The organism is Ferrimonas kyonanensis DSM 18153 (assembly GCF_000425405.1).
Lineage (GTDB): Bacteria > Pseudomonadota > Gammaproteobacteria > Enterobacterales > Shewanellaceae > Ferrimonas > Ferrimonas kyonanensis.
On the sequence record NZ_AUDJ01000001.1, the window covers coordinates 1 to 113,867 of the forward strand.

Here is a 113,867-nt window from a genome sequence, read left to right on the forward strand (position 1 = left end):
CCCCTGAAGGGCCGTGGAAGACTACCACGTTGATAGGCAAGGTGTGTAAGCGTTGTGAGGCGTTGAGCTAACTTGTACTAATGACCCGTGAGGCTTAACCATACAACACCCAATGGGTTTTGATATCCCAGATAGTTAAGCGCTTGCAAGAATGCAAACGAGAAAATCAGCTTGTGCGAATTGATAACAGTTTTTGTCTGACGACAATAGCGCTGTGGCCCCACCTGATCCCATGCCGAACTCAGAAGTGAAACACAGTAGCGCCGATGGTAGTGTGGGAGTTCCCATGTGAGAGTAGGTCATCGTCAGGCGCCAAATCCAAGAAAGCCCGTCGCTAACGCGACGGGCTTTTTTCATTTTTATGGTTTGAAGAAATGCGAGTGCTGCCCGGCTACCGCCAGCCCAACTCATGAGAACCGTCGCCCTTGCGAACGCGAGGGCCCAGAGTCTTTGATTCTACTGCGTGAAAGTCACTGGATTCTCACCTGCGCAAGAAAGACGAAAGGTAAAGCCGCTGGGTACCCGCGTGCGCGGGCACGACGGAGGGATGTTTGAGGTTGGTGTGGTAATTAATTGCACCGAGCGCTGCCGAAGCCGTAAAAACTGCCGGTTTACTACCAACTCACCCAATTTGCACCGTCGCCCTTGCGAACGCGAGGGGCCAGTGTCTTTGGTTTGAGTACGGTGAATGAAAGCCGCTGGGTACCCGCGTTCGCGGGCACGACGGAGGGATGGTTAGGGTACGTTCGCAACGACTAGCATCGATCTTTGCCGATACCTTAATCACTGCCCGTTTACCACCAACCCTGCCAACAGCACCGTCGCTCATTGCGAACGCGAGGGGTCAGTGTCTTTGGTTTGAGTACGGTGAACAAAGCCACTGGGTACCCGCGTGCGCGGGCACGACGGAGGGTCGTAGTTGACGCTTTGCGAACTTGATGCAGATGGCGACCACTAACCCTGCCGCCCGCACAACTCTCCAACCGTGTCGCCCTTGCGAACGCGAGGGGCCAGTGTCTTTGGTTTGAGTACGGTGAACAAAGCCACTGGGTACCCGCGTGCGCGGGCACGACGGAGGGATGGTTAGGGTACGTTCGCAACGACTAGCATCGAGCTCTACCGATACCTCAATAACTGCTCAGTTAGCACCACTCCTCCCCATTAGCACCGTCGTTCATTGCGAATGCGAGGGTCCAGTGTCTTGGTTTTGAGTACGGTGAATGAAAGCCACTGGTACCCGCGTGCGCGGGCACGACGGAGGGGTGGTTAGGGTACGTTCGCAACGACTAGCACCGATCTTTGCCGATACCTTAATCACTGCCCGTTTACCACCAACCCTGCCAACAGCACCGTCGCTCATTGCGAACGCGAGGGGCCAGTGTCTTTGGTTCTATTGTGTTAAAGCCACTGGATTCTCGCCTGCGCAAGAATGACGAAGGGCAAAGCCACTGGGTACCGGCGTTCGCGGGTACGACGTAGGAGGTTTTATCGCTCATTGCGAACTGGAGGGCAGGGAGGAGAGCTTCTCTGGCACCTCGTTTGCTGGACTATTCTTGCTAGAGGCGGCAAAGGTAAAACCATTTAGCCTTACTTGTGTTCGCTGAAAAGCGGAAATGTAATCCTTTGGAAAGCTGAATGCCTTCTTAACTGCTCGGATCAGTTGGTGCTTATTGTGCGGTAACGCACAAATTAAGTGGAATTGACCTTAACTGGGAGGCGTTAGTTGGGTAAGATTCGTGGCAATCAGTGTACATATGTACGCTAACTTTCCTGTTGTGGTGGGAGTAAGTAGTGACCCAACTATTAGAAGATCTGCATCTGGTTGATCTGGTTCGTGCACGTATCGATGAGATGCCGGAAAAGGCAGCGTTGTCCTATCGTGAGAAAGGACAGTGGCACGACATCAGCTGGAAACAGTTGGGCACTACCGTGACTCAGTTGGCGCGGGTGCTGTTGCACCTCGGCTTGGAACCCCAGGACAAGGTGGCGCTGTTTGGTCAAAACTCGGAAAAATGGACCATGGCGGATCTGGCCTGTATGCAGGCCAGGGCGGTGGTTGTGCCGATCTACCCGACCAATACTGCCGAACAGGCTGGCTACATCCTCAACGACGCTGCTGCCAAGGTGGTGTTTGTGGGTGATCAGGAGCAGTACGACAAGGCGCTGGAGGCCCTAGCCCAGTGCCCTAGCGTGGCTCACCTGGTGTTGATGAACGATGCCATTGCCAAGCGTGATGCTGCTGTGATTCAGCACAGCTACGATGAATTGCTGAGATACAACGTCGAATACTGCCGACAGGCGTTGGAGCAGCGTATCGACGAGTGTAACCTCGACGACCTGTTGACGCTGATTTACACCTCTGGCACCACTGGCGAGCCCAAAGGGGTGATGCTGGATTACCGCAACTTCGCCAGTACTACCCGTCAGCATTCGAGAGTACTGGACTATGGGAAGGGCGATCGTAGCCTGGCCTTCCTGCCCCTGTCTCACGTGTTTGAACGCGGCTGGACTCTGTATTCGCTCGGTCTGGGTGCGCATGTAGGCCTGCTAGAAAACCCCGCCGACGTTCAACAGGCGATGGTGGAGTTCAAGCCGAACGTGATGTGCGCCGTTCCCCGTTTCTATGAGAAGGTCTACAGCGCCGTCGCCGATAAAGTTTCCAAGGCGCCGGCACATCGTCGAGCCCTGTTTTACTGGGCCCTGCGTCAAGGGCAGAAGCGTTTCCAGGCCGACAACGGCGGTCAACCCCTGGGTAAGGTGTCTCAGGCCTTGTATGGACTGGCCGACAAGTTGGTACTGTCAAAGCTGCGGGCGGTGCTCGGGGGTGAGATGCGGTTCATGCCTTGTGGTGGTGCCAAGCTGGATGAGGTCGTGCATGAATTCTTCCAGTCTATCGGTATTACGTTGCTGTGTGGCTATGGCCTGACAGAAACCACGGCCACGGTGACCTGTGGGTTGCCCGGGAGCATCAAGCTGAATGGCAATGGCCGTCCCCTGCCTGAAGCGCAGGTGAAGATTGGTGCCGAGAATGAGATTCTGGTGAAGGGCGATACCGTGATGCGGGGCTATTACAACCGGCCAGAAGACACCGAAGCGGTGTTTGAAGATGGTTGGTTTAAGACCGGTGACGCCGGTTACCTGGATGAGCAGGGGATGCTGCACATCACTGATCGCATTAAGGAGTTGATGAAGACTTCTAACGGTAAGTACATTGCTCCTCAGCGCGTTGAGGGCATGGTCGGTCGCGACCCGCTGATTGAGCAGGTTGCCATCATCGCTGAAGCACGGAACTATGTATCGGCCCTGATTGTGCCGGCGTTTGAGTCGCTGGAGGCTTGGGCTAAAGAGAAAGGCATCAAGTACAAGGATCAGCTGGAGCTGATTCAACACTCTGCGGTTGTCGAACATTTCGAACAGCGTCTGAAAGAGGTGCAGGGCGAGCTGGCGAAATTTGAGCAGGTGAAAAAATTCACTTTGCTGCCGCGGGAGTTCTGCATGAAGCGGGGCGAGCTGACGCCGACGCTGAAACTGCGCCGTAAGGTAATCAACGAGCGTTTTGAAGCTGAAATTGATGCCATGTACGCCAAAGCCAAGAAGCTGGTGGGGCGCAAGAAAGCCTCGGCAAAGTAAGCTTAGGGTTGACGAGAAGGGTGCCGAAAGGCACCCTTTTTTTGTTCATACTAAAAAAGGATTTGTGATGTACAGAACGTTAATTACACCTCGGTTCTCAGAAACCGATGCTTTGGGGCACATCAATAACACCGTGGTACCCGTGTGGTTTGAAGAGGCTCGCACGCCGATCTTCCGCTGTTTCATTCCGACCTTGGACCATCGTCAGTGGAATTTGATTCTGGCGGGATTCAACGTGGACTATCTGCTGCCCACCTATTACGGCGAAGACGTTGAGATTCGCTCCGGCATTCATCACATCGGCAACAGCTCACTGAAGATCTGGCATCAGGCCCTGCAAGGGGGCAAGGTGGTGGCCCAAGCCGAAGTGGCGATGGTGCATTACGATTACGAGGCGGAAAGCTCTACCGCCATTGGTGAAGAGGTACGGTTGCTGTTGGCGGAACTGCAGGATCCCCGCCCCTGGTAGGCAACAACAGCAATAAAAAAGCGGCCATTGGCCGCTTTTTTCAGAACTGGCTGAGTTTCAGCTGGCTGAAGTCGTCGATGACGTGGTGTTTGCCCTGACGCACGTCCTTAGAACGCACGACTTGGCAGGTCTTCAGACCGGCGGCCTTGGCCGCATTCAGCTCATCCAGGTTGTCGGAGACAAACAGGATGAGGTTAGGCCACATGCTGATGGTGTTGATGATGTTGCGATACGCCTGCGGATCCACTTTCTGACCCACATGGGTGTCGAAGTGGCCATGGAACAGGTCGCGTAAATCACCAAACTGACTGTGTTGGAACAGCAATTCCTGGGCTTCGGTCGAGCTTGAGGAGTAGCTGTAGATCCGTCTACCGTCCTGCTTCAGAGATTTCAGGCCTTCGGCGGCATCCGGGTAGATGTGTCCTTCCAGCTCACCGTTTTGGTAGCCTTGACGCCAGATCATCCCTTGCAGGGTTTTCAGTGGGGTGGCCTTCTTATCCTGTTCGATCCACTCCAGCAGAATGGCAACAACACGGTTAAGGTCTGCCTCTGGCTCTGCAGCCATCTCCTTAACGTCATCGATACAGTGGGATACGACCACTTGATCCTGATTGGCCTCAATAAACTTAGCCATCTCTTTGGCTGAGTAAGAGAACAACACGGTCTGAATGAAGTCGTAATCCGTGGTGGTACCTGCGGTATCTACGATAACGGCTTGAATTCCCATAATCCCTACAATTATTAATCTCGCTTCTGGGCAAATAGTAGCGCCGAGCCGGGTTCATTGCCAGCATTTACTACGGCATTCGCACCGGTTGTCCCTGTTTATAAACCGCTGAGCAGGGGTTGGATCCATATTGCCATGCCAACTCGGCGGGGTGGCCGATTCGCCATTGGCTGATGTCGGCGTCAAAGCCAACTCTCAACTGGCCACAGCGGGCTTGAACCCCCAGAGCCCGCGCGGCGTGACGGGTGACGCCGGCCAGGGCCTCTGCCGGCGTCAGGCTGAACAAAGTGCAGCCCATATTGAGCATCAGCAGCGTGGAGCACAGCGGTGAACTGCCGGGGTTAAAGTCAGAGGCCAATGCCATAGGAACCTGGTGCTTTCTGAGCAGATCCACCGGTGGCTTGCGGGTTTCTTTCAGGAAGTAGAAGGCCCCCGGCAGCAGCACCGCAACGGTGCCGGACTGGGCAATGGCCTTAACGCCGTCCTCATCCAGGCACTCGATGTGGTCGACCGACAGTGCCTGATGCTGTGCCGCCAGGCGACTGCCGCCCATGTTGGACAGCTGCTCGGCATGCAGTTTGACCGGTAGATTGTGGGCCTTGGCGGCCTTGAATACCGCCTCGGTCTGGTGGAGATCGAAGGCGATGTTCTCGCAGAACACATCCACGGCGTCCATCAATCCGTCGGCGGCCAGTGCCGGCATCATGTCGTTGCAGACGTGGTCGACGTAGTCGTTGTCGCGCCCCTGAAATTCCTTGGGAATGGCGTGCGCCCCCAGGAAGGTGGTGTGAATGTCGATGGGGTGCAGTTGCCCCAGGTGACGAGCCAGCTCCAGCATCTTGCGCTCGGTGTCCAGATCGAGGCCGTAACCGGATTTGATCTCGACTCGGGTCACCCCTTCTCTGAGCAGGCTGTTGAGTCGAAGTCGGGCGTCGTGGAACAGGGACTCGGTGTCGGCGGCGCGGGTGGCATTGACCGTCGATTGAATGCCGCCGCCCTGGCGGGCGATCTCTTCATAGGTGGCGCCATTTAACCGGGCTTCGAACTCGTTGGCGCGGTTGCCAGCGAAAATCAGGTGGGTGTGGCAGTCGATTAACCCCGGGGTCAGCCACTGGCCATTGCCCTTGATCACCGGTACCGAAAAGGGGTCGAACTCAGGCAGGTCGGCGCGGCGCCCCAGCCAGGCGATTTTGCCGTCTTTCACCGCCAAGGCAGCGTCTTCGATCTCACCGTAACTGCCCGGCTGTTCAGGATCCATGGTGGCCAGATTGACCTCAATCCACAGTTGGTCCCAGTCCATTGTTCGCTCCTTCGGCGCTGATTGTCTGAGCTCATTCTGGCAATCTTTGCTTGTATATACAAGTTGTCTGTGTCATTTTGTGGCCAGTTATCTTCAGGAGAGTGGACCCTTGGCCGCACCAAAGTTTGTCGAAATTAAGCAGCATTTGATCGCCAATATTGAGCGAGGAGTGTGGCGTGAGCATGCCAAGGTGCCGTCGGAAAACGCGCTGGCCGGCGAGTTTGGTTGCAGCAGAATGACGGCCCGGCGGGCATTGACCGAACTGGTTGAGCAAGGGGTATTGGTGCGCAGCCAGGGGCAGGGCACCTTTGTGGCGTCACTGAAGTCCCAGGGCTCGATGCTCAACATTCGCAACATTGCCGACGAGGTGCGGGATCGGGGCCATGATTATCAGGTACAGGTACTGGAGCAGCTCAGGCTACCGGCCGACGCGTCGGTGGCGATCGCCCTCGGTGTGGCGGTGGGGGCCGAAGTGGGGCAGACCCGGCTGCTGCACAGTGAAGATGGGCAGCCGGTGCAGTTGGAGTTGCGCTTCGTCAACCTGGCGCTGGTACCGGATTACCTGGAGCAGGACTTTTATCGCCAGACGCCCCACGAGTATTTGAGTCAGGTGGCGCCGCTAACGGAAGCCCACCATGAAGTGGAGGCGGTGGTGGTGGACGCTAAGACCGCCTCGTTACTGCAGATCGATCAGGGTGAGCCCTGTTTACGGATTCATCGTCGTACCTGGAGTCGTTCCGGTACGGTGAGTTTTGCACGATTGACCCACCCAGGCAGCCGATATCGTCTGGGCGGTCATCTGGTTATGGACTGATGCTGGTGCTCCTGCGGGAGCGATAAGCCAGCCAACGACAACAGTGAGGAAATCACGATGAGCATTAAGAAGGACACTGCAACGCGCATCGATGAGAGTCGCGTCATTCGCGCTCCACGGGGCACCGAGTTAAATGCCAAGAGCTGGCAGACGGAAGCGCCGCTGCGAATGTTGATGAATAACCTGGACCCGGAAGTGGCCGAGCATCCGCAAGGGTTGGTGGTGTATGGCGGCATCGGTCGCGCGGCCCGAAACTGGGAGTGTTTCGATCAGATCGTGTCGACCCTCAAGCGTCTGGAAACCGACGAGACCCTTCTGGTTCAGTCCGGTAAGCCGGTGGGCGTGTTTAAGACCCACGAAAACGCGCCCCGAGTGCTGATCGCCAACTCCAACCTGGTGCCTCACTGGGCCAACTGGGAACACTTCAATGAACTGGATAAAAAGGGCCTGGCCATGTATGGCCAGATGACTGCCGGTTCCTGGATTTATATCGGTACCCAGGGCATTGTCCAGGGGACTTACGAGACCTTTGTGTCCGTTGCCAAGAAGCACTTTGGCGGCGAAGCAAGCGGCCGCTGGATCCTGACCGGAGGCTTGGGTGGCATGGGCGGGGCGCAGCCACTGGCGGCTACCATGGCCGGCTTCTCGATGATTGCGGTGGAATGCGATGAGACCCGCATCGACTTCCGTTTGCGCACCGGTTACGTGGATAAGAAAGCCACTTCTCTGGATGAAGCCATGACGATGCTGGATCAGGCCAAGGCCGAAGGCAAGCCGGTGTCCGTCGGGCTGCTGGCTAATGCCGCCGATCTGTTTTCCGAGCTGGTGGACAAGGGCATTACCCCGGACGTGGTCACCGATCAGACCTCGGCCCACGATCCGCTCAATGGCTACCTGCCTCAGGGGTGGAGCATGGCCCACGCCGCCGAGATGCGGCTTAAGGATGAAGCCGCAGTGGTGAAAGCCGCCAAGGCGTCGATGGCGGTTCAGGTGCAGGCGATGCTGACTCTGCAGAGTCGCGGTGCTGCCACTCTGGATTACGGCAACAACATTCGCCAGATGGCTTTGGAAGAGGGCGTCAGCAATGCCTTTGATTTTCCTGGTTTCGTTCCGGCCTACATTCGGCCGCTGTTCTGCGAAGGCATCGGGCCGTTCCGTTGGGTGGCCCTGTCCGGCGATCCGGAAGACATCTACAAGACCGATCAGAAAGTCAAAGAGCTGATTCCGGATGACAAGCACCTGCACAATTGGCTGGACATGGCCCGTGAACGGATTCAATTCCAGGGGCTACCGGCGCGCATCTGCTGGGTCGGCCTGAAAGATCGGGCTCGTCTGGGTAAGGCGTTTAACGAGATGGTCAAGAATGGCGAGTTGAAGGCGCCCATCGTTATCGGCCGTGATCACCTGGACTCCGGCTCAGTGGCCTCGCCCAACCGGGAAACCGAAGGGATGATGGACGGCTCCGATGCGGTCTCCGATTGGCCGCTGCTCAACGCCATGCTGAATACCGCCGGTGGTGCTACCTGGGTCAGCCTGCACCATGGTGGTGGCGTGGGCATGGGCTTCTCCCAGCACTCTGGCATTGTGATTCTGTGTGATGGCAGCGACGACGCCGACGCCCGCATTGGGCGGGTGCTGTGGAACGATCCGGCCACCGGGGTGATGCGTCATGCCGATGCCGGCTACGACATCGCCCGTGAGTGTTCCAAACAGCAGGGCCTGGACTTGCCGATGTTGGAGGAGAAGTGATGTTTGAACTGACTCTCAAGCCCGGTACGCTGACCCTGACCCAGCTGCGTCATGTGGATCTGCATGGGGTAAAACTGACCCTGGACGCTGGCGCTTATACCGCCATTGATCGCAGTGCCGCCATGGTGCAGCAGGTGATTGATGAAGACCGGGTGGTGTACGGCATCAACACCGGCTTTGGCTTACTGGCCAACACCCGCATCGAAAAAGACGATTTGGCGTTGTTGCAACGCTCCATCGTGCTGTCCCACGCCGCCGGTACCGGCGAACCCATGAGCGACAGTGCCGTGCGGTTGATGATGGTGCTGAAAATTAACTCCCTGGCGCGGGGCTTTTCCGGCATTCGCCGTGAGGTGATCGATGCGCTCATTGCCTTGGTGAATGCCGAGGTGTACCCCATCGTGCCGGAAAAGGGTTCGGTGGGTGCCTCCGGGGACCTGGCGCCGTTGTCGCACATGGTGCTGCCGCTGTTGGGTGAGGGCGAGGTGCGTTATCACGGCGAAGTGATCGATGCCAAGACCGGCCTGATCAAGGCTGGGCTGGCGCCGATGTCACTGGCGCCGAAAGAGGGGTTGGCGTTGCTCAATGGCACCCAGGCCTCTACGGCACTGGCCCTGCAGGGGTTGTTCCGCGCCGAAGACCTGTGGGCCGGCGCCAGTGTGGTCGGCGCCATGAGCGTCGAGGCCGCCCTGGGCAGCCGTCGTCCTTTCGATGCCCGCATTCACGAAGTGCGTGGTCAACAAGGCCAGATCGATTCGGCGGCGGTATTCCGCTTCCTGTTGGAAGACAACTCCGAGTTGGGAGACAGCCATGCCGGCTGTGAAAAAGTGCAGGACCCCTACTCCCTGCGCTGTCAGCCCCAGGTGATGGGGGCCTGTCTGACCCAGATTCGCCAGGCGGCAGAGGTGTTGTTGGTGGAGTCTAACGGGGTTACCGATAATCCGCTGGTGTTTGCCGCCGAGGGCGACATCATCTCCGGGGGGAACTTCCATGCCGAGCCGGTGGCCATGGCGGCCGACAATCTGGCCCTCGCCATCAGTGAGATTGGCGCGTTGGCGGAGCGTCGCATCGCTCTGCTGATCGACCGCAACCTGTCTGGTTTGCCACCGTTTTTGGTGGACAACGGCGGGGTCAACTCGGGCTTTATGATTGCCCAGGTCACCGCGGCGGCCCTGGCCAGCGAGAACAAATCTTTGGCTCACCCGGCCTCGGTGGACAGTTTGCCCACCTCCGCCAACCAGGAGGATCATGTCTCCATGGCCACCTTCGCGGCGCGGCGGTTGCGAGAGATGGCGGACAACAGCCGAGGCGTACTGGCCGTGGAGTTGTTGGCGGCGGCCCAGGGGCTGGACTTCCGCACGCCGCTGCGGGCCAGCAAGCCGGTAGAGAGTGCCAAGCAGCAACTGCGTCAGCGGGTCAGTTTTTACGACAAAGACCGCTATTTCGCTCCGGACATCACCGAAGCTACGGCACTGTTGCACCGAGCCAGCTACAATAGCTTATTGCCGGGCGGCATCCTGCCAAGCTTGTAATAGCTAAGTAGCTCAATGCGATACATCAAGCCCTGCTCATGCAGGGCTTTTTTCTGTGCGGGCTTGTCAGTATCCTGAACCCCTATAATGGGCGGCGCCTACCTTTTCGCAGACTGGAATTATTGTGGAACAAGAGATTAAGAACGAGATGCGCCACTGGCTGGCCGAGTGGATGACCAAGATGGACATTCCTACCAAAGGGGATGACCTGTTGACGGTAGGCATCATTGCCACTGTGGCGTTGATCACCGCTTTTGTGGTGTACAGCCTCTTTATCCGGATTCTGGTGCACGGTACCCGCCGGGTGATTGAACGCAGCAATACCACCTGGGCATTGCCGGTGAAGCAGCATCGGGTGTTGGAGAAGCTGGCTCAGATTGCGCCGTTGGTGGTGCTGGATCTGTTCACTCCCATGATGTTGAATCTGTGGCCATTCTGGGAAGACATGGCCTCCAGGTTGCTGGAATTGACCATGTTGGTGATGTCGATTCGGGTTCTGTACGCCTGCCTGGATACGGTCAGGATGGTGGCATCGACGCGACCCGAAGGGCGGCGGCTGCCGGTACAGAGTATCGTTCAGCTAACCAAGCTGTTCCTGTTCATTGTCGCCTTGATCCTGTTTATCGGCATCATGCTGGATAAATCGCCGCTGTATCTGCTGTCCGGCTTGGGTGTTGCCACCGGTTTGGTGATGTTGGTGTTTCGCGACACCATCTTGGGTTTTGTGGCTGGCATTCAGCTGGCGGCGAACCGCATGGTCAGCCCTGGAGACTGGATCGAGATGTCCAAGTACGGGGCCGATGGCGAAGTGGTGGAGGTAACGCTGACCACGGTCAAGGTGCAGAATTGGGACAAAACCATCACCATGATCCCCGCGTACGCGCTGACCACCGATGCCTTTCGAAACTGGCGTGGCATGCAGGAGTCTGGTGGGCGTCGCATTAAGCGGGCGGTGAATCTGGATGTGAATTCGATCCGTTTCGTGGATGAGCCGCTGCTGGCTCAGTTGCAACGCATAGAGTTGCTGCAACCCTACCTGGAGCAGAAGTTGGCGGAGTTGAAGCAGGCGAATCTGGGTCACAAGGATATGGCGATGACGGTCAATGGCCGCCGCATGACCAACCTGGGGTGTTTGCGCGCGTACCTGGATGCCTACCTGAATGCCCACCCCCAGCTGACGCCGGAGATGACCATGATGGTGCGACAACTGGCGCCCTCAGAGTTGGGACTGCCGCTGGAACTGTATTGCTTTACCAACGACACCCGTTGGGCGGTGTACGAAGGCATTCAGGCGGACATCTTTGACCACCTGTTTGCCATTCTTCCTGAGTTTGAGCTGCGGCCGATGCAGCGCCCCAGCGGCCTGGATTTTGCCGCGCTGACGCCGGCTCACGCCGAATAGCGCGGTACTGGCTGCGGGTACTTGCCATGGATGGCGCGGAAAAAATCGAGCATGGTGTTCATGTCGGCAGCCATGTCGTCGCCGGGAACCAGCGGCTCTCGAATGATCACCGTCTTGGACTTAAAGTCCAGTCCGGCGCAGTAGATGGGAACCTGGGCCTGTTTGGCGATGTGGTAGAAGCCGGTTTTCCAGCGTGTGACCGGCTTGCGGGTGCCTTCAGGCGCCAGTGCCAGAATGAAGTTCTCCTGGGTGGCGAACAGCTCGACGGCGGTATTCACCAGATTGTTCTGCTTACCCCGGTTGACTGGAAAGCCCCCCAGCGCCCGGAATAACCACCCCAGTGGCCAGCGGAACAGCTGGTGCTTGCCGATGAAGTTGGCGTTCATTCCTAACGCCCACTGGGCCAGGATGCCGATGGGGAAATCCCAGTTGCTGGTATGGGGGCCAACAATGATGATGTGCCGGCCGGTGGCAGGGATTCGGCCTTGTATCGACCAGCCCAGGCGCTTAAGCAGCCAGGCCGAGATGCGGTGTGTCATAGTGATTGATCTGTGTGTATCGAGCAATGGAGTAAGTATACCAACCCCGGCGTTTCAGAGTGGCAATCGCTGTTGTTAAAGCCAGCAGTTAAACTGAATCAATACTCCAAAAAACTAAGGAAGGTGATTATGAGGTGGCTTTTGGTCTTGATCGGGTTACTGATCAGCCCTTTGACCCTGGCTTCTGAGGCGGACATTCGGGCGGTGCTGGCTCAGCAACAAGCCGCGTGGAACCGGGCCGACATCGAGGGCTACATGCAGGGGTACTGGCACAGTGAGCAGCTGCGCTTTGTCTCCAGTGGCAAGATCAAGTACGGCTGGGATAACACCCTTAAAGGGTATCAAGCGCGTTACCCCGATGCCGCGACCATGGGCAAGCTGTTGTTTGAGCTGGAAACGGTGCAGATGTTGTCAGAAGACGCGGCCCTGGTGGTGGGCCGCTGGCAGCTACTGCGAAAGAAAGATCAGCCCGCGGGAGAGTTTACCCTGATCTTCAAAAAGATAGGGGACGACTGGCGCATCGTCCACGACCACACCAGTTAGTGCTCATGCTCGTGGTCAGCTTGATCCGATTCTGATTGTGGGTCGTGGCCAAGGTGTACCTCGGAGGCATCGTGCAGGTGTTCACCGGCTTCGCTGTGGCCGTGGTCCGGATGGGCCGCCATCAGCAGCACCAGGAACAGCAGTCCCAGGCCACCCCCAATCCAGTGACTGGAGTGCAGTTTGGGCAGACCGCTGTGCTCATGCTCATGGTGGTGGCCGTGGTGCTCATGGGGGCGGTGCCACAACACGTGCAGAATGGAACCGGTGACAAACGCCTGCAGGTATACCACGTGGCTGGCGGTCATGGTCAGTAGCAACTCTGGCCCCATCACATAGCCAATGATGGTGGTGACCATCATCAGTCCCAACACCGAGGCGGCGATCAGACGGCCGTAGGCCGGGCGCAATAGCCACCATACCGCCAGGCCCGCTGGCATGCGATGCAGTATGATACCAAACGCCAGCAGCAGTGGCCCCTGGGCATTGGAGGCCATAAACAGGGCGCTGCCATCGGTGACCGAGTGCAACAGCAGGCCGCCGATCCCCAGAGTTACCGTCAGATTGTGGGCAAAGGCCGAGTGGCGTTTAAACAGTTTTTCTGTCAGCGTCGGGCCGAACAATCCCAGGGCAATAAAGCCCAATGCGGCAGCGCCGCCCAGGCGGACCACCTGCGGCAAAATATCAAACAACACCAGTCCGCCGAGAGACACCATCACGAAGGCGCCGATGGCGGTGATGATGCCTCGTTGTTTACGCAGGCCGTGATGCAGAATGGGGCCGACTGCCAAGATCAGCAGGCTGGCGATTAAATAGTTCATAATGATAATTGTTCTCAATTGGGAGGCGTACGTTACCTCGTCGTCCCAATGCTGTCCAGCGGGGAATGCGGAAAATTATACCCGCAATCGCCTTCAGATGCAGACCGGGTGGTTTTCATGGTCTGCCAGTGGCAAGTTCTACAAGTAGTTGGTTAGTTCCAGCTTATGGTCACGGGGATCAATCGCTTTCAGAATGTGGTCGTTGTAGCGTTCCAGCTCAATTTCATTGGGCATGATGTGGGTCTGCGTCTTGAGGTTGTAGACCACCTTCACCAACGGTTTGGTGGGTTTACGGTTTTCCGTTTCCATCACGATGCCGACCCGGCCGCTGCTGAGTTCCACCATGCAGCCATTGGGGTAGACGCCCAGGCATTGGATGAATTTCACCACCAGGTTTTTATCCAGGCCGTTGGGGGTCATTCCCAGCAGGCGCTTGAGTGCCAGGGTGGGTGCCATGCCTTTGTGGTAAACCCGGTCGGCGGTCATGGCGTCGTAAATGTCACAAATCGCCACCATGCGACCGGCCATGGTGATCTGTTCGCCCTTTAACCCTTGCGGGTAGCCGGTTCCGTCGAGTTTCTCGTGGTGCATGGCGGCCACATCCAGGCTGACCTTGCTGATGCCAGGGGTGGACGAGATGATCTGGCGGCTGTGTTCGGCATGGGTTTTCATCACCTCAAACTCCTCCGGGGTCAACTTGCCGGGCTTGTTGAGGATGGCTTCGGGAATGCGGATTTTGCCGATGTCGTGCAGCAGCGAGCCGACGCACAGTTGATGCAGGGTGGTGCCGCTGATGCCCAGTGCTCGAGCAAACAGGGTCATCAGGATGGTAACCCCCAGCGAGTGTTCCAGCAGGTAGTCGTCTTTGTCTTTGATCAGTCGCAGACAGGCCAGTGCACTCTGGTTGCGAAATATACTGCCGATGAATTCGTCGGCCATGATGTTAACCGGCTGCAGATCCAGCTGTTGCCCCAATTTCACGTCGGACATCAGTCGCGACTGCAGCTGTTTGGCTTGGGTCAGCAGTTTCTTGGCTTTGGGCAGTTCGCTTTTCAGGCTGTCTTTTGCCGGAGTCTTAGCCGCGACTGGTTGGGGCTTGCTGACGGTGGGGGCGCGTTTGGATTTGCTCGGGTCGATGACAATTCGCTCGACGCCAAGGTTGCGCAACATCCCCAGGGTGGAGGGATCCTTGATGTAGCCCTTTTGAACCATCGACAACTTCGGGTGGTCGGGAATGCTCTCGACATACATCCCTAACGCAAGTTGGTCAATCGTAATGATTTTCATCGTTGTGATAGTTGTCTTCTTTAGTTGTTCGGGAATGTGATCCGCGCCACCTTCTGTCGGCTAACCTTAACTACTTCTTTATGAATATCAACACCCACATGACTGTTTAATATGTGTTTGTAATACCACTAAGTTAGCGATACAGAAGCCTGACTCATTATTATCCATTGCCGCAGTGAAAAAAATGGGTAGACGCTCATATTTTGCCGACAAATCCGAACAATTATCGATTTTAAATTCTGAGCAAGATGTTGTGTTATGGCGTATTTTTAATGAAGGTTAGCGTCGAGTTTATGGCATGCCTCAGTGTGCATCAGGGAGAGTGATGGCGGGGGTTCGGCAATCAGGGAGGGGTTGGGATGCAACTGCAGGACGTCAAAATACTCCCGGTGCTGGAGTCCCATGCACAGAAGCAGTGGCAGCACCTGCTGGAGATGCTCAGCCAGGTGACGGGAATGCCCGGAGCCTACCTGTCCCGCTGCAGCAGTCAGCAGATGCAGATTTTGTCGACCAACCACGGTTGCCCACCCGCCACCCAGGCCGGAGAACAGTTTCCCATCTTGGATCTTTATTGCGAGCAGGTGATGAGCTCGGGTGAACACCTGGCGGTGGATGATGCCTGGCGGGATCCGAAATGGGCCCATGGCCGCGAGACCCGGGCCGGGATCATCAGCTACCTGGGGCTGCCGGTTCGCCAGCTCAATGGCTTCCTGTTTGGCACTTTGTGCATCTATGACACTCAGCCCAGGGAGCATTGTCACCAGTGGCTGGCATTGATGCAGTCGGTGGTGAACATCATCGAGTCGGATCTGAGTCTGTTGGAGGTGGGTAAGGCCCTGGCTACAGAGAGCATGACCGACCCTCTCACCGGCCTTTACAACCGCCGCGGTATGGAAGCGCGCCTGGATGAGCTGTTGTCACTGGGGCGGCGTCTGGCTTCCAAGTCGCCGGGCAAACTGGTGCTGGGGATGATGATGATGGACATCGATCATTTCAAGCGGGTCAATGACACCTTTGGCCACATCGTTGGCGATCAGTTATTGCAGCACTTCTCCGCCCTGCTGACCGACAATGTCCGCTGTGAGGACATGGCGGTGCGCTGGGGTGGGGAGGAGTTTATGCTGCTGATTCCCTGTATCGGCGCCAGGCAGTTGGCGGTGTTGGCAGAGAAGATTCGCCTGACGGTGATGGCGGCTCCATTGCCGCTGCCGGATCAACCCTTGCCCTTCACCGTCTCCATCGGCTACGGCGGCCTCAATTGCGCACACTTGTCCGGTGATGCACTGGAGCAACTGGATCAGCTGATGCTGAAGGCCAAGTCGCTGGGTCGCAACCGTTGTTATGGCCTGTCGTCGCTTGCCTGAGGTCGGAAAAATTCGAACACCCCAAACAGCAATACTCGAGCGACGGCCACCAGACCCTGGCGCTTGTAGAACAGGGTGGTCATGGCCAACGTCAGGTGGGCGGTGACGGTGACCAGCAACAGCAGGGTGATAAAGTCGCTGAGTGGCAGTGGCCACATCAGGTTGATGATCATCGCCACCCAGGCGATGGCGGTGGCACGACGGCCCCAATAGCACAACTGTTCCATCAGACCTCCTGCCGCTGATAGAGGCGGTAGCAGACCTGGCCGGCCTGCTTCTGCTTCAGGGGTTGCCAGTTGGCGGGTATCGCCAATGGGGCCAGATCTGTCTCGGTTTCCAAGTAGATCAGCGCGTTGTCATTCAGCCAGCCGTGCTGATCGAGACCATCGATCACCGGCTGAGCCAGGCCCTTATGGAAGGGAGGATCGATAAACACCAGATCGTAGGTCTCGGTGGCGCTGGTCGACAACCGCTGCAGGCTGTCTCCGCAGATCACCGTGGCATTGTCTGCCCCCAAGGTGGTGAGGTTGCGCTGTAATTGGCTGGCGGCGCCTTTATCCAGTTCACACAGGGTCACGGAGGCCGCATGGCGGGACAGGGCTTCCATCCCCAGGGCGCCACTGCCGGCAAAGCAGTCCAGCACCCGAGCATTGAGGGTGTCGCCCTGCAGCCAGTTGAACAGCGTTTCACGCACCCGATCCGTAGTGGGGCGCAATCCCTGCAGGTCCGCAACCGGCAGTTTTCGGCCGCGATATTTGCCGCTAATTATGCGGACCTGACCGCCGTTGCCGGCCGTCGATGTGCGGGATTTGGGGTTTCGTGAGCCTCTGGCCATGGATTCCTCGGTTTTTGCTGCGTTTCTGGTTAGACTATGGCGCTTGAAAAACTCGCTATTGTAACAGGGGCCAGGCCCCAAGTATCTAGGGCGAGCCCCAATGATCAGTAAAGGTTTTGAAGATGGCGAAAGGCATTTTTTCCTGGTTTAGCCGCAATAAAGATGAGCAGACCGAAGAGGTCGAGCAGGAGCTGCCCGAACAGGCGGAATCCCAGTCTCCCTCTGAACCTGAGCCCAGTGCTCAGGACCCGCAACCCACGCCGACGGATGAGGCGGAGTCCGAGCCTGCCCCGATAGCAGAGGCGGCGCAAGACCCTAAGCCAGAGGCCGTGGAGCCGCAATCGTCTCAGGCTGAGGCGGCATCCGATAGCGTGGTGGATCCACAACCGGTTGCGGCCGAGCCGTCGCCAGAGACTGCAGAGCCAGAGCCAGAGCCAGAGCCAGAGCCAGAGCCAGAGCCAGAGCCAGAAGGGGGCTTCTTTGCCCGCCTGAAAGCCGGGCTGAAAAAGACCCGAGAGAACATCGGCGGCGGCTTTATGGCGCTGTTCCGTGGCAAGAAGATCGACGACGAACTGTTTGAGGAGCTGGAAACCCAGCTGCTTCTGGCGGACGTGGGTATCGAAACCACCACTCGCATCATCGACAATCTGACCGAGCGCGCTGGCTTTGGTGAACTCAAAGACAGCGATGCGTTGTTTACTCACCTTCGGGGCGAGCTAAAAACCTCGCTGGACAAGGTGAACGAGCCGCTGTGCATCGACAACCCGGACGGCCCCATGGTGATCCTGATGGTGGGCGTCAACGGTGTGGGTAAGACCACCACCATCGGTAAGCTGGCCAAGCAGTTCCAGGCTCAGGGCAAATCGGTGATGCTGGCTGCCGGCGATACCTTCCGTGCTGCGGCTGTGGAGCAGTTGCAGGTCTGGGGCGAGCGCAACGCCATTCCAGTGGTGGCTCAGCATACCGGTGCCGACAGTGCCTCGGTGATCTTCGATGCCCTGCAGGCCGCCACCGCCCGTAAGGTGGATGTGTTGATTGCCGATACTGCCGGCCGGTTGCAGAACAAAGCGCACCTGATGGAGGAGCTGAAGAAGATCGTCCGGGTGATGAAGAAGCTGGATCCCAAGGCACCGCATGAAGTGATGCTGACTCTGGACGCCAGTACCGGTCAGAACGCCATCAGTCAGGCGCAACTGTTTAATGAAGTGGTGCCACTGACCGGATTGACCCTGACCAAACTGGATGGTACCGCAAAGGGTGGCGTTATCTTCGCATTAGCTGATAAATTCAGCATTCCAGTACGTTACATTGGTGTGGGTGAGGGTATCGATGATTTGCGGCCGTTCGACAGCGACGCCTTTATCGAAGCCCTGTTTACCGAGGAAACAGGATAATTCATGATTCGCTTCGAGCAGGTCAGCAAGGTCTACAGTGGCGGCTTCCAGGCCCTGAACCGGGTCAACTTCAGTGTTGACCCCGGTGAAATGGCATTTCTGACCGGCCACAGCGGCGCCGGCAAAAGTACCCTGCTGAAGCTGATCACAGCCATTGAGAAACCCACCACCGGCAAGGTGTGGGTGCATGGCCATGACATCGGCAAGCTGGCCCGCTCGAAAGTGCCGTTTTTGCGCCGCGAGATTGGCATCATCTTTCAGGATCACAACCTGTTGATGGATAAGTCGGTAAAGGACAACGTGGCCCTGCCGCTGCTGATTGAAGGCTTCAGTGGCAGTGAAATCGATAAGCGGGTCGGGGCGGCCTTGGATCTGGTGGGGCTGGGGGACAAGCTCAACTACTACCCCATGCATCTGTCCGGCGGCGAACAACAGCGGGTCGGCATCGCCCGTGCCATCGTCACCAAGCCCAAACTGCTGCTAGCGGATGAGCCCACCGGTAACCTGGATCCCAAGTTGTCGGTGGAGATCATGCGCCTGTTCGAGACCTTTAACCGAGCCGGTACCACGGTGCTGATCGCCACCCACGATCTTGGCCTGATTGCCAGGATGCGTTACCGCACCCTGACTCTGCGTAACGGCGCCATGATCAGTGAAGCCTATCAGGGAGCCGAGTTATGAGTCTGTCCGGCCGTAAGATGAGCCTGGGGCGCCGCATCAGCGTCTACTGTCAGGGCCACCTGCGCCATGCGTTGGGCAGCCTCGGCGAGCTGTGGCGACTGCCGCTGACGTCGTTGCTGACCATGGCGGTGTTGGGGATCAGCCTCAGCCTGCCGACGGTGTTGGCGGTGCTGGTAAAAAACAGCGCTCAGATGCAGCAGCAGTGGACCGATCCCACCGAAATCAGCCTGTTCCTTCGCGCCGATCTCAGCGATGCTCGATTGCAGGGGCTGCAGTCGCGGCTCAAAGGGATGGCGGAGATCGACCGGTTTGAGTACCTGTCGGCGGAGCAATCGCTGCAGGACTTTAAGGCGATGTCTCAGTACGGCGATGCCCTGCAGTATCTGGACAATAACCCGCTGCCAGCGGTGATTCGAGTGATCCCCAGCCTGCGGCATCGCGAGTTGGAACCACTGCAACAACTTAAGCTGAAGCTGGAGGCGTTGTCGGAAGTGGACATCGCCCGCCTGGATTTGGATTGGTTGATGCAGCTCAAGGCGTTGATGAACAGCCTGGCCAAGATGGCCTGGGGGCTGGCAGCGTTGCTGGTGGGCACCGTGGTGCTGGTGACTGCCAACACCATTCGCATGGCCATTACTCAGCGCCAGGATGAGATTCGAGTGATGAAGTTGGTGGGTGCCACCAACGGCTTTGTTCGTCGCCCCTTCCTTTATGCCGGGGTCTGGTACGGCGTCATCGCCGCGGTGATCGCCTGGACCCTGGTCAGTGCTACCCTGGTGTGGTTTGACCGAGCGTTGGGTGAGTTTATCAGCAGCTATCAGTCCGGTTTCCAATTGGCGGGCCTCAGCGGGGCCGAGCTCGGCACCATGATGCTGGCGTCGGTGCTGCTGTGTTGGCTCGGCGCCTGGCTGTCGGTGCAGCGCCACCTCACTGCCATTGAACCTCAATAGCCATTGCGGGTCATAAACACAGCGTGTGAAGCGGATCCCGTTTCGTGCTAGACTCCCAAGCCAAGCGTTTTTCAGAGGTATCAATGAGCGACAAAACTAATGCCATGGGCTTGATGGTCGTCCCCCAGGGCGGCGGCAGTCTGGAGTCTTACATCCAGGCGGTCAACAGCATCCCCATGCTTTCTGCAGAAGAGGAATACCAACTGGCCGTGCGTCTGCGCCAGAGCGGTGATATTGATTCGGCGAAAGCCATGATCATGTCTCATCTGCGTTTTGTTGTTCACGTGGCCAAAAGCTATTCCGGCTACGGCCTGCCTCAGGCCGATCTGATTCAGGAGGGCAACATCGGCCTGATGAAGGCGGTGAAGCGTTTCGATCCCGAAGTCGGGGTGCGGCTGGTGTCCTTTGCGGTGCATTGGATTAAGGCCGAGATTCACGAATACGTGCTGAAAAACTGGCGCATCGTTAAAGTGGCCACCACCAAGGCGCAGCGCAAGCTGTTCTTCAACCTGCGTAAAGCCAAGCAGCGTCTGGGCTGGTTTACCGCCGATGAGGTGTCTACCGTCGCCGAGACCCTGGGAGTCAGCGAGTCCGAAGTGCTGGAGATGGAGTCCCGTCTGGCGGCTCAGGATGCAGCCTTCGACATTCCCAACGAGCCGGACGACCCGGACACCAGCTACGCCCCGGCGTACTACCTGGAAGATCAGGGCTCCAACCACGCCGATGACATCGAACAGGAAGATCATGAGGCCCAGGCTCGAGAGCGCCTGTATGCCGCCATGCGCACCCTGGACGAGCGCAGCCAGGAGATTCTGCGAAACCGGTGGCTGGAAGAGGACAAGGTGACCCTGCAGGAGCTGGCAGACCGTTATCAGGTGTCGGCGGAGCGCATACGCCAGCTGGAAAAGAACGCCATCAAGAAACTGCAGAACCTGATGGATGACTGATCGGGTGTTTGCGGGTTTGATTATCGGGTCGGCACTGCCGGCCCGTTTCGTTTATGGAGGTATGTCGTGGAATGCCGTTTAGGCTGTGGTGCCTGCTGCATTGCGCCGTCCATCAGTTCGCCCATACCGGGGATGCCAGAGGGCAAGCCCGCCGGCGTGCGCTGCGTGCAGCTGAACGACGACAACCTGTGCAAGCTGTTCGGTCAGCCGTCACGGCCGGTGGTGTGTGGCGCGTTTAAGCCGGACGCCGACCTGTGCGGCGGCACCGATCAGCAGGCTATGGCGACGCTGACGGTACTGGAGCAGGCAACTTATGAAGATATGCGGTCGGGGGCTGTACTGGCCGCATCCATTGGCGCTGGCGGTCGCTGAGCAGTGTCGACGTCGGCACCAGCCGGATTCCCATCTCGGGCAGACGTGACAGGTTGCGCTCCAGGTAGCTGAGTGTTTCCGGGTAGGGGTGGCCGATAAGCACCGCCTTACCGTATTTTTGGGCGATGGTCAGTGCCTGTTCAAACTGGCGATTCAGATCCACATCCTGGGTTTCATTATCGAGAAACACGTGTCGTTTCAGGGCCGGAATGCCGTGGGCGGCGGCGCTGTCGTAGGCCACCGAATCCGGGGTGGTCAGACTGTCGACAAAAAACAGTTTGCGCTCGGCCAGCTCGGTCATCACTTTATCCATCATCGGTCGTTGCCGAGTCAGTTCACTGCCCATGTGGTTGTTGACGCCCCGGACAAAGGGGACGTCGGCCAGGGCACGCTTGATGGTCAGCTGTACCTGCCACTGGCTCATGCCCGGCAGCAGGGCGCTGGGCCCCAAGGCGTTGCCAGCCTCGGCCAGCATCGGCAGGTGCAGCATGATTTCGTGCCCCTGACGCCAGCCGGACACCGCCAACTGCCGGCCCCAAGGAGTATTGGGCAGCACGCTAAGGGTGGTGCCTGCGGGCAGGTTCAGCACGCGATGATCGGTGTGCCGGTAGCCCACATCATCGATGATCAGGCTCAGTTCGGCGGCCGTTGCCAGGGTGCTGCAACACAGCAGCACGGCGGCGACAATCTGTTTTATGGTGACTCCTGATCCGGTTGCAACACCCATTCATAGGCGGCAGCCAACTGGCTATCCTGTTGCCAGCGACCGCTGATGTCGGTGTTTTCCATTATAGGAGTTTCTTTTTCATTCTCCAGTAACACACTGACGTCAGGAGAGATCCCCTGCTTATCGATGAAGGTGCCATTGGGGGTGGCGTAGCGGGCGGTGGTGAGTTTGATGGCGCCTTGCTGGCCCATCAGCGGAATCAGGCTCTGCACCGTGCCTTTGCCAAACGAGGTTTGACCAAACACCGTGGCCCGGCGGTGGTCTTGCAGGGCACCGGCCAGAATCTCTGCCGCCGAGGCGCTGCCTTCGTTGATCAATACCCCTACTTTCATCTGCTGAAACAGGCTGTTCTCCGAGGCATAGTAGTCGTTATTGGCGTCGAGGAAGCGGCCGTGAGTGGAGACGATGAGGCCACTTTGCAGGAACATGTCGGCCACCTGTACCGCCGCATCAAACATGCCTCCTGGGTTGTTGCGCAGGTCCAAGATCAGTTGCTGGTACCCCTGCTGCTGCATGCGGTCGGCCACCGTGGCCACCTCTTCGGCGGTCTGGCGGTTGAAGTTGGTGATCTGCAGGTAGCCCACCTGTTGAGGCAGCTCGAAAAACAGGGCGCTGTTGATGCTGATGTTGCTGGGTTGCAGCAGCACGGTCACCGGCTCGGCCAGGTTGCGGCGGCTGAGTACCAGCGACAGTGAGCGATCTTCTTTGCTGGCGGTTTTGATGTAACGGATCAGGGTATCGATGGTGTCGGGGGAGGCGGTCAGGTCGTCGACCTTGACCAGAATGTCGCCGGGCTTCACCCCGGCATAGTCGGCGGCGCTGTGGGCCAGTGGTGCGATGACCTGAATCTGATCCTCTTCGATACTGACTTCGATGCCATAGCCGTAATAGTGTCCGTTATTGGCCTCCCGCAGCAGTTGCAGGGTTTGAGGCGTCAGGTAGGTGGAGTGAGGATCCAGGGATTCGAAGATGCCCTTGAGCGCGGCTTCGAGCATCGCCTGGCGATCCACCGAGTCCACGTAGTAGTAATCGACGATGTCCTGCACCGTGATCAGGAGTTGCTGAGCTTCCTCTAATGTCGGCGGTGCCACCTCCTTGTGCTCCTGAGCGTTGACGGTAAACGCAAACAGGATGCCGACCAGTAAGGCACCAATACGCGACATGGCGTACCCCTCTGGTCACTGATTTTGGGGAGGATTTAGCGTCTTTTCAGGTAAGGCGCCGGATCAACTGCAAGTCCCCGATGGCGAATTTCAAAGTATAGTCCGCTATCGAGTTGCCCGCCTGATCTTCCGCTCAGGGCGATCACTTCACCACTTTCGACCCGTTCACCCACCTCTTTAAGCAGACTCTGGGCGTGGCCGTACAGGCTCAGGTAGTCGTCGCCGTGATCCAGTACCACCACCAGGCCATAGCCACGCAGCCAGTCGGCAAACACCACCTGACCGGGCGCCACCGCTTCGACGTTGCGGCCCTCTTTGGCATCGATGAGCATGCCATTCCAGCGCAGCTGCCCCTGACGGTGGTTGCCAAAGCCCTGCTTGACTCGACCGCTGATGGGCCAGGGCAGTTTGCGTTTCAGCTTGCTGAGGCCGTCCAGGGACACCGGTTGGGCCGCCAGAGCCGCCAGGGCCTGTTCGATGGCCTGGGCCAGCACTTCGCTGTCCACTTCGAGCCGGTTCAGTCGGCTGCTCTCTTTCTTCAGTTGCTGGTCGAGTTTGGCCAGGGTCTGTTTGCGCCGCTGCTGCTGTTTCTTCAGCTGTTGCTGCTGGTCGTCCAGCCGTTGCTGAGTCTGCTCCAGTTGCTGCTTTCGAGCCAGTTGCTGGCTGTGGTTGTCTTCCAACGCCTGCTTGGTGCTGGCGATGGCTTCCATCGCTTCGACCCGGGCCTGGTTCAGGTAGTGATAGTAGGTCAGCAGCCGCTGTTTATCGGCGCTGTTCTGATTCAGCAGCAGTTGCCCGACTTCGCCTTGCCCGGCGATCCAGGAGGCTTTGATTTGATCGGCCAGTTGTTGCTGCTGTTGGGAATATTGGGTCTCCAGTTGGCGTTGTTCGCCACTAAGGACCGTCAGTTGTCGGTTCAGTTGGGTCAATTTGCCCTGGTTGGCATTAATGGCCGCCGCCTGTTTGTTGATCGCCAGTTCATCCTCTCGCAGGGCCCGGCTGGCCTTATCGCGGCCGGCCTTGCTCTTGATCAGCGCCGATTGGCTGGACTTGATCTGTTTTTGCAGTTGCTGCAATTGCTGCTGCTGTTGATCGATCTCCTCCTGGCTGGCGCCAGCGGAAACACTGAGCAGGCCCGCCATTACAATGGCGGGCCACAAACGGGTGCGGCCACTCATCATCAGTTTTTCAGGGTCATGATCGGCGTGCCGGACATCTCTTCGGGAATCTCCATTCCCATCAGATGCAGCATGGTCGGCGCCACATCCGATAGGCGGCCACCTTCACGGGCGTCGGCGTCGCGGCCCACGTAGATGAACGGCACCGGCTCACTGGTGTGGGCGGTATGGGCCTGACCGGTGGCGGCGTTCTGCATCTGTTCGGCGTTGCCGTGGTCGGCGGTGATCAGACACTCGCCGCCCACCTTCTGCAGGGCTGCTACCACTCGGGCAATGCTGGCGTCGACGGCTTCGCAAGCCTTGACGGCAGCGTCGAAGTCACCGGTGTGGCCAACCATGTCGCCATTGGGGTAGTTGCAGATGATGGCATCGAATTCGCCGTTTTCGATGGCGTTAACCAGCTTGTCGGTCAACTCGGCGCTGCTCATCTCTGGCTGCAGGTCGTAGGTGGCGACGTTGGGGGATTTGATCAGAATCCGCTCTTCGCCTTCAAACGGTTGCTCGATGCCGCCGTTAAAGAAGAAGGTGACGTGGGCGTATTTCTCGGTCTCTGAGATTCGCAACTGACGCTTGCCGTGGTTGGCCATCAGTTCGCCGAAGGTGTTTTTCAGCGATGCCGGCGGGAAGGCGCAGGCGGTATCGATGTCGGCGGCGTATTCGGTCAGCATCACAAACTCGGCCAGCTTTGGCTGCTTGCTGCGCTCAAAACCGTCGAAGTCGGCGTCGGTGAAGGTGCGGGTCAGTTGACGGGCACGGTCGGCGCGGAAGTTCATGAACACCACTGCATCGCCATCGTTAAAGGTGGCGTCGGCGTTGATGCTGCTGGCGGCGACAAACTCATCGTTTTCATCGCGATCGTAAGCGGCCTGCAGGGCGTCGGTGGCGGACTCAAACTGGTACTCGGCCTTAGCCTGAGTCAGCAGGTCGTAGGCGCTCTGTACCCGCTCCCAGCGCTGGTCGCGATCCATGGCGTAGTAGCGACCGATGATCGAGCCGATGGCGCCACAGCCCAGTTCGCTAAACAGGGCATCGAAGCGGGCCAGGGAATCGTGGGCGCTGCGCGGCGGCGTGTCGCGGCCGTCGAGGAAGGCGTGCAGATACACTTTTTTCGCACCGCGGCCGGCGGCCATGCGAACGGCGGCTTCCAGATGATCTTCGTGGCTGTGGACACCACCGGGAGACAGCAGCCCCATGATGTGGACGGCGCCGTCGTTGGCCAGTGCCTTGTCGACGGCCTGACACAGCACCGGGTTGTGCTCGAATTCGCCGTCGTCGATGGACTTACCGATGCGGGTCAGATCCTGGTAGACGATGCGACCGGCACCGAGGTTGATGTGACCCACTTCGGAGTTACCCATCTGGCCATCGGGCAGGCCGACGTCAATGCCGGAGCCGGAGATCAACGTGGAGGGATAGTCATTGAACAGGCGGTCAATGTTTGGCGTGTTCGCTTTGCTGATGGCGTTGTCATCAGCGTCTTGACGGTGGCCCCAGCCGTCGAGGATCAGCAGGGCAAGGGGAGTAGTACGCTTGGTCATCTACGGTCCTTTTTGCCGCGTAGGCAATTTAAAAATACTGCCATCAGTGTACAACGTAACCAGCGGTCGTCACCACTTCCAACGCACAATCCTGTAATTTTATTACAGCTGCGCTTTTTGGTCGCCGTCGTGATCTCGGGCAGTGCCCTTTGTGGTGTCAGCACTTCACAAGCGGGGTAATCGGGTTATACTGGCGATTTTCAGCCCCCCGAAGATAACCAAATTAGGCAACGACATGCAGGAATACATCGATTTTCTAAGCCGCCATCCAATGCTGAGTGCAGCCTGGGTTGGTTTGCTGGGCGCCTGGGTGTTTACCATGGCCAAATCCAGCTTCTCTAAGGTGAAAAACGTCGCCGCTCAGGAAGCGGTACGTATGATCAACAAAGAGGATGCTGTGGTGGTAGACGTGCGCGGTGAAGATGAGTTCCGCAAGGGCCACATCGCCAACGCCATCCATCTGCCACTGGCAGAAATTAAAAATAATCAGCTCTCAACCCTTGAAAAGCACAAGGACGCACCCATTATAGTTGTGTGTAACGCTGGCGTTAGCTCCGTTCAGGCGGCGCAAATGTTGGTATCCGCGGGCTTTGGACAGGTTTTCAGCCTGCAGGGCGGCATGACCGATTGGAAGTCTGCCAACTTGCTGGTAGTGCGCAAAAAGCGCTAAACCCAGGATTCAGGTCGCGCGATCACTATTAATTACGGCGAATGGACCCTGTCACAGGCATGCACGGCGCGACCGCCAGGAGTGCAGCCGACCATGACGGGACGCCCAGAACGATTACAACAATTTTAGGATTAGACACATGGCAGAAGCAGCTAACAACGCAGCGACCAACGAGCAAGCGGCACCTCAGTTCCAGATTCAGCGCGTTTACACCAAAGACATCTCTTTCGAGACTCCAAACTCGCCAGCCATCTTCCAGAAAGAGTGGAAGCCTGAAGTTAAGCTGGACCTGGACACCCGCAGCAACAAGCTGGCCGATGACGTTTACGAAGTGGTTCTGAACATCACCGTAACCACCAAGGTTGAAGACGAAGTGGCCTTCCTGTGTGAAGTGCAGCAAGCGGGTATCTTCTCCATCGCCAACCTGCCTGAGCCACAGCTGGCCCACGCTCTGGGTGCCGGCTGCCCGAACATCCTGTTCCCATACGCTCGTGAAGCCGTAGCCAGCCAGGTTAACCGTGGTACTTTCCCTCCACTGAACCTGGCCCCAGTGAACTTTGATGCCCTGTTTGCTCAGTACATGCAGAAGCGTCAACAGGAAGCTGCTGGCGAACAAGCCGAAGCGTAAGCGGGAGCTGTCAGTTGACTGAACCAGCCGCAGTAACGGTATTGGGGGCGGGGTCGTACGGCACCGCCCTCGCTATTTCCCTGGCGCGTAATGGTCATCGCACCATCATTTGGGGACATTTGCCGGATCATATGGCCCAGCTGCAGGCGGATCGTCGCAACGAGGAGTTTCTCCCCGGCGTCGATTTTCCTGATGAGCTGATTGTCGAAGCCGACCTGAAAAAGGCCCTGGCTGCCAGCCGCAATGTGCTGGTGGTGGTGCCGAGTCACGTCTTTGGTGTGGTGCTTAAGCAAGCCCAGCCATTGTTGCGTGATGATGCCCGGGTCGTGTGGGCAACCAAAGGGTTGGAGCCGGAAAGCGGCCGCCTGCTGCAGGATGTGGCCCGGGAGATTCTCGGCGACGGCATTCCGCTGGCGGTGATGTCTGGCCCCACCTTTGCTAAAGAGATGGCGGCGGGCCTGCCCACGGCCATCTCTCTGGCGTCCACCGACGACGAGTTCGCCGAGGACATGGCCAGCCTGATGCACTGCGGCACCTGGTTGCGGGTGTACCGTAACTCCGATTTCATCGGCATGCAGCTGGGCGGGGCGGTGAAAAACGTCATCGCCATCGGCGCCGGCATGTCCGACGGCATCGGCTTCGGTGCCAATGCCCGTACCGCCCTGATCACTCGGGGCCTGGTGGAACTGTGTCGTCTGGGCTGTGCCCTGGGCGCCGAGAAAGACACCTTTATGGGCATGGCCGGCCTGGGGGATCTGGTGCTGACCTGCACCGACAACCAGTCCCGGAACCGCCGTTTTGGTCTGGCCCTGGGCCAGGGTAAAGACGTCGATACCGCCATGGCCGAAATTGGCCAGGTGGTGGAAGGCTATCGCAACACCAAAGAGGTGTTCATGCTGGCTCAGCGGGTGGGTGTAGAGATGCCCATTACCGAGCAGCTGTACCAGGTGTTGTACCAGGATAAGCCGGTGCGTGAGGTGGCGAAACAATTGCTGTCTCGGGACCCCAAGTCCGAGTAAAATAGCCCCCGCTATGACCAGAATAAAGGGATGCCAGGCGCATCCCTTTTTGTTTTTTGACTGAGTGAAACGAGATGAGTGTACAGACAGACGTACTGGTGATTGGTGCCGGCGCCGCCGGCCTGATGTGTGCCGCCACCGCCGCTGCCCGCGGTCGCCGGGTGATGGTGATCGACCACGCCAAGCAGGCAGGCAAGAAGATCCTCATCAGTGGCGGTGGGCGGTGTAACTTCACCAACCTGTACCTGGAGCCCGCCAACTATCTGTGCGGCAACCGTCATTTCGTCAAGTCGGCACTGGCCCAGTACACTCAGTGGGATTTTATCGATATGGTGATGCGCCACGGCATCGCCTATCACGAACGGGATCACGGCCAGCTGTTCTGCGACGACAGCGCCAAGGAGATCGTCAAGATGCTGCTGGCGGAGTGCGACAACGGCGGCGTGCAGCTGCGGCTGCGCACCGAGGTGGAGTCGGTCAGCAAGCTTGATCAGGGCTTTGCGGTTGCCACCAGCATCGGCCGCATCCAGTGCCAGTCGCTGGTGGTGGCCACCGGCGGCCTGTCGATGCCCAAATTGGGAGCCAGTGCCTACGGCTACCGACTGGCGGAGCAGTTTGGCCTGACGGTACTGCCAACCCGGGCCGGACTGGTGCCCTTCACCCTGCAACCTCAGGACAAGCAGCACTTTGAACCGCTGTCGGGCATCAGCCTGACCACCACGGTGGCGGCCCAGCGCGGGCCGGCATTTACCGAACAGCTGCTGATCACCCACCGCGGTGTGTCTGGCCCGTCGGTGCTGCAGGCCTCCAACTATCGCCAGCCGGGGGAAGCGGTCAGCGTCGATCTGCTGCCGTCAGTGGACGTGGCCGAGGCACTGGCCCAGGCCCGCCAGGCTCACCCGAAGCGACACCTGCAAACCTGGTTGTCGGAGCACTTTCCCGCCCGGCTGGCGGAGACTCTGATCGCCTACCATGGCTGGCAAAACCTGCCCCTGGGACAGCTCAACAAGGCGACGCTGGAGGCGATTCCGGCGCAACTGAATCGCTGGCAGCTTAAGCCGGGGGGAGACGAAGGCTACCGCACTGCCGAGGTCACCCTGGGCGGGGTGGATACCGACCAGCTCAGCTCCAAGACCATGGAGTGCAAGACGGTGCCCGGGCTGTTCTTTGTCGGCGAGGTGATGGACGTCACCGGCTGGCTCGGCGGCTTTAACTTCCAGTGGGCCTGGAGCTCCGGTTACGTGGCGGGGCAGAACGTCTGAGCGCTTGAAAAGAAGGGCCGCAGCCTCTGTAACGCAGTGTCGGCTTGCTCCTGGGGTAGACTGGAAGCTTGTGCGCTAGGGAGCGGTTTTGTTTTTTCCCTGTAGGTTGAGAAGGCTCCCTTGCAGCCGTTTTCTTTGCGGCATCAAACAGCGTGGTAGTTGCTTCTCTCTGGCTTCATGATATTGAAAAATATATATATTATCCCTTTGTCACGTTCGGGCTAACTCAGTTTACGAGGCGTGGTCCAGTTATTCCGCTCAAATTTTCTCTGACTCCTAGTTCCTGACCGTGGGCACAGTCTCATCCTTGAAACTGATAAAACCGCAGTATAGCTTATGGCTAGAAGCACTTATCTGTGTTGGATGTCTGATTAATTGCCATTTGTGTTAAGAATCGGTAGTCCTGTGAGGGGGTTGGGGCCAAATGAAACATTTGCCGTTAGGCATACCAATCTGATTCGCCAACAATCCGGATTGAGCTATAGAAGAACCCATTATCTTCAGGAAGGAAACCTATGCTATGTCGATTAAACTTAAGGTGCTTTGGGCGTTACTTCTTGTAGGTTTAATGAGTGGCTGTAACGACCAAACGAGTGACGCTGCTAGTCATTTTGATTATTGCGTGAGCAATTGGGGAGTCAATGATGACAAGGCTCTTTTGATGAAAAGCGCATTATCGAGCGAGGATGATATTGATAGCTATGTTGCACTGAAGCAAGGCTCAACTAGTCATTACACTTATTCATTAATTATGGTTGCTCATAATCAAAGTGAAAGTTTTGCTGTTGTTATGACTAACTCCATGAAGGAGCCTGTCAGGGTAAATATTGACTCATCATTAATGGGTGAACTATTGAATCAAGGTAGGTTACTCTCGGAGGGTACTACAACCGACTCTGCTATGGCTGAATCTGGCAACACATCCTGTTACGCTTTTCAAATAAAGAGTAATGATAAGGTTTCTGCTAAAAGCTACATAGGGGCATTAAGCAGTGATTCTGCAATAAATCTACTGTCTAGGCTGGACGCTCTGACTGTAGAGATTGAAAGTCAGAATGTTCAACAATTAGACTTAGAGGGGGTCTCACCCTTGACCTTGAAAGGCGGCAACAAAAAGAACCTCATATGGGAGTTGGACGGGATTAAGTAGGGTTAAATTGGCTGGACAGCAAAGGGACAGCAAAGCGATTAGGAGCAAAGTAGACACCCAATTAAAAATCGTTCACTGAGCATTTGTGGCCCCTCTTGGGCTGGCCGATGGGAGTGTTTTAAAAAGCTGAGATTGTGACCAACCTGATCGGTTTTGGCGCGTTCTGTAAGACAATCCACTGAATAACGGACAGCAGAGCGGCTCTTGGAGGGAAAGAGTTTTAAATTTAAGAGCTAAGAAGCGTACCGATTAAGCACCAAGCAAGCGTTTGGCGTTTCCAGAGCCACGAATTCGGTGCATACCATCGGTTTGCCGGCAGTGCTGCAGGCTGTGCAGTCGTCCTGCTAAGTGGCAGAACTGGTACTCAAAGCCCTCGGTGAGCTCCATCCAACTGTCTAAGTCGATATCGAGTCGTTGCAGTAGCGTGCCGCAGGTGGTTGGGATAGCCCCGGTTTTATCGCCTCTGATGGCGCGACCAGTAAACTCCATCAATTCCAGATAATCATTGAGATGACAGGGTAATGCATGCAAGCCCAAATTGTTGGCATCAAACGGTTTTAGCGGCTCTGGCTGTTTGCCTCGAAGGGCTGCGCGGATGCGCATTTGAATGCTGGTAAAGTCCGATTGCTCCGGGGTCTTGGCAATACCTGCCCGAATAGGGTTGAGGTCAACGTAAGCCATACACGCCAGCAGAGCCTGCTCATCGAGCAACGCCTGAGATTTGAAACGGCCCTCCCAGAACCGGCCGGTGCACTCGTCCTCTTTGTTGGCTTCGCGAGCAATGTATTCGTTCAGGGAACGCATAAACCAACTTAAATCGACCAGGCGAGAGCGGTAGAGCGCTGCTTTGCGTTCCACCTGGTGGCGCTCAACACTGGCTAGATTGTCACGCTGCTCGTCGTCACAATAACGGCGAGTAACTTCAGTCCCGGCAAACACTCGGTGCCAGCGGTTGAGTACCTCTAGGGTGCTCCAGTCGTTGGCCTGTTGGGCATCGATATGCAGTACCACATGGGTATGATTGCTCATCACCGCATAGGCACAGACTTCGATGGCAAACGCCTGACTTAATTCGAGTAACCGTTTTTCGACCCAGTCGCGGCGGTGTTCGTAACTGATGCCGGTGTAGGTATCGATGCCACAAAGGAAACTGCGGCGAACACAACGACTGACGCAGTGATAGAACGGGGTATCTTGCAATGATACCTGCTGGCTTCTGGCCGTGGGCATAGTCTCATCCTTGAAACTGATAAAACCGCAGTATAGCTTATGGCTAGAAGCACTTATCTGTGTTGGGTGTCTGATTAACTCCTCGGTGGTTTTGACCAAGGTCACACAAAGGCTATCTTGCACGGTATAAGAAATGAATTGGAAACAGGGTATAAGTCATGGTAAATAGCGTATATTCTTTAGAATTTGATGATGATTCTGGCGCAGTAGGTTTTGCAAAAAGTGAGGATGTAAGACGGTTCAGGCACGCTTTTCTTGGCACAGATACAGTTTCCAGTGAGTTTGATGATTTAGAACTTACTTGTGAGCATGACCGTATGCCTCATAATAGTAGTGACTTTAAGGATTTTTTTGTCGGCGGACTTCTGGTTGTCGAAGGTGGAAAGAAAAAATTAGAGGGTGTCTTAGGTGGGCTGGGGCAGTGGATTCCAATGAGATTGGGCAATGAAAGTGTGTTTTACTTCCACCCTACAAAGGCATTGGACATTGTCGATAAGGACAACTCTGATTTGCTTTACTATGACGGCTACCTGACCGGAGTGAATAAGTTTGCATTTAGAGAGCTTGACGATGATTTGCCACTAATATTCAAAATGTCTGGGTTTGAGAACTATGGGCTGGTTGTTTCATGTGAGTTTAAAAAATACGTTGAAGAAAGTGCTCTGACAGGGTTGAGCTTTAAGAAACTTTAGCGTTAACCTTTGCCAAAAGTGTTATGGTAAAGTTCTTTTAAAGTTGAGCTAACGCTATATATTGGCCAGCTTTCCCCGGAAGGCTGGCCAATCTTTTTTGGAGGCGTGGCTAGTTTTGTGCGGACGGGTGGTCGAGGTGGGGTGGAATATACAGGGTTAGTTCAGACTCCAGTTGCCCGTTCGATTTGAAAGGTGTCCAGCACCAGTAGAACCGTCCAGCCCTTTCCAGCAGGCTGGTCGGCGCTCGCCAGCGCCGCTACTAGTGGGTGCTGGCGATACTGGTCAGTTCTGCTAGCTTGGCTCGGCCGGTCGAGTTAGGGCGAATAGGCACCGGCTACCGGTTTACCACCTGCGATAACAGATAGCACTGCGGGTGGCCGCCGATTCGATCCAGGCACACGGTGTCCTGGTCGTACTGCAGAACCTCAAACTGCAGCTTGCCTCGACGCACTAGTGCTGGCACATCGACCATTGCTAACTCCGGCCTGGGTTGGCTGACAAAGCGACGATACAAATCCGCATCCATTTCCATTTTGACCTGGTTCAGTGCCACAGTCAGCTGGCCTGACTGGCGGGTCAATTCTCCGGCCAGGGTCATAACCCCGATGTCCTGATCGGTGTGGCTGGTACCGTCATTGTGCTTAATTCGATAACTGCGAATCTCCATAAACTGGTCGTCGGAAAATTTGACCCGGCTGTGGATACTCAGGCGGTAGCCGTCGAAGATGTGGTGACTGATGCGGCTGGAGAAGATGCCCCTAACCTCCGGGGTGTCCGACTCACAGCCCAGTAAGGTGCTGCAGGCCAACAGGCTTATCAACAAACGCGTCATCGATAGCCTCCCTCGGCAAAGCAGCGGCTAAGTATTGATTCGGCCAGTTCGGAAGGCGGCGACAGGGGCAGGCTGAACTGCCGTTGCCGAACCCAAGCCGGTTTATGATAGACGCAATCGAACAGCATAAAATCGTCGAAGGGAGTGAGCACCAGTGACAACGGCTCAGGGGTGTCCTGATAGCGCAGTTTTAGTGCCTCGGTGAGTGCCGGCAAGTCAGGGTAGGGGTTGGGTTGCACCAGTAGCTGAAGCTGGCCAAATTGTTGCCATCTAGGCTGGGTTCTGTGCTGAGGAGTAGTGCTCCACCAGCTGACCGCTGCCATCGCCAACGCCGGGGCAAGCAGTAACATCAGTGGCCACCAGCGTCGAGAGGGTGTTGTCACAGTTGGCTCGCCGGGTTGAGAGGCAAAAGCAGGCTGCACAGCCTGGTAACTGGCCAGGTAATAGCCCTGGCGGGGTACGGTAACAATCAGCTTGTGGTTTTGGCTGTAGGGAGACAACAGCGCCCGCACTGAAGACACCAGTTGATTAATGCTGCCTTGGGAAACCATACGATTGCCCCAGATTCGATCAAGAATCAGCGTCCGCGAGACCACCTCCCCTGGCTGTGACAACAGCAATTTCAGTAGCTGGATTTCGGCGTTGGTCATCGCAATGGGGTCGGCCTGAAGCTGATGGTTGGCTTTGACCGTCAGTTGCGGCACGGGCTGGGTTGCCAGTTCAAACCTATGACTGGGCGAGGTGAAAATCAGTGTGGGCGTGGTCATGATTCAGAACCTTACCTCAACGTGATGAATACCGGCTTCAGAGCGAACGTGGTAGTGCCAGCCAAACTGGCCCGCCAGTTGTTGCACCAACATCAGCCCCAGGCCAAAGCCTTGCTGGTTATTGGCGGCGATGCCGTTGGACAGCGTAATGCGATTGTCCTTTTGGCGTAGCTGAATCTCTCCGCTGCCGTGCTCCAGACTGTTTCTCAGCAGGTTGTTGAGAAGTATCTGTACCGGCGGCCTGATGGCCGTCAGCGTATAGGGTGAGGTGTGGCAACGCAGGGACACTCGAGGGCTGACAATGCGTTGGTGGCTGGCAACGGTGGTTTGCACCAGCTGATCCAGCCGAATGGGTTCGGCGGTCATATTGAGATGGTCGGTTCGGCCCAGCCAAAGCAGGGTGTCCACCACAGCCTGCATCTCTTCACTGGCGTCTTGGGCACGCTGTAGAGGCGGTGTCAGCTCGCCGTGTCGTCGTTGTTCGAGCTCGAGCGAGCTTTGCATGACGGCGATGGGTGAGCGCAGTTCGTGGCTGGCGTAGCGCAGAAACTGCGCCTCTTTTTGTTGCTGCTGTTTTAGCTGGGATACCGAGCTGAACAGGGCGTCGTAGACGGTTTGCAGTTCGCGGTATCTGAGCCGGGGTGGCTGGCCCAGATCCAAATCGTGCCAGTTCAGGTAACGCAGCTGGCGACTCATGGCGCGAATGGGTTTGAGCACTTGAGCACTTAAAAACCAGCCAATCAACAAGATGAGCACAAAGGTGGTCAGGTTCAACAGTAATTGAGTCCACAGCAGCCGGCCCGAGCCCAGGTTGGATCCAAGCAGTTGCGGGTCAAAATAGAGGTGGACGTACAGGTCTTTATCGCCGTCAACCGGGTATCGCATCAGGGCGCCAATTCTGGGATCTTCTGTGTCGTTCAGCAGCATGGTCAGGGTGTCGTCGGGCCGCTGGTTGCCGGTGATCAGTCGAACCGTCGGTGGCAGGCTGTGCCAGCCGCGGTAGACATGCAGATTTTCGGTGTTGAGCAGTTCGGCATCGGGATTGAGCCGCAGCGCCTGTTGACTGCGTTCGGCGGCATGTCGCATCAATGCTTCCTGTGCCGATAAACGCCCGTCGTTGACCAGGGTGTTGGTGATCCACAGGTTGGCGACCACCACCAGCAGCAGCAGCAGGGCGGCGGTGGCCATAAACGAAGTGCGCAGACTGAGGTTATTCATGATTTTCCGCCAGGCTGACGCCCTGGCCGCGATGGGTACAGATCAGCGCCGAGGCAAAGGGTTTGTCCACCACCTGACGCAGGCGGTACAGATGGCTGCGCAGGGAATCGCTGTCGGGAGCGCCATCGGGCCATAGGGCCCGCTCCAGCTCCTGCTTGGAGACCATGGCGGGGCTGCGGCGTGCCAGCAGTTCCAGTAACTGCCAGCCTGAACCGGTGAGGAGGAGTTGCCGGCCTTGGCGAGTTGCCTGATGTCGGGTCAGATCCAGCTCAAGATCCCCGATGCACAGCCGCACGCGTTCCGGTCTGCGTCGATGCAGAGCCTTAAGTCTGGCCACCAGTTCTGGCATGGCAAAAGGCTTAACCAGGTAGTCATCGGCACCGGCGGCGAATCCTTCCAATCGTTGCTCCACTTCGCCACGGGCGGTCAGCATCAGCACCGGCGCTTCCGCAAGGCGTTGCTGACACCAGTGAACGCCGTCACCATCGGGCAAATTGAGATCCAGCACAATCGCGTCGAATCCACTGGTGGCCAGCCGTTGTTCCGCCTGGGACAGGGACTCGGCGTAGTCACACTCAATCTCGTCCAGAGCCAGATACTCGATGATGTTGGCAGCCAGATTGCGATTGTCTTCGACTAGTAGCACTAACATGGCAGGCTCCTAAACCAGATCAAATTGATGGGCCAGATGAATCAGGTGAACCCGGTTGTTCGCTCCCAGTTTCTGCTTCAGAGCTTCAAGATGGTAGTCGACTCCCCGCTCGCTGAGATGAATCTGTTTGGCGATCGCCTTGGTCGGCAGACCCTGGGCAACCAATTCCAACACTCGCAAAGAGGTAGGGTTGAACGCGCCTAGCTGCCGAAATGGATTGAATTGCTGCTTGTTCTGTTCAAGCATGCTGAGCTGCAGCCGGGACAGATAGCGATCCAGCTCAGCGTTTTCAAGCACGGCGGTGGGGGCCGGCGTGCCGAACAGCAGTATGAAGGCGCCACACCAGCCGGGGCGACTGTAGCGTCGTACTGGCCAGTGCACGATGCTGGCCACATGATGCTGAGCAAACAGTCGGGCGGTTTTGCTGCCGGGCACCAATCGGAACAGAAACGGCGCGTGGAGCTGGAGGCAGCGCAAGAAGTTGGGGTCTTGGGCGGCCCCGGCTTTGAGGTATTGGGCTTGAAGTTCGTTCACCCAACCAGGATGGGCCACGCTGGCGTTACGGCTCAGCAGTTGGCTGCGTTTGAACAAGGTACCGGGGTCGGTGTTCAGCCAGTCGCGGGCGCCGCAAAAGGGGCGACCGGAAAAGCAGACGCCAATCACGCCGAGCGTGGCCAGAGTACGGCAGCACTCACTCAGCAACTGCTCGACATTGTTCGAGAAGTTGCTGCGCTGTGTCGTGTCCCACGGGGGGAGCAGCAAACTGGAGTGCAACATAATGAACGCCTTGAATGACCATCGGTAAGGCTATTGTGGCAACGGTTAAACGCTTGGGTAAAGCTCGGGGTGCTCAGTCTGACGACAGGGTGTCAGAAATGAAAAAATGATGGGGAACGGCGGGAATTGTCACGTTGCGGCGACATAGGTTGGGGTATCCCTTGCGAGTTGGGCGATGAAAACAGAGGCGCCGAAACGCCTCCGGGTTGGGCTTGAAGACCGAGAGTTACGGTTGCTGGATAAACTCCATGTCCAGGGTAATGGCAGGATCGGTGATGCCGTCCCAGTCGTTGCGGTGACAAGTCACGCAACTGTAGGGATCGGGGAAACGGTCGGCGGTATGGGACAGGCCATCGCCGTTGTCGGCCATGTCGCGGTGACCAATCACACTCTGGTGGCACCAGAAGCAACGGCCGTTCATTTCGTGGCCTTTGGGGGCGCCATTACTGCCATGGCATTCGGCGCACTCATAAGCCCGCACCCGCTCGAACCGTTCACCGGCGTCATTTTTAGCGTGGATGCCTTCTACGCTGTGGCACTGGCTGCAGTCGGCCACGCCCCAGCCGAAGTGGCTGTTGGTTAATGGCGCCAGGGCGTTGTTGATGTCTTTCAGGTCTTTAATGCCGTCTGGTATCGGGTTGGTTGGATCCATATAAAACTGATAGTGCTCCGGCTTGGCGGGCCACTTTTTCTTGCTGCGCGTCTCTCCTTGCTCGGGGTCCAACGTCACCCACAAGTCATACCAAAACAGGTGTATCTCCTCGGTGGCATGGCGCAGAACCCGGTTGTCGGGCATCACGTGGATCAGGTGACCGCCGAAGAAGGCACAGAACTCCGGTGATTGACCCGGGCCACTGCCACACTTGCTGCCGCCGCCGTTGAAGAAGTCGCTGCGGCTCATGGACTCTCCGGCGAACAGTGACCAGGCGGCCAGGGTGTCTTCGTGTTTGCCGGCAATCTGGGTAACGGCATAGGATTCCACCTCGGCCCAATGATCCCGATCGGGGCCGATGCGCAGGGTTGGCCAATACACCATCTGCAGTTTGCGCTCGTCGGGGGCAAAGGTGTTGTTGTACTCCGGCGTGGCAGCAATGGTGGCAAACACATCGGCCATGGTTACGGTACCGGGTTGCCACAAGTCGGGGCGCAGATCGAAGGGCTGAACCTCGACGTTGTCGAAGGTGTAGTCAGGCTGACCCAGATAGGGGGTGCCTCCCCCCTCTGGAAGCGCTCTCATTTTCAGATGGATGTAGACCTTGGGCACCACCACTTTACCGGTTTCTGCAAAGTCGGTACGGCTCATTTCGCTGTCTCTGACCTTGGTCAGTTCGCGACTGAAGTCGGGCGTGTGTAAAAACTGCAGGATGGTGCCGTTTTTTACCAGGAACTGGTCGATGCGGTCGTAGGTGTATTCCACTTCCAGGGCACCAGCTTGGTATTGTTCCAGCATCGATTCAATGGTGTAGGAGTTGTGGTTAAATTTGAACCACCAGTCGGGCTGGCCGTTGACGGTGAAGTTGACGGTGTCCTGAGCCGTGATGCCGCCGTCCCAATCCAGATCGATCATGCCTTCATCGGCCAGATAACGCAGAACGTCGAACGCACTGTGCTGACCTTCGGCAAAGATGTCCGGCCGGGTTGTGGGCAGTGTTATGCGGCTGAGATCCAACAGCCACGGCTGCTCGGAGCCAATTTGTACCCCGATCTTGCCATCCAGTTCGGTGTGTTTGGGTACGCCCACCAGTTCGATGTTTTTGTGGGGGCGCAGGATGGGGCTGGAGGACTCCGGGGGCTGCGGCACTTCGGGCGTGCTGGCCGAACCGTCGTTGTCGCTGCCACATCCGGTCAGTGCCAGCGGCAGGATGAGGGCCAGGGCCCGCCACAGCGGGGAGGGGAATGACATGGTTGTTATCCTTTGGGTTGTGAAGGACCGTTATGGTGCTTCTGTCATTCAGTGTCCCTGGCAGTGGTCGGTCGGTCGGCTACGCCTGTCACCTAAAGAGCGTTATTGAGATGGAATCAGCGTAATTGAGCGTGATTGATGTTCATTTGAGGCCGAAGTTCAGGTGGTTGAGGCGCAGGAAGCCCACAGAGCTATCGAGCCGCCCACCCGGCATTCAGTGGGCGCTGTTGCCGCTGGCCAGAACCTGCTCGATGGCTTCAACCAACTCGGCGCACTTTTGCGGGTTCAAGGCATCGGCATGGGGATCGGCAAAACGGCCAATGTCGTTGTCAAAATAGCGGCCACCGGCTCCGGCGAACTCATCGGCCAGGGCGGCACGGCACAGGATGTCGGCACCGATGCTCAGGTCGCCACCGTCAACGCCGTAGGCGTCCTTCACCATTTTACTGCCCAGCATCGACGCCGGATTGACGGCGACCACCATCGGCCCCTGATGTTGCAGAGCCTGGCCCAGTTGACGGCTCCACATGGTGAGCGCCAGTTTGCTTTGCGCGTAGGCGGCGCTGGCAGACAGCGGTGTGCCTTGGGTCAGGGCGCTCAGGTCCACCGGTGCCTGAGCGGCCGACGACAGGTTCACCACCCGGCCGGTTTTACCCAGCAAGGGGCGCAGCCGCTGGGTCAGCCGGTAGGGTGCTAAGGTATTCACCGCAAACCGGATGTCGAAGCCGTCCGCAGTGAGCCGGGTGGGAACGTCGTACACTCCGGCATTGTTAATCAGCACATCCAGGTGCTCCAACTGCTGAACCAGCCGAGTGGCAAAGGCGTCCACGTCCGCCAGGGAGGACAGATCTGCAATCATGCCTTCGACCGCGTTTCCGCCACACAGTGGTGCCAGTTGCTGCTGAACCCGCTGCAGTTTTTGCAAGCTGCGGCCATGGAGTATGACTCGATGCCCCATTTGGAGCAGTTGCTTGGCGGTCTCCAGGCCAATGCCGTCGGTGGAGCCGGTAATGAGAATGGTCTTGGTCATGGCTGTGCGCTTCAACGGATGGGATGTGAACAAAAGCGTAGCAATGGGCGATGGGGTTTGAAAACCGGCCTCAGATTGAAACAGTCTCCCGGTTGGTTTGATAATGCTTTGGCCCTGCGGCGATGCCGATAACGCAAAAAGCCGCCCGAAGGCGGCTTTGCGGTGTCAGTCAGTGACCTTGACGTGGGCAAGGATGTAGTCGGTATCGTACACCCGCGAGGCCGACGCCTCTGGCTTACTGGTGAAACCGGTTACCTCAACCACGACCGAGGTCTCTTTGTTGATGGCGGAACTGCCCCACAGCAGATCGTGGCTGCCATCGACGCCGACGCCAAACTGGCCGACGGAATCGCGGTCCGTCTGTTCACTGGTAAAGGTGAAGTAGGGGTAGCCCGCTTGTTGGCACAGCTCTGCCGATTTGCGCATTACGTACTTCCTGGCCAGGGCCCGGTCGGTGTTGGTGTTGCCAACAAAGCTGATCTGCCAGCCGTCCGGCGCAATCTGCACGGTTTCAAATCCTTCGCCGAAGGACCAGAAGTTCTTCTCGGTATCGTAAGGGGTGGCACAGGCGGCCAGCATCAGCGCCAGTCCCGCACACACGCACGCATTTCTGATCGATTTCATGGTTGAGGTCCTGTGGTGTTGATTAGAAGCTGTAGTTCACGCCCAGGCTGGTGGCCCACTGGTTGTTGCTGTTTACCAGTGGCGAGTCGCCCATGTTGGAGCCCAGACGGGAATAGCCGGTGGACTGGGTGATGTCCAAGTGCTTGGTCACCGGAATCACCAGTGCGTAACCAACGTTGTAACTAAAGGCGCCGCTGCTCTGGTAGGCCGGGCGATGCACCTTGGCTTCTGAGCGGGATACGCCAGTGTAGTAGTTGACGTAGTCTTTGCTGAAGTAGTGCACTCCGGCGTAGGGAACGAAATCCGCAAAGCCCAGGTTCATTGGGTGGTAGTAAGTCAGGTCGGCCTGGTAGCCCTTGTAGACGCCGGTGACGTCGTGTTGGAATTTGCTGGACAGTGTGCCCTGGCCCAGGTGCAGGTCGGCGTTCAGGCCCAGGTCACCACTGATGTCGCGATCTTTCATGCCGGACAGAATGTCGGCATCGTCCGAATCGAAGCCAGGATTGGCGACCAAAAAGGCGCTGAAGTTGACTGCGCTGTCGTTGTCGCCGAAAAAACGGTAGTTGATGCCGGCCAGGTCGGCGTTGAAGTCTTCACCGTGGTAACCGCCGTTGAGGTAGGCACCGGTCTGATGATCCTGCCCCTTGTAGAACTTGCTGCCGGTGATGACGCCGGCGCCGGCAAAGTACTGGCCCTGGTGGCTGTAGACATTACCGTTACGAATGTAGGTGTTGCCGGCGTCTGCGAACGCGTGGCTGGACAGCAGGGCGGCGGAGATAACGAAGCACAGTTTTTTCATCTTTTTGATCCTTTAACGTCTGTCGAATGACTGTGGGGCTACTATATTCCGCTCGTGGATGGGACTCTGTATCTGAATGTATCCTGGAGGAAGTTGGGCTTGGCACGGGCGGCGATTAGGATAGAGGCAGGCAACGGTTACGCCAATGACTGGAGTTTGGTGGTGGCTAACGGAATTGCCGGCAAATTTCGGTACTATGTAGCGCAACGCGATGATGAATAAAGTGAAAACAATGAAGGTGCGTCAATTCGGTCCCTGGCTGTGGTTGCTGGCCTGTCTGCCTGGCATGGCGACGGCCTCGGACATTGCCAGCAGTGTCTCCTCCGGTGTCGATAATCGCTTCGCCGATGGCGGTTATTTTGAGCTGGGCGGCAGTGTGTTCTCGGTGAATAAAGTGGATGTCAGGCAGACCGACTACGAGCCGGTGCAGGCATCGTTGCTGATCAGCGGCACCTATCAGTACAAAGGGCTGTTTGTGGAGATGATCCATCAGTCTCAGGATGGCATTAATCTGGGGGTCAATTTCTGGAACTCGGAAAACTGGTCACTGGATCTGTTGGTGGCCAACCTGCAAAGCTCCTGGGCCCGCCCGGAGGGGATTGACCCTTCTGAACTGGATGAAGCCGGCCGTAATGCCTACCTGATGTCGGAAGAGTCGCTCTACATTGGCGCCGGCTTTCGAGCCACCCGTTACTGGGGCGATCATTACGTGTTTCAGTACCGGTTGATGGCCGATTATTACGACGACCAGGGGGTGCTCAGTACCGCCCGTCTGGGCAAATCCTGGCAGGTGCGCAACTGGAACTTCCATATGCTCGGCAGCATCGAGTATGTCTCGTCTAAGCTGAACCGCCACCTGTTTGGGGTCAAGGCCAACGAGGCCACCGAGCTGTTTCCGGAGTACACGCCGGACGACTCTTTTAACTATGGGGTCGAGCTGGGCGTGGCCTACCCGCTGAGCGAAAACTGCGTATTCCGGGCCATGTATCGCCTCAATATGCTGTCGGACGAAGTGACCAACAGCCCCTTTAACCGGGCGGATCACGTGTCGTTTTTCAACGCGTCCGTCAGCTATGTGTTTTAGGGGGGCGGCATGAACAGACTCAGTCAATGTGTCGGTGTGGTCCTGCTGGGGCTGCCGCTGACGGCCTGGAGCCTGGACGAGTCGGTGGCCTTTACCGCCACCCCGGAACGTTGCATTGCCCTGCACAAAGGGCAGACGTGCTACCAGGAGGTGCAGTTCCGCTGGCAGACTCCGGACAGCGGTCAGTATTGCCTGGTGCTAAATCGCAACCGTCGACAACTGACGTGCTGGAACGGCAACGCCATGCAGCAATATCAGTACAATTTTGAGGGTGAGAAGACCACCACCTTCAGCCTGATCCGCGACGATGAAGCGCGGCCTCTGGCGGAGGTGAAAGTGGTGGTAACCTGGGTGTATAAGGCTCCGAAACAGAGCCGGTCTGGCTGGAGGTTATTCTGAGTATGTCGATCGCCAAACAGATACTGGTGGTGGAAGATGATGCCTCGCTGGCGGAGTGGATCAGCGATTATCTGCTGGACCACGGCTACGGGGTGACCGTGGCCAGCCAGGGGGATTACGCCTTGGAGATGATCGCCGAGGAGTTGCCGGACCTGGTGCTGCTGGATGTGATGATGCCGGTAAAAAATGGCTTCGATGTCTGCCAGGAGGCGCGGGCGTTTTATTCCGGCCCGATTCTGTTTATGACCGCCTGCAGCGAAGAAGGGGATGAGATTCAGGGATTGGAAGTCGGTGCCGATGACTATCTGACCAAGCCTATTCGCCCCCAGGTGCTGCTGGCCCGAATCAAGGCGCTGCTGCGCCGCGCCAGTGATGAAGAGGTTAAACAGCAACTGGTGTTCGGCGCCCTGGTGCTCAATGCCACCGCCAAGTCGGTGACCATCGATCATCAGCCCATCGGCCTCAATGCCAATGAGTTCGACGTGCTGTGGCAGTTGGCGCTGAAGGCCGGCACCATCGTCAGCCGGGTCGAGCTGGTGTCGCAGCTGCGGGGCATCGAGTACGATGGCCTGGATCGCTCGGTGGACATTCGCATCTCCCGTCTGCGTAAAAAACTGCAGGAGGGCCCTAGCCAGCCCTACAGGGTGAAAACCGTTCGAGGCAAGGGCTACCTGTTTTGCCGGGATGACAGCGAGCCCGCTCAATGAGAAAGCTGATTGTGTCGCTGGTGCTGGTGGTGCTGGCGTCCATTGCCGGCTTGGGCTGGTCCATCAGTGAGTTTGCCGCTTTGCAGACTCAGCAGGATGACACGCCGGGGGTGGCCAGTCGCATCGCGGCACTGAAGCTGGTGGGGGAGTCGCTGGCGCTGAGCCTGGACAACGACGAGGCCAGTAGCGACCCCTTTATCGACAACTGGAACCGACGCAATGCCGAACAGCTGTCGTTGGTGACCGAAGACCAGTTTGGGTTACCGGCGCCGTTGCGGCAGCAGTTTGATGCCGGCGAACCGCTGCTGCTGGAGTCCGACGAAGGGATCTCTTTGCACTACCGGTTGCCGGAGACCGGCCAGGTACTCAACATCACGACCGCCCTGATTACTCCTGCCGATCCGCCCCTGAGTCTGAATGAGCTGTACACCATGGTGTTTTACGGCGGGGTGGTGTTGATTCTGTTGGTGTGGGTATCGCCGCTGATTCGGCGGCTGTTGAACCTCAGCCGGGTGACCCAGGCCTTTGGCATGGGGCAGATGGAGCAGCGCATCGATATCAGCAGCACCTCCTACATCCGTTCCATCGAGACCGAGTTTAACCGCATGGCCGATCGCATTCAGCAGCTGCTGGATGACAACAAATTGCTGAGTCGGGCGGTGTCTCATGATCTGAAAACCCCCATCGCCCGGTTGAGATTTGGCATCGAGGCGCTGGAGGAGACCCGCAGCGACACGCTGCGGGTCAAGTATTTCCAACGACTGAACCGGGATCTGGATGCCATGGAGGAGTTGGTGGCGACGCTGCTCAGTTATGCTCGGCTGGATCAGGCCAACATTCAGCCGGATTGGCACTCCATCGAGCTCAACGACTGGTTGCAGGAGCGACTGGATGCCACGGCGGACTCGCAGCATTTGGTGACCTTCAGCCCGGCACCGACGCCGGTGACGGTTCGCAGTGACCCCAAATACCTGTCGATGCAGGTCAATAACTTGCTGAGTAATGCCAGACGTTTTGGTCGTTCAAACATCGAGGTGGTGTTGGAACAGACCGATGGCGGTGTGTGGATTCACATCGATGACGATGGCCAGGGCATTGATGAGCAAGAAGCGAAAGAGGTGATCAAACCCTTCGTCCGTGGCCAGCACAGTCGGGGCAACGCCGGCCATGGCATGGGGCTGGCGATTGTCGACCGTATCGGCCAGTGGATGGGGGCGACGCTGCACATCGGTCGCTCGCCCAAGTTGGGCGGCGCCCGAATGTCGCTGTGCATCGCCAGCGCTCAGGGCGACCGCCGATGAGGCGTTAGCGAGCAGCGCTGATGGGAATGAACACGGTAAATTTGGCTCCGCCCAAGGGGCTGTCACTGACCTGAATCTTGGCCCCCATTCGATTGGCGGCCGCCTGGGCGATGGCCAGGCCTAACCCCAACCCGCCGGTGGCCTGATTGCGGCTGGCATCCAGGCGGGAAAAGGGCAGGAAGATCAGCTCATGGTCTTCGGCACTGATGCCCTGACCGTCTTCTTCAACCGCGATTTGAATGCCGTCCGGCATTGCCTCTGCGGTGACCTGAACCTGACTGTGGCCATAGCGCTGGGCATTGCTGACCAGGTTGTCGAACAGCAGCCGAAAGCAGCTGCCGTCAACGGCGTACTGTGGCAACGGTTTCACAAAGCAGCGCAGCGGCAGGGCGTCGAGTTTTTTGAACCAGGCCAGGCGCTGCTCCAGTAGCTGAGACAGGTCCTGAAGTTGTTGTTCTGGCTGGCGGTCGAGGGAGTGCAGCCTGACTAAGGTCAGCACCTGGTTGGTGAGCTGATCCATGTCTTCGACGTAGGCATCGATGTTGTCCAGCAGGGCGATTTGATCGGCGTTGGAGCACTGTTTGCGCAGCAAGCCGTTGGCCAGTTGAATGCGGCTGAGCGGGGTGCGCAGTTCGTGGGGGACCGCCTGGGCAAACACGCGGCTTTCATGAACCGAGGTGCTGATGGCGGACGCCATGGTGTTAAAGCTGTTGGCCAATTGCCGAACCGGTTCGGCGTCCGGCACCTCTGCCCGGGCATCCAGTTGGCCCTGACCGAAGCGCTGTTGGGTGTCGGTGAGGGCCTGGATCTGAGTCTGTAGCTGCCGTGCTGGCACGTACAGGGCGGCGCCCATGGCCAAAATGGCCATCAGGAACAACAGGTAGGGGAAGAACTCTTCGGGATCGTCCTCCCAGGCGGCTTCCAGATCGGCGGGCATGCCTGAGGCGCCCAGATGATCGATCAGCAGCAACCGGCCCTCGCTGCCTTCCATGCTGAAACTGGCAAGCAGGTCGTCATTGTCGCGAAAGCGGTAGACATCGGCCAGGTCAAACTTAGCCACCAGGTCGCACTCAGTGCAGGGCGGCATCGGAACCACCTGCCAGCGAACTTCAAACGGGAAATTCCACAAATCCAGGGCATCAAAGAACTCGGCCGGCGGCAGTGGCTGTAGGCGCCAGCTGTTGTACAGAAACGAATAGGCGGCGTGGGTATCGGCGTAGAAGTCTTTGGTGTCGCTGTCGTCCAACACCAGCGAGGCAAAGTTCAGGGTCAGCACGATGCTGCCCACCAGAGCCAGGATCATGCTGAGGTACAGGCGGGTGAACAGCGGTGGAATCAGTTTAGTCATGAACCAGCATGTACCCGCGGTTACGAACGGTGAGAATCATCTTGTAAGGTGCCCGATCGTCGTTGAGCTTTTTGCGCAGACCGCTGATGCGCATATCAACCGAGCGATCGTGGCCGTCGTAGTTAATGCCTCTGAGTGCTTTGCAGCAGGCTTCGCGGGTCACCACCTGGCCAGTGTGCTCGGCCAGCAGCAGTAACATTCGGTATTCCGATTCGGTGAGGTCGATGGGGTTGCCATCGAACTGCACCCGCTGTTGGCGGGGGTGAATGACAACCTTGCCGCAGTTGATGCTGTCGACGTTGACCGGGTGCCACCGGCGCAGCAACGCTTCGATGCGGGCTGCCATGACATGGGGTTTAACCGGTTTCGTCAGGTAGTCATCGGCGCCCATCTTCAGCAGGCTGATCTCGCTGAACTCATCGTCACAGGCGGTCATCACCATGATCGGCTTCTGATAGAAGGTGCGAGCCTGCTGGCAAACCTCGATGCCACTTAAGCCTGGAAGCATCAGATCCAGTACCACCATATCCGGATCAAAGCTCTTGATCGCCGTCAGGGCGTCGGCGCCATTATCAACGATCTGCGGTTGGTACTGCTCCGCCTGCAGATACATGGCTGTCAGGCGGGCGATCTCGGCATCGTCCTCGACAATCAAAATTTTGGCTTTGGTCACGGCTGGGTCACTAGTGAGTATTAGGGATAGTGTCTATTGTAACGGGCTGGAACGGAATGCCCAGCCCGCTTACACCGGCTTACATGGTTGTCATTCCGGCTGACAGATTTCGTTACGCCAGACGGCGGCAAAGGTTTTCATCAGCAACACCAGAATCACCAGTGACGCCAGTGACAACAGGGCAAACGACAGGTATCCAAAGAGTGGCTTGGAGGTGGCGCTGTACATCACTTGGGCGGCGATGCTGGCGGCAGCCAGTGGGAATGAGTAGGCCCACCAGGAGACATAGAAGCGGATCTTGGAGAAGCGGGCAAACTGAGTCAGTAGCAGCAGTACCAGAAACATGGCGACGTTGAACAGCACCTGGGCCAGGGTATCGATGGTGCCAGTGAGCTTCAGATAGGCGGTAAAACCGACTGCCGGCGGGGCGATGAAGATAAACAGGGTGGGCAGCAACTTCTCTGGCAGAGGATCATGAAAGATAACTCTATTCAAAATCAATGCTTTAAGTATTATCCAGAACAACAAGCCGATGGAAAAGAAGAACCAGCTGATCTCCATAAAGCCATGTTCCACACCGGCAATGGGGACGATGATGTTGCCGACAATGGGAATAAACCAGGCCGGGGTGCTGTGGGCAATCTGAAATTTGGGGTGGTGAATCCACTGGGTCAGCACATACAGGGTAAATAACAGGTGCAATACCGCCCCGACGCTCCAGAATGCCAGTGACAATGGCTTGGACAGCGGCAATAACGCGGCACTGAGTAGCAGCAGGCTGATGGAGAATGTAGGGAAGAAGCTGAGTTTAATGGGGTGGTTGAGTTCGGCGCGTACCGCCTCGGGCTGGGTGAACAGCTTCATCAGGTAACTGCCACACAGGGCGGTGAACAGCACCAGGGTCAAAATCAACAACAGTTGATTGATGATTGACGGGGCGCCGAGTACCTGTGCGGCCTTGCCCCAGGCCAGGGTTAACCCGCTCATGCCCATGATCATGGCAAAGAACGAAACCGGGAAATACGCCAGTTGCGAGGAGCGAGAGAGTTCCGCTTGCTGATTCATAATCATCATCCGTAATTTAGAATATTCTAATACGCTATGCCTGACCGGCATTCAAGTCCAGTACCGATAGGACAGTTTTTGCTGTGAGTTGGTAAATCTGTGAACTGACGACGGTTGCCCCGAATCCACAAAAAAGCCGCCCCGAGGGGCGGCTTGCAGGTTTGACGTATGATGAGTGTTACTGGTGCATCTTGCCGCCAAGCTCGGTCAGGCGATCCAGTTTCTCGCCGACTTCGTGGCACTGACCGCAGGCGAAACCTTCCTGCAGATAGGGGTACATGAAGTGACCATCTTCGGTGAACTGGCCGCGATCATCGTACAAATCAATCTTAAACAGGTGAATCATCTCGTCACCGAATTTAACCCCGTTTTTCTCGACGTAGGTGGCGTTCTTCACCGCGTCTGGCATGTGACAGGTGGTGCACTCCATGCTGTTGTGCAGGCTGAGCATGCCACCGGTTTCCATCGGCTTGTCACCGTGGCAGTCGGAGCAGACTTTGGTGACGGCACCGGCGTGTTCCGGCTGGTCCTGGTTCAGGGTTGATTTATGCGGGTTGTGGCAGCTGTTGCAGCTCATACCCAGCTTGTAGTGTGCGCCCATCACTTCACCGTTGTCCGGGTCGATGCCCATCAGCTCATCGTGGCCCTGGTGGTGCTTGGGTAAGCCGCCGGAGACCGCGATACGGCCACCAAACTCTTCTCCTTCGGGGAAGGCGGTTTTGTATGGGTTGGTGTAGTCGTTGCTGTGAGTACGGTTACCGTCGCGAGTGTGACACTCAGAACAGTGCACCGGCAGACCATAGCCCTGGTCATCGGCGCGCAGTTGCTCACTGGTCCGTGGGGTCGCAGTCTTGACGATGTTGTCGGCTGACGGCGCCTTGATGTGCTCGGAACCGGCGCCGTGGCAGGCTTCACATTGCACTCCGGCGTAAGCATAGGTGCCCATGATACCGGGTAAGTCATCTTGCTTGTGGGGGTTCAGGCTGCCCTCTTCGGTGCCGGTAAAGGGTTTCCAGCCGGTGTTGTGGCAGTTACCACAACCGTAGGCGTAGTCGAACTTGTCACCCTTGTAGGCGCCCATCACCTGATCGTTCAGCCCCAGGTTCTCGGCGTGGATGTTGTATTGCACCGCGCTGCCGGTGACGACGTAGCCGTCTTTATCGAACCAGCGGTACTTCCAGCCATAGCCGCCGGAGGTGTAAGTCACGTCGTCGTAGCTTTCGGGGATTCCCAGGGTGTTGTTGCTGCCGTTGCCGTCGTTACCGACCATCTCCAGTGCACCGGTCATGTTGGTGTAGGGGAACTCGGGCATTTCGCCGTCAATTTCACTGATCTTGAAGTTATGTCCGGTTAACTGGTGGGTGGCAAATTCCTGGGCGTGGCAACTGCCACAGGCTTCGGAGCCCACGTAGCTGAGGCTGACCTGACCGTCGGCGGTGACGGTGACTCGCACCTTGGCGCTGGCGTCATCACTGCCGTCGCTGATGGTGTAGTCGATGGTGGCGCTGCCCACGAACCCGTCCGGGTCGTAGTGCACCAGTCCGTCGGCGATGCTGGCGACGCCTTGATCGGCGACGGCGCTGCTTAATGTCAGAGTATCACCATCGGCATCACTGGCTTGAGCCAGTACATCGATGCTGATGGCCTCGCTGGCGGTGGTTTCGGCGCTGAGATCGGCGGCAACCGGTGGGGTATTTGGATCGGGCACGACCACAGTGTTGTCATCGTCGTCGCTACAGGCAGTCATCAGACTGGCTGCAATCAGGGTGGCTAAAAGCCGGGTGTGGGTTTTCATCATCATTCTCCTGCAGTGGTGGACCACTGTCTACATCCTGCAAGGAGTATCGAATGTGTGAATTTTTGTCGCCAGATTAGGGAAGTTGTCACCCTGAACCGGGTTGATAAGTTTTGTTATCAGAACTGGTTCAGGGTGATGTTTTATAAGGATTTATTCGTCGGATGAGGCGGCAATAAATTGCACCATTTGTTGGCCGTGAGCTGTTAAAAAGTAGATCTTGTTCGCATTTTGTTCCACCAGTCCGCTCTGCTTTAATTGGCGCAGGTGAAAATTGAACTGAGTGTGGTTGTCGACGCCCGCCAAGCGGCACAGATCCATGAAGCGCAGCTTCTTGTGCAGGGACAGTTGTTGCAATACGGCCCGGCGCATGGGGTTGGACAGCGCCGAAAACACCTTGTTGGCCTCCTCCTCCGGCAGCGACAGTGCCGGTTGCCGCTGAGCCTGAACCCGTCGGAGGGTGGTGGCCAGGGTCGCCAGGTTAAAGGGTTTGGTGACAAAGTCATCGGCGCCCCGTTTCATGGCGTCGACGGCGGTATCGACGGTGGCGAAGGCGGTGGTGATGACGATGCCAATGCCGGGTTGCAGTCGCCGCAGGGCGGCGATGGCATCGACTCCGGTCATGCCCGGCATCACCAGATCCAGCAGCGCAATATCAAATTTTTGCTGTTCGGCCTGATCCAACGCCTGTTCGGCGCTGTGACAACTGACGACGGTGAAGCCTTCGCAGTGCAGGGCTTCTTCGATAGCACTGTTGAGTTCGACGTCGTCTTCGGCAAGCAGAATCGACAGGGTCATGAAGCGCTCCTTGGCAGAGTAAACTGAGCCACCAATCCGGTGTCTCCATTGCTCAGGGTCAGTTCGCCCTGATGCTGTTGAATGATTTGCTGGCAGATGGTCAGCCCCAGGCCGGTGCCTTGCCCCTGAGGTTTGGTGGTGAAAAACGGGCTCAATGCCTGAGTCAGCAGCGCGGGGGCCATGCCGCTGCCACAGTCACTGATCCTTACCTCAATGCCGTTGGCGCCGGCAGTGGCACTGATGGTCAGTTTCAGGGTGTCGCTACTGGCATCGATGGCGTTGCTGACCAGGTTGATGATCACCTCTTCCAGCTTGATTTCGTCACCCATCACCCGCAGGTTCGGTTCCAGATCCAGCTGTACCTGAAACGGCTTGAGTCGATGTTGCATCAGATCCAGGGCCGAATGGATGACTTGACCCAGATCGACGGGCTGAACTTCGGCGGTGCTGTTGCGGGCAAAGTGCAGCACCTCCTGGCTGATGTGATTGGCCCGGTTGAGGCCGTGACGAATGCGCTGTAACTGTTTTTGTTGAGCCTCATCCGGTTGCAGTTGGCGCTCAAGCAGGTCGCAGCCCAGGGTGGCGTAGCTCAATGGCGTCTTGATCTCATGGGCGATGCCGGAGGCTAACTCTCCGATGGCTCGCAGTTTTTCTCCGCGCATTACCCGTCGTTGCTGCTCCTCAATCTGCTGCTGGTATTCCAAATCAAACAGCTTGAGCGCCTGCAATAGTCCTAATAGCAGGCCGAAGGCACTGAGCATGCGCACCATGGGCACCCAGATGCCCCAGTTGGAAGAGAGCAGACCGGCAGCGATGGCGTAGCACAACAGGGCCACGCCACAATAGCCAAACCACTGGGCCCCCTGATGATGGTTGGCGGACAGTTCGCGGGCGTAGTAGATCATGGCGACCCCGGCCAGGCTGCCGCCGGCCAGGCCGAAGATCCAGCGGGTCAGTTGCACCGACAGCAGCAGTGAGCGTTCCACGGGGAAGATCAGCAGATGAATCAGGGTGGCGGACAGATACAATGCCAGCAGTATCGGCACCAGGTAGCTCAGCCAGCGCCGGTGCGGTGCCGCGAGGATGTCCAGCATCTGCCAGGCAAACCACACCAGCGCCAGGAACGAAATCAGCAGTTTGGCGATACGCAGCAATTTCACCTGTATCCACCACTGCTGAGACAGTTCGCCGCCCACCAGTTTCAGGTACAGTTCGGACCATTCGTGGAAGGCATGGGTAAAGCCAAACAATGCCAGCGCCGGCAGCGCCGAGGCGATGGCCAGCTTACTGAATTTGAGGTTACGAAAGCTGATGACGCAGCCGATGGTGAAGAACACCAGACCGTAGAACAGGTAAACATTGAACAGGATCAGCTCTTTCATCGGCTAAAGGCTAGCCAATTCCTGAGGTGTCTGCTGTGACCGCTCTGGGGTTCTGGGGGCAAAAAGGCCGGTAAGGATCACAAAAAAGCCTCCACGGGTGGAGGCTTTTTACTGGAATAAGAGGCGTTTCGATTTACTTCTGGGTAGCAAGGTAGTTCATCAGGTCGGTCAGTTGTCCCAGAGTTTCGATGTTGCGCATGTTGATCATGTACTTATCGTTGATGATGAAGGTGGGTACACTCTGAATGCGAAACTTCTGCTGTTCCATCATCCAGGTCATCACCTTCTTTTGTACCGCTTTGCTGGTGGCGATCTTGTCGTAATCGCTGACGTCGACGCCGTTATCGGTAAACACCTTTTTGATGTCATCGCGAGTCTTGATTTTATCCTCTTTCTCGGCGTCGTGGGCGCCCGGGGCGTGATCGTGGGCACCGCCGGCAAGGATGTCGAACATCGGAATCTTGACCTTGTCGGTCACGCCCATCTCTTGCATTACAGCCAAAGACAGGATCACCTCGTTGCCGATGTCGCTGTTCATGAAATCAACGTGCGCCTGTTGGAAGTCGATGCTTTTGTCCAGGCCGGGTTTGATCAGCGGCAGGTAGCGCTTCTCCATGGTGATGCAGTTGTGGCAGTACAGGGAGAAGAACTCCTTGATGGTTGGTTGCTCAGTCGCTGGACCCTGGCTCACTACGCTGTAGTGGGTGCCTTCGGTAAATTGGGCTGCCCAGGTCGCCAGGGGGGCGATCATCAGGGCGACGGCTAGGGCGATACGCTTGCTCACAATGTGTGTCCTCGTTGTCTCTACAGGAGAAATAAGTGGGGGAACCGTTCAGGGGCCTAAGCTAACCTATGGAGCTACTGCAAGGTCAATAAATATCGCTTTCAATCTGCACTAATGTTGAACTGGTTCGCTTTTTGCCAACTCTTCGGTTTCAGGCGGAACTTTTTGGCGTTTTAACGAGTGAGTGGTACAGGTTGGGGAAGGGTTTTTTTCGACCGCGGTTGGGGGGCGCTGGGGCCGAGGCCCAGAGCACGGTCGCGTTTGTGGGCATCGACCGTGGCCAACATCAGTCGTCCTAACTCAGGCAGTGGTGGATAACCTGCCGATTCAACCGGCAGCGGTCGGTGCTGACTAGATAGCCACCCCGCTGCCAGTGGTGGCGGCCATCAGGCTTGAGGCTGTTGGTCGTCCTGGTCAACGGTCGGCTGGCCTTCCAGGGTTGCTAGGCGTGCTTCCAGTGCCTCGACCATCTGGCGGGTTTTGGCCAGCACAGCCGTTTGACGATCGAACTCTTCGCGGCTGACCATGTCCAGCTTGGACAGCTGGCTTTGCAGAATGGTTTTGGCCTTGGCTTCGAAGTCGTCTGCGGCGGCCTTGATACCGGAGGGCAGGGCGTCGTTCATCTGCTTGGCGATTTGTTCCAGTTTATCCGTATTGATCATGGTTTCATTACTCCGTAACGCTTGCATTTATGGTAACAAAGTTTGCCTGGGGATTCCCCCTTTGTTCGGTTGCGGCGCTGAGCGGTCGTTTTAGGTAGAATGACGCGGTATTTTGGTTTGGAGCAACAATGAGACTTAATCCTGGTCAGCAGGCGGCTGTGGAGTTCGTATCCGGCCCCTGTCTGGTGTTGGCGGGTGCCGGCAGTGGCAAAACCCGGGTGATCACCAATAAGATCGCCCACCTGGTGCAGCAGTGCGGTTATCAGGCTCGGCACATTGCTGCCGTGACCTTTACCAACAAGGCGTCCCGCGAGATGCGGGAGCGGGTGGCGCAGACTCTGGGCAAGAAAGAGGCTCGGGGGCTGTGGGTGTCGACCTTCCATACCCTGGGGTTGGAGATCATTCGCCGTGAGCACAAGTCGCTGGGACTCAAGCCCAACTTTACCCTGTTTGACGATCAGGACAGCCTGGCCCTGCTCAAAGAGCTGACCGCCGATGAGCTGGAGGAAGACAAGGACCTGCTCAACCAGCTGATCAGTACCATCAGCAACTGGAAAAACGATCTGATCCTGCCGGCCAAGGCCACCGAACTGGCCCAGGATGCACAAACGGCGTTGTTTGCTCAGCTGTATCAGCGCTACCGGGATCATCTGCAGGCCTACAATGCCCTCGATTTCGATGACCTGATCATGGTGCCGACCTTGCTTCTGGCCAGCAACGAAGAGGTGCGGGATCGCTGGCAGAACCGCATTCGTTACTTGCTGGTGGACGAGTATCAGGACACCAACACCAGCCAGTATCAGTTGGTGAAGCTGTTGGTGGGCAACCGAGCCCGCTTTACCGTGGTGGGGGACGACGATCAGTCGATCTACTCCTGGCGTGGTGCCAAGCCGCAGAACCTGGTGCTGTTGCAGAAGGATTTCCCCAAACTGAATCTGATTAAGCTGGAGCAGAACTACCGTTCCAGCCAGCGAATACTGAAGTCGGCCAACATTCTGATCGCCAACAACCCGCACGTGTACGAGAAAACCCTGTTCTCCGAGCTGGGCTATGGCGACACCCTCAAGGTGCTCAGTGCCAACAACGAGGACCATGAGGCCGAGCGGGTGGTGGCCGAACTGATTCGGCATAAGTTCGTGAATCGCACCGACTACAAGGAATACGCGGTGCTGTATCGGGGCAATCACCAGGCGCGACTGTTTGAAAAGGCGATGATGACCAACCGCATCCCCTACAAACTGTCTGGCGGCACCTCGTTTTTCTCCCGGGCGGAGATCAAAGACATCATGGGTTACCTGCGATTGCTGGTGAACGCCGATGACGACAACGCCTTTCTGAGGATCTGCAACGTGCCCAAGCGCGGGCTGGGACCGGCAACGCTGGAGAAACTGGGGCGTTTGGCCAATAAACGTCAGATCAGCCTGTTTGCGGCGGCATTTGAGCCGGACATGGAGCAGCACCTGCCCAAGGGCGCGGCCGAATCGGTGATGGTGTTTACCCGTTGGGTGGTGGAGCTGGCGGATCGGGCTCAGCGCGGCGATACCCTGGCGGCGCTGAAGGACCTGGTGCGAGAGATCAACTACGAAGATTTCCTCTACGACACCTCGCCCAGCCCCAAGGCGGCCGAGATGCGGATGAAGAACGTCTCCGAGTTGTACCGCTGGATCACCGACATGCTCGAAGGCGATGAGCTGGAAGAGCCGATGACCCTGCCTCAGGTGGTGACTCGGCTGACCCTGAGAGACATGATGGAACGCAACCAGGAGGACGAGGAATCGGATCAGGTGCAACTGATGACGCTGCACGCCTCCAAGGGATTGGAGTTCCACTATGTGTTCATGGTGGGCATGGAGGAGGGATTGTTGCCGCACCAGAGCAGCCTCGATGAAGGCAACGTCGAGGAGGAGCGGCGACTGGCCTACGTCGGCATTACCCGGGCCCAGAAAGAGCTGATTTTCACCCTGTGTCGGGAACGGCGCCAGTACGGTGAACAGATCCGTTGTGAACCCAGCCGGTTCCTGGCGGAATTGCCCCAGGATGATCTGGAATGGGATCGAGGCAAAAAGCGTCAGAGCGAGCAGCAGCGGCAGCAGGCGGGCAAGGCCAATATTGCCGCGTTGCGGGCGATGTTGAAGGGAAAATAGGGTTTTGCGAACGGAGTCAGTGACAAAAAGCGCCGGGTTAGCTATTTTTTGCTCGGTTGAACGGTTTTTCTTGAAAAATTGTTGGACGTTGGCGGGCGTTCACCGTAAGATGGCCGCCGTCAAAAGGAAGCGCCCATAGCTCAGCTGGATAGAGCGCACCCCTCCGGAGGGTGAGGCCGGGGGTTCGAATCCTCCTGGGCGCGCCATGTTCTTTGCGCGTGGCATGACGAAAAAAATCTCTATGGTGGCTGTAGCTCAGTTGGTAGAGTCCCGGATTGTGATTCCGGTTGTCGTGGGTTCAATCCCCATCAGCCACCCCATATTCTGAAAAGCCAGTCGAAAGACTGGCTTTTTTGGTTCCTGGCCTCGGAAACTGGAGCTTTCGCTTCGGGGCTTGTAGGCCAAATCGAATGAGCCCCGGATTGTGAGTCGGGCCGAGGTGGGTCAATCCCCGGGAGCCACCCCATATTTTGAAAAGCCAGTCGAAAGACTGGCTTTTTTGGTTTCTGGCCTCGGAAACTTGAGTGTCCAGTCTCGTACTCTGTCCATCCCATCTGTCACCGAACCGTCCTAAAATGGCACTCCGCAAGGTGAGTGTTGTGTTTGCCGGATCCGCAGAAATAAAAAAACCGCAGGCCGATGGCGCTGCGGTTTTTTTTTGATCGGCAAAGGCGGGGTTAGCCGCCGGTCAGACTCATAAAGCGCAGAATCTGAGTGCCGTCGTCGTGGCCGAACAGGTGCTTTTCCGGTTTGACCTTCATGGCGGTCACGATGGCGGCCTTCACCGCTTCTACGTCACCGTCGTTGTCCCGCAGTACCTGTTTCAGATCCACCGAGTTCTCGTTGCCCAGACACAGCAGCAGTTCCCCTTTCACGGTGACCCGGACCCGGTTGCACTCATGACAGAAGTTGTGGCTGTGGGGAGAGATAAAGCCGATGCGCGACTCGCTGCCTTCCATGCGGTAATAACGCGCCGGACCGCCGGTGCGCTCACTGCTGGGGATCAGCGGGTAGGTTGGCTCAATCAGCGCTCGCACCTCTTCACTGGTACACAGGGTCTGTTCACGGCGATCGGTGTCGAAGGCGCCCAGCGGCATCTCTTCGATGAAGCTGATGTCGATGTTGCGGTCACGGGCGAAGTTGACCAGGTCCAGCACTTCGTGGTCGTTCTTGCCTTTCATCACCACGGCATTGAGCTTAACCCGCTCAAAATTGGCGTCACAGGCGGCGTCGATGCCGGCCAGTACCCGCTCCAGGTTGCCCTTGCGGGTCACCTGAGTGAAGCGTTCCGGTTCCAGGGTGTCCAGGCTGATATTGAGGCGCTGCAGACCGTTGCCGGCCAGTACATGGGCGAACTTGGTCAGTCGAGAACCGTTGGTGGTCATCGACAGATCTTTCAGTCCGGGCAGTTTGCCGAGTTTGCGCACCAGCACCGGCAGGTCGGTGCGCACCAGTGGCTCGCCACCGGTCAGGCGGATGCGTTCAACACCGAGTTCGGTGAAGGCGCGGGCGATGGTACCTAACTCTTCCAGGGTCAGGACGTCGTCCCGTCTCAGGAAGGTGGGATTCTCGTCCATGCAGTAGACGCAGCGGAAGTCACAGCGGTCGGTGACCGACAGCCGCAGGTAATCGATTTTGCGTCCAAAGCCGTCTATCAGGCTCATTCTGTGTTCCTCGCTCTACAACAGATCCGCGAAGGGTTGTACCCAAACGCTGTCGCCGGCGGCGACGTCACCCTGGCACTCTTCGACCACGATCAGGCAGTTGCCTTCTACCATGGAGCTGAGTATGCCGGAGCCTTGGGCGCCGGTGGTGGTCACCGTCAGTTCGCCCAGGGCGTTGAGCTGCATTATGCCACGCTGGAATTCGGTTCGACCGACTTTACTGCGAAGCGGTTCACAAGTTGTGGCCCGCATCATCTGTGGCTTCCAGTTTGGCTCGCCCATCATCTTGCGCAGGGCCGGTTGGACAAACTGCATGAAGGACACCATTACCGCTACCGGGTTGCCAGGCAGGCCAAACAACAGGGTGTCGTTGATCTTGCCAAAGGCCAGCGGTCGGCCCGGGCGCATGGCGATTTTCCAGAAATCAATGCTGCCCAGTCGCTCCATCACCGGCTTGATGAAATCGGCATCACCGACGGAGACGCCGCCGGAGGTCAATACCACGTCGGCGGTTTCACTGGCTTCCTGCAGGGCAGACGCCATCGCCTCTTCGGTGTCTTCGAGGATACCCAGATCGATCACCTCGCAGCCCAACTTGGCCAGCATACCCTGAATGGTGAAACGGTTAGAATCGAAGATGCAGTTGGGCTTCAGCGGTTCACCGGGTTGGCAGACCTCGTCGCCGGTGGAGAACACCGCCACTTTAGGGCGACGCAATACCGGCAGTTGTCCCAGACCCAAAGAGCCCAGCAGGCCCAATTCGGCGGGGCCGATGCGCTTGCCGGCGGTCAGGGCACAGGCGCCTTCGGCGATGTCTTCGCCGGCCTTGCGGATGTTCTGCCCCAGCTCGATCTCGGTCTGGAAGCACACCTGATCCCCTTGCTGATCGGCCACTTCGCGCATGATCACCGCGTTGGTGCCTGCAGGAACCGGCGCACCGGTCATGATCTTCACCGCCTGGCCCGGCTGCAGCGTGCCGTCGTAGCCGTATCCGGCCAGTACCTCGGCGACCACGGTGTAGTGGCTGGCTTGAGGGTCATGACAGATGGCGTAGCCATCCATGGCGGAGTTGGTGTGCTGAGGCACGTTGATCGGTGAGGCCATGTCCTGTGCCAGCACTCGATTCTGAGCATCCAGCAGCGACAGGGTTTCGGTGCTGGACACCGGTTTGACCTCTTTCAGAATGCGGGCGATGCCCTGGGCAACCGACAGCTGTTTGCGCTCGACGTCGTCGCAACCACAGCTACCCAGTGGCGCGTAGCCCACCGGTTTCCAGTCGGCGACGAAAGATTCGATGAAGTTGGCGATGGCATCGACGTCGTTGATGTCCATCACCGGCAGGCTCAGATCCGCAGGCAGTTGAGTCTCGGCATCCACCGCCAGGGCCTGAATGGCGTCATCCTGAGTGTAAACGAACGGCTTGCCGACTTCGGCGCGGTGCAGTTCCAGCTTCGGCAGAGGCAGCTTTTTAAAGCCCTCCACCAGAATCATGTCGACCCGGCTCTGGTCGATCATCGCCAGCAACTCTTTCAGGTCCGGATCACCGTCGGTGATTTTCTCCGCCATCAGGCAGCGGCGTACGTGTGAGGCGACCAGCATCTGCTCGGCGCCGGCTTTGCGCAGCTCGTAAGAGTCTTTGCCGGGAATGTCGACATCGAAGTTGTGGTGAGCGTGCTTAACCACCGCCAGACGCTTGCCGCGGCGGTTGAGCTCAGGAATCAGTTTTTTCAGCAGCGTGGTTTTACCGGTGCCGCTGTAGGCACAGATACCCAGAACCGGAACCCGGCAATCCGCCAGGATTTGATCCACATTCATAGTTACGAATCCTTATCTGCCAGCAGCAGTTGCTCTAGCTGATCTCGCTGCTCGGCTGTATTGATATTGGCAAAGGCCTGCGCTTGGCCTGCAAAGGTCACTTTGGTGACTCGATGTTGGTTGTACCAAAGTAAAATCTTGCGATCGCCATTGGCCAAAAAGGCATCAATGGAGTCCGTCAGGTTTGCTTTCATCAGCAGGATGACGGAGTGCTCGCGCTCATCGTCGCAGGCTACGGCGATCTCTGCATCGGTGGCTTGCAATTGCTCGAGCAGTTTGTGAACCAGGTCACGGGGGGCCATGGGGACATCGCAGGGGAGTACCACTAAATAGGGAGTGGTGCAGTGGGCCAGCGCGGTGCGCATGCCCGCCATCGGCCCTTGAAAGCCTTCCAGGTCATCGGCATGAACCGGGTAGCCCAGTTGCCGGTATCGGTCCTGGTTGCGGTTGGCGATGATCTGTACCTGGGCCGCGTCGTCGGCGAAGCGATCCAGAACATGGCTGACCATGGGCTTTCCGGCGACGGTGATCAGACCTTTGTCTTCACCGTCCATGCGACGGGCCCGGCCACCGGCCAGTACCGCAAGGGTAATACGTTGATCTATTGCTGACACGCGTAGGGTTCCTCGCTGACAGATTGAAGCAGGTGACCATTATGCAACTGCCAGCGTTGCCGGCACAGCTTAGTGACCTCGGTGGTTTGATGGCTGGTAACCAGAATGCCGCACCCCTGTTGTTGCAGTTGAGTCACCATCTTGGCGACCACCTCGATGGAGTGGTCATCCAGGTTGGCGGTGGGTTCGTCCAGCATCAGAATCTCCGGCCGCACCACCCAGGCGCGGGCCAATGCCAGTCGCTGCCGCTCACCGCCGGACAACACCTGGGCAGGACGATCGACCAGGTGGGCCAGTTCGGCTACCTCCAGCGCTTGCTCGATTCGCCGTTGCTGCTCCTCTTTACTGAGGGACTGCAGGCTGAGGCTGTAGGCCAGGTTCTGCTGGACGCTGCCGTCGAACAGGTAGGGAGTCTGGTGCAGATAAACAATTTGACCGGCGCCGATACGCAGTCGCCACCAGGGGCCGTTGGCCCCGTCCACTTGGCGACTGCCGCGGTCCGGTTTTCGCAGTCCGGCCAGGGTTTTCAGTAGGGTGGTTTTGCCGACGCCATTGGCGCCTCGCAGCCAGACACTCTGGCCGCTGCCGATGCTGATGTGGTCGATATTGAGCAATGGCCGACCATCGATGCTGATCAGCAGGTCCGACAGCGAAACTTTAACCATGTTGTCGGTGCTCCTGTTTGCCGCGCAGCGCGCTCAGAGAAAAGTTTAGCAACAGCGCCAAAAACACCAGCACCATTCCCAGTGCTGCCGCCTGAGCGAACTCGCCCTTGCTGGTTTCCAGGGCGATGGCGGTGGGCATGTTTCGGGTCAGGTTTTGAATGTTGCCACCCACCAGCATGGAGCTGCCCACTTCGGTGATGATGCGGCTGAAGGCGGCAATGATAGCCACCATCAGTGGTACCCGCAATTCATGGCACAGGGTGATAAAGGCACGCAGCTTGGTGGCACCCAGGGTACGGGCGGTTTCCCAGGCGCGCCAGTCGCCGGCACTGAAGGCGGCATAACTGGTGGACACCAGCACCGGGGTGGCCAGAAATATCTGACCCAGCATCATGGCGTTTTGGGTAAACAGCCAACGCAGATCGCCCAGCGGTCCTTGACGGAACAGCAACAGGTAGACCATCAGACCCACCACCACCGTTGGGATGGCTTGCAGGGTCTGAAACAGGGCGATGAGGGTGGCACGGCCAAAAAAGCGCCCCTGTGCAAGCACGAAACCCGCCAGGATGGCGGGTATCAGGCACAGGGCCATGGCTTTGACGGACACCGAAAAGGACACCAGGATGATGCTCCAGACTTTCGGGTCAAAGCTAAGCAGCAGGCCAATGGCCTGCTGTAGGGTTTCGAGAGTACTACTCATTCACGCTACTTATTGTAGGTTGCTCTAAACAGAGGCTGACCCTGAACGCGGAACGCGTCGATCAGTTTTTGACCTTTGTCGCTGGCCAGCCAGTCGCTGAATGCCTTGGCGCCTTCGTGGTTCAGATCAGGGTACTTCTTATCGCTGATCAGAATCACCTGGTAAGGGTTCATCAGCGACGCATCGCCTTCAAACAGTACCTTCAGCTTCAGTTTGTGCATGAAAGCCAGGTAGGTACCGCGGTCTGCCAGCAGGTAACCCTGCATTTCGTTGGCGGTCAGCAGTGCTGGACCCATGCCCTGGCCGATGGCGCGGTAGCCGTCGTAGTCGGTAGTGACACCGGCTTTTTTCCACAGGTTCAGTTCTTTCATGTGGGTGCCGGACTCATCGCCACGGGATACGAAGATGGCGTTGCTGTCGTGGATGCGCTTCATGGCATCGACGATGCCCTTGGCGTCAGCCAGCTTGGCTGGATCGCTGTCCGGGCCGAGAATGATGAAGTCGTTGGCCATGATCTGACGAGGCATGCGGCCGAAACCGTCCTCGACAAATTTAGCCTCGGCGCCTGGGGCGTGAGTCATGACCACATCCACATCGCCGTTACGGCCGTGGCGCAGGGCCTTACCGGTACCGGTGGCGATCACCTGAACGTGGTAACCGCTGTCTTTTTCGAAAGTAGGCAGCAGGTAAGCCAGCAGGCCTGAGTTGTCAGTGCTGGTGGTGGTGGCCAGTTTAATGTCCTGCGCTGCGAAAACCGCAAAGCTAAGGGTGAAGGCCAACAAGCCAGTCAGTATGCGCTTCATCAATTTCTCCGTCATTTGAATAGATGTTGCTGTGTTCTACTCAAAATACATAGCAAGGAGGGTGCCAACCTGTATCGGGTGGAAAATATGACCCAGGTCACAGGATTTGGCTGGTCAACTAGGTCAAAATGACGCACCCTTTGTGGTGCCTTAGCCAAAATGCCCTAGTTTGCGACATATTGGCTCCATTTGCCTCGAGAAAAGAAGAGATTATGACTCAAGAATCGTTTCAGGCTCCGGCGTTATCGGTGTTGATTGTGGACGATGAGCCGGGCATGCGCTCATTTTTGAAAAAAGCGCTGTCGAAGCGGTTTGCCCTGGTGGAAGCTGCCGGCAGTGTCGAGGACGCCGAGCGTCTGCGCAGCCGTTGCCATTTTGATCTGTTGATCGTCGACATTCGCCTGCCGGGCCGCGATGGCATCGAGTGGAACGAGGCGCTGGATCCGGGCAGTCGTCGTTCGGACATTATCTTTATGACCGGCTATGCCGACATGGAAACCGCCATTCGCGCCCTGCGGGCCGGCGCCGCCGACTTTATTCTGAAACCCTTCCATCTGGAGCAGATGATGCAGGCGGTGGATCGCTGCCTGGAGCGACGGTTGCTGCGCCGGGAAAACTTGCTGCTGAAGCGGGAAGTGGAGCAGAGCCACGTCGGCCACAACACCCTGATTGGCATCAGCGACGCCATGGCGCAGGTGAAGGACGTCATTGGCCGGGTCGCCCCCACCAATTCGGTGGTGCTGATCGAAGGCGAGTCGGGCACCGGCAAGGAGTTGGTGGCGCGGATGCTGCACCAGAAGTCCGGTCGCAGCGGGCCTTTCGTGCCGGTGAACTGTGGCGCCATCGCTCCGGAGTTGCTGGAGAGTGAGTTGTTTGGCCATGTGGCCGGGGCCTTTACCGGTGCCCGTAGTGCACGGGAAGGGCTGTTCAGCTTTGCCAGCGGCGGTACCATCTTCCTCGATGAGATTGGCGAAATGCCGCTGCAGATGCAGACCGCACTGTTGCGGGTGCTGGAGCAGCGGGCCATTCGGCCAGTAGGCTCGGAAAAGGAGACGCCGGTGGACGTGCGGGTGATCGCCGCCACCAACCGTGAGCTGATGGATGAGGTCAATGAAAACCGCTTCCGCCGCGACCTGTATTACCGGCTGAACGTGCTCAACGTGCGCATTCCAGCCCTGCGGGAGCGTCAGGATGACATCGTTGAGCTGGTGCATCACTTTACCCGTCAATTGTCGTCGGAACTGGGCCTGAAAGAGGTCAGCTGGAGCCACGAAGACCTGGATTTGATGACTCGCCACGACTGGCCGGGCAACATTCGTGAATTGCGAAACCTGGTGGAGCGCTGCCTGTTGCTGGGCAAGCCGCCGGCGGAGTACTGGCGTCAGCAGCAGAGCGTGCCGGTGGCGTCGGCCGAGGCTACCGAGAGTGGCTACCCTAACGAGATGCCGCTGAAAGAGGTGGAGCGGATGCACGTGATGCAGGTCGTGGACAGTCAACAAGGCAACAAATCGGCCGCTGCCCGAGTGCTGGGAGTGTCTCGCAAGACCCTGGATCGTAAATTCAAAGAGTGGGGCTTGCAGGAGTGATGCTGTCCTCCTGGCGCGATCGAATCGAAGGGGATGTGCGGCTGCTGACCAGCACCGTGCGTTACCGTTTGCTGGTGCTGATGCTGTTGCCGGTGCTGCTGACCCTGGCCAGCCTGGTGTTCATTACCATCTACTGGAACGTCTCCTACACCGGCAGCCAGCTGTTTATGAAGGTGCGGGCGGATCTCGGCGTGGCTCAGGGGGTGATCCTGGAGCAGCTCAATGATCAGGAGCAGGTGATCTCTCAGGTTCAGAGTGCCTGGCGCCTGAAGAGCCTGCTGGGGGCCAAAGATTCCCATGGGGTGGCCATCAATCAGCTGCTGGAACGCAACCGCGAGTTGTTGGGCCTGGATTTTCTGCGCTTGATTTCATTGCCGCAGGCCTCGGTGGATCCACGCCTTCGTAAACTGATTCCGGCGGAGCATGAGCGGGCCCGCTCCGGTATTCAGGTGCTGGACAAGCCGGAGCTGGCGGATCTGGGGCCGGTGCTGGCGCGGCAGGCGCAGATGCCAATCCAATCGACACCGATGGCCGCCGACAGCGTTCAGGGGATGGAGAGCCGCGGCATGGTGATGCGCACCCTGCTGAAGGTCAAAGACACCGATGGAACCGTGGTCGGCTACCTCGATGGCGGTGTGTTGCTGAACCGCAACCGCGACATGGTGGATAACATTCGCGATCTGCTGTACGCCCCGGGCACTCTGCCCAACGGGGCGGTGGGGACCGTGACGCTGTTCCTGGATAACGTGCGCATCAGCACCAACGTTCCCGGTGGCGACAGCGGTGAACGGCGGGCCATCGGCTCGTTGGTGTCGGATCAGGTGAAGATGAAGGTGCTGGAGCGGGGCCAGGTATGGATCGACCGTGCCTTCGTGTTCCATGACTGGTACATCTCGGCTTACGCGCCCCTGTACGACATCGATGGCCGCCGCATCGGCATGCTGTACACCGGTTTCACCGAAGCGCCGTTCATCCACAACTACCTGCTCAACATTCTGGAGCTGGGGTTCATCCTGATGGTGGTGCTGTTCCTGTCCGGGCTGGCGGTATACAAGGGCGCCACCGGCCTGCTGAAGCCATTGGATCGCATTCATACCGTGGTGCAGGCGATGCAGGCGGGCAAGGAGCGACGCATCGGCAACCTGGGGTTGGATCCGGACAACGAGTTGTCACAGCTGGCCCGTCAGTTTGACCGTATGCTGGATCTGCTGCAGCAACGCAATCGCGAAATTAAGGCCGCTGCCGAACAGTTAGAGTTCAAGGTGGATGAGCGTACCCGCAGCCTGAAACAGCGTACCAAGGAGCTGAAAGAGAACCTCAAATTGCTGGAAGAGACCCGGGCGCAGATGGTCACCAACGAAAAGCTGGTGGCACTGGGAGAGTTGACCGCCGGTATTGCTCATGAGATCAACAACCCGACGGCGGTGATCCTCGGCAACATGGAGCTGATGAAATTTGAGCTTGGCGATCGTGCCGACGACGTGGAGGAGGAGATTGAGCTGGTGCTGCAGCAGGTACAGCGGATCAAAGCGATCATCCAATCTCTGCTGCAGTACGCTCGCCCTGGCGATTTTGATGCACCGCTGGAGCGGCAGCAGATCAACCCCATCGTTGAAGAGATGCGGGTACTGGTGCGCCACTCCATCGAGAAACAGGCCATCGATGTGGCGCTGGATCTGAAGGCGGATGCTCGAGTGGTGGTGAACTCTCAGCAGTTGCTGCAGGTGCTGATCAACCTGGTGATCAATGCCAGTCATGCCATGGAGGATCGGGGTCAGATTCGAGTCAGCAGTGACAACTGGCTCGACGACGATGGCAAGGTCAAAGGCGTGACGCTGGCGGTGGCGGACACCGGTGTCGGCATCGAACCTGAGCTGCTGTCGCGAATCTTCGATCCCTTCTTTACCACCCGCAAGACCGGTACCGGCCTGGGACTGGCTCTGAGCTACGGCATTATTCGTCGTTTTGGCGGCCACATCGATGTGGATTCGGTGCTGGGTGAAGGCACCACCTTTACCATCCGTTTGCCGTCGGACGTGTTGCTGAAAGAGGACGCCCTGTCCGTCAATCTGCGCGGACTCGAGGGGTAAGACAGGGCGCCGACAGGCGCCCTTTTTTGTGGCAGAGGCTTACCAGTCGGTAGTGTAGTCGACGATGGCCTCGACCTCGGGGTGGTCGCGACCGAACTGATGTTGCAGTGCTCCCAGTAACTCCTCCTGGACAAACAGTTCGTGGTCCAGGTCCAACTCATTGACCCAGGCGTGTACCGCCGGCAAGTATAGGGGGTTGCCGGTTTTGACTAGCCCCATCACCAGATGACACAGGGCGGCGTAACCGCAGTTGAGGTCGTCATAAAGCACCTCGGCGTCCTCATACTGGGTAAAGTGAACCAGCATCTCCAGCAGTGGCTGCGGGTGGCTGAGGGCCGCTTGGCGGAAGAACTCGGCCTGATCCAGTTCTGTGCCTTGTGAGTCGGTCAACATAAAGGCGAAGCGTTTGCCTCGTCGCTGGCGGTCGATGTCAGCGCACAATGACACCATCCACTTCAGGGTGTCGGCAATGTTCTCTTTGACGGTCAGCGGAATGCGTCCCTGAATACGGGCGCTGAACTCCGCTTCCGGGCTCCAACTGCGCTCTGGCTTATTCTCTTCTTCGGTCTTAACTTCGGTGAGGCCGCCTTGCAGATCCAGCTGCCATTGCTGCTGGTCCATGAACGTCATGGCCAACTTGTCTCCCTGCCACTCCAGTTGCTGCAGCTGCTCCATCAGGTCGTGCTGGGCGCGGCTGTAGGCTTTGCCGTCAGCTTCGGGACCGGCCTGAAGTTGCTCCAGGTCGTCCAGCTGTTCGTCTGAAAAGACGCGGGCGGTCAGGGTGCCCACCGGCTCGAAACTGTCGAGGGAGAACAGCAGCAGCGACAGCGGTGCACCCGGTTCGCCATCTTGCTGAGATTCCAGGGTGACCCTGGACCAGTCCAGCATCGCCCCCAGGCCCAGCTCCAGGTTGAGAGCGGGGCGGCACAGGTCGTCATCGGCGTTGCCCAGCCCGGGCAGGGAGCGAAACGTGCCGCGGCCACTGGCCAGATCCAGCTGGTAGTAGCCGTGGGACTCCGGCAGTTCCCAGCTGCAGTTGGCGCCGCAGCAATAAAACCAGGCTTGGCCGTTATTGGGCTGTTGAAACAGGCGGACGTCTGGCTCAATATCGGCGTCGCAGTCGTCGTCGATCTGGTCCCAATCCGGCAGCAGATGCCGGGCCACCGGTTTGAGGGTGGGGATCTCCAGTACTTCCAGCACCTCCTGCAGGCCGTTGGACTCTTCGCAGTAGGCCACCAGGATCTGGCGTCCGTCCAGGCTGACCCGGGCGCTCATGGCGATGCGGGCGTCAAATTTGTGCTGGGCTTGTTGGCGACGGCTGGGAATGTGATAGAGGCTCAGATTGCCATACCAGTCGGCGATCACCAGGTGGGTGTCGTTCACCACTTCGATGAGAATCAACTTTTCGTCAGTCTTCATCGCCAGGTGCCAGATCACCCGCTCGCTGCCATCGGGCTGTGGCTCAATCAGTAGGACTTCAGGGGTGGTAGTGAACTCTTCCAGTTCGACGCGGTACTTCATGCGACCTCCTTAGAATGGGAGGACCAGCATAAGGATGGATCTAGTAAAAGTCACTGATATTGTTGAAAAAGGCGGGCATGCGCCCGCCTTGTGCCTGCTAGCTTGGGCTCCAGATGATACGACCGCAATCGGACAAGTCGTAACCGCCAAGACGCTGGGCGAACGCCAGGGTGTCGGGTGTCTGCATCAGCTCAAACATCTGCTGCAGCAGGTAGCGGAAGTACACCCCTTGCGGCATCACCAGATCGAACGACTCTTTCCCCAGAGGCACGAAGGCCAGGCCGAACTCGCCGGCAATGCCCTGGCAGCCCATACCAAACTCGGCCTCGCCGCGGGCGATCATCCCGGCCATCTCTCGCTCGCTGTAGGCGGTACTGACCACATTCAGGTCGGTGCTGGTGCGGTGCATGCGGGTCAGCCAGTTGTCGAAATGGTGACGGGCACCTGCCCCCTCCTGACGAGTGACCCAGCGGTAGCGCAGCGCCAAGGTCTCATTCAGATCGTGGCACAGGTGCTGGTGTTCGCTGCGCAGCATGATGCCGTATTCGCGGCTGCAGGCGTGTACCATCACCCACTGCTTAAACTGCGGGTGACGCTTCAGTAAGGCGGTGTGGCGCAGATCCCGCTCCGCTTCGTCTCCCCAGTGCAGGGCGCAGACGTCGGCATGGCCCCGGGCCAGCTGATTCAGGCCCAGACGGGAGCCGGTGGAGCAGTAGTTCACCAGGCCGGCAGATTCGATGCGACGGCCGAGTCGGTTGATCACCCACTGCAGCAGCGGATCGTCGCTGCCGGTGATGATCAGGCGGTCGCTGAGCATGCCGAAGTGGCAGGACTCCATCACCCAGCGGTCGATCATCGGCTTGGGGAACAGCCATTTTCCGGTCACCTTGGTACCGGGAAGTTGCTGCTCGTTGGCCATGGCGTAGACTTTTTTCTCGTTCAGGTCGAGATACTCGGCCACCTCCTTGGCATTCATAAACAGGTTATCGCGTTCCGTCGTCATGCTTGGACCTCGTCAAAATCAATGGTATCGGCGCCGTTGTACACCAGGAAATGGCGGCCCTTGGCCCGGGAGACCAGGGTAATGCCCATCTTTTGTGCCAGTTCCAGCCCCATCTCGGTTATGCCGGAGCGGGACACCAGCACCGGAATGCCCATCTTGGCCACCTTGATCACCATCTCCGACGTCAGTCGACCGGTGGTGTAGAAGATCAGGTCGTCGCCGTTCTGGCGTCCCAGAAACAGTTCCCCGGCCAGGGTGTCTACGGCGTTGTGGCGGCCGATGTCTTCCACGAACGACAGGATTTCTGCGTCGCGACAGACTCCGCAGCCGTGCACGGCACCGGCGTTTTTATAGGTTTCGTTGTATTCCCCGAGGTTTTTCAACAGCCCGTAGATGGTGGATTGTTTGATGGCGGGCACCGGCAGTTGGATCTCATCCAGGCCGGCCATGAAGCTGCCAAACACCGAGCCCTGGCCACAGCCGGAGGTGACGGTCTTCTCACTGAGTTTCTCTTTCAGCCCGTCGGTGGATTCACTGGTGATCACCGCGGCAGAGTTCACGTCCCAATCGACAATCACCGATTCAACTTTGTCGATGTCGCTGATAAAACCCTGGTTCTTCAAATAGCCCAGGGCCAGTTTTTCGGGCCGGGCGCCCAAGGTCATCAGGGTGACGATGGGTTGCCAGTTAAGATACAGGGTCAACGGGCGTTCGCAGGCGATTTGACGTTCCTGTGGCTGGCCACTGGCGTCGATGGCAACCACGGACTTGGTCAGTGGAGCGTCGGTGTCGGTGCGACTGAACTGGGGCATAGGGGCTCTCAATTACGCGTGTAAGGGAATAAACAACGAATCAGTGCATTAGACTAGCAAAATTCGTTCCAGCCATAACCCGGGTGTTTGCCGCTGATGGCGTGATCTGGGTCACGGGATTAGGAACACAATGACCCACTGCGGGTAAGGGCTTGGGACAAAATGTCCTGCCGATGGCCAAAGTCGTGACTCGGTTCACGAAAAACAGGCTATTTTTATTGGAACGCTTTTTGCTTTGTTATTGCGGGTTTCCCAATCTAGGGCACAAAATCGATGCAACGAACCGACAATATCTGGCCTCTGCAGGTCAAGCTGAAATCAAAACAGGTCACCATGGGCCGCTGGAGCCAGACCACCTGGGAGGTGGATCAGCTGCTGCCGGCGTCGGCGGATCCCATCGAGGGCGCCACCATCGTGGGTCTGGAGCTGTTTAAAGACGAACGCTCTAACTACCGGTTGAACCTGGATCTGGATAACCCGTTGTTGTTTGTGGTGTGCGATGAAACCGAAGCTGGGGAGCCAGTTCCGATGCTGGTGACCGCGAACCAGAACATCGCTGCCGGTTGCCTGGAGAGCGATCAGCCGGTGTTTACCTGTCCCATTCCTCAGGCCATTGGTTGCTGGATTGAAGCCTATATTACTCGTCATGGCGAGCAGCCGATCTGTGCTCATCGACGCAAGCACATCGACGTGCGTGGTGAGCTGAAGGCCAAGCGGGAGAAGCGCGATGAGCGATACTAAATCCGGCTTGCTGTCCCGCTGGCAGCAGCGCCTGACCAAGGTCAAGGAGGAGGAGCAGGCACTGGAGGCGTCGTTGCAACAGGCGGCGCCCGCCGAGGTTGAGCTTCCCGCCGAGGACAATGGGCCCGACGCCGTGGCGCAGGCCGAGACCGAGTCGGTCAGCGACAGCGGTGAAGCCGTCGAGACTGACGCTCTGCCGGATCCCGACGCCATTGAGGAGGGAGGCAGTTTTGCCCAGTTCCTGGCGGAAGGGATCGATCCGGACAAGAAAAAGAGCGCCCTGCAGGCGTTGTGGCGTCAGCCGCAGTACAACGTCACCGACGGCATGGCCGAGTACGCCCTGGATTACAGCAACCAGCCCAAGCTCAGCACTCAGGTGGCCAAAGAGGTGGCGAAAAAGGTGTTCCGACATCTGGATGCCAAGCTGGAGGAAGAGCGACGTCAGGAGGCGTTGGCCAAGGCGCGTGCCGAGGCGCCCGCACTGGACGAAAAAACGTCAGAATTACCCATCGTTGCCCAGGAGGATGGACAAAATGACCCATCCGATCCGGACATCGGCAAAGAACAGCAGAGCTGACCGGCATTTCCGTCAGCCATAGGCGCCAGGCCTTGGTACAGGCCTTGCAACTTACCGACCACCAGCCACGACCCCGTCCGCTGCATGAGACGATGGCGATGGCGACAGAAAACAGGAACGCACAGTGAGCAACCCTCAACACGCCGTAGCCGAACAGGCGCTGGCTCAGGTTCAGATGTTGGAGAACCTGATTCCGCAAACGGTCACCTATACCACCGCTGGTCATCTGTTGATCATCGGTGCTGAAGACGCCATTCGCTTGGCCGCGGCCAGCCTCGATGGCATGGCCAGCATCACCTTGGTGGCCACCGACCCCATTACCAGCCAGGATGAGGCACATCTGGCCGAGGTGATGCGGGCGGTTGAACAAACTGAAACTCTGCCCAGCTACTACAGCAAACAGGTCAAGGTGAAAGGCTTTTTGGGTCAGTACCAGGCGTTCATCAAAGACGACAGCGGCAAAGAGCTGGAGTTGGCACCGGCGGCGGTGCGTCGTCCCCACTACGATCTGGTGCTGGATTTGGGCCAGCAACCGAGCCTGACGCTGGAGCTGTTGCCACCGGGGTATTTTCATGTCGCCGACGATGCCGACAAGCTGGCCGGCGCGGTGGCGCAGTTGCCCGAGCTGGTCGGAGAGTTTTCTAAGCCCAGATACGTGAAGATCAATGCCGACATTTGTGCGCACCATGGCAGTGGCATCGATGGCTGCAACCGCTGTCTGAACTTCTGTCCGGCGGACGCCATTGCCAGCGTAAACCACAAAATTGAGGTAGACCATAACCTGTGCCACGGTGCCGGCAGTTGCTCCAACGCCTGCCCCACCGGTGCCATAAGTTATGATCAGCCGTCCCCCACGGTGTTGCAGGACTACCTGAAGCGCCTGGTGACCCGTTACATCGAGCTGGCCGACAGCCGTCCAGTGGTGCTGTTTCATGACATGACCGCCGGCGATGAGGCATTAAAAGCGTTGCAGGCCTTGCCGGGTGCGGTGCTGCCGGTGGCGCTGGAAGAGATTGCCGTTGCCGCCACCGACAGCTGGATGTCGGCACTGGCCTGGGGCGCTCGCCAGGTGGTGGTGTTGACCACCGAAGTGACGCCGCCGACCTTGATGGCCCTGTTGCAGCGCGAGCACAAGCTGGCGTCGGATCTGCTGCAGGCCATCGGTCTGGAAGATCGGATTCAGATGCTGGCCAGCGCCGAGTTGGACAGCCTGTCAGCATTGGTGGAACAGAGTGCCAGCTGGCCGGAACTGGCCATCGCGGCCTACCCGTCCAACCTGCCCAAGCGGGACGCCTTCTACAACGGCCTGGATCATCTAAACGGCTGTGCCGCCGCCAATGATGAGACCCTGTCGATTCCGCACCTGCCTTACGGCGCGGTGGTGGTGGATGCTGAAAAGTGCACCTTGTGTCAGAGCTGTTCCGCCCTGTGCCCGACCCGGGCCCTGATGGATGGCGGTGACATGCCAGCGCTGAACTTTACCGAGCAAGCTTGCGTGCAGTGTGGCTTGTGTGAAAAGGCCTGTCCGGAGCAGGCGATCACCTTGATCAGCCAGGTGACCCTGGATCGTGAGCATCGCCAGCAGTCCAGAGTGCTGCACGAAGAGGAGCCCTTCGAGTGCATTCGCTGTAGCAAGCCGTTTGCCACCAAGGCGGTGATCACCAAGATCACCACTCAGATGGAGAACCACAGCGCCTTCGCCGGCGATGCCCTTAAGCGGATTCAGATGTGTGAAGACTGTCGAGTTAAAGACATGTTTGAAGACATCATGAACGATCCAGAAAAACAGTTGCGCGTCTAAACAGAGGTAATCATGACAGAACAACAACACCATCGAGTGGTTTCCGAAATTCAACAGTTTCGCGCCGACATCTATCAGCTGCTGGCGGGCCTGTTGCGGGACGCTCCCTCTCAGGAGCTGCTGGATTTTCTGGGTAATCTTGAGGTTAACAGCGACGACGACGGCGAGATGGTCAAAGCCTGGAGCAGCCTTAAGCTGGCGGCGCAGACCTACAGCGTGGAAACCGTGACTCAGGAGTACACCGACCTGTTTATCGGTCTGGGCCATGGCGAGGTGATTCCCTACGCCAGTTGGTACATGACCGGGACCTTGATGGACACCCAACTGGTGCAGTTGCGCCAGGATCTGGTGCGCCTTGGTTTTGCCCGGGAAGACGCGGTCAAGGAGCCGGAAGATCACATCGCCGCCTTGTGTGAAGTGATGTCGGTACTGCTGCTGGAAAACCCTCAGCACGTGCAGTTGAGCTTCTGGCAGAAGCACCTGAAGCCCTGGGCCGATCGGCTTTGGAGCGACCTGGCTAATGCCCAGGGTGCCGCCTTCTATGCCGCCGTGGCCCATCTGGCGGAGCAGTTCTTTATTCAGGAGAAGGATGAGTTTGCAGCCCTGACCCTGGAGACCCCGGTGCAGGAGGGCACCCTGTAAAGGAGTGAAGTGTACAGGCTGTTCTACACTGAATAGCCAGTACCAGCGATTCCGTAAGACCGGAAACACCCGGCGGTGGGGCAGCCTGCAGTAGCCCCACCTTAATCCACTAACACCTTGGAGGTGTTATGAAAGACAGGCAACAACAACAGCGACGCAGTCTGCTCAAGGCCTTTGGCCTGGGAGCAGGGGCCCTGGCTTTGGCCAGCGGCAGCGTTAGAGCCCAGGCCAGTTCCCCGGCCGAGGCTTCCCCACCCGATGCGCAGCCCGACACCCGCTTCAAGGTGACGGCTCATGTTCAATCCTACTACCAGACCTTAAAGGACTGACGGAGGGCGAGTATGAAACTCATGCGCAATTCACACGCCAATGCATCCGCACGTGAGGCTGTCTCACTGGGGTTGAATCGGCGTCAGTTTCTGCAGCGGGCGGGCGTCACTACCGGCGGCATTGCGGCGGCGTCCATGCTGGGCACCGGCATGATTCGCAAGGCCGAAGCCGCAGGTGGCAATGCATCCGGTACCGTGGAAACCAAGCGAACCATCTGCTCCCACTGTTCGGTGGGCTGCGGGGTGTATGCCGAGGTCAGCAATGATGTCTGGGTTGGTCATGAACCGGCGTTCGATCACCCCATCAACCGTGGTGCTCACTGCGCCAAGGGGGCGTCGCTGATTCATCACACCCACAGTGAAAAACGGGTCAAGTACCCGATGAAACTGGAGGGGGGCAAGTGGAAGAAGCTCAGTTGGGAAGAGGCGATCGATCAGGTCGGTGAGCTGATGCTGAAGATTCGTAAGGAGTCCGGCCCCGATGGCCTGTTCTTTATGGGCTCGGCCAAGTTTTCCAACGAAGGCTGTTATCTGTACCGAAAATTCGCCGCCATGTGGGGCTCCAACAACATCGACCACTCGGCACGGATCTGTCACTCCACCACGGTCGCCGGGGTTGCCAATACCTGGGGCTATGGGGCCATGACCAACTCTTACAACGATATGCGTAACTGTAAGAGTATGATTTTTATTGGCTCTAACCCAGCCGAGGCCCACCCGGTTTCTCTGCAGCACATCCTGATTGGTAAAGAACGCGGCGCCAAGATGATCGTGGTCGACCCGAGGTTCACCCGTACTGCGGCCCATGCCGACGAGTACGTGCACATTCGCCCCGGTACCGACATTCCCTACATCTATGGCTTGCTGTGGCACATTTTTGCCAACAACTGGCACGATCAGGATTTCATTGATCGTCGTGTTTGGGCCATGGAAGCGATTCAGGCCGAAGTGCAGAACTACCCGCCCGCGGAGGTAGAGAACATCACCGGGGTGCCGGAAGCCCAGATGTACAAGGTGGCGAAGATGCTGGCGGACAACCGCCCTGGCACCATTGTCTGGTGCATGGGGGGAACTCAGCATACCGTCGGCAACGCCAATACCCGTGCTTACTGCATTTTGCAGCTGGCGCTGGGCAACATGGGCACCTCCGGTGGCGGTGCCAACATCTTCCGTGGTCACGACAACGTGCAGGGCGCCACCGATCTGGGGCTGTTGTTCGATAACCTGCCGGGGTATTACGGCCTGTCGGACGGGGCCTGGAAGCACTGGTCTCGAGTGTGGGATCTTGATTACAACTGGGTCAAGGGTCGCTTTGACCAGGGCACCTATCTGGGTAAGCAACCCATGAATACTCCGGGCATCCCCTGCTCCCGTTGGCACGATGGTGTGATGGAAGACCCCACCAAGCTGGGCCAGAAAGACAATGTCCGCATGGCGTTCTACTGGGGACAATCGGTGAACACCGAAACCCGCGGTCGCGAGGTGCGCGACGCCCTCGACAAGATGGACGCGGTGGTGGTGGTGGATCCCTACCCAACCATGGCGGCGGTGATGCACACCCGTAAGGACAACGTGTTCATTCTGCCGGCCTGTTCTCAGTTTGAAACCTCCGGCTCGGTGACCGCCTCCAACCGCTCCATTCAGTGGCGGGATCGGGTGGTGGCGCCGGTGTTTGAGTCCAAGCCCGACCATGAAATCATGTACCTGCTGGCCAAGAAACTCGGCTTTGCCGAGCAGCTGTGCAAGAACATCAAGGTCAACGGCAATGAGCCGCTGGTGGAAGACATTACCCGTGAGTGGAACCGCGGCATGTGGACCATCGGCATGACCGGTCAGTCGCCGGAACGTTTGAAGATGCACCAGCAGAACTGGGGCACGTTCGAGTTTGAAGATCTGGCCGCCAGAGGGGGGCCCGCCAAGGGCGATACCTATGGACTGCCCTGGCCGTGCTGGGGTACCCCTGAGCTCAAGCATCCCGGAACCCACATCCTGTACGACACCTCTAAGCACATCATGGAGGGCGGCGGTAACTTCCGAGCTCGCTTTGGTGTCGAGTTTGAAGGGCAGGACCTGTTGGCGGCGGATCCCGGCTCCAAGGGCAACGAACTGGGAGCCGGTCATCCGGAATTCACTGCCGATATGCTCAAGCAATTGGGGTGGTGGGACGATTTGACTGCCGAGGAGAAACAGGCGGCCGAAGGTCGAAACTGGAAGACCGATCTGTCCGGTGGCATTCAGCGGGTGGCCATGAAGCATGGCTGCATTCCGTACGGCAATGCCCGTGCCCGTTGCCGGGTTTGGACTTTCCCAGATCAGGTGCCGGTGCACCGGGAGCCGTTGTACACCCCAAGGCGGGATCTGGTGCTGAAATACCCCAACCTAGATGACCGCCAGGTGCACCGATTGCCAACCCTGTACAAATCGATTCAGGACAAGGTGATTGCCGAGAATCTGGATAAGAAGTTCCCGATGATCGTTACCACCGGCCGCCTGGTGGAGTATGAAGGGGGCGGCGAAGAGACCCGATCCAACCCTTGGCTGGCGGAGTTGCAGCAGCAGATGTTCGTGGAGATCAACCCGGCGGACGCTGCCGACCGCGGCATTCGTGACGGCGACAATGTGACCCTGCATTCACCGGAGGGACCGGTATTGCACATTACGGCGTTGGTGACCGAACGGGTGATTCCCGGCGAGTGTTTTATGCCGTACCACTTTGCCGGCATTTTCGAGGGCGAAAGTCTGGTGCCTCGCTATCCGGACGGAACCGTGCCGTACATCCAGGGGGAGTCGGCCAACACGGCCATGACCTATGGCTACGACCCGGTGACCCAGATGCAGGAAACCAAGGTGTCCATCTGCCAGATTAATCGAGCTTAAGGAGGAAGTCTGATGGCTACGATGAAATTCTTGTGTGACACCAAACGCTGCATCGAATGTAACGGTTGCGTGGTCGCGTGTAAGAGTAAAAACGACTCTGCTCTGGAGTGGGGGATTCAGCGCCGCCGGGTGGTGACCCTCAACGACGGGCAGGTGGGCAAGGAAGCCTCCATTTCGGTGGCGTGCATGCACTGCTCCGATGCGCCTTGCATGGCGGTGTGTCCGGCGGACTGTTTCGAGCGGACCGCCGACGGCATTGTTCGTCATTCCAAGGACAAGTGCATCGGCTGTGGTTACTGCTTCTATGCCTGCCCGTTTGGGGCACCGCAGTTCCCGAAACAGTCGGTGTTCGGCTCTAAAGGTAAGATGGACAAGTGCACCTATTGTGCCGGTGGTCCGGATGCAGAGCCGGGATCGGAAAAGGAGCGCGAGCTCTATGGGGCCAATCGCATCGCCGAAGGCAAACTGCCATTTTGTGCCGAAGTCTGCTCTACCAAGTCGCTGCTGGCCGGTGATGCCGAAACGGTGTCTCAGGTATTCCGTCAGCGGGTGGCACAGCGGGGTGCGGCGGAAGGCGGCTGGGACGGCTAAGGAGATCATTATGCGCAGTTGCAATATGAGCCGATGGTGGCGATTGCCCCTGTTGGCACTGCTGTTCAGCGTTGGGGTGGTGCAGGCTGCCACTCCAGACGCCGATGAGCAGGCGGGCAAAGCGTTGATGGCGGCCCAGGCGGCGGAGTTGCAGGCGGCGCCTGCAGATTCAGCCACCAATGAGCCCGATCCCCTGTGGACCGCGGTGCGCGCCGGAGAGTCCGGCCGTACCAGTGCTCAGGGGCCTTTTGCCGGGCAATTGATCAACGCCTATGATCCGGCGCTGGTGTCGACGCGAAGTGACACCACCGCACCGGTTCTTACCCTGGCCCTGTTTGGCATGATTGTGGTGTTCGCCCTGTTTGTGCTGGTCAACGGTCCGGCCAAGTTGTCGGCGGGGTTTTCCAATACCCTGGTGAAACGGTGGCCGAAGACTGATGTGCTGATCCATTGGCTGATGGCGATTCCCTGCTTGCTGCTGATCATTACCGGGCTGATGTTGTTGGCTGGCCGGTATGTGTTCGGCGACTGGTTGGGGCCGGAAGCGGTGGGCGCCATGGCGGCCATGGCCAAGCCGATACACGACTATATGGCGATTCCCTTTGCCATTGCGGCGGTGTTGGCGATGGTTCGGTGGATGAAGCACAACATTCCTGCAGGCTATGACCTGAAATGGTTTGCGTCGGTGGGGGGCTACATCAATTTCGGGCCGTTCAAAGGCAAGCACCCGGATGCCGGCTTCTCCAACGCCGGTGAAAAGCTGTGGTTCTGGAGTTTCACCCTCTTTGGGCTGATTGTCATCGGTTCCGGGGTCATCATGTTGTTCCCGAACCTGATGGAACCGACCCGAACCACCAGTCTGATCGCCATCACCCTGCATGGCCTCAGTGCCATTATTCTCACCGGCTTTACCGTGGTGCACATCTTTATGGCCACGGTGCTGTCTGAAGGGGGAATGGAGTGCATGGTATCTGGGTACTGTGATGAGAACTGGGCCAAGCAGCACCACAATGTGTGGTACGACGAAATCAAGGCTGACGGCTCGATTGAGTACCGTTCTTGATGATAGTTGCTGTGAGCGCGGCGCTGAGTAGCACCAGCAACGTGTTCCGGTCGACGAAATCAAGGCTGACGGCTCCATTGAGTACCGTTCTTGATGATAGTTGCTGGGAGCACGGCGCTGAGTAGCACCAGCAACGTGTTCCGGTCGACGAAATCAAGGATGACGGCTCCAGCGAGTACCGGACCTGATTGAGTCTAACTAACCCTCAAAAGGGCCCCGATGGGGCCCTTTTTTGAGCCACCCTGGGACGTCGGTTATCAAACGCCTGACTTTGATTTCCCACCCTTGTTTTGTGATCTCGGTCGAATCGATGGCTTTTTGAGCGCCGCCCAAGGTCAAAAAAGCCGCAATTGGGCCGTTTGAGGTCAAAAAAATCACATCTTTTTGGAAAGCATTCTTCGCAATGGTGAAGAAATAGTCTGACCCATATGCCGCTGTTATGACCTTCAACCACTGTGGTTATGGGGGCATTTGTCCCACTCTGTCCACTTGTTCACAACCTGATTACAACTGTGGCCAATATGTCCCATATCTGTTTGTTTTTCTCGGAAAATCATACTGAAACAAAGTTGATTTGAATCACGTTTTTCCGCCTCTTTGTTGGCATAATCGCCAATGCCAATGTGAGCAAAATCAAAAAATGGATCGGAGTGTGATGGTTGTTGAGGCGGCGCTGCGCGTTGTTTCCAAATTGCACATTCGGCCCCGCTACCACGAAAGAGGTAACAAATGACCAACAAGACCCAGCAGACGCGACGCGCGTTTCTGAAAAATCTGGGATTGGGCACCGCTGCTGCCACTGCCGCCGCGGCCGTGACCAGCACCCAGGCGGTTGCTGCCACCCCTGCCCACAGTGATGAGAAGCCCAGCGGTTACCGCGAGTCTGATCATGTCCGCAGCTACTACGCGTCTCTGCGTGGCCAATAAGCGAGGTTTTAGATGAAACTGGAACGTCAATCCAAGGTTGTCGCGGCAGAGAAAAAGGTCGGGTTAGGCCTTAACCGTCGTCAATTCCTGAAAAATGCCGGTGTGACTACCGGTGGCATTGCCGCTGCCTCCATGTTGGGCGCCGGTATGATTCGCAAGGCTGAAGCTTCTCAGGCTGTCGATCCCAATGCACCGACTGAAGTGAAGCGTACCATCTGTTCCCACTGTTCCGTGGGTTGCGGTATCTACGCTGAAGTACAGAACGGTGTCTGGACTGGTCAGGAGCCGGCTTTCGATCACCCCATCAACCGTGGCGGCCACTGTGCCAAGGGTGCGTCTATCCGTCACCACGGCCACAGCGAAAAGCGGGTGAAGTACCCGATGAAGCTGGAAGGCGGTAAGTGGAAGAAGCTGTCCTGGGATACCGCCATCGAAGAGATCGGCGATCTGATGCTGAAGATTCGTGAAGAGTCCGGTCCGGATTCTCTGTTCTTTATGGGATCAGCCAAGTTCTCCAACGAACAATGTTACCTGTACCGTAAGTTTGCGGCCATGTGGGGCACCAACAACGTTGACCACTCGGCTCGTATCTGTCACTCCACCACAGTAGCCGGTGTTGCCAACACCTGGGGTTACGGTGCGATGACCAACTCTTACAACGACATGCACAACTGTAAGAGCATGATCTTCATCGGCTCTAACCCTGCTGAAGCTCACCCTGTCGCGATGCAGCACATCCTGACTGGTAAAGAGCGCGGCGCCAAGATGATCGTTGTCGACCCTAGATTCACCCGTACTGCAGCGCACGCTGACGAGTACGTGCACATCCGTCCAGGTACCGACATCCCCTTCATCTACGGCCTGCTGTGGCACATCTTCGAAAATGGCTGGGAAGATCCTGATTTCATCCGTCGCCGCGTTTACGGCATGGAGATGATCCGGGATGAAGTGAAGAACTACCACCCTGCGGAAGTTGAGAACATTACCGGCGTAACCGGTGAGCAGATGAAGCGCGTGGCCAAGACTCTGGCCGAGCACCGTCCTGGCACCATCGTTTGGTGTATGGGTGGTACCCAGCACTCTGTGGGTAACGCCAACACCCGTGCTTACTGCATCCTGCAGCTGGCTCTGGGTAACATGGGTACCTCTGGCGGCGGCGCCAACATCTTCCGTGGTCACGATAACGTACAGGGCGCGACCGACATCGGTCTGCTGTTTGACACCCTGCCAGGTTACTACGGCCTGAAGACCGGTTCCTGGAAGCACTGGGCCAACGTATGGGATCTGGATTACGACTGGGTTAAGAGCCGTTTCGACCAGGGTCAGTACCTGGGCAAGACGCCAATGAACACCCCGGGCATTCCGTGTTCTCGCTGGCACGATGGTGTGATGGAAGATCCGAAGAAACTGGGTCAGAAAGACAACATCCGCATGGCCTTCTTCTGGGGTCAGTCGGTGAACACCGAAACCCGTGGCCGTGAAGTGCGTGAAGCACTGAACAAGATGGATGCCATTGTGGTGGTTGACCCATACCCAACCATGGCCGGTGTGATGCACCAGCGTAAAGACGGTGTGTATCTGCTGCCTGCGGCGACTCAGTTCGAAACCTACGGTTCCGTGACGGCGTCGAACCGCTCCATTCAGTGGCGCTCCCAGGTGATTGAGCCTGCCTTCGAAGCCAAGCCTGACCACGAGATCATGTATCTTCTGGCCAAGAAACTGGGCTTTGCTGAGCAGTTCACCAAGCGCATTAAGGTTCAGAACAACCAGCCTAACGTGGAAGACACTACGCGTGAGTGGAACCGCGGCATGTGGACCATCGGCATGACTGGTCAGTCCCCTGAGCGTCTGAAGACCCATCAGGAAAACTGGGGCACCTTCTCCTGGGAAGACCTGGCTGCACCTGGTGGTCCGGCTAAAGGCGAAACCTACGGTCTGCCTTGGCCATGTTGGGGTACCCCTGAGGTGAAACACCCGGGTACTCACATCCTGTACGACACCTCCAAGCACATCATGAAAGGCGGCGGTAACTTCCGTGCCCGCTTTGGTGTTGAGCACAATGGCGTCAACATTCTGGCCGAAGACCCGGGTTCCAAGGGTAACGAGCTGGGTGACGGTCATCCGGAATTCACCGCCGACATGCTCAAGCAGCTGGGCTGGTGGGATGAACTGACTGCCGAAGAGAAGAAGCACGCCGACGGCAAGAACTGGAAGACCGACATCTCCGGTGGTATCCAGCGTGTGGCCATGAAGCACGGCTGTATCCCTTACGGTAACGCCAAGGCCCGTGTTCGTGTATGGACCTTCCCGGATGAGATTCCTCTGCACCGTGAGCCTCTGTACACCCCACGTCGCGACCTGATTGCCAAGTACCCGACTTACGATGACCGTCAGGTTCACCGTCTGCCGACCCTGTACAAGTCCATTCAGCAGAAGGTCATCAAAGAGGATCTGGATAAGAAGTTCCCTCTGGTGGTGACGACCGGTCGTCTGGTTGAGTACGAGGGTGGTGGTGAAGAGACTCGCTCCAACCCATGGCTGGCGGAACTGCAGCAGGAGATGTTCGTTGAGATCAACCCTGCCGATGCGGCCGACCGCGGCATTCGTGACGGCGATACCGTTAAGCTGCAATCTCCTGAAGGGGCAGTACTGACCATTCAGGCGATGGTAACCGAGCGCGTCATCGAAGGTGAGACCTTCATGCCATACCACTTTGCGGGTGTGTTTGAAGGCGAAGAGCTGAAGTACCCAGAAAGTGGCGGTGTCAGCACCAAGCCATACGTTGTGGGTGAGTCCGCCAACACCGCCATGACCTACGGTTATGACCCGGTAACTCAGATGCAGGAAACCAAAGTGTCCCTGTGTCAGATTGTTAAAGCTTAAGGCCGTTAAAGGAGATTAGCCTAATGGCGACCATGAAATTCATGTGTGATACCAAGCGCTGCATCGAATGTAACGGCTGTGTCACCGCTTGTAAGAACGAAAACGACAGCGCGCTGGAGTGGGGCATTTCCCGTCGCCGCGTTGTGACCATCAACGATGGTCAGGTGGGCAAAGAAGCCTCTCTGTCTGTAGCGTGCATGCACTGTGCCGATGCCCCTTGTATGGCGGTGTGCCCGGTGAACGTATTCTCCAAGACCGACGACGGCATCGTGCTGCACGACAAAGAGCGTTGCATCGGTTGTGGTTACTGCCTGTACGCCTGCCCGTTTGGTGCCCCTCAGTTCCCGAAACAGTCGACCTTCGGCTCCAAGGGTAAGATGGACAAGTGCACCTTCTGTGCCGGTGGCCCGAACACCGAAGCCGGTAGTGCCAAGGAGCGTGAGCTCTACGGTGCCAACCGTCTGGCGGAAGGCAAGCTGCCTATGTGTGCCGAGCTGTGCTCTACCAAGGCGCTGCTGGCCGGTGATGCCAACACCGTATCGGAGATCTTCCGTGAGCGTGTGGTAAACCGTGGTGGCAACCAGGCCTTCGTGTTTAACACCAAGACAGGTGCTTAAGTAGCATCGGCCAAGGGGCACGAACCGGTTTTCCGGCCCGTGCCCCTTTCCTCGTTTGGAGCAACCTATGTTGAAAACTCTGTTACGTCCTCTGTTGATGCTGGTCGCTCTGGCACTGCCTCTGGTTGGCGTTGCCGCCGACGATCCCGGCACTGTTGCCCAACAGGCTGGCAATCAGACCGAGGTGGTGTGGGAGGCGTTGAAGCAGGGGCAGGAGGGGTACACCACCTCTCAGAGCCCATTCCATGCTCAGGCCATCAACACCTACGATGAGCGCATTATTCCGTTGCGGGAGCAGATTCTGGCTCCAGGACTGATGCTGGCACTGTTCGGTATGATCGGCATCTTTGTGCTGTTTGTGCTGGTTAACGGCATCTCGAAGTTGCACGACGGCTATTCCGGTAAGATGGTGCTGCGCTGGTCCAAAGCCGACGTGGCGATTCATTGGCTGGGGGCCATTCCCTGCCTGACGCTGATCCTGACCGGATTGATGCTGATGGCCGGTCGTCATTTCTTTGAGCCAACCCTGGGACAGAGCACCTTCGCCACCCTGATGGCGGCGATGAAGCCTATCCACGATTACATGGCGATTCCGTTCATTCTCGGATGGGCGTTGATGACCGTGAAGTGGGCCAAAAATCAGATTCCCGCCAAGTACGACCTGGACTGGTTCCTGGTGGTGGGCGGCTACATCAACTTCGGTCCGTTTAAGGGCAAGCACCCGGATGCGGGTTTTGCCAACGCCGGTGAGAAGATGTGGTTCTGGTTCTTTGTGCTGTTTGGCGGTGTGATTGTGGCCTCGGGTCTGGTTCTGCTGTTCCCGACCGTCTTTGAACCCAGCCGTACCCTGAGCTTGCTGGCGATCATCGCCCACGGCGCATCGGCGATCATCATCTGTGCCTTCTCCATTGTGCACATCTTTATGGCCACCGTGATGTCTGAAGGCGGTATGGAGTGCATGAAGTCCGGTTACTGTGATGAGAACTGGGCCAAGCAACACCACAATGTGTGGTACGACGAAATCAAAGCCGACGGCACCCTGGAGTACAAGTCTTAATTAGACCAATGCTGCGGGGTGGGTGATCGATAACTCACCGTCCTGGCCTCTGGTGGCAACGGTCACCGGAAGTCAGGGTCAACGACTCAGATTGGACTGCTGTCGCGATACGGCATCGGTGGAGCAGGTCAGGAGGCTTCACCCGCTGTTCGCTTCGGCGGTCCCCCACTTCCTCGGAAGGGAAAACCCAAAGCCCCGGTTTGCATCGCGCACGGGGCTTTTTTCGTGTCACGGTGGCAAAGTTTGAGACACCTAACCTGATACCTGTCAGTTGTTTTAGTCATTGGGCGTCAGCAGAAGCCGTTATCGATAGGCTGTTAACCCTAGGCGGCGGTGAATAATGGCTAACTAACAGGGCCTTAGACCGCTGCACCTTTAACGTCAGCACCTTTGCGGTTCGACAACTCTTAAAACCCAGCAGTAAAAATCGAGTCGGTATTTATAGTTACAAGCATGGGTATGACAAGGGCTGCCGTCGACATGCGGGAGCATGAAAGGGAAGCTATGGATGTCCTAAAAGCACTATTGGCGGCCTTTATTAACACGATGTTGTTCTTCGTGTTCTATCACGGCTATCACTATTTCGGCTGGGAGTTGGACCTGGAGAGGATGATGTTCTTCTTCCAGTTGGCGTTTTGTGGGGTGACGTTGAAACTCTTCGGCGTTCGATTAAGAACAGGCCGGGGGGATCGCTCGTCATTGTGACTGTGGTGGTTTTTCTGCTTGTGTCGGCCAGCCTCGGAGGCGTTTATCCGGGCTGGCCGTGTGTCCGGCCTTAAGGGGGCGCTGGCCTCGAGTCAGAACTGGTAGTTGAGGCCCATGGAGTACTCCAGCCCGTCGTTGGGGTTGGCGCCCAGGCTCTTATACCCCACCAGCTTGCCCTGAACACTCCAGTCCGGCCACAGTTGCCGCCGTGCCAGCAGAGTCAGTTGCTGGCCGGTGCCGGTGTAACCAAAGGTGGAGGCGTGGGCGTCGCTGCGGAAAAAGTGTCCCATCCAATCCAGGCTGAGTCGGGTGGAGCGGTTCGCCCAGTTCAGTTGAATGTTGGTGACCATGCCGCTCCAGTCGGCGTAATGCTGATCGGTAAAGTCCGAACGCCCGAAGGAGTAGTGGGCGCCAGCGCCCATACCCAATCCCAATCCCTGCCAGTGGCCATCCCGTCGCAGCCCCATAAACAGGTTGTTCTCGATGAGGGCGTCGCTGAGCATGGAGAAGTGCTGCAGCCACAACTGTGCCGGCACCGAGGCCAGGTTACCCTGGTATCGGGCGGAGATCTTGGCGGCCTGGCGGCCGGCCTGATGCTGCTGATTGTGGGCAGCCGCCCCCGGATTCTCCAGTTTCAGTGAAGCGGACAGGCGGTGTTGGTCCTGGGCATTCAGGTAGTTGAGAAGCAGGTAGGGTTGATCAAAGGCGCCGGGGTTCCGATTCAGAGTGGCCTGAGTGAAGCCCATATAGCCCACCTCGGCGGCGGTGATGCCACTGGCAGCCAGGTTGCCGGAAACGGCCAGTGTTGCCACCAGTATTGCCCATCCACTTCGTATGCGTGTCATTGATTGTCCTGTTGTCGTTAATCGTGAGGCCGGACAGCGCAAGTTGTATACCAGCGCGGCCATTGCTGAATAAAACGGCCGTTTCACCGTATTTCGTAATTACCGGGTGGGCGAATACTGAGAGATTTCGTGATTGACGGTATTTCGTTTTTTCCGGCAGTTCAGTGGCTTGTTATGCGTCATGGCAATTTGAGTGCGGTTGGCCTACCCTGACTCGTTTGCAAACTCAGAGAGAGCCCCATGAAGCCAAGCGCCGATGCCCTGATTCAGTCGTTACAACTGCAGCCCCATGTGGAGGGCGGTTACTATGCCCCCAGTTTCGCCTCCGACCGCCCGTTTGATGAGCAGCGAGGGTTGTGGACCAGCATCTATTTCTTGCTTAAGTGCGGCGAGGTGTCTCATTTTCATCGCTTGAGCGCCGATGAAATCTGGTATTTCCATGGCGGTGAATCGATGACCATTAGCATGATTCACCCGGACGGCCGACTGCAGCAGGTGCAACTGGGAATGGATCTGGCAGCGGGAGAGCGGCCTCAGGTGTTGGTGCCCAGAGGGGTGATCTTTGGGTCGGCCATGAACAACCCGGGCTATTCCCTGGTGGGTTGCATGGTGTCGCCCGGATTCACTTTTGGTGATTTCGAGTTGTTTGAACGGGCGGAGTTACTGGCGCAGTACCCGCAGCACCACAGCATCATTGAAATGCTGACCCGCTGACCCGCTGACCCGCTGACCCGCTGAGTCGACCGTGGCGGGGTAGTTTCCCAGGCCGGTAAAACAGGCCTGGGGCATTGATGGAAGTCGCTTAGATCACTTGGGACAGGCGTGGTTGTCGCTCCAGGTTGAGGCGATGGCCATGGCTGTAGACGGTGGCACGGCCCTGGCGGCAGAAGCCCACCAGGGTGATGTTGCTACGCTGGGCCAGTTCCAGCGCCAGCGAGGTGACGGCCGACAAGGCAAACAGAATCTGAATGTTGGCGCTGGCGGCCTTTTGAACCATCTCAAAGCTGACGCGACTGGTGAGCAGCACTGCGGTGGGGGGACGGATGGACTGGCTGGCACACGCGCCGATGAGTTTATCCAGAGCGATGTGCCTGCCAATATCTTCATAGGCATCAATAATAGTGCCGTTGTTATCGAGCCCCATGGCGGCATGAGTGGCCCCGGTTAATTCAAATTGGCTCTGATTGTCCTTTATTTCCGCAAGTGCTGTTTGCAGGTTTTGAATATCAAAACTAACATCGGACTCTAACTTTATTACTGGCTTTACTGCTTCTTCCAGTTGCGCCACACCACACAGGCCGCAGCCGGTACGCCCTGCCATATTACGTCGCTGATGTTTCAGAGCCATAAAGCAACGTTGGGTGATTTCCAATTGAATGATCACCCCTTCTTCGACGTGCTCAATTTCTACACTCTTGATATCAGTAATTTTCGAGACAATTCTTTCCGATAGGCTGAAGCCGATGGCAAAGGCTTCGAGATCCCTGGGGCTGGCGAGCATAACGGTGTGGGCAATGCCATTATAGACGAGGGCAACACGCACTTCATTGGCGACAAAGTCGGTTAATTTGGAGGTGCCTTTATGCTCAACCAAAATAATCTCTTTTTTACTTATGACATCTTTAAAATAAGTCATAAACCAGTCCTGAATTCAAATTTAGGTAATAAGTGTCTGGCTCGGATTTTAAATTGAGATCGCGATCTCAAATCCAAGCTAATATATAAATTGCGGTTGTTATTTTAGAGGTCTGCTCTTATTATCACCTCGTCTTCAGATGGAAGAACGTCGTCTCCGGTGAGGCGTCCGGACTTCAAATCCGGGTGGGGCTGCCAGCAGTCCCAGGTAGGTTCGACTCCTATGTTCTTCCGCCACTTCTGCTCGCTTTGAAACAGCTCCCCATCACGAATCTCTCGATGACTGCCGCCAAATTTGCGGCGGGTAAAGCCGCTGCGATCAAAAAACTCCAATAACTGAATGCTGACTTTGCGCCCCAGGCCGATCATCGTCTTAAACTCCCGGGTCTCCAGCTGCGGTTGATGCTGCAGGTGGGTGCGAATGCCGTCGGCGTAATGACACAGGGTGGTGGTCAGCAAGTAACGATCCTTGATGATGGCTGTCAGGTGCCCCTGCTGTACTAGCTGCACGCACAGTGGCCGCAGATCGGCCGCCGACACCGACAGCCACTGCGCCATCTCGGTGACCCACACCGGTGCACGGCTGGCAGCCAACAGCGGTTTCAGCGTTTGCCACTGCGCCTCGCCTTCTGCGCTGAGGGTGGCACTATGGCTTGGCAGGTGCAGCAGTGAGCCTCGTTGGCACAGGCTGCCCTGCTGGCACCAGATGGCGAGCAAGCGATTGGCCAGGCTATCGGCAAGCGGACTATGGCTGATGCGCAACAGTCGTTGTCGTCCCAGCCCTAATTGGTCCGGGTGAGACTGGTGGTACTGACCCAGATGGGTGAGCAGCAATTGCTGTTGCTGCTGCAGGTAAGCTGGGCCAACCAGATGGTCACCCAGTTGGCTTAGGCCGGCACAATCCACGGCTTGCTGCAGCCCGGCGTCGGTCAGTTGCCAGCGCCACTGAATCTCCTTGGCATCAAGGGCGCTGTGAGTCGCCAGGGTCGTCAGAGCCGCGGTCACGGTGTTGCAATGGGCCAACTGCGTCAGCCGCGCCAAGCGCTCGGCGGTGCGTTTTTTCCGATTGGGACTGGTCAGGGCGATGACCCGGGCTGCACCCAGGGTGCGTTTGCCATCGGCATGACGCAATACGATGGTGTCGTCGTGCGCCAGCAACATCGGTTTGTCCAGTGCCAGTTCCGCCAGGTAGTGGCCGTTGTCGTCGGCCGGTCCCAACAGTGCCACCCGGCCCAGCAGGTGGTCGGCGCTGTGATGGCAGTGCACGCTTTGCCAGTGGCTCAGGGATTCAAATGGACGAATCTGTACGACTGGGCGTGGGCACGCCGCCGGCTGAACCTGGCTACTTAGCCAGTCGCCCCGACGCGGTGGTCGGTGGTTGTCGACACCGGTGACATTGATGGCGACCCGGGTGCCGGCTTCGGCCTGTTGAGCTTGCTGCCCCTGGCAACGCAGCCCGCGTACCTTCATCTGGCCTCGCTGACCGGAGCTGTGCAGGACATCGCCGACGGCCAGAGAGCCGCTGATTACTGTTCCGGTGACCACCCAACCGGCACCGTTAATGGTAAAGGCGCGATCCAGGCTCAGTCGAAAGCTGTGGGGAATGGACGGGTTGTCCTGGCGTGGTGACAACGCCTGAAGATGACGCTTCAGGGTTGCGGTGTCGTTGCCGTCGTGGGCGGCCACGGCAAAGATTCGGTTGGCACTCAGCTGGAAGTGCGCTAGCAGGGCTTCGGCATCGGCCTGCACCTGCAGACAGCGCGCCTCGGTCACCAGGTCGCGCTTGGTCAGCACCAGCGTCAGGCTGTGCAGCGGCAGCAGTGACAGTATCTGCAGGTGATCCCGGGTTTGTGGCATCACGCCGTCGTCGCAGGCAATCACCACCAGGGCGTGCTGAGCGTGACTGACGCCCACCAACATGTTGTTGATGTACTTTTCATGGCCGGGAACGTCGATGAAGGCCAACCGTTGGCCGTTGTCCATCGGCAGGAAAGCGTAGCCCAGGTCGATGGTCATGCCCCGGCGCTGCTCTTCGGGCAGGCGATCGGCATCGATGCCGGTCAGGGTACGAATCAAGGTAGTTTTGCCGTGATCGACGTGCCCGGCGGTGACCAGAATCATAGCGAACGTCCTTGTTGCAACAGTTGCTCGGTCAGCTCGGCTTCGTCATCGACGCCGCGTAGATCCAACAGCAGCCGGCCTTGACTGATCCGGCCGATGATCGGTCGCGTTGCCCGCTTAAAATGCTGTTCCAGATCGGAGCTGCTGTGCGGACCCAGGCCGGTAAACGTCAGGGCCACCGAGGCCAGGGTGGTATCCGGCTGGGCGCCGCTGCCGACCTGAGTGCGGGTCTCGGTCAGTTGCAGCAGGTAGCGGTCGGCAAAGAGCGGTTGCAGTGCTTGTAGCAGTCGTTCGCCCATGGCGTTCAGTTGACTCAGGCTGCGGGAAAACTTGGCCAGTATCGGCAATTGTTGATCCAGGGTCTCCGGGGTCAGGTAGTGAATTAGGGTGCTCTCCAGCGCGGCCAGAATCAGCTTGTCACAACGCAGTGCCCGTTTGAGGGGATGTTGCTGAAGCCGGTCGATCAGGTGACGTTTGCCCACCACCAGTCCGGATTGAGGCCCGCCCAGCAGTTTGTCGCCGGAAAAACTCACCAGATCCACGCCGTCGGCCAGCATCGCCTGAGGGGACGGTTCCTGCTTTAAGCCGAAACGGCGCAGATCGGTGAGAGAACCACTGCCAAGATCGGAGATCAGGGCGATATTCTGTTGCTGGCACAGCTGCGCCAACTCGGCCTCGGCAACCGAGGCGGTGAAACCGCAGATGTGATAGTTGCTGGTGTGCACCTTCATGATGGCGGCGGTGTTGTCGGTGATGGCGTTTTGGTAATCCCGCAGGTGGGTACGGTTGGTGCTGCCTACCTCGACCAGGGTGCAGCCGGCCTGGCGCATGATGTCGGGAATGCGAAAGGCTCCGCCGATTTCTACCAGCTCGCCGCGGGAGACAATAACCTCTTTTCCCGGTGCGACCGCGGACAACATCAGCAGTACCGCGGCGGCGTTGTTGTTGACCACGCAGCACGCTTCGGCCCCGGTCAGGCGTCGAATCAAATCACTGATGGCGTTGTCGCGGTGGCCTCGAACGCCCGCCTGCAACTCAAATTCCAGTGGCGTCGGGTAGCGCATCACCGAGGTCACCGCATCGATGGCCGCCTGAGACTGCTGTGCTCGGCCAAGGTTGGTGTGCAACAGGGTGCCGGTGAGATTCCAAACCGGCACCAGGCTGTGCCGATGCTGCTGTGACAGGCGATCAGCCAAACACTCGTACAACCGCTGTGGCTGTTCACACCATGACGGCAGGCTACGTTGCCGCGAAATGTCGACTCGGGCTTGTTGCAGACAGGCATCCACGGCGTGTTTTACCGCGGTTTTGCCAAATTGCCGCAGCAGTGGTGCCAGATTCGGTTGCGCCAGCAGGCTGTCCATGGAAGGCAGGGCCCGGTAGAGGGCGCGCTGAGTATCGGGTGTTTGGGTCATCGTCTGGTTCTTGTTGGTGGTGTAAAAAGGGGAGGGCCGCAGCCCTCCCGCTGACTTAGTGATGGTCGTCGGCTTCGTGCGCCAGCAACAACGGGTTGACGGTGGTGGCACCGTAGCCCTGCTCATTGAGCTGGGCGTCCAGCACCAGGGTAGCCAGATCGTCGGCGGCCACATCCATCTGCGGATCCTGCTCCAGGAACAGCATCTTGGTGTAGCCATGGCAGTCGTCGCAGCTTTCGATGCGCACCTTGGCCTGATGATCGTCCAGCGACCACAGCGTCATCTCTTTATCCTGACCACAGCTGCTGCAGTGGGCGCGGATATAGTGCCACTGGGTTTCACACAGCGAGCAGTGCAGATAACGCAACCCTGCGCGAGGCTCATCGACTATCACGCTGGCCACCGGATGACACCCGCAGACCGGACACAGACTCTGTTGCTCCACCTGACGGGCGTCCATGCGCTTAATCACTGGTGGAGCCCAATGGGACCAATACAGCGACATGGCAGACCACAGAAACAGGCTGAATCGGGCCGGTACATCACTGAAGCGGCCCTGACGCAAGGCTTGCCCCCAGTGGCCAATCTGGTCCGGAGACTGTTGCAGCAGCAGGCGAACCTGGCGAGCCAGGTTGTCATCGACCAGAGGCAACAGCTGAGCCAACAGTTGCTGCATCAGCCCCTGCCAGTAGCCGTCGATTTCCGGGCCGACGTCGGCCAACGGTGCGCCGGCTTTCTCTTGCCAGGCCGGGGGCTGACCGAAATCGGCCTCGGTGGCCAGGCGAGCCTGTATGGTCACCAGTTTCTGACACAACTGCAGGTAGTCGGCCAGTGGCGAGTCTTGGGTCAGTGCCTGCAACCGCTTGGCACGGTTGAGGTACAGGGATCCGGGATCCGCGGCCCGCAGGGGCTTCAGCTCCAGCGGCGATTCACTGCCGGGGACGACGGGTATCTCGGTGGCGGGGTTCATTAATGGTTCTCCTTGTCGCCGTGGTCATTCAGCATCAGCGGGTGGTGCTTGCGGCACCAGGCCCGGGAGACCTTGCCGTACAGCATGCCCGGTACTGAGCCTTCGACCCAGGTGGCCATCCAGAAATGCACCAGCACAAAGATCAGCATGATGATGGCGCTGATGGCGTGAAGCAGAATGGCCCAGTTGATGACGCTGGCTGAAAAATAAGGGGCAAAGTAGGGCTGCCACATGATGATGCCGGTGGCCGTCAGGGTCACGGCGGTCAGCACAAAGGCGCGAAACAGCACTTTTTGCCCCGGGTTGTAATGGCCGATGGGCGGGATCTTGTCTTCGTTCTCAAGCATCACCTCCTTGATGGCCAGCATCCAGGCCAGATCGTGCTTCTCCCACTTGTTGTGGTGGTAATAGCGCACCAGCATCAGCATCAGCGGCAGACACATGGCCAGGCCGACGATGGGGTGGATGAAGCGGGCCAGTTGCGGGGTGCCGGCGATGGCCCCCAACCACTGGAAGGAGGGATAGAAGAACGAAAAGCCGGTCAGGAAGGTGACCAGGCCCGCCGCCACAATAAACCAGTGGCAGATGCGGTCGAACAGGGTATGACGAACGATCATTGCGGGCTTATTCATTTGCGGTCCTCCTGATCCTGTTGAGACTCGGAATCGGCACTGTCGTGACCGGACTCATCCTCTTCGACCACGTTGCGACCAACGGTGATCTTGTGCAGGGCGGCCACGGCCACGGTTGCCAGAATGCCGGCCGTTCCCAGCGGTTTGAGCCAATCCTGTTTCAGATTGACCGCCGCCGGGGTGGTCGGATTCTCCGGCAGGTTGTAGCTGCCCGGATTGGTGATGTCGTGCAGAATCATCATCATGCCGGTGCCGCCGACGCCGTCGGGGTTGTACAGGCCGGCCTTGGGGAACCCCTTGGCGCGCAGTTCCTCAACCCGCTTTTCGGCCTGGAACAGCATGTCTTCCCGAGTACCAAAGCGCAGCGCGCCAGTGGTGCAGGACTTGACGCAGGAGGGTTCTTGCCCGACCTGCAGGCGGTCGGCGCACAGGGTGCACTTGTAGGCCTTGTTGTCCTTAGGATCGAGCTTAGGCACGCCAAACGGACAGGCACTGGTGCAGTAGCCGCAGCCGATGCACTTGTCCGAGTCAAAATTCACCATGCCGTTGGCATGCTGAACAATGGCACCGGCGGTGGAGCAGGCTTTGAGGCAGGCCGGATCGGCACAATGCATGCACGCGGTGTGGGTGAACTGCCAGCGCAGCTTGTTGTTGTCCATCACCTCGTTGAACTGCATCAGGGTCCAGCACTGGCCCGACAAAGACATCGGGTTCTGGTAACTGCCCTGAAAGCTGCCCACCTCTTCGCGCAGATCGTTCCACTCTGAGCACGACACCTGACAGGCCTTGCAGCCGTTGCACTTGGTGGCGTCAAACAGCTTGGCCACGGTCTGGCGGGCATTGCGGCCCTTAGCCGCCGGCGTTACGTCGGTGGTTCCCGAGCGTCGGATAATGTCTTGTGAAGCCATGATTACACCTCCTTCGCTTTGGTGACATTGACCAGGAATGCCTTGTATTCCGGCACCTGGCAGTTGGCGTCGCCCACTTCGGTGGTCAGCACGTTGCAGCTGTAACTCTTGCGGGTCAGGCCGCCGTGGGTACCGTGACGAGGCAAGCCCACCATGTGAACCCATTGGCCGTTGACCTTGAGGGGCTGCAGGCGTTTGGTGACCAGGGCCTTGGTTTGGATCTGGCCCCGTTTGGAGCTGACGGTAACCCAGTCGCCGTTGTTGATGCCCTTCTCCTTGGCCATCACTTCGTCGATCTCAACGAAGGTTTCCGGCATGGAGATGGCGGCCAACTTGCAGTGTGCGGACCAGAAGTTGAAGTGCTCGGTCAGCGAGTAGGTGGTGGCAGCGTAAGGGAATTCACTGTTGTCACCCAGGGTGTCTTCAACCCCTTCCAGCATTCGAAGCACAGGGCTGCGGCTCACTTTCGGGTGCAGTGGGTTTCCACCAATAGGCGATTCCACCGGCTCGTAGTGCTCAGGGAACGGACCTTCTGCCATCTTGCGCAGTGCGAACAGGCGACCGACGCCTTCCGGTTGCATGATGAACGGGTGGGCGGAATCTTGAGGGTTCAGCTTCATGTTGAAGTCACCCACATCGATGCCGTGCCATTGGTCATCTTTCCATTCAACGATGGTCCGTTTCGGATCCCACGGCTTGCCATTAACATCACAGGAGGCGCGGTTGTAGAGTACACGCCGGTTCACCGGCCAGGAGAATGACCAGCCTGGGGTGATGCCCTTGCCGGATGGATCGTGGTTATCACGGCGGGCCATCAGGTTGCCCGCTTCGGTCCAGGAGCCGGAGTAGATCCAGCATCCACAGGCGGTGGAACCGTCATCTTTCAGCTGGCTGAAGCTGTCTAACTGCTTGCCGGTGTTCAGATCGCTGCCACTGAGCTCTTTTGCCACCTCTTCGGGGCTCGGGGCGTGCGGATTGGCATAATCCCATTTCACCGCTTCGATCGGCTCTGGCAAGACCCCGCCTTCGTCGGCGTACAGGGATTTCAGCGTCATCATCAGCTCGGAAAGGATCTCCGAGTCCGACTTGGACTCACCCGGTGGGTTGGCGCCTTTCCAGTGCCACTGCATCCAGCGACCGGAGTTGACGATGCAGCCTTCCTCTTCGGCAAAACAGGTGGTTGGCAGGCGGAACACTTCGGTCATGATTTCGGACGGTTCAACGTCGTTGAAGTCGCCGTCTTTCTGCCAGAAGTTGGAGGTGTCGGTGGCCAGAGGATCCAGCACCACCAAGTACTTCAGCTTACTCAGACCCGTCAGCATCTTGTTGCGGTTGGGCATCGAGTTGATGGCGTTGACGCCCTGCACGATGTAGCCGTTCACCTCACCGCGGTACATCATGTCGGTGTGCTTGGTGAAGTCGTATTGCAGATCCCATTTCGGCAGCCAGTCGTAGCCGAAGTGGTTGTCGGCATGGGCGCGGTCTCCCCAGAAGCTCTTCATCTGCGAGACGAAGAATTTAGGGTAGTGGTGCCAGTAGTTGGTTTGTCCTGGGCGCAGAGGAACCGGGGTGTGGTTCTCTAAGTAGGTCGCCAGATCGGTGTCTTTGTCGCTGGGCAGTTTCAGGTAGCCTGGCAGCGCTTGTGCCAGTAGGCCCATGTCGGTGGCACCCTGAACGTTGGAGTGGCCACGCAGAGCGTTTACACCGCCACCCAGCACACCGATGTTACCCAGCAGCAGTTGCACCATCGCCATGGTTCGAATGTTCTGGGCGCCTTTACTGTGGTGCGTCCAGCCCAACGCGTACATGAAGGTCGCGGCGCGATCGTGGGTGTGGGTGCTGGCAATGTTCTGGCAGATCTCTTGGTAATCGTCTACCGGCGTACCGGTAATGTTGCTGACGGTGGCAAAATCATAGCGTTCAACGTGTTGTTTCAGCAGGTTCCAGACACAGCGAGGGTGCTCAAAGCTCGGATCCACCTTGGCGTAGCCTTGGTCATCCAATTCATAGAACCAGGATTCTTTGTTGTAGCTGCCGTTTTGCTCATCAAAGCCACTGAACAGGCCATCGTGGAAGTCGAAGTCTTCGCGAACGATGTAGCTGGCGTTGGTGTATGCCTTGACGTAGTCGAAGTTGACCTGGTTGGTGTCGAGCAGGTAGCGGATGACACCCAGCAGGAAGGCGATGTCGGTACCCGAACGAATCGGCGCATAGTGATCCGCCAGAGAGGCGCTGCGGGTGAAACGGGGATCCACAACCAGCAATTTGGCGTTGTTGTGCTGCATCGCTTCCGTGACCCAACCAAACCCGACCGGGTGAGCCTCGGCGGCGTTGCCACCCATAATGATGATAACGTTAGAGTTTTTGATGTCGATCCAGTGGTTGGTCATGGCACCACGCCCAAATGTTGGAGCAAGACTTGCTACCGTTGGGGAGTGTCAGTTACGCGCAATGGTGTCGATGGCAACCAGGCCCAGGGCCCGGGCAAACTTGTGAGTGATGAAGGCCCCTTCATTCGGCTGCGCCGATGAAGTCATCATGCCGGTGGTGAGCCAGCGGTTTACCGTGGTGCCGTCGTCGTTCTTCTGAATCAGGTTGGCATCCCGGTCCGCTTTCATCAGCTTGGCAATGCGACTCAGGGCGTCTTCCCAACTGAGGCGAGTCCATTTGTTGCTACCCGGTGCGCGATACTCTGGGTAGTGGTTGCGGTTGGGGCTGTTGACGTAGTCCACCAAGCCTGCACCTTTTGGACAAAGTGCACCGCGGTTAACCGGATGATCGGCATCGCCTTCGATGTGGAAGATGCTCTGCTCGCTGTTCTTACCGCCACTGCCGTGGCTGTACATCAGCAAGCCGCATCCGACGGAACAGTAGCAGCAGTTGTTGCGGGTTTCTTTGGCCCTGAGTAGTTTGAATTCCCGAACGGCGGCAAAGGCCTTTTCGGACATCAACCCCAGAGCAGAGGCGGCGGACGTGGTCGCTCCGGCCGCGCACAGTTTAAAAAACTGACGTCTATTCATGGTGTTCTCTCAATCATTACGGTGATGAGTATCGGTAATGGCTGCCCGTAGGCCGCCATGACGAAAGTGAAAGACCTTCGACGGTTTGGATTATCTGCAAAACACCGTCTAAGTCACAAATTGCGACAGGCGATCAAGATCACGTTTGTGCGCTAGCGATCCATTTGTGCTGTCTTGGTGCTGAATGTGGGTATTTAATTCTACTTGCTGCGCTCTTTGTGGCTAATTTGTTCGATTGAGTGGTGATTTTGCTGGTTGGTCAAAATGACCATTCTGATTGGTAAATAATGTCCCATTTTCAGAATTTATGAAGTCATTTTCGGTTTGTTAGACGGTGTTTTCTGACCAAAAATGATGATTCGAGCAAAGGGGGAGCCGCAGTGGGTCATTGTGGCCCGATTCAATTGAGCAGGCCGTGCCCTTGAAGGTCGGGAAAGTGGCGGCATGGTGTGGGGGGGCAGAAAAGTCAGCCCCGATGGAACCGGGGCTGACCTTAGTATTGCGGAGCTAGGCGGGGAATTGCTCCAGAGTGGTGCCGTCCCAGTTGAATCTGTGGGTACGCACCTGTGCCAGGAAGCGGGCCCGATCCGTATAGAACGAGGTCTTGACCCAGTCTACACCATCCCAAACGGTGGGAACGTTGTGGTAGTCGACTTTAAAGCCACCGCCCCCTGCGGTGGCGACCCCGACCCCGTGCTCCCACATTCTGGAGAACACCAGCTTGGAGCTGACGTCATCGCGTTTGCTGGCGGTCAGGGCGATGGCGTCAAAGAAGTACTTCAACTGACTGACCTCAGGCGGGACATCGCCCAGCTGGGCCAGCAGGCCGTTGAGGCCATCGTCGAGGAAGCTGCCAAAGGTGCCGGAACTGACCGATGAGGTGGTGAAGTCCACCGAGGCCAGCCCGGTGTTGGCGTTGGCCGGGTGCTGAGTGACAAAACTGGCATGAATGTCGCCAGACAAGCTAACCGTGCCGGTGGCGCTGAGCAGATCGTTGATCAGACCCGCTTTAAACTGCGGGAAGCCGTCCCAGTGATCCACATTGAGGTAGAAGCGTTGTTTCAGCGCTGAGGGCACCAGGTCCGAGTCCAGCACCGCTTCCAGGTCGACGATGCCGCTGTCCTCGCGGCTGGCGGACAGGTCGGCCAGTAATGGGGCAAATGAGACCGAGCTGGCCATCACCTTGTGGGTGGCGCCGGACTGGCTCAACACGCCCTGCAGCCAGCTGAACTGGGCGGCATCGTAGGGGGTTTGCACACTGCTACCCTGCTGCTGGGCCATAAACTCCAGGTAGCCGGCGTACAGGTCGAAGGTTTCCCGGATCACCAGGTAGCGGGCGCCCAGATCGGAAAACAATGTGGTCTTGCCCAGGGTATAGAAGGCCAGTCCGGTGTCGACGCCGGTTTCCGGCAGCGGTGGCAGCGCCTTCAGTGGGTGGCCGTCTGGTAGGGTGGCTTGCGCCTGAGTCAGCACCAGGTTCAAGTAGCTGCTGGTAAGCAGTCCCTGAATGGCGGCGGTGGCGCGCTCGCCAGCCTGAGCCAGGGCGCTGGCTTGATCCAGGTCCAGCCGGCTCATCAGCTCTTCGGTGTAAAGACCGGTGAAGATCTCCACAAAGGCGGCTTTGTAGGGAGCAAACGGCGCGGCATCGATGTCCACCACTGGGCTCATCTGTGCCAGGGTGGCATCGATGCCACCCTGGGGCATGCCTTGTCCTGCCAGAAACGCGGTCAGGGTGGTGCTGTTGATGGCCACGGTGGCGGGGAAGGCGTCCTCGGGAATCAGGTGATCTGGTCGGTAGGTGCGGTAGTCGGTCAGGGCCAGGTGCAGGTGCTTGCCGAACTGCAGATCGCGGTAGATCTTGGTGTGGGGGAACAGCTGATCGTCGCTGACCTCCAGGGCACCGCTGCCACTGTCGCCATGAGGGGCGCTGTGGTCGATTGGCATAAATTCAAAGTACACCTGTTCGGCGTTGCGCTTGCGGCTGGTCTGCTCTTCATCGGCGGCGCCGGCCAGATAGGTGGCGTTGGTCTGCCAGCTGTCATCGGAGAATTCGTGGTCATCCCAGATGGCCACCAGCGGGAAGCGCTCGTGCAGCTCCTGCAAGACGGCATCGCTGCGATAGGTTTCATACAGTTGCCGATAGTTGTCGATGCTGTTGGCGGCTTGGAAAGCCGCTTCCCCGGTACCTATGGTCAGGGCACCGTCGGTATCACGGAACTCGATGCTGCGCTCACCGCCGGTGTCTTGGAAACTGGCATCACCGGTGGTTTCGTAGATGTAGTCACCCAGGTGCAGCACGAAGTCCAGGTCGTCCCGGGCCAGCAACGACAAGTAGGTGTTGTAGTAACGGCCCAGGTAATCCTGGCAGGAGGCGAAGCCAAACTTGACCTCCACGTCGGCATCGCTGGCCGGGGCGGTTTTGGTGCGACCGGTCTTGGAGCTGTGCAGGGCGCCGTCTTTGCTGTACAGGAAGCGGTAATAGTAGTGTTGGTACGGGTCCAGCTCGGTCACCCGCACCTTGATGCAGTGGCCATTGGCGGCCGCGGCGGTAAAGTCTTGTTCCACCACCACGGTGGCAAACTCTGGATCGCTGGATACTTGCAGAGTCAGCGCCAGATCGCCATCACCGTCGACGGCGCGGGTCCATAGGATCACCGAGTCCGGGCGCGGATCGCCGGACATCACCGATTGTGGGAAATACTGGGGCGAGACCACCGGCAGGTTGTCCGGAGCCGGGGTGCTGCTGTTGTTGTCGTTGGAGCAGCCGGTCAGGCTGGACAGGGTTACGGCCCCGGCGGAAACCACCAGGGTGTGCAGAAAGCGGCGGCGGGTATAGCTCATTGAGTCATCCTTGTTAATTGTAGTTATCTTTGCCTCATATACCGGTCGGTATTACATCCTTATAGGCAGTCGGCTCAGAGAGGGTTTCATGAGCGCCCTATGTTGATAACAGATTATTACAGAAGTGTGAACAGGTATGACCAGAAATTCTTCGGTTGGGGAAGAGAAGGAGGGTGGGGCCGGCGCTGGAAGATGAGGGAGGGACCGACCCCGACCCGAATTAGAAGTAGTAGCCGACGTTGATGTTGATGCGGCTGTCCCAAGGGGCATCGGGATTAGCCAGACCGACGCCCGGTCCACCGGCAAAAGTCATGTTATTGCCGACAATGTAATCAAAGTACGCCCAGATGGGGCCGCGATTGAACGACAGCCCCAGAACGTTCTGGGTTGAGTCGTCCTGATCCTGACCTTCGGGGACCACCAGCCCATAGTCGTTGTACAGGGTGATGTTGCCCCAGCGAGTATCGAAACGACGTGACAGGTTGAGGTTGTAACCCGTGGCTTCGCTGGCGATGTCGTAGGCGGCACCGACGACGCCCACGGTCAGGGTGTCGGCGTCGTCACTGCTGTTGTACTGATAGTGCGTTACCTGAGCCTGAAGGTTCCAGGGGCCGCTGACCCAGTCGGCGTGCAGGGCAGCGGCCCAGCGATCGCCGTTGTCTTCCTCTACCGCGTGGTACAGCTGCCCGGCTTCAAGGGAGCCGCCCAGATTCAGGTGGCCATCGGCCAACGGCAGTGAGTAGACCGCCCGCAGGTTCAGCTGATTGGTTTCCTCGTTGTCGCCGATGATGTCGGCGCCGTAACGATCCAAGGTATCACTGCCGTACTCCGGTCCTTTGATAAAGGCGGCATCCAATTGCCAGCGATCCCAATGGTGGACCACTTTAACCCCGGCGTCGTAGTTGTCTTCGAAGCCCAGGTAGTAGTTGGTGCTGAACCAGTAGCTGTTGGAGATGAACCCCGGCTTGCCGAACGGTACTTTGACGATGCCGACCTGTACCTGAGTGGTGTCGCTGACATCCATGTAGCCATAGGCACGCTTGACGTAGTTAAGGCCACTGGCGAAGCGGTAATCGACGCTGACACCGATGTCGTCTATCTTGCCGTCGAAGGTGACCGACATGGCATCAAAGGCGAAGTCGCCACCTTTGTCTTTGGAGGCGTCGCTGTAGTCCTTCCAGCCGTAGTTGGCTCGGACGAAGCCGCCCAGTGCGATGTCCTGACTGGCGGCGTGCACCAAAGGGGTCAGGGTGAGTTGCGTCAGCGCCAGCAGGGTGGCGAGTTTTAACGGATGCATGGTGTTTTCTTGTCCCTTGTAATAAGCAAACCGGGTCATTGGCTGGGGTATTCGGCGGTGTCGGATACCACTAGGGTGTAGGCGGTGCTGAACAGACCGGAGAGGTGTTTCTCCACCTGCAGTTCGCCAATCAGATACACCGGTTTACCCTCTGTGGCCTTGACCTCAACCCCGGGCAACAACTTGACTTGAATCAGCTGGTTGGCCGGTGGTGGTGGCTTGTGAAAGCAGATCTCCGGCTGTGGACTGAGCACGGTAATGGTTGGCTGATCGCTGTCGGCCTGATGGTGATGATCGTCGCCGAGATGACTGGCAACGCTGTTTTCAATCACAAAGCCGGGAATCACCACCTGTTGGCCATTCAGTTCGGGGTTGATGCGTTCAAATACCGAGCTGGCGTTGGCATTGGCGTTGAGATCCGCCCACAGCAGGGAGTGGGGGGCAGCGAGGGCTTGGCCACTGGCCAGTGCGGCCAGAAGCAGCAGGGGAATCAGTTTCATAGGTATGGCCCGGAAAAAAGGGTCAGCGGATGCTGACCCGATGAGAGATAACCTTGGGTCAGTAAGATGAGCATCTCGGAACCGATACCACCCGGGGTGAAACGGGTGGCACCGGTAGCGGACGACAAATTACTGAGGACGCACCGCGTCGAACCCATAGCCGCCTTTGCCTTCACGCACGGCGTGCGATTGGGTGTAAGGAATGAAGTCGAACATCAGCGTTTCGCCGGCACCCACATCCTGAGGCCACTGGTACTTGAAGGTAGAGAATTTGCCATCTTGCGGGAACCAGTACATGTAGATCAGATCCTGATCGTCATAGGTGTTGGGGGTGTAATGCATCGCCTTGGACGGGATCTCGATGTAGTCACCAGGCTGGAAGTGTTGCATGCGACCCTGAGACCAGGTCAGGCCCTCGCCACTCAGACCGTAGTAACACTCCATTTCACGGTGGTAGTGAGGAATGGCGGTACCCGGTGCCACTCGTACCAAACCGATAACGGTCGGTTCATCGTTCAGCTCTTTCCAGCACATGCCCACTTCGGTGGCGGCGGCGCCCCCCTTAGGGCAGGGGATCAGGTTTTCCGGATCGTCGATGCGCCAGGTCAGCCAACCGGAGTCGTTGGCACCCTTACCGCCATGGTCGTTGGACTTAACGGTGTAGATGTCCTTCTTGCCGGACTGCAGCTCTTCCAGGTAGGCCAGTGCTTGCTCCTGCTTACACACTTGTGGCATCAGCTTGGTCGGTGCGTACGGCGTGTAAGGCAGTGGCTTATCGTTGTGCCAGGGCTTGTCGGCAGGTTTGCCGGCGGCACAGGCGGCCGTGCTGGCGACCAGCAGCGCGGTGGTGATTGTCAGTTTCTTCATCATCTTTTTCCTTGGAAGGGAGGTATTGTTATTTAAACTTCGGGTAATTGAAGTTGTGGCATTCCTGGCACAGCGCTTTCTTGGGCGTGTGCTCGCCGTGGCACTCCTGACACGGGGCCTCTTTGCCGTAGTGCATGCTGTTGTGCGGGTTTTGTTTAACCTCGTCGCCTTCGCGGGCGGTCATCTTGGCCACATCATCAACGTCATGACACTGCAGGCAGGCTTCATCGGATGGGAACTTGCCCATGCCCTGATCGTGGCAGCTGTCGCAGCCGGCTTCGTACACGGTGGCGTGGTGTTCACGCTTGTTCATGGCCTGAGTGTTAAAGCTGGCGGCCAGGATAACGGCAGCGGCGGTAAGCAGTACTTTTGAGCGGGTCATGGCGATTAGGCCTCCATAATTGAACGAGCGGCTGTCACGCCGAATGCCAGACATTCCGGGGTAGAGCAGCCACCCAGTCGGCTGACGCCGTGGATACCACCGGTCACTTCGCCCGCAGCGAACAGGCCTGGAATCGGCTTGCCGGTCTTGGCGGCCAGCACTTCGGCTTTGGTGTTGATCTGGATGCCACCCTGGCAGTAGTGCACCTTGGGCCACAGACGCTGAACGATGAAGGGGGCGGTCAGCTTGATGCCGCGACCGGCGTTCATGCGCTTGCCAAATTGTGGGTCTTCACCCTTGTCGACGTAGCTATTCCAGTCGGCGATCTGTTGCTTCAGTGCCTTCAGGGGCACATCGAAGTGCTTGGCGATGGCTTCCACGGAATCGAATTCCCACGCCACGTTGTACTTCAGTACCTTAGCCATGGAAGGATCGTTCTTGGCTTCGTGCTTAGGCGCAATCAGCAGGGCAGGGTTGGGATTGCCGTCCTGGTCGCGACGCTGCAGCTCCAGATCGGCGCGGGTCTTACGGTCGGCGATCTCGTTCATGAAACGCTGGCCGGTGTTGCGGTCGATGGCGATGGAGTGGGGGAAGTTGTACAGCGAGAAACCGGCACCGTAGCCGAAACCGCCTTCATCGGGCGAGGCCCAGGGGCCGGACTGAATGTGGGCCAGGTGCACCGGAGTGGCGCCGGCGGCCAGCATTTCGATCAGGCCATCGCCGGTGGCACCTTTGGCGTTGGTACAGCCAACTTCGGCGGTCAGGGTTGGATCCTGGGCCTGTCTCAGGCTGATGTTGTAACCAAAACCTCCGGTGGCGATGATGACGCCGCGCTTGGCTTTGATGTTGATTAGCTCGCCGCTGTCCTCAAAACCGAAGTGGTAGCCTTTGCGAATGTTGACGCCGATAACCCGGCCTTCTTTGTCGTGGATCAGGTGCTCAAACTTGTGACGGATCTGAGTCTCAACCCCCATCTTACGGGCAGTTTTCAGCATGGGCTGAATGAAGCCGGAGCCGGAGCGCTCCACCACCTGGTGGCTGCGAGTGGCGCTGGTGCCACCGGTGGTGATGATGAAGTCGCGGTAGACGCAGCCGCAGTCTTTGGTCATCTGGTACACGTAGGGGCCGAGCTCGGCACTGTGGCGCAGCAGAGACTCGCTGGCGACACCGCGGCCGGATTTCAGCTGGTCCTTAACCATCAGCTCGGCACTGTCGTTGATGCCCAGCTTCTTCTGCAGATCGGTACCGGCAAAGCAGGCCTGACCGGCGTTAAGGGTACTGTTGCCGCCGTACACGCCCATCTTTTCAAAGACGACCACGTCTTTGGCGCCTTTGTGCTTGGCTTCCACCGCCGCTGCCAGGCCAGCAAAACCGGAGCCGATGATCACCACTTCGTACTCACCGTCCCAGCTGACGTCGTCTTCGGCGCACTTGGCGGAAGCGGTTAGGGGTAACATGGCTCCGGCGGCGGCCACACCGGCGCCGAGCTTCATAAACGAACGTCTGTCATGCATAGTTTTTATCTCATGCTGTGAATGTGAAATTACTGTAGCGCTGTTAACGCGGGGTAAAATAAGCGCTGGATCACAGTGAGATCCGGTTGAAAAAAGTTTTCGTGAAGGGGTCTCAAAAAAAGATTTTGGCGGGGTTTAGCAAATAATTTTTGTGGCCTTAACACCGAATTTTTTTCTGGCTCTGTGCGAAAGTAGCGTCAACTTAATTGCCGACAGGTCTTTCTCATGCATTGCCCGAAAACCAAACTGGACAGCCTGCGTTGTAATCAGTTATTGGACGTTGCCGAAGAGTTAGTGGATGAACATGGGGTGGTCTCATTCCGGTTTGCCCAGATCGCGAAAGAGGCGCAATGCTCTAATCACACCCTGTATAAGTTCTTTCAATCCAAGGAAGATGTGTTGGTGTGCCTGTTCCTGCGCAATTGCACCTCCAACTACATTCCGCTGTTTCTGGAGTGCCATCCGGAGTTGACCGATCTGGAGCGGGCAGCGCTGCCGGCGGTGTTTTCTCTGGTGGCGGTGGAGAAGAGCCCAACCTTCAATATTCTGCGGGTGGTGTCGATCAACAGCATGTTCTGGCAGATGGCCAGCGATGAAAAAGTGAACCTGCTCAGGGCCAGGGTCAATATGTTCTGGAGCCGGGTGCATCTGCATATTGAGGAGGCGCAGCAGAGCGGGGCGCTGCACGCCAACGAGGCTCAGGTGATGGAGTTAACTCAAGCCATCTATTTCTTTATGGCTGGGTGCTTGTCTTCTTATGAAAGTCAGTTGATGGAGCCGAAGTACCTGACCGAGAAAAATCCGACCTACCTTCGTCACCTGGCAGAGATGATGAATCGTTATCAGTGGAACGAGATCGCCACCGCCAGTAAATTTGAATCCCTGTTCAATAAAGTGGATGGGTTTTTTACCCAACACTACCAACCCAATAAGAACTGCCAGCGCTGCCAGCAGCTCAATGGTCTTAATGACTGCCGTCAGTTGACCTCTGAATGAGGATCTCCGCGGTGCCTGAGCACCGCGGAGTGCCCATTAGCGACGAACCTTGATGCTGTCGGAGTTCAGCATCGCCAGCACCGGATTGGTTGCCATCACCGACGGCTTCAGCCACCAACCCAGCCCCAGTCCGGCGGCAAAGCCTCCGATGTGGGCCCAGTACGCGACGCTGCCCTGAGCCTGCCAGGCACCGAACAGGTTCAGGGCCAGCCAGATGGCAAAAAAGGCCATTGGCGACAGTTTTTTCTGGTAGATGAAGAACATGAACGTCAGGCTGGCATTCTTAAACCACAGCAGGTACATGCCGAACAGGCCGGCGATGGCGCCACTGGCGCCCACCATGGCCGTGGTGGAGCCTGGATCGGACAAGATCTGCGCCGCAGCCGCGGCAAAACCGCACAGCAGGTACAGCATCAGGAAACGCACCGATCCCAGCGCGTCTTCGATGTTATCGCCCACCACGTATAAGAAGTACATGTTGCCCAGCAGGTGAGTCAGACTCCCATGCAGAAACATGTGGCTGAGCAGGGCGCCGAAATGGTGCCCCTGCAGCAGATAATCGGAACGCAGGGCGAAGGCCTCAAACACCTGCTCGGCCAGCTGACTGTCGCTGTTGTAGCCAAAGAAGATCAGGATGTTAAGGGCAAGCAGCAGGTAGGTCATCCAGGGCGTGGAGTGAGCCTTGACGTTGTATTCCACCGGCATCCTCAGTAGAAACTGAAACAGCCAGGTCTTGGTGCCGGTGGGTTGATTCATCTGCTCCAGCGCCGACTGAATTCGAGGTGACTGGACCACTTTTTCCCGCTCACTGTCATTGACCCAGATGCCGGTGCAGCTGTGGCACACCTCCACCTCGACACTGAAATCCTGCAGCAACTGGTAGTAATGCAGGCCGCCGCTGCATCGGCAGCAACTGCGTGGCGAGGCTCCCAGATGGCTGCCAAGATTGTGTTCGATGCCGACGTCATCGTCACCATTGTCGGCCTGGGACAGGGCGCCGTTGAGTTCACCGTGATCAAACCAGATGCCGCCGCACAGGGTGCAGCGGTCCACTTTCTGGCCGTGGAAATGCAGCTCTCGCATCTGCTGGGTCTGGCAGTTGGGGCAGGTGATGGCCATGGTGTCGGTTACTCCACAATGATGTCGGCGGCTTTCAGTTCAGCCGCCAGGGTCTGGTAGTTGAGCTGCAGCGCGGGCAGGGTATGGGTGCTGATGCCGGCGGTCAACTCCTTAAGCTGATTGGCACCGTAGTGAGAACCGTAGGTACGGTTTTCCATCTTTTGAATGATGTCGGCGGCCGCCATATAAAAGCGGCGGGTCTCGGTCAGAATTTGAGTCGGCGTTTCCAGCGTCTGGTTGGAGTAGCGCATGTTGTTCCAGACAAACTGGGCCAGTTGCGGATGGATGGTCTTCAAATTGCTGTGGGATTCGGTCAGCACGGTGTTGGCGTAGTCATTGATGATGGTGACGTTGTCGTTGACCTCATCATACAGAGCATGGCGCAGGTAGTAGTTGTTCTGTTTACTGGTCAGGGCATCGAAGGCAATGGCCTGGGACAGGCCCTGTTGGGCCGCCAGGTAGACACCGGCAACGGTGGCGATGAGCATAAAGATCTGACTGACCCAGAAACTGGTTTTGACCAGATCCTGATTGTCCAGCTTGGGCCGGCGTTTGCCTGCTGAGGTCGAGGCTTGTGCTTTAGGGTCGATTGTCATAGAGTCCGTGATTCCTAAAAAACTGAAAAAAATTCGTTCGACAGTGTGAAAAAACGCACAGCATATATAAAAAAATTTTCAGTATCTACAACAACTTACGCCAAGGATTTGATTCGGCGGGAAAATAATATTCATAAGTAGAAACAGGGGTCAAAAAATGGATTTACCAGTAACACGCTTGGAAGCTGTGGATTTTCAAAGCGATGGCGCGGCGGAACAGTTCGTGCAGTCGTTGCGGGAGACCGGTTTCGGCGTCCTCAAGAACCACCCGTTGTCGCAATCGGCAGTGCAGAGCATTTACGATAACTGGCTGAACTTCTTCGGCAGTGACCAGAAACACCAGTTTGCCTTTAATGCCGACGCTCAGGACGGCTTCTTTGCCGCCAAGGTGGCCGAAACCGCCAAGGGATCGGATAAGCGCGACATCAAGGAGTACTACCACTACTACCCTTGGGGCCAGTGCCCATCGCACCTGAAAGCCGAGTTGCAGGCTTACTACGACACCACGCTGGCCTTTTCGGCAACCCTGCTGGAGTGGATTGAACGTTACACCCCGGCGGAGGTGGCCAAGCGCTACCGTGAGCCATTACCCAACATGATCAGCGGCAGCGATCAGTCTCTGCTGAGGGTGCTGCATTACCCGCCGATGCAAGGGGATGAAGAGCCGGGGGCCATTCGTGCTGCCGCCCATGAGGACATCAACCTGATCACCATCTTGCCGGCGTCCAATGAGCCGGGATTGCAGGTGAAAGGTAAAGACGGCCAGTGGCTGGATGTGCCTTGCGATTTTGGTAATCTGATCATCAACATCGGCGACATGCTGCAGGAAGCCTCCGGTGGCTATTTTCCTTCGACCACCCACCGGGTGATCAATCCCAAAGGCATGGTTCACAATCGCTCCCGGGTATCGCTACCCTTGTTTATTCACCCGCGCCCGGACGTGGTGTTGTCGGATCGCCACAGCGCTCACAGCTATCTGATGGAGCGACTGCGGGAGTTGGGGGTCATCTGATTGTCACCCGCCCGACCCACCAACGCCGCTGCTGAGTCAGCGGCGTTGCCGTTTTTGGGGCCTCTCTGGCGACGACGGGTGCGGTTCCGAGCACCGGGGGCCAGCTGGGCCGTTAACTTAAGCGGCCGTCGGCGCAGTAGTGGGATACTGGACGCCGGTCAGTTGTTCCGACAGCGTCCACAAGCGGCTTCGAATCGCCGGATCGAGCACCTCGTCTGTTAAAGCAATCGGCCTGGGTGGGCCCCAGATCCCAAACCTCGGCCCCCAGAACTGACCGCCGCTGAGGTCGGCCGAGGTGGCGGCCAGCAGTTGAGGCCGCACTCCCTGAGTGACAGGCGTTGCCAGCCGACGGCTCAACCAGCCGCCGATGCCGATGCTCTGCTGGCGCTCGGTGGCGCTGAGTCCCGGGTGGGCAGCCAGTGACAGGGCTGGGCTGCCTAGTTGGCGGAAGCGTCGTTGCAGCTCATCCATGAACAACAGGTTGGCCAGCTTGCTGTCACCGTAGGCTTTGACTCGATGATAGGGACGTCGATGCCAGTTCAGGTCGTCGAAATCGATGACGCCCCATTTGTAGCCGCCGCTGCTGACGGTCACCACTCTGGCCTCGGGGGCCGCCAACAGTTGAGGCATCAGTCGGCCGGTCAGGGCGAAATGGCCAAGGTGATTGGTGGCCATGTGCATCTCATGACCGCACTCGTTGCGGCACAGCTGAGGCAGATTGACCACGCCGGCGTTGTTCAATAGCAGATCCAGGTGATCGAAGCGGCTGGCGAAGCGTCGACTGAAGCGTTCGATGGACTCGGCTCGAGTGAGATCCAGCCCCAGTACGCTGATATCGGCCCGGGGCTGTTGCCGCAGAATGCAGGCCTTGGCCTGTTCGCCCTTGTTGGTGTCCCGGCAAGCCAGTATCACTTGGGCACCGGCCTGGGCCAGTTGACGGACCGATTCGTATCCCAGTCCGACGTTGCCGCCGCTGACAATGGCGATGCGACCCTGCTGGCAGGCGAGAGAGGGGAGGCTCATGAGGATGCTCCTAGGGAGTGGCCTGAGCGAATTCGGTTTCGACCGAAGGGGCTGGCCACCAGCTTTGACTGACAAATTCCCGTTGCAGCGGCACCGCTTCGCCAAAGATCGGAGTCGCCAGTGTCACACCATGCTGGCGGGCCAACTGTTGAATCCGTTGCAGGGGCTCAAACCAGTCGTGCAGAGCCAAATCAAAGGTACCATTGTGAATCGGCAGCATCACCTTGCCGCGCAAGTCCAGGTGCGCCTGCAGGCTCTCCTCCGGCAACATGTGTACTTCGCTCCAGAGGTCGTTATAGGCGCCGGTTTCGACCAGAGTCAGGTCAAAGGGGCCGAGGCGGTCGCCGATCTCCTTGAAGCCACTGAAGTAGCCAGAATCGCCGCTGAAGAACACGCGAGTGTCGGCCCCGGCCACGACCCAGCTTGCCCATAGGGTGCGATCCCGATCCAGCAGGCCTCGCCCGGAGAAGTGTTGGCTTGGGGTAGCGGTCAGGATCAGGCCCTCAATCACGGTCTGTTGCCACCAGTCCAGCTCGATGATTTTGTCGTCGTCAATGCCCCATTGCCGCAGGTGGTTGCCGACCTTCAGTGGTGTGACAAACCAGTCAACCTTGGCATCCAGGGCCTGGATGGCGGCCTTATCCAAGTGATCATAGTGGTCGTGGCTAATGACCACCGCGGTGATTTCCGGCAGGTCCGCCAATGCCAGTGGTGAGTCATGAAAGCGCTTGGGACCCGCCCACTGGACCGGGGAAGCCCGTTCGCTGAAGACCGGATCAGTGAGCAGCCATTTGCCGTCCAATTGCATCAACACCGTGGAGTGGCCGAGGCGGTAAACCCGGGCTTCACTTCGTTCCAACTCCTGGGTGGCAATTGGCTGCAGTGGGATCGGTTGTGTGGGAGTCGCGGCCAGCCTCTGGTCTTGGAAGTAGGCCTTGGTGATCTGCCACAGGGTGCCGGCATCGTTGCGGATGCTCACTTCGCTGTTGGTGAATTTGGGCTGCCGTCGGGCATCGGAACTCAGGGCACAACTGGTCATAACAAGGGCTCCTAACAACAGGGTGAACAGAATCTTCATCTCGCCACCTACAAGTAAACTAATCGGTGTAGTTTACTTCTTGTCCTTTAAAAGTAAACCGACAAGTGTAAAATTATGTGTGAGACAACTGGACGGCAGCAGCATGGCTATGAATGAAGTAAAACGAACCCGCAGTGAGATAAAGCGACAGGCGATCATCGAAGCCGCCCGCCAGGCGTTTACCGATCAAGGGGTTCAGGGAACCAGTATGGATAAGGTGGCGGCATTGGCACAGGTGTCCAAGCGCACGGTGTACAATCACTTCCCCAACAAGGAGGCGTTAGTGATGCACCTGCTCAGCCAGGTGTGGCAACAGGCGCTGACCCAGACTGAGTTGCAGTATCAGCCGGATCAACCGTTAGCACCACAGCTACAGGGGCTGCTGGAAGAGGAGCTGACCTTGTTGTGTGATCCCATCAATCTGGATATGACGCGGGTGGCATTCAGCCACTTTTTGTTTCATCCGCAGCAGTTGCAGGTCGAGATGGCCAAATTCAATGAGTTGGAAACTGGATTGCAGCGCTGGCTGACGGCGGCGGTGGCCGATGGTCGCCTCAAGCCGATGGAGATCCGCTTCGCCATGGAACAGCTGCATGGCCTGATTAAAGGCTGCGGTTTCTGGCCCCAGGTAATGATGTCGATGCCGCCTCTGCCGGAGCCGCAGCGGCGCCAACTGGCGGCAGAATCTGCCGCCATGTTCCTCAGTCATTATCAGGTTTGACGTCACTAGCGGGGCCCGGTGAGTCATCACTGAGCTTCGATGGCTAGGTCGATTGGATTCCGCCTAGGGCAGCCTGATCGGGATCGTCACCGGGCGTCAGAACTGCGCCACCTCTTCGTCGCTGAGGTAGCGCCATTGGCCCGGAGACAGGCCAGCATCCAACTCCAGAGCGCCGATCTGTTGGCGATGCAGGCCCACGACCTTGTTGCCGACGGCGGCGCACATCCGCTTGACCTGGTGGTACTTACCTTCTTCGATGGTCAGCCAGATCTGGCGTTCGTCGATGCGTTCCACCTGGCCGCGCACCGGGCTGTCTTCGCCGTGCAGCAGCACCCCGTCGCGCAGTTGCGTTAGCGCCTCGTCGTTGATGGCAGTCTCAAGGATCACCCGATAGCGCTTACCACAGCGGGCGTTGGGTGAGGTGATGCGGTGAGACCATTGGCCGTCGCTGGTCAGCAGCAGCAAGCCGGTGGTGTCGGCGTCGAGGCGGCCGACAATCTTCAGCTGCTCCCGCTTAGGCAGGTCCAGAAGCGTCAGTACCGACGCGTAGCCATCATCGACGCTGGAGCAGACCGTATCCACGGGTTTGTGCAGCATCAGGTAACGGGAGCCTCGCACTTCGGTCGGTTCGCCATTGATGCAGATGGTGTGTTCGGGTGACACCTTGAATCCGGGATCCTTGATGATCACGCCGTCGCAGGTGACTTCGCCGCGATGGAGCATTTTCTTGGCCAGGGAACGGGTCAGTTCGGTGGCATTGCACAGGTATTTGTCCAGTCTCATAGGGGACTCGGTGGAAGAATTCTGCTGCCATTATCCTTGATCTGCGGATCCTTGACCATGGGCAGTGATGCCAGGCGGGGTTGCGTCGGTGCCCATCTTGCCTCAGGCTGAGGCTTTTGCTTTCCCTGCGGTGACTGCCGGCATGGCTACGGACTACCAACAACGTCTTCAACCTGTGATTCGCTATCTGGAGCGTCATTACAACCAACCCCTCAACCTGAGTGAGGTCGCGGCCCTGGCGCACCTGTCCCCCTATCATTTTCATCGCATCTTTAAGGCCGTCACCGGGGAGACCCTGAGTGACTATCTGCGTCGGTTGCGGCTGGAAGGGGCAGCCGGTGATCTGTTCTATACCAAGGCACCGGTACTGACTGTGGCCATGGAGTATGGCTTTTCCAGCTCGCAGAGTCTGGCCAAGGCGTTTCGGCAGCACTTTGGGTTGACCCCGACCCGGATTCGCGATTGCCAGGAGCTGCAGGAGCTGTCTCTGGTGCTAAGAAGCAGCAAGATTGGACACCGGCTTCGCAAGCTGGGACACGAATCAGCCGGCGCGCCGGCCTACACTGAAGCGGTGTTTAATTCGTGGAGTACAGAGATGAAACATCAGCATTTTGAACCCGGCCTCATGGCCTTCATTCGCGTCACCGGCCCCTACGGCCAAGGCTACGAGGCGCCTTGCACTCGATTGCACCAGTGGGCTCAGGCCAGCGGCCTGGGCCAGTGCAAGTGTCTGTTTATTTACCATGATAATCCGGAAATCACCCCGGCGGAGCATTGTCGTACCGACATCGGTTTGTTGGTGCCAGATGGCACTCAGGTGCCAGCGGGCATAGAGTTACAGCCCTTTGCTGGCGGTGACTATGCCACCATCCGCAAGACGGTGACCGAGCATGACCAGTATGTCTCTAACTGGAATGAGTTGCTGGGACAGGTGGTGGCCGGAGGCTTGGAATGCGACGACCGCTTCTGTTTCGAGTGGTATCACAGCTTTGACCTCGCCACCGGCGCCGCCGACGTCAGCTTCTGCACCGCCATTCGGGCCGGTTAGGCGGCTCGGGTTAGAGCTCTGGTACCGGCTGGCCCAGGTTGCGGTACCATTCCGCCCTTAAGCTCTCCAGCAGTTGCTGTTTGACCCAGTTGTGGGTCGGAGATTGATTGATCTGTGAGTACACCAGGTAGTTGCCGACGGTGCGCCCGACGTCGATCAGGTCAATCAGTTGCCGGGTCACCGCTTTGGGCAGGGTGCAGGTGCGCAGGTTGCGCACCAATTTCAGGTACTCCCGAGTGAAGGCGTTGCAGCTCAGGGCGATGGCGTTGGTGTCCATCAGATGGCGGCTCAGGGCCGCCAGGTTGTCGGTGTAGCCGGCGACTTTCAGCTCCAGTCCATGCTGACTGGCGACCTGACACAGCAGCGGGCAGGGGATGTCATCGAAGTTATCCAGCTCGAAGTAGGGGTGACGGCAGAGGTTCTCCAGCGTCGGCTCGGCATTGAATACCGGGTGTCCCTCCTTGGCAATCAGGTACATCTCCTCGGTTGGGGAGATCAACTCACCGATCAACTTGTCCCCGCCGAAGTTCTCGTACACCACCGCAAAGTCGATGTCACCGTTCTCAATGGCCCTGCTGCAGTCGGAAGACAGCGTCCGTACCTCAAAGCTCAGGTTGGGGGCTTTGGGCAGAATCACCTCATTGACCGCCTTGTTGGTGATGTAGGTAAACTCGTTATAGGCATAGATGGTGAAATGCTCCCGGGCGGTGCTGGGATCAAACTGAGTATGGCTGCTTTTCAGCTCCTGGTAGTCCATCAGGATGCGGTTGATGATCGGCAGAATCTGAGTGGCCTTGTCGGTAGGCACAAAGCCGTGGCAGCGGCGAATGAACAGCACATCCTGAAACACCTCACGCAGGTTGGCCATGTGGCGGCTGACCGTGGAGCTGCTCATGCCCAGCTCGTTGGCGGCAAGTCCGGCGTTCAGGTGGCGGGAGACGGATTCAAAAACCGTCAGTGAGCGGTAGTCCAGGTGTTCGATGTCCACGACAGTTCCTTAACAGGTATTGAGGTGCCCATTTTTCATGGCCGCCGAGGCTGGCGCGGTGCGGTGGATCACAGCCCCCCGGATTCAATTGTTAAAACTGTTAAGCCGTACCGAATTTGCACGAACCGCAAAATGCGTTTTGCCAGTGCTGAAAATGGTCGGAGCCGTGTGGAGTTTGACGACGGGTGGATTTTGACGCATTTTGAGAGCTGTCCCCGCAAACGACTTACCGGTGCTAATGTGCGCCTTAAGTTGACAGCAGTGAGGTGAATGCGATTTCAGTGCTTTTCAGAGTGAGGAAAGTCACATCTGAATTGCCGATGGAAAAATAAGGAAATATCGAATAGTGAAACTTAGGTGAGATCTCATGTTCTTCGAATTTAGCCCCCCCATAATGTGATCTGTGTAATAGTCAGCCAATCCGTAAAGTTAGACCATCTGCGCACACCAATTATTTCGCGAATAAGAGTGTCATGAAGCTGGATCAATTAAATTACAACCAACTGAAAGTGTTACTTGCGGTTTACAAGCATGGCCAAGGACATCAGGCCGCAAATGAGTTGGGAATGACCGCTTCTGCCGTCAGCCGGACCTTGAAGGGACTGCGTGACATTTTTAAGGATTCACTGTTTGTGCGTCGCTCCTGTGGATTGATCCCCACAGAAAAGACTAACCAACTGATTCCTTTGGCAAAAAAGCTGGTAGATCAGTATCAGCAAATCGAGCAGCACTACTCGGTATTTACCCCGGAAGAATCCGGTGGCCAGTTCATTATTCTGGCGTACGACGAGTTTGTGTATGCGGTACAGAAAGTGGTGAATCAGCACATCATGCCTGAGGCGCCAAACCTGAAGTTTGAAATTCGAACCCTGAGTCATGACTGTACCGCCGAGGTGGCCAATGGCGACATCGACTTCATGGTGGTCTACGAAGGCTTCGAGGGAAAAAACCTGAATTGGGATATGTTTGCTGAAACAGCCGACCTTTATATTTTGGCTAACAGCAGACACTCGATATTCAATAAGGAACTGACTCTGGATATGCTGAGTCGTTATCCTCTGTTGGAGTTGGACAACTATAACGATCTTGCTTGCCCTTTACTGGTGAACTTATGTCGTGAGATTGGCTGTGAGATGGAAGTGGCCGGTTATACAGACAGTGTGGCAACGGCCATGAGATTACTGGCGGAATCCAACAGTATTACTCTCAGTTGTAACCAGTTCACTCGTGAATTTGTCGATATGGTTCCCGGGGTTGATTATGTACGACTCCCTGATGAGTTGGCGCGTAGAATTCGCGAACGTCGCCGAACTGAACGAGATATCGGAAACTATATCCTGTATGGGGATATTAATAATTCGGCCTCGTTCAACTGGGTGAAGTCGAAACTGATTTACGGATTAGAAAAGGAATGGCGTAAAGCCTCCGAGCGCTAATCCGCACAAATTGAAATAACACTTTTTATTTAGGGTGGCTTCTTATTCTGAGAAGCCATCGAGGACCCTTTTTGCCTAATCGAGGTGGCAGGTGGAATTTACTAACTTTTGCATTATGGCTTTTGCGGCCTATTTAGTGCTGAAAAAGCCTGAAAAAGAAAAGCTGGCGGATCGGCTTTTATTTGGCTCTATCGCATTGAGCTTCTTTATCTGGATCATGATGTCTTGGGGCACTTTGATGCCCATCGGTAACTATTAAGGAAGCATGATGAACAGTCGTGGAGATATTTTTAATAAGCTGGCGTCACTGGCTTCCATCGTAATCATGGCGCTGCCGGTGGGCATCGCCTGCTTCGTGTTCGGCTTTATCATGAAGGACAACCCTTGTGCCTTCTGTTGGGAAGAGCGGACCGCCATGGTACTGGTGGCACTGACCGCCATCTACATCGTCCGTTATGGCCTCAAGCCGAAGTACATTGCGGCGTTGGTGTTCCTGGGTATCTACGGTGCCTACATGGCCTCGGTACACACCGGCTTTAACTTTGCCAGCGACATCGGTCAGGGCTTCTCAGTCAAGATCATGGGCGCTCACACCTACTCCTGGGCCCTGTTTGTGTTCCTGGTGGTGCTGGTGGTGGTTGCAGCGTTGCTGATGTTCCTGGGCAATAAGTTCCCCGAGCACA

The 113,867-nt window shown here is 57.7% G+C and carries 104 protein-coding genes, 3 tRNA genes, 2 rRNA genes and 1 pseudogene (1 of these 110 running past the window's edge); 52 read left to right on the forward strand and 58 right to left on the reverse strand.

Annotated features, from left to right (window positions below; genetic code table 11):
- From H598_RS0100005 to H598_RS0100020, 4 genes are all read left to right on the forward strand, one after another.
- Positions 1-102, forward strand: a 23S ribosomal RNA gene (locus H598_RS0100005); the annotation flags it as partial.
- A 94-nt stretch (positions 103-196) separates the two neighbouring features.
- Positions 197-311 (forward strand): 5S ribosomal RNA (gene rrf / locus H598_RS0100010).
- Positions 312-1,791: 1,480 nt separating this feature from the next.
- Positions 1,792-3,630: an AMP-dependent synthetase/ligase gene (locus H598_RS22850; protein WP_281171294.1), complete on the forward strand. Its 1,839-nt coding sequence runs from the start codon at positions 1,792-1,794 to the stop codon at positions 3,628-3,630.
- Positions 3,631-3,697: 67 nt separating this feature from the next.
- Positions 3,698-4,099: an acyl-CoA thioesterase gene (locus tag H598_RS0100020; RefSeq protein WP_028111157.1), complete on the forward strand. Its 402-nt coding sequence runs from the start codon at positions 3,698-3,700 to the stop codon at positions 4,097-4,099.
- Positions 4,100-4,139: 40 nt separating this feature from the next.
- Here H598_RS0100020 and mtnC read toward each other — a convergent pair whose 3' ends face one another.
- On the reverse strand, positions 4,140-4,826 hold the full coding sequence (gene mtnC, locus H598_RS0100025; protein WP_028111158.1) for an acireductone synthase: 687 nt from the start codon (positions 4,824-4,826) through the stop codon (positions 4,140-4,142).
- A 70-nt stretch (positions 4,827-4,896) separates the two neighbouring features.
- Positions 4,897-6,126, reverse strand: a complete 1,230-nt coding sequence (gene hutI, locus H598_RS0100030) for an imidazolonepropionase (protein ID WP_028111159.1) — start codon at positions 6,124-6,126, stop codon at positions 4,897-4,899.
- Between the two features lie 109 nt (positions 6,127-6,235).
- On the opposite strand from hutI, the gene hutC reads away from it, so the two are divergent.
- From hutC to H598_RS0100050, 4 genes are all read left to right on the forward strand, one after another.
- Positions 6,236-6,940: a histidine utilization transcriptional repressor HutC gene (gene hutC, locus H598_RS0100035; RefSeq protein WP_028111160.1), complete on the forward strand. Its 705-nt coding sequence runs from the start codon at positions 6,236-6,238 to the stop codon at positions 6,938-6,940.
- A gap of 57 nt (positions 6,941-6,997) precedes the next feature.
- Positions 6,998-8,689, forward strand: coding sequence for a urocanate hydratase (hutU, locus tag H598_RS0100040; protein ID WP_028111161.1), 1,692 nt, complete (start codon positions 6,998-7,000; stop codon positions 8,687-8,689).
- Positions 8,689-10,221: a histidine ammonia-lyase gene (gene hutH, locus H598_RS0100045; RefSeq protein WP_028111162.1), complete on the forward strand. Its 1,533-nt coding sequence runs from the start codon at positions 8,689-8,691 to the stop codon at positions 10,219-10,221. Before hutU ends, hutH begins: the two co-directional genes overlap by 1 nt.
- Positions 10,222-10,345: 124 nt before the next feature.
- The gene (locus H598_RS0100050) at positions 10,346-11,623 is read left to right on the forward strand and encodes a mechanosensitive ion channel family protein (RefSeq protein WP_028111163.1); all 1,278 of its coding nucleotides are present in this window, start codon (positions 10,346-10,348) and stop codon (positions 11,621-11,623) included.
- Here the strand turns inward: H598_RS0100050 and H598_RS0100055 are convergent.
- Positions 11,611-12,162, reverse strand: coding sequence for a lysophospholipid acyltransferase family protein (locus H598_RS0100055; RefSeq protein ID WP_028111164.1), 552 nt, complete (start codon positions 12,160-12,162; stop codon positions 11,611-11,613). The two genes, H598_RS0100050 and H598_RS0100055, sit on opposite strands and share 13 nt — an antisense overlap.
- Positions 12,163-12,291: 129 nt before the next feature.
- Between H598_RS0100055 and H598_RS0100060 the strand changes: the two genes are divergently transcribed.
- Complete coding sequence (locus tag H598_RS0100060; RefSeq protein ID WP_051252183.1) at positions 12,292-12,705, forward strand: YybH family protein; 414 nt, start codon at positions 12,292-12,294, stop codon at positions 12,703-12,705.
- Here H598_RS0100060 and H598_RS22855 read toward each other — a convergent pair.
- Positions 12,702-13,523, reverse strand: coding sequence for a ZIP family metal transporter (locus tag H598_RS22855; RefSeq protein WP_051252185.1), 822 nt, complete (start codon positions 13,521-13,523; stop codon positions 12,702-12,704). The two genes, H598_RS0100060 and H598_RS22855, sit on opposite strands and share 4 nt — an antisense overlap.
- Before the next feature lie 138 nt (positions 13,524-13,661).
- Entirely contained in the window at positions 13,662-14,810 is a 1,149-nt protein-coding gene (locus H598_RS0100070; protein WP_035414848.1) for a cyclic di-GMP phosphodiesterase, read from the reverse strand.
- A gap of 359 nt (positions 14,811-15,169) precedes the next feature.
- Between H598_RS0100070 and H598_RS25330 the strand changes: the two genes are divergently transcribed.
- The gene (locus H598_RS25330) at positions 15,170-16,174 is read left to right on the forward strand and encodes a sensor domain-containing diguanylate cyclase (RefSeq protein WP_028111167.1); all 1,005 of its coding nucleotides are present in this window, start codon (positions 15,170-15,172) and stop codon (positions 16,172-16,174) included.
- Here the strand turns inward: H598_RS25330 and H598_RS0100080 are convergent.
- Together H598_RS0100080 and rsmD are read right to left on the reverse strand one after the other, a co-directional pair.
- Positions 16,150-16,401, reverse strand: coding sequence for a DUF1145 domain-containing protein (locus H598_RS0100080; RefSeq protein WP_028111168.1), 252 nt, complete (start codon positions 16,399-16,401; stop codon positions 16,150-16,152). The genes H598_RS25330 and H598_RS0100080 overlap by 25 nt on opposite strands.
- Positions 16,401-17,009: a 16S rRNA (guanine(966)-N(2))-methyltransferase RsmD gene (gene rsmD, locus H598_RS0100085; RefSeq protein WP_028111169.1), complete on the reverse strand. Its 609-nt coding sequence runs from the start codon at positions 17,007-17,009 to the stop codon at positions 16,401-16,403. Before rsmD ends, H598_RS0100080 begins: the two co-directional genes overlap by 1 nt.
- 122 nt (positions 17,010-17,131) lie before the next feature.
- Here rsmD and ftsY point away from each other — a divergent pair, with 122 nt between their 5' ends.
- From ftsY to H598_RS25860, 5 genes are all read left to right on the forward strand, one after another.
- A complete protein-coding gene (ftsY, locus tag H598_RS0100090; protein ID WP_028111170.1) occupies positions 17,132-18,403 on the forward strand; it encodes a signal recognition particle-docking protein FtsY in 1,272 nt (423 codons plus the stop codon).
- 3 nt (positions 18,404-18,406) lie between these two features.
- Positions 18,407-19,084 (forward strand): cell division ATP-binding protein FtsE, encoded by a 678-nt coding sequence (ftsE, locus tag H598_RS0100095; RefSeq protein ID WP_028111171.1) that lies wholly within the window; start codon positions 18,407-18,409, stop codon positions 19,082-19,084.
- Positions 19,081-20,034 carry a permease-like cell division protein FtsX gene (gene ftsX / locus H598_RS0100100; RefSeq protein WP_028111172.1) on the forward strand — a complete coding sequence of 318 codons (954 nt, stop codon included), beginning with the start codon at positions 19,081-19,083 and terminating at the stop codon, positions 20,032-20,034. Before ftsE ends, ftsX begins: the two co-directional genes overlap by 4 nt.
- Positions 20,035-20,117: 83 nt before the next feature.
- Positions 20,118-20,981, forward strand: coding sequence for an RNA polymerase sigma factor RpoH (gene rpoH / locus H598_RS0100105; protein WP_028111173.1), 864 nt, complete (start codon positions 20,118-20,120; stop codon positions 20,979-20,981).
- A gap of 66 nt (positions 20,982-21,047) precedes the next feature.
- Entirely contained in the window at positions 21,048-21,353 is a 306-nt protein-coding gene (locus tag H598_RS25860) for a YkgJ family cysteine cluster protein (protein WP_084144258.1), read from the forward strand.
- On the opposite strand, the gene H598_RS22870 is transcribed toward H598_RS25860, so the two are convergent.
- Genes H598_RS22870 through gpmM form a run of 4 tightly spaced genes read right to left on the reverse strand, consistent with a single transcriptional unit; the run spans position 21,259 to position 25,959 of the window.
- Entirely contained in the window at positions 21,259-22,080 is an 822-nt protein-coding gene (locus tag H598_RS22870) for a divergent polysaccharide deacetylase family protein (RefSeq protein WP_084144259.1), read from the reverse strand. The two genes, H598_RS25860 and H598_RS22870, sit on opposite strands and share 95 nt — an antisense overlap.
- Complete coding sequence (locus tag H598_RS22875; protein ID WP_051252187.1) at positions 22,047-23,243, reverse strand: S41 family peptidase; 1,197 nt, start codon at positions 23,241-23,243, stop codon at positions 22,047-22,049. Before H598_RS22875 ends, H598_RS22870 begins: the two co-directional genes overlap by 34 nt.
- A gap of 35 nt (positions 23,244-23,278) precedes the next feature.
- On the reverse strand, positions 23,279-24,424 hold the full coding sequence (locus tag H598_RS0100120) for a murein hydrolase activator EnvC family protein (RefSeq protein ID WP_051252189.1): 1,146 nt from the start codon (positions 24,422-24,424) through the stop codon (positions 23,279-23,281).
- Complete coding sequence (gene gpmM, locus H598_RS0100125) at positions 24,424-25,959, reverse strand: 2,3-bisphosphoglycerate-independent phosphoglycerate mutase (RefSeq protein WP_028111175.1); 1,536 nt, start codon at positions 25,957-25,959, stop codon at positions 24,424-24,426. Before gpmM ends, H598_RS0100120 begins: the two co-directional genes overlap by 1 nt.
- Positions 25,960-26,194: 235 nt before the next feature.
- Between gpmM and H598_RS0100130 the strand changes: the two genes are divergently transcribed.
- The 5 genes from H598_RS0100130 to H598_RS0100150 all read left to right on the forward strand — a co-directional run bounded on the left by H598_RS0100130 (position 26,195) and on the right by H598_RS0100150 (position 30,688).
- On the forward strand, positions 26,195-26,629 hold the full coding sequence (locus tag H598_RS0100130) for a rhodanese-like domain-containing protein (RefSeq protein WP_028111176.1): 435 nt from the start codon (positions 26,195-26,197) through the stop codon (positions 26,627-26,629).
- A 139-nt stretch (positions 26,630-26,768) separates the two neighbouring features.
- On the forward strand, positions 26,769-27,257 hold the full coding sequence (gene secB, locus H598_RS0100135; RefSeq protein ID WP_028111177.1) for a protein-export chaperone SecB: 489 nt from the start codon (positions 26,769-26,771) through the stop codon (positions 27,255-27,257).
- A 14-nt stretch (positions 27,258-27,271) separates the two neighbouring features.
- Positions 27,272-28,276 (forward strand): NAD(P)H-dependent glycerol-3-phosphate dehydrogenase, encoded by a 1,005-nt coding sequence (gene gpsA / locus H598_RS0100140; RefSeq protein ID WP_028111178.1) that lies wholly within the window; start codon positions 27,272-27,274, stop codon positions 28,274-28,276.
- Between the two features lie 74 nt (positions 28,277-28,350).
- A complete protein-coding gene (locus H598_RS0100145) occupies positions 28,351-29,538 on the forward strand; it encodes a BaiN/RdsA family NAD(P)/FAD-dependent oxidoreductase (RefSeq protein WP_028111179.1) in 1,188 nt (395 codons plus the stop codon).
- A gap of 520 nt (positions 29,539-30,058) precedes the next feature.
- Complete coding sequence (locus H598_RS0100150; RefSeq protein ID WP_028111180.1) at positions 30,059-30,688, forward strand: hypothetical protein; 630 nt, start codon at positions 30,059-30,061, stop codon at positions 30,686-30,688.
- 249 nt (positions 30,689-30,937) lie between these two features.
- Here H598_RS0100150 and H598_RS0100155 read toward each other — a convergent pair whose 3' ends face one another.
- Positions 30,938-31,918, reverse strand: a complete 981-nt coding sequence (locus H598_RS0100155) for a transposase (protein WP_028111181.1) — start codon at positions 31,916-31,918, stop codon at positions 30,938-30,940.
- Positions 31,919-32,076: 158 nt separating this feature from the next.
- Between H598_RS0100155 and H598_RS0100160 the strand changes: the two genes are divergently transcribed.
- Positions 32,077-32,610 carry a hypothetical protein gene (locus H598_RS0100160; protein WP_028111182.1) on the forward strand — a complete coding sequence of 178 codons (534 nt, stop codon included), beginning with the start codon at positions 32,077-32,079 and terminating at the stop codon, positions 32,608-32,610.
- A 334-nt stretch (positions 32,611-32,944) separates the two neighbouring features.
- Here the strand turns inward: H598_RS0100160 and H598_RS0100165 are convergent, their stop codons facing one another.
- The 9 genes from H598_RS0100165 to ompV form a co-directional block, all read right to left on the reverse strand.
- Positions 32,945-33,442 (reverse strand): hypothetical protein, encoded by a 498-nt coding sequence (locus H598_RS0100165; RefSeq protein ID WP_028111183.1) that lies wholly within the window; start codon positions 33,440-33,442, stop codon positions 32,945-32,947.
- The gene (locus H598_RS25335) at positions 33,439-34,209 is read right to left on the reverse strand and encodes a winged helix-turn-helix domain-containing protein (protein WP_028111184.1); all 771 of its coding nucleotides are present in this window, start codon (positions 34,207-34,209) and stop codon (positions 33,439-33,441) included. The genes H598_RS0100165 and H598_RS25335 overlap by 4 nt, the downstream gene beginning before the upstream one ends.
- A 3-nt stretch (positions 34,210-34,212) precedes the next feature.
- Positions 34,213-35,427 (reverse strand): sensor histidine kinase, encoded by a 1,215-nt coding sequence (locus H598_RS0100175; RefSeq protein WP_028111185.1) that lies wholly within the window; start codon positions 35,425-35,427, stop codon positions 34,213-34,215.
- On the reverse strand, positions 35,420-36,079 hold the full coding sequence (locus H598_RS0100180) for a response regulator transcription factor (RefSeq protein WP_028111186.1): 660 nt from the start codon (positions 36,077-36,079) through the stop codon (positions 35,420-35,422). The genes H598_RS0100175 and H598_RS0100180 overlap by 8 nt, the downstream gene beginning before the upstream one ends.
- 9 nt (positions 36,080-36,088) lie before the next feature.
- Positions 36,089-36,856 carry a helix-turn-helix transcriptional regulator gene (locus H598_RS0100185; RefSeq protein WP_028111187.1) on the reverse strand — a complete coding sequence of 256 codons (768 nt, stop codon included), beginning with the start codon at positions 36,854-36,856 and terminating at the stop codon, positions 36,089-36,091.
- A gap of 226 nt (positions 36,857-37,082) precedes the next feature.
- Entirely contained in the window at positions 37,083-38,759 is a 1,677-nt protein-coding gene (locus tag H598_RS0100195; RefSeq protein ID WP_028111188.1) for a cytochrome c3 family protein, read from the reverse strand.
- A 214-nt stretch (positions 38,760-38,973) separates the two neighbouring features.
- Complete coding sequence (locus H598_RS0100200; RefSeq protein WP_028111189.1) at positions 38,974-39,789, reverse strand: SDR family NAD(P)-dependent oxidoreductase; 816 nt, start codon at positions 39,787-39,789, stop codon at positions 38,974-38,976.
- A 165-nt stretch (positions 39,790-39,954) separates the two neighbouring features.
- Positions 39,955-40,413 carry a CC0125/CC1285 family lipoprotein gene (locus tag H598_RS0100205; protein WP_028111190.1) on the reverse strand — a complete coding sequence of 153 codons (459 nt, stop codon included), beginning with the start codon at positions 40,411-40,413 and terminating at the stop codon, positions 39,955-39,957.
- A 22-nt stretch (positions 40,414-40,435) separates the two neighbouring features.
- Positions 40,436-41,212 (reverse strand): outer membrane protein OmpV, encoded by a 777-nt coding sequence (gene ompV, locus H598_RS0100210; protein WP_028111191.1) that lies wholly within the window; start codon positions 41,210-41,212, stop codon positions 40,436-40,438.
- Positions 41,213-41,444: 232 nt separating this feature from the next.
- On the opposite strand from ompV, the gene H598_RS0100215 reads away from it, so the two are divergent.
- From H598_RS0100215 to H598_RS0100230, 4 genes are read left to right on the forward strand one after another with little or no spacing between them, the layout of a single operon-like run.
- On the forward strand, positions 41,445-42,296 hold the full coding sequence (locus H598_RS0100215) for a MipA/OmpV family protein (RefSeq protein ID WP_028111192.1): 852 nt from the start codon (positions 41,445-41,447) through the stop codon (positions 42,294-42,296).
- Positions 42,297-42,305: 9 nt separating this feature from the next.
- Positions 42,306-42,695 carry a DUF3019 domain-containing protein gene (locus H598_RS0100220; protein ID WP_028111193.1) on the forward strand — a complete coding sequence of 130 codons (390 nt, stop codon included), beginning with the start codon at positions 42,306-42,308 and terminating at the stop codon, positions 42,693-42,695.
- Positions 42,696-42,697: 2 nt separating this feature from the next.
- Positions 42,698-43,402 carry a response regulator gene (locus tag H598_RS0100225; RefSeq protein WP_028111194.1) on the forward strand — a complete coding sequence of 235 codons (705 nt, stop codon included), beginning with the start codon at positions 42,698-42,700 and terminating at the stop codon, positions 43,400-43,402.
- A complete protein-coding gene (locus H598_RS0100230) occupies positions 43,399-44,703 on the forward strand; it encodes an ATP-binding protein (protein ID WP_028111195.1) in 1,305 nt (434 codons plus the stop codon). The genes H598_RS0100225 and H598_RS0100230 overlap by 4 nt, the downstream gene beginning before the upstream one ends.
- Before the next feature lie 4 nt (positions 44,704-44,707).
- On the opposite strand, the gene H598_RS22885 is transcribed toward H598_RS0100230, so the two are convergent.
- From H598_RS22885 to ubiK, 8 genes are all read right to left on the reverse strand, one after another.
- Positions 44,708-46,051 (reverse strand): ATP-binding protein, encoded by a 1,344-nt coding sequence (locus H598_RS22885; protein WP_051252192.1) that lies wholly within the window; start codon positions 46,049-46,051, stop codon positions 44,708-44,710.
- Positions 46,044-46,724: a response regulator transcription factor gene (locus H598_RS0100240; RefSeq protein WP_028111196.1), complete on the reverse strand. Its 681-nt coding sequence runs from the start codon at positions 46,722-46,724 to the stop codon at positions 46,044-46,046. Before H598_RS0100240 ends, H598_RS22885 begins: the two co-directional genes overlap by 8 nt.
- A 90-nt stretch (positions 46,725-46,814) precedes the next feature.
- Positions 46,815-47,789 carry an SLAC1 anion channel family protein gene (locus H598_RS0100245; protein ID WP_028111197.1) on the reverse strand — a complete coding sequence of 325 codons (975 nt, stop codon included), beginning with the start codon at positions 47,787-47,789 and terminating at the stop codon, positions 46,815-46,817.
- A 178-nt stretch (positions 47,790-47,967) separates the two neighbouring features.
- A complete protein-coding gene (locus tag H598_RS0100250) occupies positions 47,968-49,584 on the reverse strand; it encodes an Ig-like domain-containing protein (protein ID WP_051252194.1) in 1,617 nt (538 codons plus the stop codon).
- A gap of 153 nt (positions 49,585-49,737) precedes the next feature.
- Complete coding sequence (locus H598_RS0100255) at positions 49,738-50,382, reverse strand: response regulator (RefSeq protein ID WP_028111199.1); 645 nt, start codon at positions 50,380-50,382, stop codon at positions 49,738-49,740.
- Positions 50,379-51,764, reverse strand: coding sequence for a sensor histidine kinase (locus H598_RS0100260; RefSeq protein ID WP_028111200.1), 1,386 nt, complete (start codon positions 51,762-51,764; stop codon positions 50,379-50,381). The genes H598_RS0100255 and H598_RS0100260 overlap by 4 nt, the downstream gene beginning before the upstream one ends.
- Before the next feature lie 133 nt (positions 51,765-51,897).
- Positions 51,898-52,548 carry a thiol:disulfide interchange protein DsbA/DsbL gene (locus H598_RS0100265; protein ID WP_028111201.1) on the reverse strand — a complete coding sequence of 217 codons (651 nt, stop codon included), beginning with the start codon at positions 52,546-52,548 and terminating at the stop codon, positions 51,898-51,900.
- 386 nt (positions 52,549-52,934) lie between these two features.
- The gene (gene ubiK / locus H598_RS0100270) at positions 52,935-53,210 is read right to left on the reverse strand and encodes a ubiquinone biosynthesis accessory factor UbiK (protein ID WP_028111202.1); all 276 of its coding nucleotides are present in this window, start codon (positions 53,208-53,210) and stop codon (positions 52,935-52,937) included.
- Between the two features lie 128 nt (positions 53,211-53,338).
- Here ubiK and rep point away from each other — a divergent pair, with 128 nt between their 5' ends.
- The 3 genes from rep to H598_RS0100285 all read left to right on the forward strand — a co-directional run bounded on the left by rep (position 53,339) and on the right by H598_RS0100285 (position 55,674).
- On the forward strand, positions 53,339-55,354 hold the full coding sequence (gene rep, locus H598_RS0100275) for a DNA helicase Rep (protein ID WP_028111203.1): 2,016 nt from the start codon (positions 53,339-53,341) through the stop codon (positions 55,352-55,354).
- A gap of 129 nt (positions 55,355-55,483) precedes the next feature.
- Positions 55,484-55,560: transfer RNA gene (locus tag H598_RS0100280), tRNA-Arg, on the forward strand.
- 38 nt (positions 55,561-55,598) lie between these two features.
- A tRNA-His gene (locus H598_RS0100285) sits at positions 55,599-55,674 on the forward strand.
- 357 nt (positions 55,675-56,031) lie between these two features.
- Here H598_RS0100285 and moaA read toward each other — a convergent pair.
- Genes moaA through H598_RS0100315 form a run of 6 tightly spaced genes read right to left on the reverse strand, consistent with a single transcriptional unit; the run spans position 56,032 to position 61,615 of the window.
- Positions 56,032-57,018, reverse strand: coding sequence for a GTP 3',8-cyclase MoaA (gene moaA / locus H598_RS0100290; RefSeq protein WP_028111204.1), 987 nt, complete (start codon positions 57,016-57,018; stop codon positions 56,032-56,034).
- Between the two features lie 15 nt (positions 57,019-57,033).
- Complete coding sequence (locus H598_RS0100295) at positions 57,034-58,833, reverse strand: bifunctional molybdopterin-guanine dinucleotide biosynthesis adaptor protein MobB/molybdopterin molybdotransferase MoeA (RefSeq protein ID WP_028111205.1); 1,800 nt, start codon at positions 58,831-58,833, stop codon at positions 57,034-57,036.
- Positions 58,834-58,835: 2 nt separating this feature from the next.
- Positions 58,836-59,447: a molybdenum cofactor guanylyltransferase MobA gene (mobA, locus tag H598_RS0100300; protein ID WP_028111206.1), complete on the reverse strand. Its 612-nt coding sequence runs from the start codon at positions 59,445-59,447 to the stop codon at positions 58,836-58,838.
- Positions 59,435-60,112: an energy-coupling factor ABC transporter ATP-binding protein gene (locus H598_RS22890; protein ID WP_035414858.1), complete on the reverse strand. Its 678-nt coding sequence runs from the start codon at positions 60,110-60,112 to the stop codon at positions 59,435-59,437. Before H598_RS22890 ends, mobA begins: the two co-directional genes overlap by 13 nt.
- Positions 60,105-60,812, reverse strand: a complete 708-nt coding sequence (locus H598_RS0100310) for an ABC transporter permease (protein ID WP_028111207.1) — start codon at positions 60,810-60,812, stop codon at positions 60,105-60,107. The genes H598_RS22890 and H598_RS0100310 overlap by 8 nt, the downstream gene beginning before the upstream one ends.
- Positions 60,813-60,817: 5 nt before the next feature.
- A complete protein-coding gene (locus H598_RS0100315; protein WP_028111208.1) occupies positions 60,818-61,615 on the reverse strand; it encodes an ABC transporter substrate-binding protein in 798 nt (265 codons plus the stop codon).
- Positions 61,616-61,827: 212 nt separating this feature from the next.
- Between H598_RS0100315 and H598_RS0100320 the strand changes: the two genes are divergently transcribed.
- Positions 61,828-63,201, forward strand: a complete 1,374-nt coding sequence (locus H598_RS0100320) for a sigma-54-dependent transcriptional regulator (protein WP_028111209.1) — start codon at positions 61,828-61,830, stop codon at positions 63,199-63,201.
- Entirely contained in the window at positions 63,201-65,291 is a 2,091-nt protein-coding gene (locus H598_RS0100325; protein ID WP_028111210.1) for a sensor histidine kinase, read from the forward strand. The genes H598_RS0100320 and H598_RS0100325 overlap by 1 nt, the downstream gene beginning before the upstream one ends.
- 39 nt (positions 65,292-65,330) lie before the next feature.
- Here the strand turns inward: H598_RS0100325 and H598_RS0100330 are convergent, their stop codons facing one another.
- The 3 genes from H598_RS0100330 to H598_RS0100340 all read right to left on the reverse strand — a co-directional run bounded on the left by H598_RS0100330 (position 65,331) and on the right by H598_RS0100340 (position 68,627).
- Positions 65,331-66,812: a hypothetical protein gene (locus H598_RS0100330; RefSeq protein WP_028111211.1), complete on the reverse strand. Its 1,482-nt coding sequence runs from the start codon at positions 66,810-66,812 to the stop codon at positions 65,331-65,333.
- A gap of 97 nt (positions 66,813-66,909) precedes the next feature.
- Positions 66,910-67,815, reverse strand: coding sequence for a helix-turn-helix transcriptional regulator (locus tag H598_RS0100335; protein ID WP_028111212.1), 906 nt, complete (start codon positions 67,813-67,815; stop codon positions 66,910-66,912).
- A complete protein-coding gene (locus tag H598_RS0100340) occupies positions 67,812-68,627 on the reverse strand; it encodes a formate dehydrogenase accessory sulfurtransferase FdhD (RefSeq protein WP_035414859.1) in 816 nt (271 codons plus the stop codon). The genes H598_RS0100335 and H598_RS0100340 overlap by 4 nt, the downstream gene beginning before the upstream one ends.
- A 273-nt stretch (positions 68,628-68,900) precedes the next feature.
- On the opposite strand from H598_RS0100340, the gene H598_RS0100345 reads away from it, so the two are divergent.
- The 13 genes from H598_RS0100345 (at position 68,901) to H598_RS0100410 (ending at position 83,437) form a co-directional block, all read left to right on the forward strand.
- Positions 68,901-69,368, forward strand: a complete 468-nt coding sequence (locus H598_RS0100345; RefSeq protein WP_028111214.1) for a DUF3305 domain-containing protein — start codon at positions 68,901-68,903, stop codon at positions 69,366-69,368.
- The gene (locus H598_RS22895) at positions 69,355-69,945 is read left to right on the forward strand and encodes a DUF3306 domain-containing protein (RefSeq protein WP_051252196.1); all 591 of its coding nucleotides are present in this window, start codon (positions 69,355-69,357) and stop codon (positions 69,943-69,945) included. The genes H598_RS0100345 and H598_RS22895 overlap by 14 nt, the downstream gene beginning before the upstream one ends.
- A gap of 175 nt (positions 69,946-70,120) precedes the next feature.
- Positions 70,121-71,746, forward strand: coding sequence for a 4Fe-4S binding protein (locus tag H598_RS0100355; protein ID WP_084144284.1), 1,626 nt, complete (start codon positions 70,121-70,123; stop codon positions 71,744-71,746).
- A gap of 12 nt (positions 71,747-71,758) precedes the next feature.
- On the forward strand, positions 71,759-72,388 hold the full coding sequence (locus H598_RS0100360; RefSeq protein ID WP_028111216.1) for a TorD/DmsD family molecular chaperone: 630 nt from the start codon (positions 71,759-71,761) through the stop codon (positions 72,386-72,388).
- Between the two features lie 128 nt (positions 72,389-72,516).
- Positions 72,517-72,717: a hypothetical protein gene (locus H598_RS0100365; protein WP_028111217.1), complete on the forward strand. Its 201-nt coding sequence runs from the start codon at positions 72,517-72,519 to the stop codon at positions 72,715-72,717.
- Between the two features lie 12 nt (positions 72,718-72,729).
- Positions 72,730-75,594, forward strand: coding sequence for a formate dehydrogenase subunit alpha (locus H598_RS0100370; protein WP_028111218.1), 2,865 nt, complete (start codon positions 72,730-72,732; stop codon positions 75,592-75,594).
- A 12-nt stretch (positions 75,595-75,606) separates the two neighbouring features.
- Positions 75,607-76,185, forward strand: coding sequence for a formate dehydrogenase FDH3 subunit beta (gene fdh3B / locus H598_RS0100375; RefSeq protein ID WP_028111219.1), 579 nt, complete (start codon positions 75,607-75,609; stop codon positions 76,183-76,185).
- A gap of 25 nt (positions 76,186-76,210) precedes the next feature.
- Complete coding sequence (locus tag H598_RS0100380) at positions 76,211-77,248, forward strand: formate dehydrogenase subunit gamma (protein WP_028111220.1); 1,038 nt, start codon at positions 76,211-76,213, stop codon at positions 77,246-77,248.
- Positions 77,249-77,977: 729 nt separating this feature from the next.
- Positions 77,978-78,175: a twin-arginine translocation signal domain-containing protein gene (locus H598_RS0100390; protein ID WP_028111222.1), complete on the forward strand. Its 198-nt coding sequence runs from the start codon at positions 77,978-77,980 to the stop codon at positions 78,173-78,175.
- A gap of 12 nt (positions 78,176-78,187) precedes the next feature.
- Complete coding sequence (locus H598_RS0100395) at positions 78,188-81,058, forward strand: formate dehydrogenase subunit alpha (RefSeq protein WP_028111223.1); 2,871 nt, start codon at positions 78,188-78,190, stop codon at positions 81,056-81,058.
- 23 nt (positions 81,059-81,081) lie between these two features.
- Positions 81,082-81,675 carry a formate dehydrogenase FDH3 subunit beta gene (gene fdh3B / locus H598_RS0100400; protein ID WP_028111224.1) on the forward strand — a complete coding sequence of 198 codons (594 nt, stop codon included), beginning with the start codon at positions 81,082-81,084 and terminating at the stop codon, positions 81,673-81,675.
- Positions 81,676-81,742: 67 nt separating this feature from the next.
- Positions 81,743-82,732 carry a formate dehydrogenase subunit gamma gene (locus tag H598_RS0100405; RefSeq protein ID WP_028111225.1) on the forward strand — a complete coding sequence of 330 codons (990 nt, stop codon included), beginning with the start codon at positions 81,743-81,745 and terminating at the stop codon, positions 82,730-82,732.
- 504 nt (positions 82,733-83,236) lie between these two features.
- Entirely contained in the window at positions 83,237-83,437 is a 201-nt protein-coding gene (locus tag H598_RS0100410) for a hypothetical protein (RefSeq protein ID WP_156896884.1), read from the forward strand.
- 92 nt (positions 83,438-83,529) lie between these two features.
- Here the strand turns inward: H598_RS0100410 and H598_RS0100415 are convergent, their stop codons facing one another.
- Entirely contained in the window at positions 83,530-84,282 is a 753-nt protein-coding gene (locus H598_RS0100415) for an outer membrane protein OmpK (protein WP_156896885.1), read from the reverse strand.
- A 240-nt stretch (positions 84,283-84,522) separates the two neighbouring features.
- Between H598_RS0100415 and H598_RS0100420 the strand changes: the two genes are divergently transcribed.
- The gene (locus H598_RS0100420) at positions 84,523-84,996 is read left to right on the forward strand and encodes a cupin domain-containing protein (protein ID WP_028111228.1); all 474 of its coding nucleotides are present in this window, start codon (positions 84,523-84,525) and stop codon (positions 84,994-84,996) included.
- Positions 84,997-85,084: 88 nt separating this feature from the next.
- On the opposite strand, the gene fdhD is transcribed toward H598_RS0100420, so the two are convergent.
- Positions 85,085-85,918 (reverse strand): formate dehydrogenase accessory sulfurtransferase FdhD, encoded by an 834-nt coding sequence (gene fdhD / locus H598_RS0100425; protein ID WP_028111229.1) that lies wholly within the window; start codon positions 85,916-85,918, stop codon positions 85,085-85,087.
- Positions 85,919-86,059: 141 nt separating this feature from the next.
- Here fdhD and H598_RS26270 point away from each other — a divergent pair.
- Positions 86,060-86,154 (forward strand) — tRNA-Sec (locus H598_RS26270).
- Positions 86,155-86,223: 69 nt separating this feature from the next.
- On the opposite strand, the pseudogene selB reads toward H598_RS26270, so the two are convergent.
- The 12 genes and pseudogenes from selB to H598_RS0100490 all read right to left on the reverse strand — a co-directional run.
- Positions 86,224-88,038: pseudogene (gene selB, locus H598_RS27140) on the reverse strand (selenocysteine-specific translation elongation factor); the annotation flags it as partial.
- The gene (gene selA / locus H598_RS0100435; protein ID WP_028111231.1) at positions 88,035-89,453 is read right to left on the reverse strand and encodes an L-seryl-tRNA(Sec) selenium transferase; all 1,419 of its coding nucleotides are present in this window, start codon (positions 89,451-89,453) and stop codon (positions 88,035-88,037) included. The gene selA and the pseudogene selB, both read right to left, overlap by 4 nt.
- A 55-nt stretch (positions 89,454-89,508) precedes the next feature.
- The gene (gene fdhE / locus H598_RS0100440) at positions 89,509-90,423 is read right to left on the reverse strand and encodes a formate dehydrogenase accessory protein FdhE (protein WP_028111232.1); all 915 of its coding nucleotides are present in this window, start codon (positions 90,421-90,423) and stop codon (positions 89,509-89,511) included.
- On the reverse strand, positions 90,423-91,055 hold the full coding sequence (locus tag H598_RS0100445; protein WP_028111233.1) for a formate dehydrogenase subunit gamma: 633 nt from the start codon (positions 91,053-91,055) through the stop codon (positions 90,423-90,425). The genes fdhE and H598_RS0100445 overlap by 1 nt, the downstream gene beginning before the upstream one ends.
- Positions 91,052-91,963, reverse strand: a complete 912-nt coding sequence (fdxH, locus tag H598_RS0100450; RefSeq protein WP_028111234.1) for a formate dehydrogenase subunit beta — start codon at positions 91,961-91,963, stop codon at positions 91,052-91,054. The genes H598_RS0100445 and fdxH overlap by 4 nt, the downstream gene beginning before the upstream one ends.
- Positions 91,964-91,965: 2 nt before the next feature.
- A complete protein-coding gene (fdnG, locus tag H598_RS0100455; protein WP_156896886.1) occupies positions 91,966-94,983 on the reverse strand; it encodes a formate dehydrogenase-N subunit alpha in 3,018 nt (1,005 codons plus the stop codon).
- 507 nt (positions 94,984-95,490) lie between these two features.
- Positions 95,491-97,824, reverse strand: a complete 2,334-nt coding sequence (locus H598_RS22900) for an alkaline phosphatase D family protein (RefSeq protein WP_051252199.1) — start codon at positions 97,822-97,824, stop codon at positions 95,491-95,493.
- Between the two features lie 220 nt (positions 97,825-98,044).
- Entirely contained in the window at positions 98,045-99,121 is a 1,077-nt protein-coding gene (locus tag H598_RS0100470) for a hypothetical protein (RefSeq protein ID WP_028111237.1), read from the reverse strand.
- Between the two features lie 35 nt (positions 99,122-99,156).
- Entirely contained in the window at positions 99,157-99,621 is a 465-nt protein-coding gene (locus H598_RS25340; protein WP_028111238.1) for a DUF3299 domain-containing protein, read from the reverse strand.
- 129 nt (positions 99,622-99,750) lie between these two features.
- Positions 99,751-100,491: a cupin domain-containing protein gene (locus tag H598_RS0100480; RefSeq protein ID WP_028111239.1), complete on the reverse strand. Its 741-nt coding sequence runs from the start codon at positions 100,489-100,491 to the stop codon at positions 99,751-99,753.
- Positions 100,492-100,516: 25 nt separating this feature from the next.
- Positions 100,517-100,870 carry a cytochrome c3 family protein gene (locus tag H598_RS0100485; RefSeq protein WP_028111240.1) on the reverse strand — a complete coding sequence of 118 codons (354 nt, stop codon included), beginning with the start codon at positions 100,868-100,870 and terminating at the stop codon, positions 100,517-100,519.
- Positions 100,871-100,875: 5 nt separating this feature from the next.
- Entirely contained in the window at positions 100,876-102,384 is a 1,509-nt protein-coding gene (locus H598_RS0100490) for a flavocytochrome c (RefSeq protein WP_028111241.1), read from the reverse strand.
- A 225-nt stretch (positions 102,385-102,609) separates the two neighbouring features.
- On the opposite strand from H598_RS0100490, the gene H598_RS0100495 reads away from it, so the two are divergent.
- Positions 102,610-103,380: a TetR/AcrR family transcriptional regulator gene (locus tag H598_RS0100495; protein WP_028111242.1), complete on the forward strand. Its 771-nt coding sequence runs from the start codon at positions 102,610-102,612 to the stop codon at positions 103,378-103,380.
- A 36-nt stretch (positions 103,381-103,416) separates the two neighbouring features.
- Here H598_RS0100495 and H598_RS0100500 read toward each other — a convergent pair whose 3' ends face one another.
- Both H598_RS0100500 and H598_RS0100505 read right to left on the reverse strand, forming a co-directional pair.
- Positions 103,417-104,499: a rhomboid family intramembrane serine protease gene (locus H598_RS0100500; RefSeq protein WP_028111243.1), complete on the reverse strand. Its 1,083-nt coding sequence runs from the start codon at positions 104,497-104,499 to the stop codon at positions 103,417-103,419.
- A gap of 8 nt (positions 104,500-104,507) precedes the next feature.
- Entirely contained in the window at positions 104,508-105,095 is a 588-nt protein-coding gene (locus H598_RS0100505) for a hypothetical protein (RefSeq protein WP_028111244.1), read from the reverse strand.
- A 157-nt stretch (positions 105,096-105,252) separates the two neighbouring features.
- On the opposite strand from H598_RS0100505, the gene H598_RS0100510 reads away from it, so the two are divergent.
- Positions 105,253-106,107, forward strand: coding sequence for a 2OG-Fe(II) oxygenase family protein (locus H598_RS0100510; protein WP_028111245.1), 855 nt, complete (start codon positions 105,253-105,255; stop codon positions 106,105-106,107).
- Between the two features lie 117 nt (positions 106,108-106,224).
- Here H598_RS0100510 and H598_RS0100515 read toward each other — a convergent pair whose 3' ends face one another.
- Both H598_RS0100515 and H598_RS22910 read right to left on the reverse strand, forming a co-directional pair.
- Complete coding sequence (locus H598_RS0100515) at positions 106,225-107,130, reverse strand: oxidoreductase (RefSeq protein WP_028111246.1); 906 nt, start codon at positions 107,128-107,130, stop codon at positions 106,225-106,227.
- Between the two features lie 10 nt (positions 107,131-107,140).
- Positions 107,141-108,208 carry an MBL fold metallo-hydrolase gene (locus H598_RS22910; RefSeq protein ID WP_035414866.1) on the reverse strand — a complete coding sequence of 356 codons (1,068 nt, stop codon included), beginning with the start codon at positions 108,206-108,208 and terminating at the stop codon, positions 107,141-107,143.
- 109 nt (positions 108,209-108,317) lie between these two features.
- On the opposite strand from H598_RS22910, the gene H598_RS0100525 reads away from it, so the two are divergent.
- Positions 108,318-108,929 carry a TetR/AcrR family transcriptional regulator gene (locus H598_RS0100525; protein WP_028111247.1) on the forward strand — a complete coding sequence of 204 codons (612 nt, stop codon included), beginning with the start codon at positions 108,318-108,320 and terminating at the stop codon, positions 108,927-108,929.
- 96 nt (positions 108,930-109,025) lie between these two features.
- Here H598_RS0100525 and H598_RS0100530 read toward each other — a convergent pair whose 3' ends face one another.
- Positions 109,026-109,712: a pseudouridine synthase gene (locus H598_RS0100530; RefSeq protein WP_028111248.1), complete on the reverse strand. Its 687-nt coding sequence runs from the start codon at positions 109,710-109,712 to the stop codon at positions 109,026-109,028.
- A 67-nt stretch (positions 109,713-109,779) separates the two neighbouring features.
- Here H598_RS0100530 and H598_RS0100535 point away from each other — a divergent pair, with 67 nt between their 5' ends.
- Positions 109,780-110,760, forward strand: a complete 981-nt coding sequence (locus H598_RS0100535) for an AraC family transcriptional regulator (protein WP_245595529.1) — start codon at positions 109,780-109,782, stop codon at positions 110,758-110,760.
- A 10-nt stretch (positions 110,761-110,770) separates the two neighbouring features.
- Here H598_RS0100535 and H598_RS0100540 read toward each other — a convergent pair whose 3' ends face one another.
- Positions 110,771-111,748 carry a LysR family transcriptional regulator gene (locus H598_RS0100540; RefSeq protein ID WP_028111250.1) on the reverse strand — a complete coding sequence of 326 codons (978 nt, stop codon included), beginning with the start codon at positions 111,746-111,748 and terminating at the stop codon, positions 110,771-110,773.
- Positions 111,749-112,221: 473 nt separating this feature from the next.
- Here H598_RS0100540 and H598_RS0100545 point away from each other — a divergent pair, with 473 nt between their 5' ends.
- The 3 genes from H598_RS0100545 to H598_RS22915 form a co-directional block, all read left to right on the forward strand.
- On the forward strand, positions 112,222-113,184 hold the full coding sequence (locus H598_RS0100545) for a LysR family transcriptional regulator (RefSeq protein WP_028111251.1): 963 nt from the start codon (positions 112,222-112,224) through the stop codon (positions 113,182-113,184).
- Between the two features lie 91 nt (positions 113,185-113,275).
- The gene (locus H598_RS26710) at positions 113,276-113,443 is read left to right on the forward strand and encodes a hypothetical protein (RefSeq protein ID WP_169629180.1); all 168 of its coding nucleotides are present in this window, start codon (positions 113,276-113,278) and stop codon (positions 113,441-113,443) included.
- Positions 113,444-113,449: 6 nt separating this feature from the next.
- Positions 113,450-113,867 carry the beginning of a disulfide bond formation protein B gene (locus H598_RS22915; RefSeq protein WP_245595530.1) on the forward strand. The gene runs 1,049 nt beyond the window's last position, so the window shows 418 of its 1,467 coding nt (coding positions 1-418); its start codon is at positions 113,450-113,452; its stop codon lies beyond the right edge, outside the window.

What these genes read in the sequence shown, in the direction of transcription:
- H598_RS0100020 (WP_028111157.1), top strand. Translation starts at nt 3,698, where the DNA reads ATGTACAGAACGTTAATTACACCTCGGTTCTCAGAAACCGATGCTTTG.
- mtnC (WP_028111158.1), bottom strand. Translation starts at nt 4,826, where the DNA reads ATGGGAATTCAAGCCGTTATCGTAGATACCGCAGGTACCACCACGGAT.
- hutI (WP_028111159.1), bottom strand. Translation starts at nt 6,126, where the DNA reads ATGGACTGGGACCAACTGTGGATTGAGGTCAATCTGGCCACCATGGAT.
- hutU (WP_028111161.1), top strand. Translation starts at nt 6,998, where the DNA reads ATGAGCATTAAGAAGGACACTGCAACGCGCATCGATGAGAGTCGCGTC.
- hutH (WP_028111162.1), top strand. Translation starts at nt 8,689, where the DNA reads ATGTTTGAACTGACTCTCAAGCCCGGTACGCTGACCCTGACCCAGCTG.
- H598_RS0100055 (WP_028111164.1), bottom strand. Translation starts at nt 12,162, where the DNA reads ATGACACACCGCATCTCGGCCTGGCTGCTTAAGCGCCTGGGCTGGTCG.
- H598_RS0100060 (WP_051252183.1), top strand. Translation starts at nt 12,292, where the DNA reads ATGAGGTGGCTTTTGGTCTTGATCGGGTTACTGATCAGCCCTTTGACC.
- H598_RS22855 (WP_051252185.1), bottom strand. Translation starts at nt 13,523, where the DNA reads ATGAACTATTTAATCGCCAGCCTGCTGATCTTGGCAGTCGGCCCCATT.
- H598_RS0100070 (WP_035414848.1), bottom strand. Translation starts at nt 14,810, where the DNA reads ATGAAAATCATTACGATTGACCAACTTGCGTTAGGGATGTATGTCGAG.
- H598_RS25330 (WP_028111167.1), top strand. Translation starts at nt 15,170, where the DNA reads ATGCAACTGCAGGACGTCAAAATACTCCCGGTGCTGGAGTCCCATGCA.
- H598_RS0100080 (WP_028111168.1), bottom strand. Translation starts at nt 16,401, where the DNA reads ATGGAACAGTTGTGCTATTGGGGCCGTCGTGCCACCGCCATCGCCTGG.
- rsmD (WP_028111169.1), bottom strand. Translation starts at nt 17,009, where the DNA reads ATGGCCAGAGGCTCACGAAACCCCAAATCCCGCACATCGACGGCCGGC.
- ftsY (WP_028111170.1), top strand. Translation starts at nt 17,132, where the DNA reads ATGGCGAAAGGCATTTTTTCCTGGTTTAGCCGCAATAAAGATGAGCAG.
- ftsE (WP_028111171.1), top strand. Translation starts at nt 18,407, where the DNA reads ATGATTCGCTTCGAGCAGGTCAGCAAGGTCTACAGTGGCGGCTTCCAG.
- ftsX (WP_028111172.1), top strand. Translation starts at nt 19,081, where the DNA reads ATGAGTCTGTCCGGCCGTAAGATGAGCCTGGGGCGCCGCATCAGCGTC.
- rpoH (WP_028111173.1), top strand. Translation starts at nt 20,118, where the DNA reads ATGAGCGACAAAACTAATGCCATGGGCTTGATGGTCGTCCCCCAGGGC.
- H598_RS22870 (WP_084144259.1), bottom strand. Translation starts at nt 22,080, where the DNA reads ATGGGTGTTGCAACCGGATCAGGAGTCACCATAAAACAGATTGTCGCC.
- H598_RS22875 (WP_051252187.1), bottom strand. Translation starts at nt 23,243, where the DNA reads ATGTCGCGTATTGGTGCCTTACTGGTCGGCATCCTGTTTGCGTTTACC.
- H598_RS0100120 (WP_051252189.1), bottom strand. Translation starts at nt 24,424, where the DNA reads ATGATGAGTGGCCGCACCCGTTTGTGGCCCGCCATTGTAATGGCGGGC.
- gpmM (WP_028111175.1), bottom strand. Translation starts at nt 25,959, where the DNA reads ATGACCAAGCGTACTACTCCCCTTGCCCTGCTGATCCTCGACGGCTGG.
- H598_RS0100130 (WP_028111176.1), top strand. Translation starts at nt 26,195, where the DNA reads ATGCAGGAATACATCGATTTTCTAAGCCGCCATCCAATGCTGAGTGCA.
- secB (WP_028111177.1), top strand. Translation starts at nt 26,769, where the DNA reads ATGGCAGAAGCAGCTAACAACGCAGCGACCAACGAGCAAGCGGCACCT.
- H598_RS0100145 (WP_028111179.1), top strand. Translation starts at nt 28,351, where the DNA reads ATGAGTGTACAGACAGACGTACTGGTGATTGGTGCCGGCGCCGCCGGC.
- H598_RS0100150 (WP_028111180.1), top strand. Translation starts at nt 30,059, where the DNA reads ATGTCGATTAAACTTAAGGTGCTTTGGGCGTTACTTCTTGTAGGTTTA.
- H598_RS0100155 (WP_028111181.1), bottom strand. Translation starts at nt 31,918, where the DNA reads ATGCCCACGGCCAGAAGCCAGCAGGTATCATTGCAAGATACCCCGTTC.
- H598_RS0100160 (WP_028111182.1), top strand. Translation starts at nt 32,077, where the DNA reads ATGGTAAATAGCGTATATTCTTTAGAATTTGATGATGATTCTGGCGCA.
- H598_RS0100165 (WP_028111183.1), bottom strand. Translation starts at nt 33,442, where the DNA reads ATGACGCGTTTGTTGATAAGCCTGTTGGCCTGCAGCACCTTACTGGGC.
- H598_RS25335 (WP_028111184.1), bottom strand. Translation starts at nt 34,209, where the DNA reads ATGACCACGCCCACACTGATTTTCACCTCGCCCAGTCATAGGTTTGAA.
- H598_RS0100175 (WP_028111185.1), bottom strand. Translation starts at nt 35,427, where the DNA reads ATGAATAACCTCAGTCTGCGCACTTCGTTTATGGCCACCGCCGCCCTG.
- H598_RS0100180 (WP_028111186.1), bottom strand. Translation starts at nt 36,079, where the DNA reads ATGTTAGTGCTACTAGTCGAAGACAATCGCAATCTGGCTGCCAACATC.
- H598_RS0100185 (WP_028111187.1), bottom strand. Translation starts at nt 36,856, where the DNA reads ATGTTGCACTCCAGTTTGCTGCTCCCCCCGTGGGACACGACACAGCGC.
- H598_RS0100195 (WP_028111188.1), bottom strand. Translation starts at nt 38,759, where the DNA reads ATGTCATTCCCCTCCCCGCTGTGGCGGGCCCTGGCCCTCATCCTGCCG.
- H598_RS0100200 (WP_028111189.1), bottom strand. Translation starts at nt 39,789, where the DNA reads ATGACCAAGACCATTCTCATTACCGGCTCCACCGACGGCATTGGCCTG.
- H598_RS0100205 (WP_028111190.1), bottom strand. Translation starts at nt 40,413, where the DNA reads ATGAAATCGATCAGAAATGCGTGCGTGTGTGCGGGACTGGCGCTGATG.
- ompV (WP_028111191.1), bottom strand. Translation starts at nt 41,212, where the DNA reads ATGAAAAAACTGTGCTTCGTTATCTCCGCCGCCCTGCTGTCCAGCCAC.
- H598_RS0100215 (WP_028111192.1), top strand. Translation starts at nt 41,445, where the DNA reads ATGAAGGTGCGTCAATTCGGTCCCTGGCTGTGGTTGCTGGCCTGTCTG.
- H598_RS0100220 (WP_028111193.1), top strand. Translation starts at nt 42,306, where the DNA reads ATGAACAGACTCAGTCAATGTGTCGGTGTGGTCCTGCTGGGGCTGCCG.
- H598_RS0100225 (WP_028111194.1), top strand. Translation starts at nt 42,698, where the DNA reads ATGTCGATCGCCAAACAGATACTGGTGGTGGAAGATGATGCCTCGCTG.
- H598_RS0100230 (WP_028111195.1), top strand. Translation starts at nt 43,399, where the DNA reads ATGAGAAAGCTGATTGTGTCGCTGGTGCTGGTGGTGCTGGCGTCCATT.
- H598_RS22885 (WP_051252192.1), bottom strand. Translation starts at nt 46,051, where the DNA reads ATGACTAAACTGATTCCACCGCTGTTCACCCGCCTGTACCTCAGCATG.
- H598_RS0100245 (WP_028111197.1), bottom strand. Translation starts at nt 47,789, where the DNA reads ATGAATCAGCAAGCGGAACTCTCTCGCTCCTCGCAACTGGCGTATTTC.
- H598_RS0100250 (WP_051252194.1), bottom strand. Translation starts at nt 49,584, where the DNA reads ATGAAAACCCACACCCGGCTTTTAGCCACCCTGATTGCAGCCAGTCTG.
- H598_RS0100255 (WP_028111199.1), bottom strand. Translation starts at nt 50,382, where the DNA reads ATGACCCTGTCGATTCTGCTTGCCGAAGACGACGTCGAACTCAACAGT.
- H598_RS0100260 (WP_028111200.1), bottom strand. Translation starts at nt 51,764, where the DNA reads ATGAAAGAGCTGATCCTGTTCAATGTTTACCTGTTCTACGGTCTGGTG.
- ubiK (WP_028111202.1), bottom strand. Translation starts at nt 53,210, where the DNA reads ATGATCAATACGGATAAACTGGAACAAATCGCCAAGCAGATGAACGAC.
- rep (WP_028111203.1), top strand. Translation starts at nt 53,339, where the DNA reads ATGAGACTTAATCCTGGTCAGCAGGCGGCTGTGGAGTTCGTATCCGGC.
- moaA (WP_028111204.1), bottom strand. Translation starts at nt 57,018, where the DNA reads ATGAGCCTGATAGACGGCTTTGGACGCAAAATCGATTACCTGCGGCTG.
- H598_RS0100295 (WP_028111205.1), bottom strand. Translation starts at nt 58,833, where the DNA reads ATGAATGTGGATCAAATCCTGGCGGATTGCCGGGTTCCGGTTCTGGGT.
- H598_RS22890 (WP_035414858.1), bottom strand. Translation starts at nt 60,112, where the DNA reads ATGGTTAAAGTTTCGCTGTCGGACCTGCTGATCAGCATCGATGGTCGG.
- H598_RS0100310 (WP_028111207.1), bottom strand. Translation starts at nt 60,812, where the DNA reads ATGAGTAGTACTCTCGAAACCCTACAGCAGGCCATTGGCCTGCTGCTT.
- H598_RS0100315 (WP_028111208.1), bottom strand. Translation starts at nt 61,615, where the DNA reads ATGAAGCGCATACTGACTGGCTTGTTGGCCTTCACCCTTAGCTTTGCG.
- H598_RS0100320 (WP_028111209.1), top strand. Translation starts at nt 61,828, where the DNA reads ATGACTCAAGAATCGTTTCAGGCTCCGGCGTTATCGGTGTTGATTGTG.
- H598_RS0100325 (WP_028111210.1), top strand. Translation starts at nt 63,201, where the DNA reads ATGCTGTCCTCCTGGCGCGATCGAATCGAAGGGGATGTGCGGCTGCTG.
- H598_RS0100330 (WP_028111211.1), bottom strand. Translation starts at nt 66,812, where the DNA reads ATGAAGTACCGCGTCGAACTGGAAGAGTTCACTACCACCCCTGAAGTC.
- H598_RS0100335 (WP_028111212.1), bottom strand. Translation starts at nt 67,815, where the DNA reads ATGACGACGGAACGCGATAACCTGTTTATGAATGCCAAGGAGGTGGCC.
- H598_RS0100340 (WP_035414859.1), bottom strand. Translation starts at nt 68,627, where the DNA reads ATGCCCCAGTTCAGTCGCACCGACACCGACGCTCCACTGACCAAGTCC.
- H598_RS0100345 (WP_028111214.1), top strand. Translation starts at nt 68,901, where the DNA reads ATGCAACGAACCGACAATATCTGGCCTCTGCAGGTCAAGCTGAAATCA.
- H598_RS22895 (WP_051252196.1), top strand. Translation starts at nt 69,355, where the DNA reads ATGAGCGATACTAAATCCGGCTTGCTGTCCCGCTGGCAGCAGCGCCTG.
- H598_RS0100355 (WP_084144284.1), top strand. Translation starts at nt 70,121, where the DNA reads ATGTTGGAGAACCTGATTCCGCAAACGGTCACCTATACCACCGCTGGT.
- H598_RS0100360 (WP_028111216.1), top strand. Translation starts at nt 71,759, where the DNA reads ATGACAGAACAACAACACCATCGAGTGGTTTCCGAAATTCAACAGTTT.
- H598_RS0100365 (WP_028111217.1), top strand. Translation starts at nt 72,517, where the DNA reads ATGAAAGACAGGCAACAACAACAGCGACGCAGTCTGCTCAAGGCCTTT.
- H598_RS0100370 (WP_028111218.1), top strand. Translation starts at nt 72,730, where the DNA reads ATGAAACTCATGCGCAATTCACACGCCAATGCATCCGCACGTGAGGCT.
- fdh3B (WP_028111219.1), top strand. Translation starts at nt 75,607, where the DNA reads ATGGCTACGATGAAATTCTTGTGTGACACCAAACGCTGCATCGAATGT.
- H598_RS0100380 (WP_028111220.1), top strand. Translation starts at nt 76,211, where the DNA reads ATGAGCCGATGGTGGCGATTGCCCCTGTTGGCACTGCTGTTCAGCGTT.
- H598_RS0100390 (WP_028111222.1), top strand. Translation starts at nt 77,978, where the DNA reads ATGACCAACAAGACCCAGCAGACGCGACGCGCGTTTCTGAAAAATCTG.
- H598_RS0100395 (WP_028111223.1), top strand. Translation starts at nt 78,188, where the DNA reads ATGAAACTGGAACGTCAATCCAAGGTTGTCGCGGCAGAGAAAAAGGTC.
- fdh3B (WP_028111224.1), top strand. Translation starts at nt 81,082, where the DNA reads ATGGCGACCATGAAATTCATGTGTGATACCAAGCGCTGCATCGAATGT.
- H598_RS0100405 (WP_028111225.1), top strand. Translation starts at nt 81,743, where the DNA reads ATGTTGAAAACTCTGTTACGTCCTCTGTTGATGCTGGTCGCTCTGGCA.
- H598_RS0100410 (WP_156896884.1), top strand. Translation starts at nt 83,237, where the DNA reads ATGGATGTCCTAAAAGCACTATTGGCGGCCTTTATTAACACGATGTTG.
- H598_RS0100415 (WP_156896885.1), bottom strand. Translation starts at nt 84,282, where the DNA reads ATGACACGCATACGAAGTGGATGGGCAATACTGGTGGCAACACTGGCC.
- H598_RS0100420 (WP_028111228.1), top strand. Translation starts at nt 84,523, where the DNA reads ATGAAGCCAAGCGCCGATGCCCTGATTCAGTCGTTACAACTGCAGCCC.
- fdhD (WP_028111229.1), bottom strand. Translation starts at nt 85,918, where the DNA reads ATGACTTATTTTAAAGATGTCATAAGTAAAAAAGAGATTATTTTGGTT.
- selA (WP_028111231.1), bottom strand. Translation starts at nt 89,453, where the DNA reads ATGACCCAAACACCCGATACTCAGCGCGCCCTCTACCGGGCCCTGCCT.
- fdhE (WP_028111232.1), bottom strand. Translation starts at nt 90,423, where the DNA reads ATGAACCCCGCCACCGAGATACCCGTCGTCCCCGGCAGTGAATCGCCG.
- H598_RS0100445 (WP_028111233.1), bottom strand. Translation starts at nt 91,055, where the DNA reads ATGAATAAGCCCGCAATGATCGTTCGTCATACCCTGTTCGACCGCATC.
- fdxH (WP_028111234.1), bottom strand. Translation starts at nt 91,963, where the DNA reads ATGGCTTCACAAGACATTATCCGACGCTCGGGAACCACCGACGTAACG.
- H598_RS22900 (WP_051252199.1), bottom strand. Translation starts at nt 97,824, where the DNA reads ATGAGCTATACCCGCCGCCGCTTTCTGCACACCCTGGTGGTTTCCGCC.
- H598_RS0100470 (WP_028111237.1), bottom strand. Translation starts at nt 99,121, where the DNA reads ATGCATCCGTTAAAACTCGCCACCCTGCTGGCGCTGACGCAACTCACC.
- H598_RS25340 (WP_028111238.1), bottom strand. Translation starts at nt 99,621, where the DNA reads ATGAAACTGATTCCCCTGCTGCTTCTGGCCGCACTGGCCAGTGGCCAA.
- H598_RS0100480 (WP_028111239.1), bottom strand. Translation starts at nt 100,491, where the DNA reads ATGATGAAGAAACTGACAATCACCACCGCGCTGCTGGTCGCCAGCACG.
- H598_RS0100485 (WP_028111240.1), bottom strand. Translation starts at nt 100,870, where the DNA reads ATGACCCGCTCAAAAGTACTGCTTACCGCCGCTGCCGTTATCCTGGCC.
- H598_RS0100490 (WP_028111241.1), bottom strand. Translation starts at nt 102,384, where the DNA reads ATGCATGACAGACGTTCGTTTATGAAGCTCGGCGCCGGTGTGGCCGCC.
- H598_RS0100495 (WP_028111242.1), top strand. Translation starts at nt 102,610, where the DNA reads ATGCATTGCCCGAAAACCAAACTGGACAGCCTGCGTTGTAATCAGTTA.
- H598_RS0100500 (WP_028111243.1), bottom strand. Translation starts at nt 104,499, where the DNA reads ATGGCCATCACCTGCCCCAACTGCCAGACCCAGCAGATGCGAGAGCTG.
- H598_RS0100505 (WP_028111244.1), bottom strand. Translation starts at nt 105,095, where the DNA reads ATGACAATCGACCCTAAAGCACAAGCCTCGACCTCAGCAGGCAAACGC.
- H598_RS0100510 (WP_028111245.1), top strand. Translation starts at nt 105,253, where the DNA reads ATGGATTTACCAGTAACACGCTTGGAAGCTGTGGATTTTCAAAGCGAT.
- H598_RS0100515 (WP_028111246.1), bottom strand. Translation starts at nt 107,130, where the DNA reads ATGAGCCTCCCCTCTCTCGCCTGCCAGCAGGGTCGCATCGCCATTGTC.
- H598_RS22910 (WP_035414866.1), bottom strand. Translation starts at nt 108,208, where the DNA reads ATGAAGATTCTGTTCACCCTGTTGTTAGGAGCCCTTGTTATGACCAGT.
- H598_RS0100525 (WP_028111247.1), top strand. Translation starts at nt 108,318, where the DNA reads ATGAATGAAGTAAAACGAACCCGCAGTGAGATAAAGCGACAGGCGATC.
- H598_RS0100530 (WP_028111248.1), bottom strand. Translation starts at nt 109,712, where the DNA reads ATGAGACTGGACAAATACCTGTGCAATGCCACCGAACTGACCCGTTCC.
- H598_RS0100535 (WP_245595529.1), top strand. Translation starts at nt 109,780, where the DNA reads ATGCCAGGCGGGGTTGCGTCGGTGCCCATCTTGCCTCAGGCTGAGGCT.
- H598_RS0100545 (WP_028111251.1), top strand. Translation starts at nt 112,222, where the DNA reads ATGAAGCTGGATCAATTAAATTACAACCAACTGAAAGTGTTACTTGCG.